The sequence below is a fragment of the Tardiphaga sp. GW822-FHT04G09 genome, assembly GCF_058800725.1.
This window is the reverse complement of the sequence record NZ_JBXAMO010000015.1, coordinates 53,133-137,362: the sequence shown is the minus strand read 5'-3', so window position 1 is coordinate 137,362 and position 84,230 is coordinate 53,133. Positions and strand designations below refer to the sequence as shown.

Annotated in this window: 81 protein-coding genes; 35 read left to right on the top strand and 46 right to left on the bottom strand. The window is 62.2% G+C overall.

From position 1 onward, the window contains the following. Both AC1RLZ_RS22510 and AC1RLZ_RS22505 read left to right on the top strand, forming a co-directional pair. Window positions 1-234, top strand: a 234-nt coding sequence (locus AC1RLZ_RS22510; protein ID WP_493190395.1) for a hypothetical protein, incomplete at its 5' end; no start/stop codon positions are given. A 64-nt stretch (window positions 235-298) separates the two neighbouring features. Next, a complete protein-coding gene (locus AC1RLZ_RS22505) occupies window positions 299-550 on the top strand; it encodes a hypothetical protein (protein WP_493190394.1) in 252 nt (83 codons plus the stop codon). Between the two features lie 208 nt (window positions 551-758). Here AC1RLZ_RS22505 and glpK read toward each other — a convergent pair whose 3' ends face one another. The 8 genes from glpK to AC1RLZ_RS22465 form a co-directional block, all read right to left on the bottom strand. Beyond that, on the bottom strand, window positions 759-2,258 hold the full coding sequence (gene glpK / locus AC1RLZ_RS22500) for a glycerol kinase GlpK (RefSeq protein WP_371422552.1): 1,500 nt from the start codon (window positions 2,256-2,258) through the stop codon (window positions 759-761). A gap of 102 nt (window positions 2,259-2,360) precedes the next feature. After that, entirely contained in the window at window positions 2,361-3,563 is a 1,203-nt protein-coding gene (locus AC1RLZ_RS22495) for an FAD-dependent oxidoreductase (RefSeq protein ID WP_493190393.1), read from the bottom strand. 264 nt (window positions 3,564-3,827) lie between these two features. Then, window positions 3,828-4,598 (bottom strand): SDR family NAD(P)-dependent oxidoreductase, encoded by a 771-nt coding sequence (locus tag AC1RLZ_RS22490; protein ID WP_493190392.1) that lies wholly within the window; start codon window positions 4,596-4,598, stop codon window positions 3,828-3,830. Between the two features lie 216 nt (window positions 4,599-4,814). Further along, a complete protein-coding gene (pimD, locus tag AC1RLZ_RS22485) occupies window positions 4,815-5,957 on the bottom strand; it encodes a pimeloyl-CoA dehydrogenase small subunit (protein WP_493190391.1) in 1,143 nt (380 codons plus the stop codon). Window positions 5,958-6,114: 157 nt separating this feature from the next. Beyond that, window positions 6,115-7,305 carry a pimeloyl-CoA dehydrogenase large subunit gene (gene pimC / locus AC1RLZ_RS22480; protein ID WP_371422548.1) on the bottom strand — a complete coding sequence of 397 codons (1,191 nt, stop codon included), beginning with the start codon at window positions 7,303-7,305 and terminating at the stop codon, window positions 6,115-6,117. A 139-nt stretch (window positions 7,306-7,444) separates the two neighbouring features. Beyond that, window positions 7,445-8,632 (bottom strand): acetyl-CoA C-acyltransferase, encoded by a 1,188-nt coding sequence (locus AC1RLZ_RS22475; RefSeq protein ID WP_371422547.1) that lies wholly within the window; start codon window positions 8,630-8,632, stop codon window positions 7,445-7,447. Then, window positions 8,629-10,317, bottom strand: a complete 1,689-nt coding sequence (gene pimA / locus AC1RLZ_RS22470) for a dicarboxylate--CoA ligase PimA (RefSeq protein ID WP_493190390.1) — start codon at window positions 10,315-10,317, stop codon at window positions 8,629-8,631. Before pimA ends, AC1RLZ_RS22475 begins: the two co-directional genes overlap by 4 nt. 219 nt (window positions 10,318-10,536) lie before the next feature. After that, window positions 10,537-12,621 carry a 3-hydroxyacyl-CoA dehydrogenase NAD-binding domain-containing protein gene (locus tag AC1RLZ_RS22465; protein WP_493190389.1) on the bottom strand — a complete coding sequence of 695 codons (2,085 nt, stop codon included), beginning with the start codon at window positions 12,619-12,621 and terminating at the stop codon, window positions 10,537-10,539. A gap of 149 nt (window positions 12,622-12,770) precedes the next feature. On the opposite strand from AC1RLZ_RS22465, the gene AC1RLZ_RS22460 reads away from it, so the two are divergent. The 7 genes from AC1RLZ_RS22460 (at window position 12,771) to AC1RLZ_RS22430 (ending at window position 19,848) form a co-directional block, all read left to right on the top strand. Next, a complete protein-coding gene (locus AC1RLZ_RS22460) occupies window positions 12,771-13,637 on the top strand; it encodes an IclR family transcriptional regulator (RefSeq protein ID WP_371422659.1) in 867 nt (288 codons plus the stop codon). A gap of 63 nt (window positions 13,638-13,700) precedes the next feature. Next, entirely contained in the window at window positions 13,701-14,513 is an 813-nt protein-coding gene (locus AC1RLZ_RS22455; RefSeq protein WP_371422658.1) for an ABC transporter ATP-binding protein, read from the top strand. Beyond that, window positions 14,510-15,223 (top strand): ABC transporter ATP-binding protein, encoded by a 714-nt coding sequence (locus AC1RLZ_RS22450; protein ID WP_149534034.1) that lies wholly within the window; start codon window positions 14,510-14,512, stop codon window positions 15,221-15,223. The genes AC1RLZ_RS22455 and AC1RLZ_RS22450 overlap by 4 nt, the downstream gene beginning before the upstream one ends. A gap of 10 nt (window positions 15,224-15,233) precedes the next feature. Beyond that, the gene (locus AC1RLZ_RS22445; RefSeq protein ID WP_371422657.1) at window positions 15,234-16,112 is read left to right on the top strand and encodes a branched-chain amino acid ABC transporter permease; all 879 of its coding nucleotides are present in this window, start codon (window positions 15,234-15,236) and stop codon (window positions 16,110-16,112) included. Between the two features lie 2 nt (window positions 16,113-16,114). After that, a complete protein-coding gene (locus AC1RLZ_RS22440) occupies window positions 16,115-17,143 on the top strand; it encodes a branched-chain amino acid ABC transporter permease (protein WP_493190388.1) in 1,029 nt (342 codons plus the stop codon). A gap of 6 nt (window positions 17,144-17,149) precedes the next feature. After that, window positions 17,150-18,379 (top strand): ABC transporter substrate-binding protein, encoded by a 1,230-nt coding sequence (locus AC1RLZ_RS22435; protein ID WP_493190387.1) that lies wholly within the window; start codon window positions 17,150-17,152, stop codon window positions 18,377-18,379. 263 nt (window positions 18,380-18,642) lie between these two features. After that, entirely contained in the window at window positions 18,643-19,848 is a 1,206-nt protein-coding gene (locus AC1RLZ_RS22430; protein ID WP_371421224.1) for an ABC transporter substrate-binding protein, read from the top strand. Window positions 19,849-19,907: 59 nt separating this feature from the next. Here the strand turns inward: AC1RLZ_RS22430 and AC1RLZ_RS22425 are convergent, their stop codons facing one another. Beyond that, window positions 19,908-20,381, bottom strand: a complete 474-nt coding sequence (locus AC1RLZ_RS22425) for a hypothetical protein (protein WP_493190386.1) — start codon at window positions 20,379-20,381, stop codon at window positions 19,908-19,910. 481 nt (window positions 20,382-20,862) lie between these two features. Then, window positions 20,863-21,300: an arsenate reductase/protein-tyrosine-phosphatase family protein gene (locus AC1RLZ_RS22420; RefSeq protein ID WP_493190385.1), complete on the bottom strand. Its 438-nt coding sequence runs from the start codon at window positions 21,298-21,300 to the stop codon at window positions 20,863-20,865. Window positions 21,301-21,449: 149 nt separating this feature from the next. On the opposite strand from AC1RLZ_RS22420, the gene AC1RLZ_RS22415 reads away from it, so the two are divergent. From AC1RLZ_RS22415 to AC1RLZ_RS22405, 3 genes are all read left to right on the top strand, one after another. Next, window positions 21,450-21,887 (top strand): lipid-binding SYLF domain-containing protein, encoded by a 438-nt coding sequence (locus AC1RLZ_RS22415; protein WP_371421117.1) that lies wholly within the window; start codon window positions 21,450-21,452, stop codon window positions 21,885-21,887. 368 nt (window positions 21,888-22,255) lie between these two features. Then, complete coding sequence (locus AC1RLZ_RS22410; RefSeq protein WP_493190384.1) at window positions 22,256-22,474, top strand: hypothetical protein; 219 nt, start codon at window positions 22,256-22,258, stop codon at window positions 22,472-22,474. A gap of 122 nt (window positions 22,475-22,596) precedes the next feature. Further along, window positions 22,597-22,785, top strand: a complete 189-nt coding sequence (locus tag AC1RLZ_RS22405) for a hypothetical protein (protein WP_493190383.1) — start codon at window positions 22,597-22,599, stop codon at window positions 22,783-22,785. Window positions 22,786-22,927: 142 nt separating this feature from the next. Here the strand turns inward: AC1RLZ_RS22405 and AC1RLZ_RS22400 are convergent, their stop codons facing one another. The 3 genes from AC1RLZ_RS22400 to AC1RLZ_RS22390 form a co-directional block, all read right to left on the bottom strand. Continuing rightward, window positions 22,928-24,526: a hypothetical protein gene (locus AC1RLZ_RS22400; protein WP_493190382.1), complete on the bottom strand. Its 1,599-nt coding sequence runs from the start codon at window positions 24,524-24,526 to the stop codon at window positions 22,928-22,930. A 53-nt stretch (window positions 24,527-24,579) separates the two neighbouring features. Then, on the bottom strand, window positions 24,580-25,872 hold the full coding sequence (locus AC1RLZ_RS22395) for an adenylosuccinate synthase (protein ID WP_493190381.1): 1,293 nt from the start codon (window positions 25,870-25,872) through the stop codon (window positions 24,580-24,582). A 291-nt stretch (window positions 25,873-26,163) separates the two neighbouring features. After that, the gene (locus AC1RLZ_RS22390) at window positions 26,164-27,447 is read right to left on the bottom strand and encodes an MFS transporter (RefSeq protein ID WP_493190380.1); all 1,284 of its coding nucleotides are present in this window, start codon (window positions 27,445-27,447) and stop codon (window positions 26,164-26,166) included. Window positions 27,448-27,685: 238 nt separating this feature from the next. Here AC1RLZ_RS22390 and AC1RLZ_RS22385 point away from each other — a divergent pair, with 238 nt between their 5' ends. Further along, on the top strand, window positions 27,686-28,726 hold the full coding sequence (locus tag AC1RLZ_RS22385; RefSeq protein WP_493190379.1) for a LacI family DNA-binding transcriptional regulator: 1,041 nt from the start codon (window positions 27,686-27,688) through the stop codon (window positions 28,724-28,726). Further along, window positions 28,719-29,666 (top strand): alpha/beta hydrolase, encoded by a 948-nt coding sequence (locus tag AC1RLZ_RS22380; protein ID WP_493190378.1) that lies wholly within the window; start codon window positions 28,719-28,721, stop codon window positions 29,664-29,666. Before AC1RLZ_RS22385 ends, AC1RLZ_RS22380 begins: the two co-directional genes overlap by 8 nt. Window positions 29,667-29,742: 76 nt before the next feature. Here AC1RLZ_RS22380 and AC1RLZ_RS22375 read toward each other — a convergent pair whose 3' ends face one another. Next, complete coding sequence (locus AC1RLZ_RS22375) at window positions 29,743-29,934, bottom strand: hypothetical protein (RefSeq protein ID WP_493190377.1); 192 nt, start codon at window positions 29,932-29,934, stop codon at window positions 29,743-29,745. Between the two features lie 170 nt (window positions 29,935-30,104). After that, window positions 30,105-30,314 (bottom strand): cold-shock protein, encoded by a 210-nt coding sequence (locus tag AC1RLZ_RS22370; RefSeq protein ID WP_092138872.1) that lies wholly within the window; start codon window positions 30,312-30,314, stop codon window positions 30,105-30,107. A 170-nt stretch (window positions 30,315-30,484) separates the two neighbouring features. Here AC1RLZ_RS22370 and AC1RLZ_RS22365 point away from each other — a divergent pair, with 170 nt between their 5' ends. Next, the gene (locus AC1RLZ_RS22365; RefSeq protein ID WP_493190376.1) at window positions 30,485-30,679 is read left to right on the top strand and encodes a hypothetical protein; all 195 of its coding nucleotides are present in this window, start codon (window positions 30,485-30,487) and stop codon (window positions 30,677-30,679) included. A gap of 6 nt (window positions 30,680-30,685) precedes the next feature. Here the strand turns inward: AC1RLZ_RS22365 and AC1RLZ_RS22360 are convergent, their stop codons facing one another. After that, window positions 30,686-31,597, bottom strand: a complete 912-nt coding sequence (locus tag AC1RLZ_RS22360) for a PhzF family phenazine biosynthesis protein (protein ID WP_493190375.1) — start codon at window positions 31,595-31,597, stop codon at window positions 30,686-30,688. A 265-nt stretch (window positions 31,598-31,862) separates the two neighbouring features. On the opposite strand from AC1RLZ_RS22360, the gene AC1RLZ_RS22355 reads away from it, so the two are divergent. Further along, window positions 31,863-32,642: an alpha/beta fold hydrolase gene (locus tag AC1RLZ_RS22355; protein WP_493190398.1), complete on the top strand. Its 780-nt coding sequence runs from the start codon at window positions 31,863-31,865 to the stop codon at window positions 32,640-32,642. A gap of 184 nt (window positions 32,643-32,826) precedes the next feature. Here AC1RLZ_RS22355 and AC1RLZ_RS22350 read toward each other — a convergent pair whose 3' ends face one another. Together AC1RLZ_RS22350 and AC1RLZ_RS22345 are read right to left on the bottom strand one after the other, a co-directional pair. Beyond that, window positions 32,827-34,383: a serine hydrolase domain-containing protein gene (locus tag AC1RLZ_RS22350; protein ID WP_493190374.1), complete on the bottom strand. Its 1,557-nt coding sequence runs from the start codon at window positions 34,381-34,383 to the stop codon at window positions 32,827-32,829. Between the two features lie 111 nt (window positions 34,384-34,494). Then, window positions 34,495-35,628, bottom strand: coding sequence for an HPP family protein (locus AC1RLZ_RS22345; RefSeq protein ID WP_493190373.1), 1,134 nt, complete (start codon window positions 35,626-35,628; stop codon window positions 34,495-34,497). Between the two features lie 205 nt (window positions 35,629-35,833). On the opposite strand from AC1RLZ_RS22345, the gene AC1RLZ_RS22340 reads away from it, so the two are divergent. From AC1RLZ_RS22340 to AC1RLZ_RS22330, 3 genes are all read left to right on the top strand, one after another. Beyond that, the gene (locus tag AC1RLZ_RS22340; protein WP_493190372.1) at window positions 35,834-36,358 is read left to right on the top strand and encodes a carboxymuconolactone decarboxylase family protein; all 525 of its coding nucleotides are present in this window, start codon (window positions 35,834-35,836) and stop codon (window positions 36,356-36,358) included. A gap of 42 nt (window positions 36,359-36,400) precedes the next feature. After that, the gene (ybaK, locus tag AC1RLZ_RS22335; protein ID WP_493190371.1) at window positions 36,401-36,874 is read left to right on the top strand and encodes a Cys-tRNA(Pro) deacylase; all 474 of its coding nucleotides are present in this window, start codon (window positions 36,401-36,403) and stop codon (window positions 36,872-36,874) included. A gap of 118 nt (window positions 36,875-36,992) precedes the next feature. Continuing rightward, entirely contained in the window at window positions 36,993-37,292 is a 300-nt protein-coding gene (locus tag AC1RLZ_RS22330) for a DUF3551 domain-containing protein (RefSeq protein WP_493190370.1), read from the top strand. A gap of 153 nt (window positions 37,293-37,445) precedes the next feature. Here AC1RLZ_RS22330 and AC1RLZ_RS22325 read toward each other — a convergent pair whose 3' ends face one another. The 3 genes from AC1RLZ_RS22325 to AC1RLZ_RS22315 all read right to left on the bottom strand — a co-directional run bounded on the left by AC1RLZ_RS22325 (window position 37,446) and on the right by AC1RLZ_RS22315 (window position 41,246). After that, on the bottom strand, window positions 37,446-37,634 hold the full coding sequence (locus tag AC1RLZ_RS22325; RefSeq protein ID WP_493190369.1) for a hypothetical protein: 189 nt from the start codon (window positions 37,632-37,634) through the stop codon (window positions 37,446-37,448). Beyond that, on the bottom strand, window positions 37,631-38,743 hold the full coding sequence (locus tag AC1RLZ_RS22320) for a PepSY-associated TM helix domain-containing protein (RefSeq protein WP_493190397.1): 1,113 nt from the start codon (window positions 38,741-38,743) through the stop codon (window positions 37,631-37,633). The genes AC1RLZ_RS22325 and AC1RLZ_RS22320 overlap by 4 nt, the downstream gene beginning before the upstream one ends. 175 nt (window positions 38,744-38,918) lie before the next feature. After that, window positions 38,919-41,246 carry a TonB-dependent siderophore receptor gene (locus AC1RLZ_RS22315; RefSeq protein WP_493190368.1) on the bottom strand — a complete coding sequence of 776 codons (2,328 nt, stop codon included), beginning with the start codon at window positions 41,244-41,246 and terminating at the stop codon, window positions 38,919-38,921. A 270-nt stretch (window positions 41,247-41,516) separates the two neighbouring features. Between AC1RLZ_RS22315 and AC1RLZ_RS22310 the strand changes: the two genes are divergently transcribed. Next, complete coding sequence (locus AC1RLZ_RS22310) at window positions 41,517-42,431, top strand: DMT family transporter (RefSeq protein WP_493190367.1); 915 nt, start codon at window positions 41,517-41,519, stop codon at window positions 42,429-42,431. 3 nt (window positions 42,432-42,434) lie between these two features. On the opposite strand, the gene mbfA is transcribed toward AC1RLZ_RS22310, so the two are convergent. Then, the gene (gene mbfA, locus AC1RLZ_RS22305) at window positions 42,435-43,406 is read right to left on the bottom strand and encodes an iron exporter MbfA (protein ID WP_371421132.1); all 972 of its coding nucleotides are present in this window, start codon (window positions 43,404-43,406) and stop codon (window positions 42,435-42,437) included. Window positions 43,407-43,808: 402 nt separating this feature from the next. Here mbfA and AC1RLZ_RS22300 point away from each other — a divergent pair, with 402 nt between their 5' ends. Together AC1RLZ_RS22300 and AC1RLZ_RS22295 are read left to right on the top strand one after the other, a co-directional pair. Then, window positions 43,809-44,795 (top strand): Bug family tripartite tricarboxylate transporter substrate binding protein, encoded by a 987-nt coding sequence (locus tag AC1RLZ_RS22300; RefSeq protein ID WP_371421133.1) that lies wholly within the window; start codon window positions 43,809-43,811, stop codon window positions 44,793-44,795. A 198-nt stretch (window positions 44,796-44,993) separates the two neighbouring features. Then, window positions 44,994-46,349, top strand: a complete 1,356-nt coding sequence (locus AC1RLZ_RS22295; protein ID WP_493190366.1) for an esterase-like activity of phytase family protein — start codon at window positions 44,994-44,996, stop codon at window positions 46,347-46,349. Between the two features lie 137 nt (window positions 46,350-46,486). Here AC1RLZ_RS22295 and AC1RLZ_RS22290 read toward each other — a convergent pair whose 3' ends face one another. The 9 genes from AC1RLZ_RS22290 to AC1RLZ_RS22250 form a co-directional block, all read right to left on the bottom strand. Beyond that, window positions 46,487-48,166, bottom strand: a complete 1,680-nt coding sequence (locus AC1RLZ_RS22290; RefSeq protein WP_493190365.1) for a methyl-accepting chemotaxis protein — start codon at window positions 48,164-48,166, stop codon at window positions 46,487-46,489. 195 nt (window positions 48,167-48,361) lie between these two features. Next, on the bottom strand, window positions 48,362-49,951 hold the full coding sequence (serA, locus tag AC1RLZ_RS22285) for a phosphoglycerate dehydrogenase (protein WP_493190364.1): 1,590 nt from the start codon (window positions 49,949-49,951) through the stop codon (window positions 48,362-48,364). Window positions 49,952-50,142: 191 nt separating this feature from the next. Next, window positions 50,143-51,315 (bottom strand): phosphoserine transaminase, encoded by a 1,173-nt coding sequence (locus AC1RLZ_RS22280; RefSeq protein ID WP_493190363.1) that lies wholly within the window; start codon window positions 51,313-51,315, stop codon window positions 50,143-50,145. A 140-nt stretch (window positions 51,316-51,455) separates the two neighbouring features. Next, window positions 51,456-51,929 (bottom strand): GNAT family N-acetyltransferase, encoded by a 474-nt coding sequence (locus AC1RLZ_RS22275; protein ID WP_493190362.1) that lies wholly within the window; start codon window positions 51,927-51,929, stop codon window positions 51,456-51,458. Continuing rightward, window positions 51,926-52,507 (bottom strand): glutathione S-transferase family protein, encoded by a 582-nt coding sequence (locus tag AC1RLZ_RS22270; RefSeq protein WP_493190361.1) that lies wholly within the window; start codon window positions 52,505-52,507, stop codon window positions 51,926-51,928. The genes AC1RLZ_RS22275 and AC1RLZ_RS22270 overlap by 4 nt, the downstream gene beginning before the upstream one ends. 98 nt (window positions 52,508-52,605) lie before the next feature. Beyond that, a complete protein-coding gene (locus AC1RLZ_RS22265) occupies window positions 52,606-53,385 on the bottom strand; it encodes an outer membrane protein (protein ID WP_493190360.1) in 780 nt (259 codons plus the stop codon). A gap of 132 nt (window positions 53,386-53,517) precedes the next feature. Then, window positions 53,518-54,429 carry an outer membrane protein gene (locus AC1RLZ_RS22260; RefSeq protein WP_493190359.1) on the bottom strand — a complete coding sequence of 304 codons (912 nt, stop codon included), beginning with the start codon at window positions 54,427-54,429 and terminating at the stop codon, window positions 53,518-53,520. Between the two features lie 372 nt (window positions 54,430-54,801). Then, window positions 54,802-56,148, bottom strand: coding sequence for a phosphoglucosamine mutase (gene glmM, locus AC1RLZ_RS22255; RefSeq protein ID WP_371421142.1), 1,347 nt, complete (start codon window positions 56,146-56,148; stop codon window positions 54,802-54,804). Between the two features lie 242 nt (window positions 56,149-56,390). After that, a complete protein-coding gene (locus AC1RLZ_RS22250; RefSeq protein WP_371421143.1) occupies window positions 56,391-56,588 on the bottom strand; it encodes a hypothetical protein in 198 nt (65 codons plus the stop codon). Window positions 56,589-56,711: 123 nt separating this feature from the next. On the opposite strand from AC1RLZ_RS22250, the gene AC1RLZ_RS22245 reads away from it, so the two are divergent. After that, window positions 56,712-57,851 carry an alpha-hydroxy acid oxidase gene (locus AC1RLZ_RS22245; protein WP_371421144.1) on the top strand — a complete coding sequence of 380 codons (1,140 nt, stop codon included), beginning with the start codon at window positions 56,712-56,714 and terminating at the stop codon, window positions 57,849-57,851. Between the two features lie 61 nt (window positions 57,852-57,912). Here the strand turns inward: AC1RLZ_RS22245 and AC1RLZ_RS22240 are convergent, their stop codons facing one another. The 9 genes from AC1RLZ_RS22240 to AC1RLZ_RS22200 form a co-directional block, all read right to left on the bottom strand. Beyond that, on the bottom strand, window positions 57,913-58,542 hold the full coding sequence (locus AC1RLZ_RS22240) for a hypothetical protein (RefSeq protein ID WP_493190358.1): 630 nt from the start codon (window positions 58,540-58,542) through the stop codon (window positions 57,913-57,915). 72 nt (window positions 58,543-58,614) lie between these two features. Then, window positions 58,615-59,460, bottom strand: coding sequence for a shikimate dehydrogenase (locus tag AC1RLZ_RS22235; RefSeq protein ID WP_493190357.1), 846 nt, complete (start codon window positions 59,458-59,460; stop codon window positions 58,615-58,617). Window positions 59,461-59,602: 142 nt separating this feature from the next. After that, window positions 59,603-61,342: a SulP family inorganic anion transporter gene (locus AC1RLZ_RS22230; RefSeq protein ID WP_493190356.1), complete on the bottom strand. Its 1,740-nt coding sequence runs from the start codon at window positions 61,340-61,342 to the stop codon at window positions 59,603-59,605. A 63-nt stretch (window positions 61,343-61,405) separates the two neighbouring features. Further along, window positions 61,406-61,684 (bottom strand): helix-turn-helix domain-containing protein, encoded by a 279-nt coding sequence (locus AC1RLZ_RS22225; RefSeq protein ID WP_371421148.1) that lies wholly within the window; start codon window positions 61,682-61,684, stop codon window positions 61,406-61,408. A 258-nt stretch (window positions 61,685-61,942) separates the two neighbouring features. After that, window positions 61,943-62,449, bottom strand: a complete 507-nt coding sequence (locus AC1RLZ_RS22220) for a P-loop NTPase family protein (protein ID WP_493190355.1) — start codon at window positions 62,447-62,449, stop codon at window positions 61,943-61,945. Between the two features lie 11 nt (window positions 62,450-62,460). Continuing rightward, complete coding sequence (locus AC1RLZ_RS22215; RefSeq protein ID WP_493190354.1) at window positions 62,461-64,521, bottom strand: elongation factor G; 2,061 nt, start codon at window positions 64,519-64,521, stop codon at window positions 62,461-62,463. Between the two features lie 199 nt (window positions 64,522-64,720). Further along, window positions 64,721-65,197 (bottom strand): DUF992 domain-containing protein, encoded by a 477-nt coding sequence (locus tag AC1RLZ_RS22210; protein WP_493190353.1) that lies wholly within the window; start codon window positions 65,195-65,197, stop codon window positions 64,721-64,723. A 215-nt stretch (window positions 65,198-65,412) separates the two neighbouring features. After that, window positions 65,413-65,928 (bottom strand): DUF992 domain-containing protein, encoded by a 516-nt coding sequence (locus AC1RLZ_RS22205; protein ID WP_371421152.1) that lies wholly within the window; start codon window positions 65,926-65,928, stop codon window positions 65,413-65,415. A gap of 118 nt (window positions 65,929-66,046) precedes the next feature. Beyond that, window positions 66,047-67,249, bottom strand: coding sequence for a pyridoxal phosphate-dependent aminotransferase (locus AC1RLZ_RS22200; protein ID WP_493190352.1), 1,203 nt, complete (start codon window positions 67,247-67,249; stop codon window positions 66,047-66,049). 217 nt (window positions 67,250-67,466) lie between these two features. On the opposite strand from AC1RLZ_RS22200, the gene AC1RLZ_RS22195 reads away from it, so the two are divergent. From AC1RLZ_RS22195 to AC1RLZ_RS22180, 4 genes are all read left to right on the top strand, one after another. Then, window positions 67,467-68,717, top strand: coding sequence for a glycosyltransferase family 87 protein (locus AC1RLZ_RS22195; RefSeq protein WP_493190351.1), 1,251 nt, complete (start codon window positions 67,467-67,469; stop codon window positions 68,715-68,717). Window positions 68,718-68,898: 181 nt separating this feature from the next. Beyond that, on the top strand, window positions 68,899-69,552 hold the full coding sequence (locus AC1RLZ_RS22190) for a glutathione S-transferase family protein (RefSeq protein WP_371421154.1): 654 nt from the start codon (window positions 68,899-68,901) through the stop codon (window positions 69,550-69,552). A gap of 139 nt (window positions 69,553-69,691) precedes the next feature. Continuing rightward, window positions 69,692-69,865: a hypothetical protein gene (locus AC1RLZ_RS22185; protein ID WP_493190350.1), complete on the top strand. Its 174-nt coding sequence runs from the start codon at window positions 69,692-69,694 to the stop codon at window positions 69,863-69,865. An 82-nt stretch (window positions 69,866-69,947) separates the two neighbouring features. Beyond that, entirely contained in the window at window positions 69,948-71,135 is a 1,188-nt protein-coding gene (locus AC1RLZ_RS22180; RefSeq protein WP_493190349.1) for a PQQ-dependent sugar dehydrogenase, read from the top strand. 7 nt (window positions 71,136-71,142) lie between these two features. Here AC1RLZ_RS22180 and AC1RLZ_RS22175 read toward each other — a convergent pair whose 3' ends face one another. Further along, window positions 71,143-71,499, bottom strand: a complete 357-nt coding sequence (locus tag AC1RLZ_RS22175) for a DMT family protein (protein WP_371421157.1) — start codon at window positions 71,497-71,499, stop codon at window positions 71,143-71,145. A 253-nt stretch (window positions 71,500-71,752) separates the two neighbouring features. On the opposite strand from AC1RLZ_RS22175, the gene AC1RLZ_RS22170 reads away from it, so the two are divergent. The 3 genes from AC1RLZ_RS22170 (at window position 71,753) to AC1RLZ_RS22160 (ending at window position 74,388) form a co-directional block, all read left to right on the top strand. Next, window positions 71,753-72,304, top strand: a complete 552-nt coding sequence (locus tag AC1RLZ_RS22170; protein WP_493190348.1) for a PAS-domain containing protein — start codon at window positions 71,753-71,755, stop codon at window positions 72,302-72,304. Between the two features lie 206 nt (window positions 72,305-72,510). Further along, window positions 72,511-73,353 carry a lyso-ornithine lipid O-acyltransferase gene (gene olsA / locus AC1RLZ_RS22165; protein WP_493190347.1) on the top strand — a complete coding sequence of 281 codons (843 nt, stop codon included), beginning with the start codon at window positions 72,511-72,513 and terminating at the stop codon, window positions 73,351-73,353. A gap of 93 nt (window positions 73,354-73,446) precedes the next feature. Beyond that, on the top strand, window positions 73,447-74,388 hold the full coding sequence (locus AC1RLZ_RS22160) for an aldo/keto reductase (RefSeq protein ID WP_493190346.1): 942 nt from the start codon (window positions 73,447-73,449) through the stop codon (window positions 74,386-74,388). Window positions 74,389-74,441: 53 nt separating this feature from the next. Here AC1RLZ_RS22160 and AC1RLZ_RS22155 read toward each other — a convergent pair whose 3' ends face one another. After that, entirely contained in the window at window positions 74,442-75,671 is a 1,230-nt protein-coding gene (locus tag AC1RLZ_RS22155) for a DUF1501 domain-containing protein (protein WP_493190345.1), read from the bottom strand. Then, window positions 75,668-77,161: a DUF1800 domain-containing protein gene (locus tag AC1RLZ_RS22150; protein ID WP_493190344.1), complete on the bottom strand. Its 1,494-nt coding sequence runs from the start codon at window positions 77,159-77,161 to the stop codon at window positions 75,668-75,670. Before AC1RLZ_RS22150 ends, AC1RLZ_RS22155 begins: the two co-directional genes overlap by 4 nt. A 122-nt stretch (window positions 77,162-77,283) precedes the next feature. On the opposite strand from AC1RLZ_RS22150, the gene AC1RLZ_RS22145 reads away from it, so the two are divergent. Next, window positions 77,284-77,484, top strand: coding sequence for a cysteine-rich CWC family protein (locus AC1RLZ_RS22145; protein WP_493190343.1), 201 nt, complete (start codon window positions 77,284-77,286; stop codon window positions 77,482-77,484). Between the two features lie 128 nt (window positions 77,485-77,612). Here the strand turns inward: AC1RLZ_RS22145 and AC1RLZ_RS22140 are convergent, their stop codons facing one another. From AC1RLZ_RS22140 to AC1RLZ_RS22130, 3 genes are all read right to left on the bottom strand, one after another. Then, on the bottom strand, window positions 77,613-79,085 hold the full coding sequence (locus AC1RLZ_RS22140; protein WP_493190342.1) for a sensor domain-containing diguanylate cyclase: 1,473 nt from the start codon (window positions 79,083-79,085) through the stop codon (window positions 77,613-77,615). Between the two features lie 144 nt (window positions 79,086-79,229). Continuing rightward, complete coding sequence (locus AC1RLZ_RS22135; protein WP_493190341.1) at window positions 79,230-79,925, bottom strand: glutathione S-transferase family protein; 696 nt, start codon at window positions 79,923-79,925, stop codon at window positions 79,230-79,232. 22 nt (window positions 79,926-79,947) lie between these two features. Beyond that, a complete protein-coding gene (locus AC1RLZ_RS22130) occupies window positions 79,948-80,658 on the bottom strand; it encodes a glutathione binding-like protein (protein WP_493190340.1) in 711 nt (236 codons plus the stop codon). Window positions 80,659-80,873: 215 nt separating this feature from the next. Here AC1RLZ_RS22130 and AC1RLZ_RS22125 point away from each other — a divergent pair, with 215 nt between their 5' ends. From AC1RLZ_RS22125 to AC1RLZ_RS22110, 4 genes are all read left to right on the top strand, one after another. Beyond that, window positions 80,874-81,986 carry an MBL fold metallo-hydrolase gene (locus tag AC1RLZ_RS22125; protein WP_371421167.1) on the top strand — a complete coding sequence of 371 codons (1,113 nt, stop codon included), beginning with the start codon at window positions 80,874-80,876 and terminating at the stop codon, window positions 81,984-81,986. Next, window positions 81,983-82,630 (top strand): SCO family protein, encoded by a 648-nt coding sequence (locus tag AC1RLZ_RS22120; RefSeq protein ID WP_493190339.1) that lies wholly within the window; start codon window positions 81,983-81,985, stop codon window positions 82,628-82,630. Before AC1RLZ_RS22125 ends, AC1RLZ_RS22120 begins: the two co-directional genes overlap by 4 nt. A 220-nt stretch (window positions 82,631-82,850) precedes the next feature. After that, window positions 82,851-83,429, top strand: a complete 579-nt coding sequence (locus AC1RLZ_RS22115; protein ID WP_493190338.1) for a sigma-70 family RNA polymerase sigma factor — start codon at window positions 82,851-82,853, stop codon at window positions 83,427-83,429. Next, entirely contained in the window at window positions 83,426-84,190 is a 765-nt protein-coding gene (locus AC1RLZ_RS22110) for an anti-sigma factor (RefSeq protein ID WP_493190337.1), read from the top strand. The genes AC1RLZ_RS22115 and AC1RLZ_RS22110 overlap by 4 nt, the downstream gene beginning before the upstream one ends. The last annotated feature ends 40 nt before the right edge of the window (window positions 84,191-84,230 follow it).

The following is an 84,230-nucleotide window of genomic DNA, read 5'->3' as shown; positions in this document are numbered from 1 at the left end:
CACCGCCTCCCGCCCCGCAATCGTGACGATCGCGATCGCCCCTCTCGGTGGGGCAGGACGAAGCGGAAAATAATCAATATGGGGATGTTGTCAATAGATATAGGAAAAAATGTTTGGGGCGATAGTGGCATTCAGCAGATCGGCGCGACGCTGCATGGTCCGGTCCGATGTCGTCATGCCGCCATAGCCGCAACGAATTCCGATCCCGGCAAAGTTTTCGTTTCAACCGCGTGACAGCGGAACAATCCGGATCACCGCAGCTTGTTACATGCGCAATATCTGCGTTTGGAGGGTTGAAATGAAACGTACCATGATCGCGACAGCCGCCGCGGCATTCCTGGGTCTGGGCCTGATGCTTCCAGCAACCGCCATGCCGGTCGGTGGGCTTGCACCTGCGAGCACCACCAGCGATATCATCCAGGTTCGTGGCGGCCATGGCGGCGGACATCACGGCATGCATCGCGGCGGGCGTGGACATCACTACGGCTGGGGCCGCGGACGCGGTCATCACTATGGCTGGTCGCGCGGCCGGCATCGCGGCTGGCACTAGAACCTGTTTCATCCTCGATGAATCAGATTCCAGCTTCTTCTTTTATTGAAGCATGATCCCTCGACAAACGAACTCCTTTGTCGGCGAAGACCGGTATCCACTTTTCGGGGTCACGCTCTGACGAACAACAACAGGCGCGATCAACCTGACATGAACATCATCACGAGCCGCCCGCACGGGCGGCTCTTTCCGTTTCGCGAGCAGGTTTTCAATCCTTGCCCGGATCGCTCGCCAATACGCCCTTCACCGCCTGCGCCCAGCCCTTGAGCTTGCGCGCGCGCGTGGCCTCGCTCATCACCGGTTTGAAGCGATGCTCGAGGCGCCAGTTGTCAGCGAACTTTGCGGGTTCGGGAAATACGCCAGCCTTGAGACCGGCGAGATAGGCAGCGCCCAGCGCGGTGGTCTCCTGAATCATGGGGCGATCGACAGGGGCGTTCAAGAGATCGGCGAGACGCTGCATGGTCCAGTCCGACGCGGTCATGCCGCCGTCGACGCGCAGCACAACTGTCGCCGCCGAGACATCGGGCCAGTCGGCACGCATCGCCGCATAGAGATCCCTCGTCTGGTAGCAGACGCTTTCCAGCGCGGCATGGGCGAGTTCGGCCGGGCCGGTGTTGCGCGTCAATCCGAACAGTGCGCCGCGTACATCGGGATTCCAGTAGGGCGCACCGAGCCCGACAAAGGCCGGAACCAGATAGACCGATTGCAATGAATCGTTCTGGTCCGCGAGCGGCCCGCTTTCGGCGGCGCTCTTGATGATGCCGAGCCCGTCGCGCAGCCATTGCACCGCCGAACCGGCAACGAAGATCGAACCTTCGAGCGCATAGGTCCGCACGCCGTTCAGTTGATAGGCCACGGTGGTCAGCAGCTTGTGCTTCGAGACCACCGGCGTCGTACCGGTGTTGAGCAGCGCAAAACAGCCGGTGCCATAAGTCGACTTGATCATGCCTGGCGCAAAACATGCCTGTCCGATGGTTGCTGCCTGCTGATCCCCGGCGATGCCACCGATCACGATCGTGCCGCCGAACAGATCGGTGCTGCCGAAATCCGACGAGGAATCCTGCACCCTGGGCAGCATCGCCTTGGGCACGCGCAGCAGCTTCAGAAGCTCATCATCCCATTCACCGGTGTGGATGTTGAACAGTAGCGTGCGCGAGGCATTGGTGGCGTCGGTGGCATGCACCGCCCCCTCCGTCAGCCGCCACAGCAGATAGCAATCCACGGTGCCGAACAGGAGTTCGCCGCGCTCGGCACGGTCGCGCGCACCGGGCACATGATCGAGGATCCACGCCACCTTGGTCCCGGAGAAATACGGATCGATGATCAGGCCGGACTTGCTGGAGATCATCGGCTCGTGGCCATCGGCCTTGAGTCGCGCGCAGATCTCCGCGGTGCGACGGTCCTGCCAGACGATGGCGCGATGCACGGCCTGGCCCGTGACGCGGTCCCACACCACGGTGGTCTCGCGCTGATTGGTGATGCCGATGGCGGCGATGTCCTTCGCCGTCACGCCGGCCTTTGTCATGGCCGCGCGGCAGACTTGCAGCGTCGAGGTCCAGATATCCTCCGGCTCGTGCTCGACCCAGCCGGAGGCTGGAAAATGCTGCGGGAATTCCTGCTGCGCGGAGGCCGCGATCGAGATATCGGCGCGAAAGATCATCGCGCGGGAGGATGTGGTGCCCTGATCAATGGCCATCACGAAAGACATGTGCGCTTCTTCCCGGAAGATTGCGGTCGCGTTGTATTTGGAGGCGCAGGCAACCGGATTAGCGCGGGCACGTCAAGCGGCCGCGTCCGGCAACGACGACGATCAGGTCGCGGAATCGATCATCATGACCAGAGCAGCCGGGATCATCGCCAGCTCGCGTGGCAACGTCTCGCGGGTGCGGCGCACGACGCCCTCGCCGAGCCGGCCGAGGAACCGCGCCCAGCGCTGCGCGCGCCAGTACAACGAATTCTCTATTGTCACCGAGCGCAGCTTGAACGCCTTGCCGGTGGCCCAGGCATCGCATTCCAGCTTCAGCGGATCGGCGTAATATTGCGCGATCTTGGCTGCACCCATGCCGGGGGTGGCGAGCCAGTTCGGGATATGCACGCTGCAGAGCTGTGCGACATCGGTAAACACCTTGTCGGTGCCACAGCCGCTGCCCGGGCATGGCGAGGCAAAGGCATCGCCGACCAAGACGACGCCGGGCTGGACCACGTTGTCGCTCTCATAGAGATCGATGGGGCGGATCCTGATATCGCCGGAGATCCTGTAGTCACCGATCAGCCCACGCAGTTTCGGCAGGCAGGCGTCGAGTGCCGCCTCGGGCGTCCGGCGCATCTGGCGAATCCAGGGATCGTCGGTCTCGCGATAGACGAACAGGTTGCCCCGCATGGTCTCACCAATAGGAAACAGCGTGAGATAGGCCGTGCGGTGAACCGTCGTTTCGGCAAAATAGGTCAGCGCGGGAAATGCAAAGCGGTCGCGGCCGACCGGCGCGATATCGAAGCCGACCGAGATCGAATGATTGGCCGAGATGACCGGGCGGCCGATATCGAGCTGATCGCGCAGGCTGACGCTGGCGCCATTGGCGAGGACAACGAGGCGCGCGGAAATCTCTTCGCCATTGGACAGGCCGATGGTCTGGCGATCAGCCGATGTGGCGATCGAGGTCGCCTTGGCGTGAATGGTCTCGACGGTGGACGGGATCTCGCCACGCACGGTGTTGACCAGCGTGTCGTAGAGAAAACCGTGCTGCTGGCTGGGGCGCTTGTCGATCACGCGGCCGAAGCGCGCGATCCAGATCTCGTCGTCATGGGTGGCGGCTGACAGCACCGCATTGGCGAGACCTGTCTTGCGCAGCCGGTCGAGCTGGACGCCGCCGCTGATCTTCTCGCAGCGGAGTTCAGGCGGATGAACCTGGTGCGGCTCGATCAGGATCGCAGACACACCGGCGCGACCGAGCATCGCCGCAGCCGTCGATCCGGCGAGGCCGCCACCAATGATCGCGATATCCGTCTGCCGCACGGGCACTCTCCAGCTGCGGATATCCGTGCGCCTGAAATGTTAAAAAACGGGAAAGGATTAAGGCAGCCGGTGAGTTGTTACCGCGGAAGGTCGGTTTCAGGGATTTCTTACCCTCCCCTGCAGGGGGGGTCGGCGATCATCGCGCGCAGCGCGGTGAGAGGCGGGGTGGGGTGAAGCTGGGGGCGACAGCGTCTGTGGCTTCACCCCACCCCGACGAACGCTACGCGTTCATCGCCCCTCCCCCTTCAGGGGAGGGTAAGGACGTCACACCGACGCCGTGGTGACTCCGCCGTCGATGACGATGGTCTGGCCGGTCATGAAGGTGGACGAGTCCGAGCCGAGATAGGCAACGGCGCCGGCGATCTCATGGGGCTCGCCGATCCGGCGCAGCGGCGTGGTGGCGGTGCGGCGCTTGAGATTGGCCTCGTCTTCCCACAGCGCCTTGGCGAAATCGGTCTTCACCAGACCCGGCGCGATGCAATTGACGCGCACGCCCTTCGGACCCCATTCGCCGGCAAGACTGCGGCACAGGGCGAAGTCGGCAGCCTTGGAGATGCCGTAGGCGCCGATCACCGTGGAGCCGCGCAAGCCGCCGATGGAGGAGATGATCACAACGGAGCCCTTGCCGCGCTCGGCCATGGCCGGGATCGCCTTGGCGCAGAGCCAGATATTGCTCTTGACGTTGGAGCCCATGATCTTGTCGAAGGCCTCATCCGCAATATCGAGCAGCGGGCCATAATAGGGATTCACGGCAGCGTTGCAGACCAGGATGTCGATCGGACCGTAATGCTTCACGGTGCCGTCAACGAGCGCGTCGATCTCGTCACGGCGGGAGATGTTGCAGGGAATGACATGGGCGTCGCCGCCATTGGCCTTGATGCCATCGACAACGGCCTGACAGGCATCCGCCTTGCGGCTGGACACGACGACCTTGGCACCGAGGCTGGCGAGCAGTTCAGCGGATGCCTTGCCGATACCGCGGCTGGAGCCGGTGATGACGGCGACCTTGCCGGTGAGATCGAATGGATTTTTCACGGGCAGGTCTCCTTGGGAGTTTTGTGGAAGGAACGGCGGCGCGCAACGCTTCTCCCCGCATGCGGGGAGAGGGTGGCGTGGACGAAGTCCGCGACGGGTGAGGGGGACTCTCAGCGAGCTCGGAGCGTATGGAGAGCCCCCTCACCCGTCACTCACATGCTTCGCATGTCAGTGACGACCTCTCCCCGCAAGCGGGGAGAGGTTAGCAGGCAAGCCCTACTCCGTGATCCCGCCCGCCTGCGCCACGCGGCGCAGATGATAGTCCGCATCGCCGAACTGCTGCTCGATCATGGTCAGCCGCTTGAAGTAATGGCCGATCTTGTACTCCATGGTGACGCCGACGCCGCCATGGAGCTGCACACCGGACTGGCCAACGAAGCGGGCGGAGCGGCCGATCTGCACCTTGGCAGCGGCGACCGTCTTGGCGCGTTCGTCGAGATCGTCATAGGTTGCCGCCATCGAGGCCAGATAGGACATGCTGCGCGCCGTCTCCAGCGCGGTGAACATGTCGGCGCCGCGATGCTGCAGCGCCTGGAACGAGCCGATGGCAACGCCGAACTGCTTGCGCTCCTTGATGTACTCGATCGAGACCTTCAGTGCTTCTTCCATCGCACCGACCGCTTCGGCGCAGAGCGCGATGCGGGCATCGTCGACGACCTGCTCGATCAGCGAGAGGCCGTTCTCGGCATCGCCGATCACCGCATCGGCGCCGACCTCGACATTGTTGAGCTTGATGTCGGCGGCGCGGCTGCCGTCCTGGGTCTCATAGCCGCGGATGTCGACACCCTTGGCATTCGCCGGCACCAGGAATGCACCGACGCCCTTGGCATCGCGATGGCCGCCGGCCGTGCGTGCGGTGACGATCAGCGTGTCAGCCGTGTCGCCGTGACCGACGACGAACTTCTCGCCGGACAGCGTGTAGCCCGAGCCGCTCTTCTTGGCTGATGTGGAGACGTCGCTGAGATCGTAGCGCGAGTCCCGCTCAAGCTGCGCGAAGGCCAGCGTCTTCGAACCATCGACAATGCCCGGCAGATGCGCGGCGCGCTGTTCGGCCGAACCGCGACGCAGGAAGCCGCCGCCGATCATCACCGTGTCGAGATAGGGCTCGACCACGAGATTGCGGCCGAGCGCTTCCATCACGATCATGGTCTCGATCGGACCGGCGCCGAAGCCGCCGTCTTCTTCCGAGAACGGCAGGCCGAGCAGGCCCTGTTCGGCAAACTTGCCCCAGACGTCCTTGCTCCAGCCGCCCTTTTCGGCGCGATATTTCTTGCGGGTCTCGAAATCGTAGGACGCCTTCAACAGGCCGTCGACGCTGTCCTTGAGGAGGCGTTGCTCCTCCGACAAATCAAAATCCATGTTCTCTTCCTCAGGTCGCGCGTGACGCGCGTGTGAATTGAATTCGTTGCAGACGTTGCAGCCGTAGGATGGGTAGAGCGCAGCGAAACCCATGCTGCGCTCGGAAGAAGATGATGGGTTTCGCTTCGCTCTACCCATCCTACAGTCCGCTCTTAGATCACAGCCCCAGCACCGCTTTCGCGATGATGTTGCGCTGGATCTCGTTGGAGCCGCCGTAGATCGACACCTTGCGGTAGTTGAAATAGCCGGGCGCGATGGTCGAGGCCCAATCGCCGGGATCGTTGCGGCCGTCATCGCTCTCGGGCACGAAGGGCATCGCGAACGGACCGGTGACTTCGAGCAAGAGCTCGGTGAGCGTCTGCTGGATTTCCGAACCCTTGATCTTGAGGATCGAGGAGGCCGGATCCGGCTTGCCCTTGCCGTGCTTGCCTTCGGCAGCAACAACACGCATCTGCGTCAGTTCGAGCGCCTTCAGCTCGATCTCGGTCGCTGCCAGCTTCTGGCGGAACTGCGGATCCTCGATCAGCGGCTTGTCGCCCGAACGCACCTTGCCGGCGAGTTCCTTGATGCGACGGATACGCTCCTTGGACATGCCGACGCGCGCGATGTTGACGCGCTCGTTGCCGAGCAGGAACTTGGCGTAGTCCCAGCCCTTGTTCTCCTCGCCGACGAGATTCTCGGCCGGCACCACGACGTCATCGAAGAACACTTCGTTGACTTCGTGCCCGCCATCGATGGTCTGGATCGGACGGACGGTGATGCCCTTCGACTTCATGTCGATGAGGATGAAAGAGATGCCCGACTGCTTCTTCGCATCGGGGTCGGTACGGCAGAGGCAGAAGATCCAGTCGGCATATTGCGCCAGCGTGGTCCAGGTCTTCTGGCCGTTGACGATGTAGGTATCGCCCTTCTTCTTGGCGGTGGTCTTCAGCGAAGCGAGATCCGAACCCGAACCCGGCTCCGAGAAGCCCTGGCACCACCAGTCGTCGATATTCGCAATGCGCGGCAGGAAGTGCTTCTTCTGCGCTTCATTGGCGAAGGTGTAGATCACCGGGCCGACCATGTTGACGCCGAACGGCAGCGGCGGCGGCGCAGGAGTCTTCTGCAGTTCTTCGAGGAAGATGTATTGCTGCACGGCCGACCAGCCGGTGCCGCCATATTCCTTCGGCCAATGCGGAACTGCCCAGCCCTTCTTGTTCAGCGTGCGCTGCCAGTTGACCAGATCTTCCTTGGACGTGTGGTGACCTTCCTGCAGCTTCTTGCGCGTCGCAGGGTCGAGGCTTTCGTGGAAGAAGGTTCGCACTTCGTCACGGAATGCCAGTTCTTCTTTGCTGAAGCTCAGATCCATCGGATCCTCCTTGTTTTACCGAATTTCCTAGCTCGTCATTCCGGGGCGCCTGCGAGCGAACCCGGAATCCCGGAGTGATGAACATGTCGAGGTTCCGGGTTCGTGCGCGGCTCGCGCGGCGCCCGCCCCGGAACGACAGTTACTGAACGATTTCGAGCAGGCCGGCGGAGCCCATGCCGCCACCGACGCACATGGTGACGACGGCATACTTCGCCTTGCGGCGACGGCCTTCGATCAGTGCGTGACCGGCGAGACGTGCGCCCGACATGCCATAGGGATGGCCGACCGAGATCGCGCCGCCATTGACGTTGAGCTTCTCCGGATCAATGCCGAGCTTGTCGCGGCAATACAGAACCTGCACGGCGAAAGCTTCATTGAGCTCCCAGAGATCGATGTCCTCGATCTTGAGGCCATGACGCTTGAGCAGGCGCGGCACGGCGAACACCGGACCGATGCCCATCTCGTCCGGCTCGCAGCCGGCGGAGACGAAGCCGCGGAAGATGCCGAGCGGCTTGAGGCCCTTCTGTGCAGCGAGCTTGTCGCTCATGATCACGGTGGCGCTGGCGCCGTCCGAGAGCTGCGAGGCGTTGCCGGCAGTGATGGTGAAGCCATCGCCGCGCACGGCCTTCAACCCGGCGAGACCTTCCGCGGTGGTTTCCGGACGCGGACCTTCATCCTTGGACAGCGTGATGTCCTTGAACGAGACTTCGCCGGTGGCCTTGTCGACGACGCCCATCCGGGTGGAGATCGGCGCCAGTTCGTCGTTGAACTTGCCGCCCTGCTGCGCGGCCGCCGTGCGGCGCTGGCTCTCCAGCGAATACTCATCCTGACGCTCGCGCGAGATGTTGTAGCGCTTGGCCACCGTCTCGGCGGTGTCGAGCATCGGCATATAGACGTCGGCCTTGATCTTCATCAGTTCGGGATCGACGGTGTGGAACTTGTTGGCGTGCTCGTTCTGCACCAGCGAAATCGACTCGCCGCCGCCGCCAACTGCGATCTCGACACCGTCGAAGATCACCGAGCGTGCAGCGAGCGCGATGGCCTGCAGACCCGAAGCGCACTGGCGATCGATGGTGGTGCCGCCGACAGTGACCGGCAGGCCGGCGCGGAGCAGCGCCTTGCGGGCGATGTTGCCGCCGGTCGAGCCCTGCTGCAGGGCTGCGCCCATCACCACATCCTCGACTTCCTTCGGATCGATGCCGGCGCGCTTCACAGCGTGCTCGATGGCATGGCCGAGAAGTGTCGCGCCTTCGGTGGCGTTGAGGGCGCCGCGATAGGCCTTGCCGATCGGCGTGCGGGCGGTGGAAACGATAACGGCTTCGGTCATAGGCGAGATCCTCCGGAGGCGGTTTGTTGTTGATTGATGATGGGCGTGGGTTGCAGGCCGCGCAAGGCGTGGCGCGACAGTTTTCCGACCGCGGTGCGCGGCAAATCGTCGACGAATTCCACGGCGGCCGGCAGTTCATGCTTGCCGAGCTTGCCGGTGAGAAACGCGCGCAGTTCATCGATGGTGAACGGCGCCGCGCCGCTGCGCAGCCTGATAAAGGCCTTGGCCGCTTCGCCGCGATATTGATCGGAAACACCGATCACGATCACTTCCTGCACCGACGGGTGTTCGTAGATCGCCTGCTCGATCATCTGCGGATAGACGTTGAAGCCGCCGGAGATGATCATGTCCTTCTTGCGATCGACCAGATAGAAGAAGCCGTCTTCGTCCATGTAGCCGATATCGCCGGTGAGGAAGCGATCGCCGACGAAGGATTCGGCGCTTTCCTGCGCCCGGTTCCAGTAGCCTCTGGTGACGTTCGGTCCCTTGATGCGGATCTCGCCGGTCTCGCCGGTGCCAAGCACCCTGGTGGGATCGTCGAGCGACACGACGTCGAGCTCGATACCCGGCATCATCAGACCGATGGAGCCCGGCTTGTCGAGGCCACCCGGCGGATGGCTGGTGCCCGGCGAGCACGTCTCGGTCATACCCCAGCCGCTCTTCAGCTTGAGGCCGGTCTTGCGTTCGAACAGGCGCGCGACTTCATCCGGCAACGGCGCGCCGCCAGAGCCCGCTGAGATCAGCGACGACAGATCGCGGCTTTCAAGGGACGGATCAGCGGCAATGGCGATCCACATGGTGGGCACGCCGGGAAAGATCGTGGCCTTCTTCGTCTCGATGTCGTCGAGCACGCGGGTGACATCGAAACGCTGATGCAGCGAGATGGTGTCGCCGAGGCTGATGCGGCCGAGCAGGATCACGGTCAGCGCATAGATATGAAACAGCGGCAGCACGCAGATGACGCGTTCAACCTGGTTGCGCGCGGCACGTGCCGGTGAACCCCACAGATTATAGATCGACACGGCGGAGGTCAGATTGCCGTGGCTCAGCATCGCGCCCTTCGGCAGGCCGGTGGTGCCGCCGGTATATTGCAGCAGCGCAACGTCATCCGCCGAAATCTCCGGCCACTGCGCCGGCGGCGTCGCGCCCGCGGTGAAATTGCGGAATGTGACGATGGCGGGATTTTCCGGCAGCGGCAGTTGCGGATTGTTCACCGCACCCCAGTCGTCGTCCTCGCAGACAATCACCCTGTCGAGCAGGCCCTTGTCGAGAAACTTGAGCGCCATAGGCAGCAGCGTCGCCAGATTGCTGGTGACCAGCACGCGGGCGCCGGAATCGCGCAACTTGTGCGACAGCGCGATCTCGCCGTCGAGCGGCGACAGATGCACCAGCCGCGCGCCGGCCTTGAGGCCGCCGAAGAAATGGACGGGATGATCCGGCGTGTTGCCGAGGAAGATGCCGATGGAATCGCCGCGGCCGTAGCCGGCGCGCATCAAGGCAGCGGCAACGATATCGACACGCGCCTGCAGATCGTTGAACGAGATCGGCTGGTCGCGGAATTCGATGGCGGTGCGGTCGCCATATTTTGCGACGGAGTCGGCAAGCAGGCCCGGCAAGGACCCACGCGCGATCGGCGCGTCCCATGTGACGCCCGGTGGGTAGTGCTGCTCGCCGGGATGGGTCATGGACGATGGACCTGCAATGATAGTAGCCGCTGCGCGTCATATCCCTCCCCCTTGTGGGGAGGGTCGGCCGAGCGACGTCGATGCGCAGCATCGACGGAAGCCGAGGCCGGGGTGGGGGTGCCACAAGCTCTGAGTGCGGGGCTACCCCCCGACCGACCTTCGGTCGGCCCCCCTCCCCACAAGGGGGAGGGAAAAGAGCAGTGAGCGCTCCCGGCCATCTCAGCCCTTCGCCAACGACGCGAAGGTCTTGCCTTCATCTGCCAGCTTCTTCAGCAGCGCAGCCGGCTCCAGCGAGGGATCGTTGGTCTGCTTGGCGTAGAGCTGCAGGCGCTCGACGATCTGCTTGAGACCGACCTGATCGGCATAGAACATCGGGCCGCCGCGATAGATCGGCCAGCCATAGCCATAGAGCCAGATCACGTCGATATCGCTCGGACGCGATGCCACCTTCTCCTCGAGGATGCGCGCACCCTCGTTGATCATCGGATACATCATGCGCTCCAGGATTTCCTGGTCGCTGACGGCCCGACGGGTCAGGCCCAGGCTGCGGCAGGTGTCGTCGATAAGCTTCTCGACATCCGGATCCGGCACCGGCGCACGGGAGCCGGCTTCATACTTGTAGTAGCCCTTGCCGGTCTTCTGGCCGAAGCGGCCGGCTTCGCAGAGCGCGTCGGCGATCGGCGAGGTGATGCCGCGATCCTTGCGGGAGCGCCAGCCGATATCGAGGCCGGCGAGATCGCCCATGGCGAACGGCCCCATGGGCATGCCGAACTTGGTGACGACGGCATCGACCTGCTGCGGCAGCGCACCTTCGAACAACAGCTTCTCGGACTGCTTGGAGCGGGCCGCCAGCATGCGGTTACCGACGAAGCCGTCGGAGACACCCACCACGGCCGGGACCTTGGCGATCTTGCGCGCGACGGCGACAGCCGTCACCAGCGCATCAGGAGCGGTCTTGTCGGCGCGAACGATTTCGCACAGCTTCATGACATTGGCCGGCGAGAAGAAGTGCATGCCGAGCACGTCCTGCGGACGCTTGGTGACGGCTGCGATCTCGTCGATGTTCAGATAGGACGTGTTGCTGGCGAGGATGGCGCCCGGCTTGGCGTATTTGTCCAGTGCGGTGAACACTTCCTTCTTGATCGCCATGGTCTCGAACACGGCTTCGATCACCAGGTCGACGTCCTTGACGTTCTCAAGACCAACGACGCCGTTGATCAGCGCCATGCGCTTGGCCGGCGCATCGGCAGGAATGCCGCCGCGGGCTGCGGTCGCCTCGTAATTCTTCTGCATGATGCCGAGGCCGCGCTTGAGCTGATCCTCGCCGGTCTCGATCAGCGTGACGGGAATACCGGCATTGGCGAAGGACATCGCAATACCGCCGCCCATGGTGCCGGCGCCGATGATGGCGACGCGCTCGACCGGACGCGGCTTGACGCCTTCCGGCACGTTCTGGACCTTGGCGGCTTCGCGCTCGGAGAAGAACGCATAACGCTGCGCCTTCGACTGGTCGTCGGCGACCAGCTTGAGGAACATCTCGCGCTCCTTCTTCAGCGCTTCGTCGAACGGCACATCGAGCGTCCAGCTCACCGCCTCCGCGCAGGCCAGCGGCGCGTTCATGCCGCGGTTCTTCTTGTTGGCGGCGGCGGCAGCGTTCGTGAAGATCGTGCGGTCGGCGCGGGCGGCAGCGAGCTTGGAATCGTCGTTGCGCAGCAGGCGCAGCGGACGCTTCTCGGCGATGACCTTGCGCGCAAACGCTTCGGCGCCAGACGCCGGGCCTTCGACGATCTCCTCGATCAGGCCATTCTTCAAGGCCTCGGAAGCGCTGATCGGATCGCCGGTGACGACCATCTTGACGCCGAGCTCCGGACCCACCGCGCGCGGCAGGCGCTGCGTGCCGCCGGCACCCGGCAACAGGCCGAGCTTGACCTCAGGCAGGCCGAGCTTGGCTTCCTTTGTGGCCACGCGGAAGTGACAGCCGAGCGTGAGCTCGAGGCCGCCGCCGAGCGCAGTGCCGTGAATGGCAGCAATTACCGGCTTGGAACAATTCTCGATTTCCGCAATGACTTCGCTCAATCCGGGCGACTGCGGCGGCTTGCCGAATTCGGTGATGTCGGCACCGGCAACAAAGGTACGGCCTGCGCACGCGATGACGATCGCCTTCACAGCAGGATCGGCTGCAGCAGCTTTGACATTTTCAAAAATGCCGCGGCGAACCGCCGCACTCAATGCATTCACAGGCGGAGAGTTGATCGTGACGATGGCGACTTCATCATGACGCTCAAGCTTTACAACATCGCTCACGGCATTCTCCTTGGCTACGTTTACCGGTCTGATTTTCTTAGTTTCGCACTGCGAAATTTAATTCCACATCTTGACACGGAGGGTTATTTTGAAGAGCGTCCCTTGTCAACGAGGGCGGCACAGCAATCGTATGAAACATCCAGGGAAGCATGAAACGTCCAGCGAAGAATGTGGCGACAGATCGCAATTTCGTCGTCGCACTGGCCCGCGGCCTGGATGTGTTGCGTGCATTTCGCCCCAATGACGGACTTCTCGGCAATCAGGAGATTGCTGCCCGCACCAAACTGCCGAAGCCAACCATCTCGCGATTGACTTATACGCTTACGAAGTTGGGCTACCTTACACCCGTGCCACGCTTCGAGAAGTATCAACTCGCGCCAGCAGCTATGGCCCTGGGGTATGCTGCACTTGCGAACCTGGGCGTTAAGCATCTCTCGGAATCGTTTCGCGACGAATTGATGCGCCAGACCGGCGGTGCCTGCGCAGTCGGCGCGCGCGATCGCCTGAGCATGATCTATTTCGGACAGAGCCGTTCCAGTCTCACCGTCGGCGTTCAACTCGACGTCGGCTCGCGCATTCCCATTGCAACCACAGCGATGGGCCGCGCCTATTTCTGGGCATTGCCCCCGGAAGAGCGTGCCCAATTATTGCGCGAATTTCGCGAGCACTACGGACATCGCTGGTCGAAGATGCGCGACGGACTTGAACGCGCGGGCGAAATGGTCGCACGCCACGGCTTTGTCATCTCGGCTGGCGAGTGGCAGGACGACGTGCACGCGGCCGGTGTTGCGATGACACTGAATGACGGCACCGGCCCCTATGCCTTTAACTGCGGCGCGCCGGCGTTTCGCTTCACGGAAGAGCGGCTGCTCAACGATATTGGACCTCGCTTATTGGCGATGGTAAGGAACATCGAAGCGGCGCTCGGGGGAGCAGCTGCGCCACAATCCAAAAAACTCGACAGCAAGAAAATCAGATCAGGAGGGAAAGTTGCACGCATTGTTGAAGGGCTCTGACCGCCTTCATCGTCGTGACCTGCGGAACACTTCGCCGCAGCCGACGATCGAGGGGCGCCGCACATGACGCAAGCACAACTCGCAGAGCGCGCGCCTGTCACATCGACGGCGCCGCTGCTTTCGGTTCGCGACGTCAGCGTCGTGTTCGGCGGCATCATCGCGTTGAACGGCGTCTCGTTCGACATGCAGAAGGGTCACATCCTCGGCCTCATCGGACCGAACGGCGCCGGCAAGACCACGCTGTTCAATTGCCTCAGCCGGCTCTACCAGCCGAGCAAGGGCGATATTCTGATGGAAGGCGAGACGATCCTGAAGCGCCCCGCGCACAAGATCTCCGAGATCGGCATCGGTCGCACCTTCCAGAACGTCGCATTGTTCCCCAAGCTCACTGTGCGGGACAACGTCCGCATCGGCAAGCATGCGCGCACCAACAGCGACATCATCAGCGACTCGCTGAAGCTGCCATGGGTTCGATCAGGAGAAGCTGCGATCAACAAGGACGTCAACGACATCCTTGATTATCTCGACCTCCATGGCGTTGCCGATACGATCGTCAGCGGATTGCCGTTCGGCACGCAGAAGCGCGTCGAGCTGGCGCGCGCGCTTGCCGCCGAGCCGAAGATCCTGCTGCTCGACGAGCCCGCAGGCGGTCTCAATCACGAGGAAGTCTATATCCTCGGTGACCTGATCCGCCGCATCCGCGACGATCGCGGTGTCACGGTTCTGCTGGTCGAGCATCACATGGGTCTCGTGATGTCGATCGCCGATCATGTCGTCGCACTGAATTTCGGCAAGAAGCTCGCTGAAGGCACCCCCGCTGCCGTCCAGAAAGACCCTGCTGTGATCAAGGCTTATCTGGGAGACAAAGACTCATGACCGCGATGCTTCACGTAAAAGACCTGCGTGCGTATTACGGCCAGGTCCAGGCGTTGCACGGCCTCGAATTCGAACTGCAGGAAGGCAGCCTGACCACCCTGCTCGGCGCCAATGGTGCCGGCAAGACCACCACGCTGCGCTCGATCTGCAACATGATCCGCTCCACCGGCTCGATCGAGTTCGAGGGCAAGAAGCTCGGCAACCGCTCGACCGAAAGCATCGTGCGGCTGGGCATCGCCCATGTTCCGCAGGGCCGCGGCACCTTCACCACCATGACGGTGGAAGAGAACCTGCAGCTCGGCGCGATCAGCCGCAAGGACACCAAGGCGATCGGTGACGATATCGAGCGCATGTATGCCCACTTCCCGGTGCTCAAGCAGCGCCACACCCAGCAGGCCGGCACACTCTCCGGCGGCGAACAGCAGATGCTCGCGGTTGCCCGCGCACTGATGCTGCGTCCCCGCCTGATGCTGCTGGACGAGCCGTCCTTCGGCCTGGCGCCCCTGATCGTGCGGGATCTGTTCAAGATCCTCGGCAAGATCAACCGCGAGGACAAGGTCTCGATCCTGGTCGTCGAACAGAACGCACAGCTCGCGCTCGAACTCGCCGACAAGGCCTATGTCATCGAAACAGGACGCATCGTGATGTCCGGCACTGCCGACGAGATCGCGAACAATGAAGACGTCCGTAAATCGTATCTGGGATATTGAGGGGACGGCCATGGAACTCTTTACCAATCAAGTCCTGGCTGGCATCGCCACCGGCGCGATCTACGCCTGTATGGCGCTCGCGGTCGTGATGATCTACCAGGCGATCGACCACCTGAACTTCGCCCAAGGCGAAATGGCGATGTTCTCGACCTTCGTCGCCTGGCAGATGATGCAGTGGGGCATGCCCTATTGGGGCGCGTTCGCGCTCACGCTGGTGTTCTCCTTTGTCGGCGGCATCGTCATCGAGCGGGCTTTGTTCAAGCCCCTCGCCAACGCACCGGTGCTGACCCACGTCGCCGGTTTCATCGCCCTGTTCGCCATCATCAACAGCGTCGCCGGCCTGACCTGGGACTTCACCATCAAGCAGTTCCCGTCGCCATTCGGCTCGTCGCCGTTCCTCGGCAGCCAGCTGATCTCCACGCATCAGGCCGGCATGATCGGCGTGACGCTGATCCTGCTGGTCCTGCTGTTCATCTTCTTCCGCTACACCCGCGTCGGTCTCGCCATGCGTGCGGCCGCCACTTTGCCTGAATCGGCACGGCTGGTCGGTATCAACACGTCATGGATGATCGCACTCGGCTGGGGCATGGCAGCCGCGATCGGTTCAATCGCCGGCATGCTGATCGCCCCGGTGGTGTTTCTTGAGCCCAACATGATGGGCGGCGTCCTGATCTACGGATTTGCCGCGGCCGTCGTCGGCGGTCTGACGAGCCCGCTCGGCGCCGTCATTGGCGGGTTCCTTGTCGGCGTCTTCGAGAACCTCGTCGGCACCTATATCCCGGGTGTCGGTAACGAGCTGAAGCTGCCCATCGCGCTGGCGCTGATCATCACCGTGCTGGTCGTCAAGCCCAATGGCCTGTTCGGCCGTACCATCGTGAAGCGAGTTTGATCATGAGCACCGTTCAAGACGTCTCCACCGCTCCCGTGGTCGCCGCCGTTCCGAAAAAGGATATGGCGCTCGGCCCGCTCGCGTCGCTGATCATCCTGGCGCTGCTCATCGTCACGCCGCTGTTCGTGAAGAACTTCATCATCTTTCAGATGACGATGTGGCTGATCTACGCCATCGCGGTTCTCGCACTGAACATCCTGACCGGCGCCAGCGGCCAGTTCTCGCTCGGCCAGAGCGCGTTCTACGCCCTCGGCGCCTATACGTCGGCAATCCTCATGGAACATGCCGGCGTCAACTACGCATTGACGCTCCCGGTGGCCGGTCTGGTCTGCTTCATCGCCGGCTTCCTGTTCGGCCTGCCGGCGCTTCGGCTCTCCGGCGTCTACCTCGCGCTGGCGACCTTCGCCCTCGCCGTGGCGATGCCGCAGCTCCTGAAGCTCGGCGTGTTCGAACACTGGACCGGCGGCGTACAGGGCCTTGTCGTCACCAAGCCTGATGCACCGGAGATCCTGGCCTCGCTGGGTCTGAAAGTGTCGCAGGACATGTGGCTGTACTTCTTCACGCTCGTGGTTGCGATCGTGATCTACATCTTCTCGGTCAACCTGCTGAAATCGCGGTCGGGCCGGGCCATGATGGCGATCCGCGACAACGAAATCGCCGCCTCGGCGATGGGTGTGGACGTCTCGCTCTACAAGACGCTGGCCTTCGGCGTCAGCGCCGGCATCACCGGCGTTGCCGGCGGTCTCGGCGCCATCGCCGTGCAGTTCGTGGCGCCGGATGGCTACACCATCCAGCTCGCCATCGCGTTGTTCCTGGGCATGGTCGTCGGCGGCGTCGGCTGGCTTCCCGGCTCGCTCGCCGGTGCGGCCTTCATCGTCTTCGTTCCGAACATTGCGGAACACGTCTCGAAGGGTCTGTCGGGCGCCGTGTTTGGCGTCATCCTGATCATCATCATCTTCCTGCTCCCGAACGGGGCCAGGCAACTCGCCTATTTGGCACAAAGCCTGATCGGCAAACTACGTAAAAACTGAGGACCTATGAACTGCAGAAACTTTCTGCGCACCGCCGCGCTCTCGAGCGCGGCGTTTGCGTTTCTCGCCTTCTCAACTTCCGCGAATGCCCAGAAGAAATACGACACCGGGGCGAGCGATACCGAGATCAAGATCGGCAACATCATTCCCTATAGCGGCCCTGCGTCCGCCTACGGCATCATCGGGAAGATGGAAGAAGCCTACTTCAAGATGATCAACGATCAGGGCGGCATCAACGGCCGCAAGATCAGCTTCATCAGCTATGACGACGCCTACAGCCCGGCCAAGGCCGTGGAACAGACCCGCAAGCTGGTCGAATCCGACGAAGTTCTGTTCGTGTTCGGCCCGCTCGGCACGCCCTCCAACACCGCGATCATGAAATACCTGAACGCGAAGAAAATCCCGCAGCTGTTCGTCGCCACCGGCGCGACCAAGTTCGGCGAATACAAGACCTCGCCATGGACCATGGGCTGGCAGCCGGCCTATCAGAGCGAAGGCCGCATCTTCGCGCAATATGCGATCACCGAAAGACCGAACGGCAAGATCGCCGTGCTCTATCAGAACGACGATATGGGCAAGGACATGCTGAAGGGCCTGAAGGACGGCCTCGGCGACAAGGCATCGATGATCGTTGCCGAGGACGGCTACGAAGTATCCGAGCCGACCATCGACTCGCACATCGTCAAGCTGAAGGCGTCGGGCGCCGACATTTTCCTCTCGATCTCGACGCCGAAATTCGCCGCGCAGGCGATCAAGAAGGTCGCCGAGATCGGCTGGAAGCCGATGTACTTCCAGAGCAATGTCGGCTCGTCCGTTGGCGCGGTGATGCGTCCGGCAGGCGTCGATAACTCCCAGGGCGTGTTGTCGCTGGCCTATGCCAAGGACGCCATCGATCCGCAGTGGAAGGACGACGAGGGCATGAAGAAGTATCTGGATTTCTTGGCCAAATACGCCCCCTTCGCCAATCCGGCCGAAAGCTCGGCTGCCTATGGCTACGGCCAGGCACAGACCGTGGTGCAGGTGCTGAAGCAGGCCGGCGACGACCTGACCCGCGCCAATATCATGAAGCAGGCCGCCAGCCTGAAGGACTTCGCACCCGACACGCTGCTGCCGGGCGTCAGGATCAACACCTCGGCGACCGATTTCTACCCGATCGAACAGCTACGCATGATGCGTTTCACCGGCGAGAAGTGGGACGTGTTCGGCCCGCCGATCGACAGCAAGCTCGGCGGCTAAGTCACACCGTCTGGCCGCGGGGCGATGCTTCGTTTCGCACTGCGGAGAATGGTGCTCAACCGTCGCATCTCCGAACGGCGGAACATTAAAACTGCCCAATAAAACAGCCCCTTGCGACGAAAGTCGTGAGGGGCTTTTTCTTGCTAGTTGCAGGGGAAAAGTATTCAATCCGACGCGCCGCAGCATTCAACAAGAGCAAGAACCCGCGCGGCTTCATCAAATGATCAGGGAGATCAGAAATGCCTTCGTTCAGCTCGCGTGCAATGACGTTCACGGTTGCCGCAGCCCTCAGTGCCGCCCTTGGCAGCACTGCCTTCGCCCAGAAAAAATACGACACCGGCGCCAGCGACACCGAGATCAAGATCGGCAACATCATGCCCTATAGCGGGCCCGCATCCGCCTATGGCGTGATCGGCAAGATGGAAGAAGCCTATTTCAAGATGATCAACGATCAGGGCGGCATCAACGGCCGCAAGATCAATTACATCACCTATGACGATGGATACAGCCCTCCGAAAGCGGTGGAGCAGGCACGCAAGCTGGTCGAATCCGACGAAGTGCTGTTCATCGCCAGCTCGCTCGGCACCGCATCGAATTCCGCCATCCAGAAATACATGAATGCCAAGAAAGTCCCGCAGCTGTTCGTCGCCACCGGCGCGACCAAGTTCGGCGACTACAAGGACTTCCCCTGGACCATGGGCTGGCAGCCTGCCTATCAGAGCGAATCCAGGATCTATGCAGCCTATCTGCTGAAGGAAAAGCCCGACGCCAAGATCGCGGTCATGTATCAGAACGACGACTTCGGCAAGGACATGCTGAAGGGTCTGAAGGATGGTCTCGGCGCCAAGGCGGCATCGATGATCGTGGCTGAAGACAGCTATGAAGTGTCCGAGCCGACGATCGACTCGCACATCGTCAAGCTGAAGTCGACCAATGCCGACACCTTTGTCAGCTTCACTACGCCGAAATTTGCCGCGCAGGCGATCAAGAAGGTGGCGGAGCTCGGCTGGAAACCAACTTATATCCAGAGCAATGTCGGCGCGTCGGTCGGCGGCGTGATGAAGCCGGCGGGTTACGAGATCGCCCAGGGCATCCTGTCGGCGAACTACGCCAAGGACGGCGCCGATTCCAGCTGGGACAATGACGAGGGCATGAAGAAATTCTACGCCTTCCTCGCCAAATATGCCCCCTCCATGGACAGGAACGACGGCTCGGTCGTCTACGGCTATGGCCAGGCGCAGACCATCGTTCAGGTGCTCAAGCAGGCCGGCGACAACCTGACCCGCGCCAACATCATGAAGGAAGCGGCGAACCTCAAGAACTTCGCGCCAGACACATTGCTGCCCGGCGTGACGATCACGACCTCGCCCACCGACTTCTACCCGATCGAGCAGCTGCAGATGCAGCGCTTCAAGGGCGAGAAGTGGGAGCTGTTCGGCCCGATCATCACCGGCAAGATCGAGGGCTAAGGCCCTGATCTCTCCCCGCCGGCCGAAGCCAGGCTTCACCACGCGGGGAGAGATCGGGATCAGTAATAATCCCGGAACGCATCCGCGAGACTGTCGGGCTGCCAGTCGATCTGGTCCGACGCGATCGGATCGTCTGATAGCAGCGCGCTCGCCTGGGTCTTGTAGTCCGGCGCCACGTAATCCGCCTGCGGCAGGCCGCGGCGCGCGATATCCTGATAGTTCAGGTAATTGTCGCGATTGCCGACAAAGGTGCACACGCATTTGCCGGGATCGGCATAGAGATAGCGCGGGCCGTTCGGCGTATTGTGCACAACGAAGCGATAGGCCGGCAATTTGCTCAAGGCCATCTTGCCCGCCGCATCGTTGGCGAAACGCGCCTTGAAGCCGGCGGCCTCCATGTCGAAGCCGACCTTCTGCAGCACCGGCACGCTCGGCAATTCGCGCGCCACCAGCAGCGTCACATCGAGCAGCGCCAGCACCGCGATAACAGCAAGCGCCGTGCTGCACGGGCGCAAGGCAGGAAGCGTTGTCATTGTCACTGCCCGCATGTCGCAAGACTCCGGCTGCAAGCGCGCATCGCCGCGCGCTCTCTCGCTCGACCATACCGGCCCGCGCGCGTGGTGTCACGGCAGCGCTGCCGCAGCGCGCGGTGCCGGTTAACGCATTCATGCCTTGCATCGCTCAGGCGTGTCTTCATCCACTAGGCACTGCGGCTCGCATAGATTGGACGTTCGATCGCGCTAGATCGACCAAGCGTCATGCCTCCGACGTCCCATATCCACGCCCCTCCCATGTCCTGCGTCTCGCGATGCCTGATCGACGTCGGGCGCATGACCATCGGCCTGATCGCAGCGACTATCATCGCGCTTTGCGCATGGGAGTTCTACTGCAGCTCAGCAGCCGCAGGTCGGGCAAAGGCGCCGCTGCGCAGCGCCCGCCACCATCGATCGCTTGTTGTGGTGGGCTCGCTTCGCTTGGCCCACCCCGCAGCTGATCCACCCATGGCTGTGACCGTCAGCGCCTGAGGCTTTGAACCAATTGCGTCACATGCGCTTTCAGCTCGGGCAGCGCCTCATCGGGACGCGCCACGTCGATGTCATGGACGTGCCAATAGGTCACGCGATTTTCCCAGCCCGGAAAGCGCTCGGTGAGCAAAGCACGGTGCTCGGCCTCTTTCACGGCCACGATCATATCGGACGCTTCCAGCGCATCGAGGGTGCAGACCGCCGGCATCCGCGACGCGCCAAGGGGCGAGATGCCATCGATGGTCAGAGCGTCGATGGTCTGTCGCGCCATCGGGCCGACATTGTCCCTGCCCCGCTCGATGGCCAGGGCGTGCGACGTCGCCTCCCAGTCCAGACCTGTGCGGCGCGCCAGGTGATTGAAGAGCTCTTCCGCATAGCGGCTGCGATAGTAGTTTCCGGTGCAGAGAAAGAGGACGGTCCTGGCCATGGCTCAGTGTGTTTTGCGGAGCTCGCATTTGTCAATTGCAGCGCCGCGCCGCCCGCACAGCGCCGAAGGCCCATGGACCCCGCTATCAATTTGCTGGATTGTGGCCGCCTCGCCTTGCGCCAACGAATCATCCCTCGGAGGACACCCCAATGTCGCGCTCGCTTTTCCGCACCACCCTCGTCGCCGCTCTCGCGCTGATCGGCGCCAGCGTTTCTTCTGCGGCTTTCGCCGATAGCGGCACGATCCGCATCAATGTGCTGAAGGGCGGCTGGTTCATCGGCGCATCGGGCGGTTCGGGCACGCTGACCTTTCGCGGGCGGACCTATCCGCTGTCGATCGGCGGCTTGAGCGCGGGCCTCGTCTTCGGCGCATCGCAGACCTATCTGTCCGGCCGCGTCAGCCGCATCAACAGCCCCCGCGATGTGGCCGGCGTCTATGGCGCAGGCGGCGCGGGAGCAGCCGTGGGCCGCGGCGTCAGCGCCATCGTGCTCACCAACGAGAAAGGCGCGCTGCTGGAACTCAGCGGCCGCCAGACCGGCCTGATGGTCAATGCCGATCTCTCCGGCCTCGCTATTGCACTGAAGTAAGCGGCGAACCCATCAGCAGAGCACGGACGCCTTGCTGCAAGGCGCCCGTGCAAGCGCATCCATTCCGTGTGTTCTCTCTGGATCCCCTGCGCTGTTTGCCGCGGCGCGATCACTCACGCGTCCGTAATCGCGCGCATGTGCACGCCACCTCATTGGGGCCTCACACATGCGAAAGATTTTGCCGATCTTTTTAATACACTTGCGTGCAGTGCAATGCGCGCGGCGCGCTGTCACGCAACACTGCAAAAGGTTCAGCGCCGACCCTTCAAAACAATGTCACCATCTGTCATCGACGTTTCATCGCACGGACCAAGATACGCCCCAATGCGCCAGCACCGTCCGCGCAGCTCGAGAGTACGGAGTGGATCATGACAACCGACCCGACACCGAAATTCGACGCAAACTATGTGGCCACGCTGCGGCAGGTCCTGGACATGGCCGTGGAGCAGATCGCCGTGCAGCATCGCACGCCGGCAACGAAGGCGATGATGGCGGAGACCATTATGCGCCATGCCGCCGGCGGCATCACCGACGCCCATGCGCTGATGTCGCATGCCGTGAGCGCAGGCGCGAACGGCGCGCCATAACATTCGTTGCGCAATCTTTCGCCACGCAAGAGCGGGACCTGCCATCTATTTGATGGTGTCCCGCCACGTCTTCGCCAAACCGGGCAGCGAAGTTCCATCGGAACCGATGGAAAACGATACCCATGATCATGGCGGAAAATTATTTCAGAGACCGCGCCAACGATTGCAACCGCCTCGCCGGTGAGGAGAGCGATCTGGAGATGCGCGGCATGCTCTGCGATCTCGAACTGGATTATCGCGCCAAGGCGCTCCATGCCGCAGCCCATGGCTGGCGCGATGCGCCGCGGTATTTCGAACCGGCGGAAGCGTAAGCGCGCCGCGCTGCGAGGCTTGCCGGCGCGACCCTGAAACACGACGGCCGCTAACTCGTCATTCCGGGCGCGAAGCGGCGGCGCGAGGCGACGTTCAAGTGCCGGTCGCGCCCCGGAATGACAGTATGTAGCTTCCTGGAAGTTACTCGCCCCAGGCCGCAAATGCGTCGTTGAAGGCGCGATCGCCGGGCGAGCCCTTTTCGATAGCGATGATGGCGCGGCGCTGGTTGGTATAGACCAGCGGGATGTCGAACCACGACCGCTCCTTCAGGAGCTGCAGGTTGCGGGTCCGATCGCTTTCGACATTGCTGAGGCCGACCAGGAAGAAACCGTCGGTGACCTTGACCGCGAGACCGGCCAGCGGCGTGCCGCGGGCCTGCTCGTTCGACTTCATCAGCACGCCCGGCACATTGGCGACGCCACCACCGGCGAAATCGGGCGGCAGCACGAAAGTGAGTTCGGCCGTGTGGCTGGCGGGCAGCGACGTGTCGGTGTTGCGGCGGAACGACATGGTCATCTTGAACTTGCGTTCAGGAATCTCGATGTCCGCGCGCACGGCGATATCACCGGGCTTGCCGCCCGAGGCCTTGATCTGCTCGGTGCGCCAGACCACCGTGCCGACATATTGCCGGCCCTTCGGCTCGGCCGGATCCTCGTCATACAGAACGACGCGCTGGGCAACCGGCGCGATCTGATCCGACGACGACGGCTGGCCGACGCGATCGGCGATCTTCGGCCGCGGCGCCAGCGGTGCATCCTTGTTGTCGGTGACGACGGGCGCCGAACCGCCGGCGAAACCGCGCACCATCTTGTTGATCGTCGGCCACCCCAGGATCAGGGCGCCGATCAGGATCATCACGATGCCGATGAGCAGCGCGGTCTTGAACGGGAAACCGCCGCTGACGCGCTTCGGCTTCGGGGGCTTGGGCGGCTTCTTGCCCTTGGAATCCTTGATGCGCGACGGCGGCACCTGCGGCTCGTCGCCGGCCTGGTCATCGTAAGCCGTCTCGTCATGGCCGAAGACTTCGTTGCGCGTTTCCATGCTGGGTTCGAGACGATCGAATTCCGGCGTGGGCGACGGCACATTGGCGTAGGTCTTGCGGGCCGCGCGATTGGCCTGGGCGGCGGCGCGGCCGAGATCGTCGACATCGGCGGTGACGTCGCGGAAGCCGCGCATGGCGGCATCGCCCTGGTCGCCGCGATCGTTACGGGCGGGCGGCGGTGCTGCCGGATTGTTCTCGAAGCGGCGCGGCGTGCCATTGCGTTCACGCGTTGGCGGACCGTTTGGATCCTGCGCGCCGGCATTGGGGGACTGCGGCTTCGGAATCGGCGGCGGATCGACGCGCAGCGTGCGCGGCGGACGCGGCTCTTCCGGGGCGCGCGGAGACGGCGGTGTCGGCGTGACCGGCTGACGACCGCGCGGCGACGAATCGGCCGGGGCAGCACCCGCCCGCGGACCGGCATTGCGGAAGGCATCGCCGGCGCGTGGCTTGCCCTCGGACGGCGGCCGCGACGCGTCACGGGCACGCTGGGCGGCCTCGGACTCGACCTTGCGAACGGCTTCCTCGAGCGACAGGCGCTCGCGGGTGATTTCAGACTCCGAGAGCGGCGGCTCGACGCTGCGCAACTGGGCGATCAAGGCGGTGCGGGCGCGCTCATAGAGCGCACGCCGCTGCTCACCGGGAGCACTGGGGTCCAGTCCGGCGATGGCGCGGGCGATCAGCGGGTAGTAATCAGCCATCTCGACTCAATGTTGCGGGTGCATCAATTTGGAGGCTATCCGGTAACAGTTCGTTAAGCCTCAAACGGGTTTTGCACGAGAATAGTATCTTCACGTTCCGGGCTCGTGGAAAGCAAAGCAATCGGGCAGCCCACCAGTTCCTCGATCCGGCGCACGTATTTGATGGCCTGCGCCGGCAGATCGGCCCAGGAGCGTGCATTGGCGGTCGGCTCTTTCCAGCCCTCGATGGTCTCGTAGATCGGCTCGATCCGGGCCTGGGCGCCTTCGCCGGCCGGCAGATAGTCGATTTCCTTGCCGTCGAGCTTGTAGCCGACGCAGACCTCGATGGTGTCGAAGCCGTCGAGAATATCGAGCTTGGTCAGCGCCAGGCCGTTGATGCCGCAGGTGCGGACGGTCTGCCGCACCAGCACCGCATCGAACCAGCCGCAGCGACGCTTGCGCCCGGTGTTGACGCCGAATTCCTTGCCGCGACGGCCGATCTCTTCGCCGATCTCGTTGAGCAGTTCGGTCGGGAACGGGCCCGCGCCCACGCGCGTGGTGTAGGCCTTGCAGATGCCGAGCACATAGCCGACCGCGCCCGGGCCCATGCCGGTGCCGGTCGCGGCCTGCGCCGCCACGGTGTTGGACGAGGTCACATAGGGATAGGTGCCGTGATCGACGTCGAGCAGCGCGCCCTGCGCGCCCTCGAACAGGATGCGCTTGCCTTCGCGGCGCTTGGCGTCGAGCAACCGCCAGACGGCCTCCGCATAGGGCAGCAGCACCGGCGCGAATGCCGACAGCTCCTTGACGATATCGGCGGTGTTGAATTCTGCGAGGCCGAGGCCACGGCGCAGCGCATTGTGATGGGTCAGCAGGCGGTCGACCTTGTGCGGCAAGGTGGCGAGATCGGCGAGATCCATGAGGCGGATGGCGCGGCGACCAACCTTGTCTTCATATGCCGGGCCGATGCCGCGCTGGGTGGTGCCGATGGCGGTGGCCTTGTTGGCATTCTCGCGCAGGGCATCGAGTTCGCGGTGCAGCGGCAAAATCAGCGTGACGTTTTCGGCGACGCGCAGATTGTGCGGGCCGACATCGACGCCCTGGCCGCGGAGCTTGGCGACTTCATCGACGAAAGCCTGCGGGTCGAACACCACGCCATTGCCGATCACCGAGAGCTTGCCGCCGCGCACTACGCCCGACGGCAGCAGCGCCAGCTTGTAGGTCTGGCCGTCGATGACCAGCGTATGGCCGGCATTGTGGCCGCCCTGGTAGCGAGCCACGACATCCGCCTGGTCCGACAACCAGTCAACGATCTTGCCCTTACCCTCGTCGCCCCACTGGGCGCCGACGACGACAACATTGGCCATTTGGCGCTAGTCCTCTGAAAATACACGCGTCGAAGCGTGATCAGCGCGGAAAACGGTCTGCCGTTTGCCGGATCACGCCCAGGCATCCGCCCAAGCGCGGCCAATGTTTGCTGAGAGGCCGCCTGTCTGCGATGCAAACCGGGAATAAAGGATGCGCGGGGGGAAAACAAGCGCGAAGGGCTCCAAAATGGCCCTGTCAAGCACGCGCAAACCTTTGATATCCCCTGAAAATCCCCCCATGTGTGGCGAGATTGGGGCAACCAGTACGGGATAACCGGACGGTGCGGCGGATCAGCCCGCCGAAGCGGCGGCAGCAGCACCCGCTACCGTCTTGCCGTTCAGTTCCGGCCGGTAGCGGCCGAGCGACAGGAACAGCGCGGCCGGCACGATCTGCAGTCCCGCCAGCATCAGCAGCGGCACGGACGCAGTGCCATAGGCCGCACTGATCTGCGCGAAGGCCAGCGGCCCCACCGATGCACCGAGGAAGAACGCAAACAGGAACCAGCCGAAGATTCGCGACACCGCGCGGGTGCCGAAATAGCGGCTCGCCAGATAAGGCATCAGGTCGGATTCGCCGCCGATCGCGAAGCCGCCCAGGATCGAGGCCGCAACGATCAATGCCGGAATCGGCGTCGTCGCGTAGATCGTGGCGCTGATGGCCGACAGCAACAGCGCGATGATGGCAACCACCGGCGCATGAACACGGTCGAGCAGATAGCCGAAGCCGATCCGGCCGAACAGCACGGAGATGCCGGACACAGCCTGGACCTTGGCGACGTCGGCCAGACTCATCCCGGCCTGCTTGGTCAGGATGTAAGCGATGTTCGGCACGATGGCGTAGAACGTCATGCCCATGATCGCGAAGCAGAGAGCGAGTTTCCAGAACATCGTGGTGCGGATGATTTCGCCGACCGTCATGCCGTCTTCGTTCGCGTTGCTCGCAACGGCCTCCGCGGACGGCGCGTCACCGTCGGGCAGCAGGCCATAGGGCTTCGGACTATCCTTGATCAGCAGCCCGACCAGCGGCAGGCAGATCAGGAACTCGAACGCTGCCAGCACCAGCAATGTATGCGACCAGCCAACTTGCGCGATCAGCTTCTGGGCGAAGATCGGGATCAGGAATGAACCGACCGCCTGCGCACTGGCAGCAAGGCCGAGCGCAAGGCCGCGTTTGCGGTTGAACCACAATGCGATGGCGCGGGCATAGGACACCACATTGGTGCCGGCGGTGGTCGCCCCCATCAGCGCGAAGGCCAGATAGAATTGCGTCAGCGTGCCGTTGATCTGGCTGAGCACCGCGAGCGAGATCGCCAGCATCAGGATGCTGACCACGGCGAACCTGCGCGAGCCCCAGCGATCGAGGGGCCAACCGCACAAGGGATAGGTGAGCGTCTGCAGCAGCAGGAAGATGGTCGCGGCCTTGGCCACATCAGGCTGGGTCCAGCCGAAGTCCTTGGCCATGGCGCTGGCCAGCAGCGCAAAGCCGGCTGCAAAGATCGGCACCGAGCCGAACGAAATGCCGATGCCGGAGCCGATGACCACGTTCCAGCCGGGAAAATACGCACGCTTCGTCATGACAGCTCCTGTCAGAGATCGGCCGCCCGCCATGAAATCATCGGGCAAATGAAATCAATTTCAAAAGACTGCTCTCGAAAGCTGCAACCGTCAACTCATTCGATCGGTCCATCTCTGGAAAATAGTTCCATTTATCCCGTGACTCATGGATGTTTCCGGCCGATGCGTTGACAGGGCCGCCGGTGAAACATAGCTTGGATAACTGAAATAGATATCACTGGAGCGGGCAGCGCCGATCATGCGACAGGAGATTTCCACCCTCGCAGCCGTCGCCAAACTCGCATCGGTCTCGCCTGCGACCGTGTCGCGGGCATTCAACACGCCTGACCTGCTGAGCGCAAAAACCCTGAAGCGCGTCAACGCCGCCGCCGCGCAGCTCAACTACATTCCTGACGGCCTCGCGCGCTCGCTGCGGCGCAACCGCAGCATGGTGATCGGCGCGGTGATGCCGGCGCTGCGCCACGCCTACTTCGCCAGCACGGTGGAAGGGCTGCAGTCGGCGATCGCGAAACGCGGCTACACATTGCTGCTGGCGATTTCCGGTTTCGACGAAAAGACCGAGCTGGATGCCGTGCGCTCGATGATCCGCCAGGGCGTCGATGGTTTCATTCTCGTCGGCAAGCAGCACGACCCCGGCCTGCTGCCGCTGCTGCGCGATCGCGGCAAGCCGTTCGTCCTGACCTGGTCCTACGACGCGACATTGCCGTCAGTGGGATTCGATCATCGCCGGGCCATTCGTCCGGTCGTCAATCACCTGCTCGATCTCGGCCACCGCGACGTCGTCGCGATCATGGCGTTTCTCAATGTCAGCGACCGCGAACGCGAGCGTCTCGCCGGTATCGACGATGCCTTCGCGCAGCGCGGCCTCACATTCGCTGCCGACCGCGTGATCTATGCCGGCGGCAGCGGATTGCAGGATGGCCGCAACGCGCTGCGGTCTGCACGTGCACGTTTTCCCGATGCGACGGCAGTGATCTGCGCCAACGATCTGCTGGCGGCAGGTGCATCCATGGAATGCGCGGCCAGCGGGCTCCGCATTCCGCACGACATCTCCATCGTCGGCTATGGCGACCTCGACATCGCAGCGGCGATCAATCCGCCACTCACCACCGTGAAAACACCGGCCGGCGATATGGGCCGCATCGCCGCCGATTGCCTGCTGGCGACACTCGCTGGCGAAACGCCGCTGGATCATATCGAACTCGCCACTGAACTGATCGTGCGCGGCAGCACCGGCCCGGCGAAAGTCACAACGCATCGGGAGACGATCGATGGCTGACAATCTCGCAACAGCGCCTGATGCCACGACACGCTATCTCGGCAAGACATCGGCGGTGCGCGTCACTGAAGACGTCCCGTTCGGGATCGCCGGCATCGGCTATGCGCCGGGTACCGGCGCCGCGCAATATCGTCCGTTGCTGCTCGATATCTACGAGCCGGCGGAAAAAGCCACGGGACTTCGGCCTGCACTTGTCATGGCGTTCGGCGGCGCGTTTCATCGCGGCACGCGGAAGAATGACATCGTCGAGGAAGGTGAGCACCGCAACACTGCTATCGCCGAATATTGCCGCGAATTCGCCCGCCGCGGCTATGTCTGCTTTTCCATCGACTATCGCCTGATGCAGGAAGCCCCCGACCCCGGCGTGACGCCGACCATTGCGCCGGGTACGCCCATGAATGTCGACCGCGTCAACCATGTGCGCGACCTGCTCGGCTTTCCACCCTGCACGCAGCAGATGATGATCGACGAGATCGAAGCCAGCACCGACGACATGAGCCAGGCTGTGACCTATGTGCGCGGCCGCTCCTTTGCGCTCGGCATCGATCCTGATCGCATCGCCATCGGCGGATTTTCCGCGGGCGCCATCATGGCCATCAATGCAGCCTTCGCCGAACGCGCGCCGGTCGCCGCCGTCGTGGCCCTGTCAGGGCGCATGTCGATGGGGGCGGCCAAGGCATACGTCACCGGCGCCAGATCCGAGCCGGCGATCCTGATGTTCGTGGGTGAAAACGATCTGCCGGCGATGCTCGATGATCTCGACGGCCCGACCCGTCACATGACCTGCATGGGCCTGCCGCATCGGGTGGTGCGGATCGCCGGCGCCACGCACTTCTATCCCCGCACCGCGACTGTCCCCGGTCCCGACGGCACATCGACCGATGTCGAAAGCCTGATGGCAAGCTTCCTCTACAATCACCTTCGGCTAACCGACCTTTGATCGCAGAACTTTCCGCATGATGAATTTCGGACAGCGTGCGCTGACGGGCCAGAGGCTGACTGGATAGAGAAAGCCGTTACGAAGCAGCCTGCTCGCCCGTGATGGCGCGATCGATGGCGTCGATCACGTTCTGCATCTCGACGAACTTGCTTCGGGCCCGTTCCGCATTGTCGCGATTGAAGGGCGCAGCCAGCACTTTCGCATGCGTATCGCGGTCTTCGATCATGCGCATACGCGCCGCCTTGAGCGTATCCAGACGTTCACTCATCTTGATCGGTCCTCATATCGGACGCTGAATCGTGCGTATGATCATGCCTACAGGATGAAGCCCGCCGGTGATGATCACCGACGGGCTTCAGTCATTTCAAATCTATGAGACGCAAAACTTGCCGGTCGAGAAATCCCAGTACATCCGTGGAAATTTCAGGACCTTCAAGCTCAGATAGCGCGCAGATCTTCCGCGCTGGTCTTTCCGCGCATCTTGTCAGCCTTGGCTTCGAAGGAAACCTTCTGGCCTTCATTGAGCGAACCCAATCCAGCGCGCTCGACTGCACTGATGTGAACGAACACATCCTGGCCGCCGTCATCAGGCTGAATGAAACCGAAACCCTTGGTCGCGTTGAACCACTTAACTGTACCGACTGTCATAACTATTCTCCAAGATGCGCGAATGCGCGAACCCTACGCGACATCGCGTGAGCCCGATCCGATTTCAACGATGTCTTGGGGAATGGAGCCGATTACGGCGCGGTCAACAAGCCAGAGCATATATTCGAATAAACACAATATAGGTGACACCCATCGAATTTGCAAGGCCAATGATCACCAGATTGATTTCACACGTCTTTGACGCAGTGAAAGGCGCGCGAATGGACACACCGAAGCCACGATCTCCGGTTCTGGCCGAGCTGCGCTTCGCCGAAAGGCGGCGTGATTTCGCGGAAGCTGGTGGCGACCATGCCGACAAATCACTGGCGCTGTGGCGCGTAAGCGATCTGCCGGGAGAGGCGTGATCCAGCCTACAGGTCGATGCGTCCCTGCATCACCGGCACGCAGCGCCCGGAAATGCGAACGCTCTCGACATGCCCGTCACGCTTCTGCACCTCGACCTCGATGAGGCTGCGACGCCCCATCTCGACGCCCTGCTCGATGGTGATGTTGCAGACCGCATCACGGCGCGGATCCAGACTCACCAGATAGGCTGCGAGCGCTGCGGAGGCGCTGCCGGTGGCAGGATCTTCGGGGACGTTGTCGAGCGGCGCGAACATCCGCGCGCGCAGGTGATCGAAACCATCACCGGTGCGGACATAGATGAAGGCCGAGAAACGATCGTCGGGAGACCGGTGTCTCTGCTCGGCCTGCGCGAAGGCCGTTGCGTTCGGCCGCGCGGACGCCAGCGCATCGAGACTGGCCAGTTCAGCCACCGCGAACGGCAGACCGACGGACACCATGCGCGGCCCGTGCGTTGACATGGCGATGGCATCGGGCGCGAGCGATATGCAGGCGGCCATCATGTCACGATCGATCTCACCCTGCATCGCGAGTGGCTGCGGTGCGACGAAGCCGGCGCCGACAATTGCGCCGCCACCGCGCAGCAGATCGAGATGGACGAGGCCCGCCTTCTCCTCAAACACCATGCGCTCGCCAACAGGCCTGCCGAAGACCGCCTCCTGGCGGCCAAGCACGAAGGCGGTGCCGACATTGGGATGACCGGCGAAGGGGATCTCGGTGGTCGGCGTGAAGATGCGAACGCGTGCCGTGTGCGCGGGATCATCCGGCGGAAACACGAATGTCGTTTCCGAATAATTGAACTCGGTGGCGATCTTCTGCAGCAGCCCCTCGTCGATACCGCGCGCATCGGGAACGACCGCCAGCGGATTTCCGCCGAAGCGCGTATCCGTGAACACATCCACGGTGACATAGTCGATCATCATGCTCTCACCATTGCGTTATCGCAGGGTTCGTCGACGTAACAGTCACGCCCGTCCTGCGTACCCGTAGCCATAAACCTAGGTATGACGCGCGCACACCACCGTCCGATTCACTGCGGAGTCGCAATCCCCTACATCGATAAGGCCACGCCGATACACTGCTGTTCGAACTGACCGGCGCGAACACGTCAAGCGCAACATCCAGTCTTCCCTCATCCTTCCGGCCGAGACAATCGCCGGGTAACCGAATGGTGATATCATGTTGATGAATTTCCTTTCCAGGACGACCATGCGTGCAATGCTGACTGCAGCCACGTGCCTGCTGACGGCTCCGGTGGCGCAAGCCGCGACGTCGGCACCCGTGAAGGCGAAGAACGTGGTGCTAGTGCATGGCGCCTGGGCCGACGGATCGAGCTGGGCCGAGGTGATTCCGCTGCTGCAGAAGGCCGGTTTGCATGTCACCGCCGTGCAGAATCCGCTGAGCTCTCTGGACGACTCCGATGCGGCGACACGCCGCGCGCTGGCGCTGCAGGATGGCCCGACCGTCCTGGTCGCCCATTCCTGGGGCGGCACCGTGATCAGCGACGTCGGCACCGACCCGAAGGTCTCGGCACTGGTCTATGTCGCTGCCCGCGCGCCGGATGCCAACGAGGATTTCGTGGCGCTGTCCGCCAAATTCCCTACGGGTGAAGTGCGTGCCGGAATCCAGAGCCATGATGGCTACACGCAGCTGTCCGAAGATTCGTTCCTGAAATATTTCGCCAATGGCGTTCCGCACAAGCAGGCCGAAGTTCTCTATGCCGTGCAGGGTTCGACCGCCGCATCCATCTTTGCGGGACGCACCACGGCAGCCGCCTGGCATGACAAGCCATCCTTCTATGCGGTGTCGAAAGAGGACAAGACGATCAATCCCGATCTCGAGCGTTTCCTCGCCAAACGCATGAATGCGACGACGATCGAACTCAATGCCGGCCACCTCTCGCTGGTCTCGCACCCGAAGGAAGTCGCCGACCTGATCCTCGCTGCGGCGGGTGTCAGGAAGTAGCCCTGGCGACGGCAGCCACTCCTCTCAATAATGGGCCTCGCGTCTCACGCGAGGCCCAGCTCCCAACACCGATCCCAGTGCCCGAAGTCATCGCCAGATGGCCACGCCAGTCACCGGGCATCATGCCGGCCTGACGCTGCAAGACCGCACGGGAGGTCTCAGGACTTCCCGTGCCTTTCGGCGATCAACCGCCCGACTGTCCGTCGATTGCGACATCGACGCCTTCATAGTTCTTGCCGCGAAGGCTGACCTTGTCGCCGTCGAATGACAGCGTCCATTTCCGCGATAGCTCGCTCGCGCCGATATTGATCCGCTCGACTTCGAACGCGTGATCATCCAGCCACCGTCCCTTCACGGCAAGCGGCCCATAGGGCGTGTCCTTTCCCTTGCGATACAGTCCATCGAGCCCGATAGGGCCGCTGATCATCTCGGGCGGCCGCGCCGAATTGCGGCTGTAGAGTTCGAAATCATAATGCGGGTTCGGGCCGACCAGTGTCAGCGACAGCGACTTCACGCCCAGCGGATTGCGGGCGAACGCATAGGTCTTGCCCGAGATCGTCGATGCGATCTCTGGCGTCGGTCCGACCTCTGACGGCTTCTCTGTCGATATGGCGCGGATGGCGCTCGCCAGTCGTTCTGTGCCGGCCGTGTCCGGCTGTATTGCAGTCTCGGATTTGATAGATGCCGCGATGGACGGCAGGAGAGTCGTCACGGCGCAGCCGTTTCTGCCTGTGGTCACCGCCACGAGATCCAGTGCCGGATAGACCACGATCAGCTGACAATGATAACCACTCGCCCAATAGACGTTGCTGTCGGGAAGAGCCCAGAAGAAATTCGAATAACGCCAGGCCGGAGCAAATGAGAGGTGCATGTCCACCGTGGCGTGGCTCACCCTGTCGATCCAGGCGGGCGACACCAGCGTCTTGCCCTCCCACACCCCCTTATGCAGATACAGATAGCCGAATTTCGCCATATCGCGCGGGTGCAGCGCCAGACCATATCCGCCGGTCGAGATGCCTTGCGGATCGCGTCGCCATTTCCACGCCGTGATGCCCAACGGACCGAACAGCTTCGCTTTCGCGTAATCCTCCGCGCTCATCCCGGTCACTTTGGCAAGGATGGCCGATAGCAGATGCGCATTTCCACTATCGTAATTAAAGCCCTCTCCCGGGGAAGCAGCCATCGGACGATCGAGAATGTACTGGATCCAGTCCCGGCTCCGTTCCATGCCGGTCGTCGACTCCAGTGAACCGTTGACACCGGCCCGACCGTCCCGCGCCAGTCCGGAGGTCATATCCAATAGACTTTGAAGCGTGATCGCTTTCTTGTTGTCATCGAGATTCGCAGCACTCCGATCAGCGAAGAATGCCAGCATCCGCTGGTCCGTGCCTTTCAGGAGACTGTCCTGCAACGCCATCGATGTCAGCGTGCTGATTACCGCCTTGGTGACGGAATTGACCACGTGCGGCAGATCAGGAGTGTAAGGCGCGTAATAGGCATCCAGAACGATCTTGCCATGCCGCACGATTAGCAGGCTGTCGAAATCATTGTGGCTTCCGAGCTCCAACAGTGTCGCGAGCGCTGCCGGGTCCACACCCTGCTCTTCCGGCGTGGATGTCTGCCAGCCTTGCGTCGGCCACGCCGGAGCCGGACCTTCGCCGGCAACCGCGCTGCCGAGCAGGGCCACAAACATGGCTGCGCCAAGCACATGCTTCAGACCGGGGAGTTGTGAATATCCCATGACGGCCTCGTTGCGGGATTTAACGCTGCGCAAGGACCATATCTGCAGCTACAGATTGTTCAATCGAATTGCTGCTTCATTCCGCCCACCGACTTGCAGCTGCGCGATCGCCTACACGGCAACAGGAACAAGCTTCGCGACGGCGCTGAGCAAATCGGTCTGGGTGATCAGCCCCTGAATCATGCGGTCCTGATCGACGATGATGACGGCGTGCGTTCGTCCATCGGTCAGCGTCGGCAGTAAGGTCACCGCGGGCGTCTGCATCGTCGCCGTCGCTGCGGGCGACATGGATTTTCCGACATCGCCCGATTCTTTCATCAGCTCGCGAAGGCCGACCGTTCCGACGAGCTGTCCCTGCATGCCCAGGACGGGGAGCGTGCGAACATTGTGCAGGAGCAGCCGCGAGCGGGCCAGTTCGGCACTGTCGCGCGCGCCCACCGTGACGACATCGCGGGACATGATGTCTCCGCACAGGATCGTGCCGTGCGAGCGCAGCATGGCCTGCAGTTCGACCTGCCGCAGCAGTGTTTCGAGATCATCGGGGCTGATATCAAAGGTCTCGCTCAGCGCTTCCAGCGCCTTGTCGATATCCTCGGCGCGAAAGCCGACCCGCAGCTCCGGGCTGATATCCGATGTCTGATGCGGGTTCGCCGATGGCACCGGCGCCCTGTGCGGATAGGTCCGCCGCGAGATCTTGTGGAACAGATAGCCCAGCCCGACCAGAAGCACCGAGTTCAGACCAACGGGCACGAATGGAAACAGATAGCCCGAAGCGGTCACGACAGGTCCGCCGATGATGGCCGTCAACGCCGTGGCGCCGCCGGGCGGATGCAGGCAGCGCGCAAAGGACATCGCGGCGATGGCCAGCGATACGCCGAAGCCGATCGCCAGAATCTGATCGGGAATGAGATGCGCGACAGCGACGCCGATCAGAGCCGAGATGGTGTTACCGCCGATGATCGCCCAGGGCTGGGCCAGCGGGCTGGTAGGGACCGCAAACAGGAGCACAGCAGATGCGCCAAGCGGGGCCACGATCAGCGGCAGGCTGGAGCTGTTGCCCAGCACAGATCGGCAGATCAATCCCGTAAGCACGATGCCCAGCAATGCGCCCAGGCAAGCGATCATGCGCTCGCCGAGCTTCGCCCCGGCCAGGACGGGGACGAACAGCCGAATACCTGTCTTGCGAGGAGAACCGCCCCTTGAAAGGTCGCTCGAAACGTCCTTTGGGTCTTTTCTTTTTGTCATTGAATCGGGACCAACGCACGGCTCTGCCAGAATGGCTGACGCCCCCCTTTGATCACTATGTGCAGGCGCCCGCAATGTTGAATACGACACGCGGGCCTGACGATCGCGATCTGGCAGAGCTATCCCTGCTCGGTTACAACATCCCGGCCATTCGCCCGAACGCGCCCCATCAGGAGGGCGCGACGGCGATCTCAAGGGAGGACCCATGGCCCGCATCGACTATAGCGATCCCGCCTCTGCCAGCGAGCGCACCCGCGAGATTCTTGGCAAGAATCGCAATGCCAATATCTTTCGCATGATGGCGCATTCGCCTGCCTATCTCGAACAATATTGCCGGCTCGGCGGGGCGATCCGCAACAAGGGCGAGCTCGATCCCGTGATCCGCGAACTGGCCATCACCCGCACCGGCATTCTCTGCGAGGCGCCCTATGAAGTGGCCGCACACAAGCGCATCGGCGGTTATGTCGGCGTGTCGGACGAACAGAATGCCGCGCTGGAGGATTGGCAGGCCGCGACATGTTTCGATGACACGCAGCGCGCGGCGCTGGCCTTCACCGATGAGATCGTCGCACTGCATCGCCCGACGGACGCGACCTTCAAAGCCATCGCAGCAAGACTGACACCGGGCGCGCTGGTGGAATTGCAGCTCGCGGTCGGCTTTTACATCATGACCTCGAAATTCCTCGAAAGTTTTGCTATCGACATGCAGCCCGTGTCCGAAGTCGTCTGACTTCACCACCCTCTTGAGCGTTCCAATTCCCTTGAGTCTCACATGTCAAAAACCACCCGCGCAACGCAAGCGCTGAGCAAGCTCGGCGCCGGGTTCACATTGCATAGCTACGACTACGATCAGAACGCCGACAGCATCGGCCTGCAGGCAGCAGACGCGCTGGGTATTCCGCCGCAGCGCATGCTGAAGACACTGATGGCCGAGGTAGATGGCAAGCCGGTTTGCGTCGTGGTGCCCTCCGACAAGGAGGTCAGCATGAAGAAGCTGGCCGCGGCATTTCGCGGCAAGAGCGCGAAGATGATGCGCCCGGCCGATGCCGAACGCATGACCGGCTATCATGTCGGTGGCATCAGCCCGTTTGGACAGCAGAAGCGCGTGCCGGTCGCGATGGAGCAGGCGGCGTTGTCGGAAAATACGGTCTATCTCAATGGCGGCCAGCGCGGGCTGCAGATCGAGATTGCACCGGAGGCCGCGCGCGCGGCGCTGGATGCCATGGCCGCCACACTGACGGACTGATGCGCATCACCGCTGTTTGAAGCCCGGGCATGCCGGCGTGATCACGACACGCTGTCGCAGGCGGGAACCGCGATGTAAGCTGCGCATTATCGATCTTGGACCTTAAGGGAGAATCGACATGCGCTCGATCCTGGCAGCAACCGCACTTCTGGTCGTCATGGGCGCGACGCCCGGCATGACCCGCGAATATCCATGGTGCTCGCGCACCTCGGCGACGGGCTTCAATCCGAGCTGTACGTTCACGTCGTATCGCCAGTGCATGGCCACCGTGAGCGGCCAGCGCGGCGACTGCATGCAAAACCCGATGCTGGCCTACGGCGACCAGCGCCGCGGCAGCCGCGCCATGCGCGGTCAGCCGGGCGACTGGGACAATGGATGGAGTAACGGCTGGAACAATAATTGGGATCGCCGCTGGTAGCGCGCCTCGCCGGCATCCGTAGCAGGTGATGGCTACGCGCTGGGCCGGCACCAGCGCGTAGCGTAGGATGGGTAGAGCGAAGCGAAACCCATCGCCTCAAACCCTGCCATGATGGGTTTCGCGAAGACGCTCTACCCATCCTGCGATACCCATCTACGATTTCCGCAACCACGCCCATGCCACGACCGCGATCGGAAGGCCGACCCCGAACCACGCAAAATAGCGGCCGGGATCGCCGGCGAGCAGCGCCGACAGCAAGCCTGCGAGCGACAGCACGCCGATGACGATCGGCGCACCGAACACCCGCCGCCAGCTCGCTTTGTGCTGCGGCACCTCGCTCATGACGAGGGCCCGAGGGCGGCCGCCGCGCCCGCAGACAGCCGCGCCCCGCGCCTGACCTTGCCGCGCTTGACCGCCCACAGATACAGCCCGCTGCCGAGCACGATGATCGTGAACATGGTCAGCAGCGCCCAGATGATCTTCAGCGGCATGCCGCCATAGTCGCCGAAATGCAGCGGTTGCGAGACCAGCACGGCCTTCAGATAGGTCGGCAACTCGCTGGTGTCGGACACCTCGCCGGTCTCGCCATCGAGCAGCACGGGTTTCACCAGCCGCGAGGTCAGCGGCGTGTCGCCGCGCAGGAAGACCGCGAAATGATGCGTCGATGTGAACGGCGTGCCGGGGAATGCGATGAAGGCTGGATCCATGCCGGGCGTCGTCTTCATGGCATTGCCGACGACCTTATCCAGCGATGCCAATTGCGTTGGCGTCGGCTTGCCGGCATAGGGCGCGGCCATGGCAGCCAGCTCGTTACGCTGCCAGATGCCGAGCATGACTTCGGCATAGGCGTTGATGACGCCCGTACCGCCGACCACCAGTGCCCACACGATGGTGATCACGCCAAGCAGATTGTGCCAGTCGAGCCACAACACCCGGCGCGATTTCTGCTTGCGGATCGCCGCGAAGTTCAGGCGGCGGGTGAACGGCCAGTACAGCACCACGCCGGACACGACCGCGATCATGAAGAGAAAGCCCATGACGCCCATGAACCACTTGCCGGGAAGACCGAGATACATGTCGGTATGCAGCCGCAACATCACCAGCATCGGGCCGGTGCCGAGCAGACCCACCGGCTTTGCCGTATAGGCATCGAACGCCTTCACCACCGTGGTCTGCGGATCGGAGGTCACCGTTTTGTTGGTGAAGGTCGAGACCATGCCGGGCTCGTCCTTGTCCCAAGCCATATACAGCAACACGTTGCCGGGATGATCCGCGATCGCCGCGCGGCCGATGGCATCCAGACTCAGTTTCGGCGCGCCGGGCGCATGCACATCCATCTTCGGCGCATAACCGAGCGCCTCGTCGATCTCATGGTGAAAGATCAAAGGCAGGCCCGTGAGGCACAGCAGCAGCAGGAAGACGGTGGAGACAAGGCTGGTCCATTTGTGGATCAGCGACCAGATGCGAGCCGTACGCGCTTTCAGGGGAACGATCCTTCTTCAACTACTGAAAATGTCGTCCCCGCCAAGCCGGGGACGACATGAGCAGATCATTTCGACGCGACGACCATGCGGCAAGCGGAACGCGCAGCGACCTATTGCCGAGCCGGCCCACTGGCCTGCGCCATCACCACTTGTAGCCGATGCTGCCGGTGATGCGGCGGCGATCGCCATAGAAGCAGGCATTCGCGGTCGAACAGCTGGCAATATAGATCTCGTCGGTGACGTTGTTCGCGTTCACCGCGAAGCGCCAGTTCTGCCAGTCGTAATGCACGGCGAGATCGCCGAGCGTGCGCGACGGCACCGAAAGGGTGTTGGCCGTATCGGCGTAGGACGCACCGACGTAACGCACGCCACCGCCGAAACCGAAGCCACGCAAGATGCCGTCCTGGAAAGTGTAGTCAGCCCAGCCCGACGCCAGCTGGCGCGGCGTGTTGGTCGGTACCTTGCCGATCAAGGCCGGATCGGCATTCGAACTGTTGAACAGGTTATAGGCGGTGAACGAGCCGACGACCTTGAGGCCCGGAGCCAGATTGGCGACGGCTTCGAGTTCGAGGCCGCGCGACGTCACCTCGGCATTCTGCATCTGCAGGTTCGGCGGGATGCTGTTCGGATCGGTCGTCAGCACATTCTTCCGCTTCAGGTCGAAATAGGCGAAGCCGAAGTGACCATCGAAGCCGGCGGGCTGAAACTTGACGCCGATCTCGGCCTGTTCGCCAGTTTCGGGCAGCAGCAACTGACCGGACGAGTTGGTGCCGATGATCGGATTATAGCTGGTGGCATATGACACGTAAGGCGCGACGCCGCTGTCGAAGTTGTAGATCAGGCCGGCGCGACCCGAGAACTTGCTGTCGCTGCGACCGAGCGGCGCGGTACCGGTGATGCGGCTGACGTCGTTGACGTCGACCCAGTCGTTACGGCCCGACAGCACCAGCGTGAAGCGGTCAAGCTTGATCTGGTCCTGGACATAGACACCAAGCTGCTGCTGCGTCAGCTGCGTATCGCGATAGGGCGCGGCAGTCAGCGGCGGAGCACCAGTATAAATCGGGTTCAGCACGTTGATCGACGGATTTCCGAATGCGAAGGCCTGGGTGTCGCTGATCGAGTAATATTTCAGGTCGAGGCCGAACAGCGTGGTGTGGCTGAGAATGCCGGTGTTGAAGCGATACTCGACCTGGCTGTCCATCTGCGCCTGATCGGCGATTCCGCGGGTGCCGAACGAATAACGCGCGAAGTCACCCGTGGTCTGGTTGGCGTAGCCGTTGCCGGTGACGCCGGTATAGTTCACGTCGACATGCGAGAAGCGTGCATTCTGGCGGAATGTGACACTGTCGGACAGCTTGCGCTCGAACTGGTAGCCGAGCATTTCCTGCTCGCGCTTGAACTTGTCGAAATTCGGCTCACCACCGAAGAAGCTGGTGGGAATGCGGCCGAACGGTCCGTTGGTCACCGTGCCGACATAGGGCAGGAATTGCGCTGCACGGGTCTCGTTATACGACGCCGAACCGAGAATGGTCAGCGTGGTGTCGATGTCCGGCTTCCAGGTCACCGATGGCGCGATGAAATAGTTGTTGTTCGGCGTGAAGTCGGTCTGCGTTCCGCCATTCTGCACCTGGCCGACGATGCGGGTGTAGAGCTCGCCATTGCCCGGCGCCAGCTTGATCGGCGTATTGATATCGAAGCCGAAATAGGCGTTGCCGAAATTATCGACGCCGGTCTCGATGTAGCGGATCGGCTCCGCCTGCGGCATCTTGCTGACGACGTTGACGAGACCGCTGGGGCTCGAACCACCATACAGGATCGCCGAGGGACCGCGCAAAATCTCGACGCGCTCCATGTTGAATGGCTGCAGCTTCCAGCTTGCATAGGACGTGTAGAACAGCTGCATGCCGTCGAGAAACACGCTGTTGTCGTCCGACTTGAAGCCGCGGATCAGGAACCAGTCGTTGCGGAAGTCGGAGCCGAATGTGCCGGCCGACACGCCGGGCACATAGCGCAGCACGTCGTCGAAGCTACGAGGCTTCTGATCGCGAATCTGTTCTGAGCCGATCACCGAGATGGCCTGCGGCGTTTCGTTGATCGGCGTGTTGGTCTTGGTGCCGGTCGAGCTGCGATTGGCGACATAGCCCTGGATCGGGCCGCGCGGGCTCTCGACAAATACATTGGTCTGGCGCGGAGCGACCGGACGCGGCGCGACTGCCGCGCGGGCACGTGGCGTCCGGCTCGGCGTCGTCGTGGCACGGCGGCGCTGCTGTGGCTGATTGACGACCACGGGTGGTAGCGGTTGAGCACCGCTCTGCGTGGAACTGGACTGCGCCGACGACGTATCGAGCGTGACGACGCTGAGCGCGCAGACCGACGACAAAAGTGCGAGACGCGACAAACCAACAATATTGTTCAAGGTGATCCCCGAAATCTCATCCGCATCGACATAGGCGATGATGGATGGCCTCATATGATGGATCGGGTTAGAGCGACGGCGGCGTCACCGCCAATAGAAGCGCTCCAAACAACAAGCAATCTGCGGCAGTGTGACATCGCTGCCGCAGATTTTACTGGTTCTAAATTCAGCGGATATCTTTCTCAGCCGGATATCGTTCCCGGCGCCCATTCGACACTCGTACCGAAGCTTGCTCCCCGCGCGTGCATAGACGCTGCGCGCCAGCGTGGCTTGTGCCGCCCAGCGAACTGCCGCCTATGGAAGGCTGCATTGACCCCCGAGCCGATGACCCCTTCCGCTGCGCCGCGACAAACGATCGTCGGCTGGTTCGCCAACCAGCCCTATCTCCTGCTCAGCCTTACCTCGCTGTTCTGGGCCGGCAATCTCGTGCTTGGCCGTTATGTCGCCGGCCATGTGCCACCGGTGACACTGGCCTGCGTCCGCTGGATCGGCGCCTTCTTCCTGCTGCTGCCCTTCGCCTGGACGCATCTGCGCACCGACTGGCCGGTGCTGCGTGCCCATCTGCCGATGATGTGGATGCTGGCCCTGACGGGCTTTGCCGCCAATACGGCGCTGGCCTATTGGGGCCTGAAATACACGCAGGCCCTGAACGCGCTGCTGATCCAGTCGTCGGGCCCGCTCTGCGTTGCGCTGTGGACGCTGATCCTGTTCGGCGTGCGGCTGACGCTGGCGCAATTGCTCGGCATCGTCGTCTCCATGGCCGGCGTGCTCATCATCATCCTGCGCGGCGATGTCACTGCGCTGGCCAGCATCCAGATCAACAAGGGCGACGCGATGCTGTTCGCGGCGCTGCTGGTGTTCGGCATCTATTCGGCGCTGATGCTGCGGCGACCGGTGACCCACCCGATGTCGCTGATTGCTTTCACCACAGCCGGCGGCGCGATTCTCACCGTGCCGGTCAGCATCTGGGAACTCAACTCCGGCTCACCGCTGATCTTCGACACCGTGACGCTGCTGACGCTTGCCTATGCCATGATCTTTCCGTCGGCGCTGGCCTATCTGTGCTTCAATCGCGGCATCGCGCTGATCGGCCCGAACCGGGCTGCACCATTTCTGCATTTGATGCCGGTGTTCGGCTCGGTATTGGCCATCGCGTTTCTCGGCGAGCAGCCGCAACTGTTTCACCTCATCGGCTACGCGCTGGTGCTGTCGGGCGTATTCATCGCATCACGGCGGTGATTCTCACGCGCCTCCGATCAATATTCCCACCGCCAGAACGATGACGCCGCCAAGCACCACCTGAAAGACGGCCTGCAGGAACGGCGTATCCATATAGCGTGCCCTGATATAGGCGATGGCCCAGAGTTCGAAGAAAACGACAACACCCGCGATGGCCGTCGCGATCCAGAACGCATTCGGCCAGCTGTCCGGCACGAGATAAGGCAGGGTATGGCCGAGACCGCCCAGCGTGGTCATCAGCCCGCAGATGCCGCCGCGCAGCCACGGCGAGCCGCGTCCGGTCATGGAGCCATCGTCCGACAGTGCTTCGGCGAAACCCATGCTGATGCCGGCGCCGATCGATGCCGCAAGGCCGACAAGAAACGTCTGCCAGTTGTGGTGTGTCGCAAACGCGGCGGCAAACAGCGGCGCCAGCGTGGACACCGAGCCATCCATCAAGCCCGCAAGACCTGGCTGGACATATTGCAGGACGAACATCCGGTGGCGGGTTTTGTCCTCCATCGTGCGAACGTCGGACGTCAGGATTGCATCCGATAGTTTGGACGCAAGATGCTCGTGTCCTTTTTCCAGCTCAGCCAGATCGCCCAGCAACTTGCGAACGCCGACATCCGTCGCCTGCTCGGCCGCCTTGACGTAAAAGCGCCCGGCCTCGAATTCCATCCTCTCGGCCTCCTTGCGGATGGTGTCGAGCGACAGGTTACGCGTGAGCCAAATCGGTCGGCGGCGGATGAAGCCCTTGACGTCTTCCCGCCGGATCGGCGGAAGGTTCGGTCCGAAGCGCTCCTCATACATCTGCAACAGCAGATGCCGATGGCCCTTTTCTTCTTCGGCCATCTCGCTGAAGACTTTCGCCGAATCGGGATAGCGCGCTGCCAGATCCTCGGCGAAGCTGAGATAGATCCGGCTGTCCTCTTCCTCGCTGGAAATCGCAACCGCCAGCACCTCACGTTCGGTGAGCTCCGAAAACGCCTTCATATCAACGCCTTAATTAGTTTAGAATTATTCTAATCTATACAGGAACTGCATTGCGTTTGTCAAAGAGCTTTGCGCCTGCGCGGCGCTGAACCTTGCGCTGGCCGGGAAGCAATAACGGCGACGAGAAGGACGGCGATGAAACGACCGTGCGTGCTCCGGAGGTCGCCCCGGCATCCGCACCGCCCTCGACGCGGAGCTGCGGATCAGCGACCACCTGCGCGTGTTCTCGCTAACGAACGCGACAAGGTCGGCACGGTGCTACAGAAGTCGATGCATGGCCTGCACCGTCGACAGTGCGCCAACCTGAATCGCACAGCTTTCCGCTTCCGTGCGTCACCGACCTCGGCTAGCTTGCCCGCAACAAATACGGGCCACCAAGGCCGACTCAGGGAGAAAAGCGGAATGCACGGACTTTCAGTTCTTCGCGGTGTGGCGAGCGCATCGTTTATCGGAGCGCTGCTGTTGGCGAGCCCCAATGCCATCGCACAGACTGCGAACTATCCGAACCGGCCGATCACGCTGGTCCTTCCTTTCGCCGCCGGCAGCGGCACCGACACCACAACGCGCCTGATCGCCAAGGAACTCGGCACCGCACTGAACGCCAACACCGTGATCGACAACAAGGCCGGTGCCAACGGCTCGATCGCCGCCAGCTTCGTCGCCCGCGCACCGGCCGATGGCTATACGCTGTTCGTGACGACCAACACGACGCATTCGGCCAATCCCTATCTGCTCAAGAATATGAGCTACGATCCCATCAAGGATTTCACCCCGATCGCGCGCACCGGCGACCTGCCCTTCATGCTGGTGATCAATCCCGAGATTCCCGCCAACTCCGTGGAAGAGCTGATTGCGCTCGCCAAGAAGGAGCCGGGCAAGTACTCCTACGCATCGGGCAGTTCGTCGGCGATCGTCTCGGGCGCGACCTTTGCCCGCCTCGCCAAGCTCGATCTCCTTCACGTGCCTTACAAGAGCTCTCCACCCGCGCTCACCGATGTCATCGCCGGCCGCGTCAGCATGATGTTCGTCGACGTGCCCACCGGCCTGCCGCACGTCAACGCCAAGGCGCTGAAGTCGCTCGCAGTGACCACCAAATATCGCTCCAAGCTGCTGCCGGATCTGCCGACCATGGACGAGGCTGGCGTGAAGGGCTTCGACATCACGTCATGGCAGGGTTATCTCGGCCCGGCCAACATGCCGAAGGACATCGTCGTCAAGCTCAACGCGGAAATCCGCAAGATCGTCGAGCGCCCCGAGATCCAGAAAGACCTCGCCAATCGCGGCATGGAAGCCTTCTCCGGGACGCCGGAAGAATTCGACGCCTTCCTGAAGGATCAGCTCAAAGTGTGGGAGAAGCTGATCACGGACGCTGGAATCGAGAAACAGTAGGGTTGGTCTGCCGACTTCCCGGGTGTCGTCCCCGCTTGCGCTGGGACGACAGGGGAAGGTTGTGACCTAACCCGCAGCCTCGGCGACCCGATGCCGCAGGGTTTTCCCGCCCGGTCATCTCCTCGTCATGGAACTGTCAGCGCAGCGTAACTCCCGCGCCTCAGAACACCGCGCATGGTCACCACAAAGGAGACAACCATGCGCAGCACATTCCTCTGCTCCGTCGCTTCCCTCGTCATGCTCACATCCACCGCTTTCGCGCAGACGGAAGGTGAATTCCCCGCCAAGCTCGCCGGCCATGCCGTGTTGCCGGCCGCCTCGACCATCGACGCGCCCGCGGATGCGCCGAACGATCTGAAGACCTCGGGCAAATACACCACCGGCAAGCGCGTCGACGCGCTCGGCACAGTGATGGGCAAGTCCTATGAGCGCGCCACCGGCATCTCGCTGCCGATGAAGGGCCAGCCGCTGCAGGGCCATTCCGGCATCAAGGTGATGCCCGACGGTTCGTTCTGGGTGCTGACCGACAACGGCGCCGGCTCGCGCTACAATTCGGCCGACTACATGATCTATCTCAATCACCACAAGATCGACTGGAAAAACGGCAAGGTCGAGCGTCAGGCCACCGTGTTCCTGCACGATCCCGACAAGAAGGTGCCGTTCCGCATCGTCCATGAAGACACCGCCAAGCGCTACCTGACCGGCGCCGATGTCGACACCGAAGGTTTCCAGATTATCGGCGACAATTTCTGGATCGGCGAGGAATTCGGCCCCTACATCATCAAGGCCGACAAGACCGGCAAGGTGCTGGCCGTGTTCGACACCGTCGCCGACGGCAAGCCGGTGCGTTCGCCGGATCATTGGTCGGTGCAGTCGCCAGGCGCGCCGGGAGCCACCTACACCACCGTCAACCTGCGCCGCTCCAAGGGCTATGAAGGCTTCGCCTCCTCGAAGGATGGCAAGTTCCTCTACGGCCTGCTCGAAGGTCCGATCTGGGATGCCGAGAAGAAGGACTGGGAGAAGGTCGACGGCAAGGAAGCGTCGCGCATCCTGGAATTCGACGTCGCCAACGAGAAGTTCACCGGCCGCTACTGGCAGTATGTGTTCGAACAGAACGGCAATGCCATCGGCGACTTCAACATGATCACCGCCGACAATGGCCTGATCATCGAGCGTGACAATGGCGAGGGCACCAAGGACAAGGCCTGCGCCGAGGGCAAGCGCGGTGAAGACTGCTTCCCCGATCTCGCCAAGTTCAAGCGCGTCTACAAGATCGAACTGAACGATGCCAATGTCGGCAAGCCGGTGCGCAAGGTCGGCTTCATCGACCTGATGAAGATCCAGGACCCGAACAAGCTGGCCCGCAAGCCGCTCAATGACGGCGTGCTGACCTTCCCGTTCTTCACCATCGAGAACGTCGACCAGGTCGATGCGACCCACATCATCGTCGGTAACGACAACAACCTGCCGTTCTCGTCGAGCCGCGAGCCGAACAAGGCCGATGACAACGAGTTTGTGCTGCTCGACGTCGCCGACTTCCTGAAGGCGAAGTAAGACACGTCCCTGGCTTCGGCCTGAACGCGAAGGCCCTCCCGCAAGGGAGGGCCTTTTTCGGTTGGGCTCTGCTTTCTTCCTTCTCCCTCTGTGGGAGAGGACGGCGCGGCCGAAGGCCGTGCCGGAGTGATTTGACTTTAGGCCGCTCTCACCTTGGTGAGGAACTCATCCACTGCCGTGCGCAGCAGGCCGGACTGGCTCTCCAGTTCCTGCGCATTCAACAGCACATGCGATGCCGCCGAACCGGTCGCTTCGGCCGCGCTGCTCACGCCGCCGATATGATTGCTGATCTCATTCGCGCCCGCCGACACCGACTGAATGTTGCGCGCGATCTCCTGCGTCGCCGCACCCTGCTGTTCGACCGCCACCGAGATCGTGTTGGTGATCTGGCTCATCTGCGCGATGGTCCCGGTGATCGCGCCGATCGACGCGACTGCCTCGCTGGTCGATGCCTGCATGGCCGCAACTTGCGCCGAGATTTCCTCGGTGGCCTTGGCGGTCTGGCTGGCCAGCGCCTTCACTTCGGAGGCCACCACCGCGAAGCCACGACCGGACTCGCCGGCGCGTGCAGCCTCGATGGTCGCGTTGAGCGCCAGCAAATTGGTCTGCGAGGCAATGCTGTGGATCAGTTGCACGACTTCGCCGATCTTTTCCGCACCGCTCGACAGGATCTGAACGGTGGCATTGGTGCGCTCTGCATCGCCCACCGCCTTGCTGGCGATCTCGCTGGAGGCCGACACCTGACGCAGCACTTCACTCACTGACGCCGACAATTCCTCCGCAGCCGCCGCAACCGTGCTGACATTATCGGACGAGCGCGTCGAAGCAGCGCTGACCGTCGCGGCGCGCGAGCTTGCATCGCTCGCCGTCGCGGTCATCGACTGCGCGGTGCTCTGCATGCCGACAGCCGCGGTGGAGACCGAGCGGACGATGCCGGTCACGCTGCGTTCGAAGTCGGCCGCCATGGCTTCCATCGCCGCGCGGCGTTCGGCAGCAATACGACCCTGCGCGTCTGCCTCGACCTGTTCGAGCGAACGGATACGGAGTGCATTGTCCTTGAACACCTGAACAGTCTTGGCCATCGCGCCGACCTCGTCGCCGCGGCCGACGCCGGGAATCTCATCATCGAGCGCGCCATTGGCAAGCGACTCCATGCGCGATCCCAGCATCCCGAGCGGCTTGGTGATGCTGCGGCCGATCAGCCACGCGATCGCGCCCGCCACTGCGGCAATGGCCAGCATGGCCAAACCGAGCGCCCAGATGATCGGCTTCAGATGGGCGTCGAGGTCGTCGAGATAGGCGCCGGTGGCAATGAACATGTTCCAGCCGGGGAGCGCTGCCGCATAGCCCATCTTGCGCGACGGGACCTGCTCATTCGGCTTCTGGAATTCATAGGTCAGGATCTTCGTGCCGTTGGCTGCGACGCCGTCGCGGAATTCACGCGTAATCGCCACGCCGCTGACCTTGACGTCGAGCCGGTTGGATCCCGCTTTGAAGCCCGGCAGATGAACCACGTCACCGTCCATCGTGTAGATAAACAGATAGTTGCCGTTGTCATAAGTCATCGGCTCGATGCGGCGCACCAGCTCGGCGGTCGCGGCTTCCTTGGTGAGCTTGCCTGCTGCGACGTCCTTCTGGATGCTGGCCGCTACGTTGGTTCCGATTTCGACGATCGACTTCAGCTGCTCGGTCCGCGCGGAGAGCATCTCGCTCTTGACCATATAGGCGGCCAGGATGCCGGCGGCGCAAAGGCCGATCATCGTGACCGCCACCAGGATGACGAGCTTGTACGTAATACGGATATTGGCGAGCTTCACGGCTAGATTTCCCCCGAACGTGCGATTTTCGATCGATTCCTCGCAGTAAACGTACCGGGGTAGTCTTCCCAAATCCTTACACCTGCGGGCGGGGCAAAAGCGCAGCACCGACCTGATGCCAGAATTTTCCGCATAACGAAAAATCCCCGCCTTTCGGGCGGGGATTTTGGCAATGTCAGTTCAGCTGAGAGACACTCAGAACGTCAGCGCCTTGGCCTGCTTCACCTGCGGCAGCGCCTGCACCTTGCTCAGCACGTCGGCCGGCACTGCGCCGTCGATCTCCACCAGGGCGATGGCGTCACCGCCCTGTTCGTTGCGGCCGAGATGGAATGTCGCGATATTGACCTTGGCGTCGCCGAGCAGCGAGGCGAACTTCCCAATGAAGCCCGGCTTGTCCTCGTTGGTGATATAGATCATCGACTTGCCGAATTCGGCATCGACACGGATACCCTTGATATCGACCAGCCGCGGCTTGCCGTCATGATAGACGGTGCCGGACACCGAGCGTTCCTGTCGCTCGGTGATAACGGTGACGGTGATCAGGCTTTCGTAATCGCTCTGCGCCGCGCGCACCACTTCATCGACCACCATGCCGCGCTCCTTGGCAACGACCGGCGCCGAGACGACGTTGACGTCGCCGAGCATCGGCCGCAGCAAACCGCTCAATGCAGCAGACGTCAGGGCCTTGATCTTCATTTCGGCAACCGCGCCTTCATAGGTGATCTGCACCTTGGCAATGCCGGTCTCGGTGAGCTGGCCGGCGAAAGAGCCGAGCTTCTCGGCGAGTTCGATGAACGGCTTCAGCTTCGGCGCTTCTTCAGCGGTGATCGACGGGAAATTCACCGCATTGGAGATCGCGCCGCTCAGAAGATAGTCCGACATCTGTTCGGCAACCTGCAGCGCAACGTTCTCCTGCGCTTCCGTGGTCGCCGCGCCGAGATGCGGCGTGCAGATCACGTTGGGATGGCCGAACAGCACGTTCGTGGTCGCCGGCTCCTCGACGAACACGTCGAAGGCCGCACCGGCGACATGCTTGGAATTCAGCGCATCGACCAGCGCCTGCTCGTCCACCAGGCCGCCGCGCGCGCAATTGATGATGCGAACGCCCTTCTTCATTTTGGCGATCGCCGCAGCATCGATGATGTTCTTGGTCTTCTCGGTGAGCGGCGTATGCAGCGTGATGAAATCGGCACGCTTGAGCAGGTCGTCGAGTTCGACCTTCTCGACGCCGATATCCTTGGCGCGCTCGGGTGACAGGAACGGATCGAAGGCGATGACCTTCATGCGCAGGCCGAGCGCGCGGTCGGCCGCGATAGCGCCGATATTGCCGCAGCCGATCACGCCCAGCGTCTTGCCGGTGATCTCGACGCCCATGAAGCGGTTCTTCTCCCACTTGCCGGCCTGCGTCGACGCATCGGCCTGCGGAATTTCGCGCGCCAGCGACAGCATCAGCGTGATCGCATGTTCGGCTGTGGTGATCGAATTGCCGAACGGCGTGTTCATCACGATGATGCCCTTGGCGGTGGCCGCGGGAATTTCGACATTGTCGACGCCGATGCCGGCGCGGCCGATCACCTTCAGGCGCGTCGCCTTTTCGAGGATCTTCGCGGTGGCCTTGGTGGCCGAGCGGATCGCGAGGCCGTCATAGTTGCCGATGATCTCGGCGAGCTTGTCCTTGTCCTTGCCGAGGTTCGGCTGGAAGTCGACGTCGATGCCGCGATCCTTGAAGATCTGCACGGCGGCGGGAGAGAGAGCGTCGGAAATGAGAACTTTGGGGGCGGTCATGATGAGGCTCCTTCACCCTCCCCTTGAGGGGGAGGGTCGGCGCGAAGCGCCGGGGTGGGGTGAAGCAACGGGCTGATCATTGAATGAGAGGACGGGGAGAGGGTGTCACCCCACCCCGCCGAATCCTGACGACGCTGCGCGTCGCCAGTCCTCGTCGACCCTCCCCCTCCAGGGGAGGGTAAGAAGCCGCCTTACGCCGCCTTGGCGAGCGAGGCCTTGGTCTCGGCAAAGGCCCAGTCGATCCACTGTGTGAGGATCTCGACGTCCTTGGCTTCGACCGTGGCACCACACCAGATGCGCAGACCGGCCGGCGCATCGCGATAATGCGCGAAATCGAAGCCGGCATTTTCCTTCTCGACAGCCGCGACCAGCTTCTTGGCGAAGTCAGCCTGCGCGTCCGGCGATAGCGCGGTGATCGCAGGATCGATCACCTTCATGCACACCGACGTGTTGGAGCGGATCGCAGGATCGGCTGCGAGGAAGTCGATCCACGGCGTCTTCGCCTTCCAGTCGGCGAGCGCCTTGGTGTTGGCATCCGCACGCGCGATCAGCGCCTTGAGGCCACCGACCGACTTGGCCCAGCCGAGCGCATCGAGATAATCCTCGACGCACAGCATCGACGGCGTGTTGATAGTTTCGCCGACGAAGATGCCCTCGTTGAGCTTGCCGCCCTTGGTCATGCGGAAGATTTTCGGCAGCGGCCACGGCGGCGTATAGTTCTCCAGACGCGCCACGGCGCGCGGCGACAGCACCAGCATGCCATGCGCGGCTTCACCGCCCAGCGCCTTCTGCCAGGAGAAGGTGACGACATCGAGCTTGGCCCAGTCGAGCGGCTGCGCGAAGGCGGCAGACGTCGCGTCGCAGACGGTCAGGCCTTCGCGATCAGCCTTGATCCAGTCGGCATTCGGCACGCGCACGCCGGATGTGGTGCCGTTCCAGGTGAAAACGATGTCCGAATTCGGATCGGCCTTTGACAGGTCAGGGAGCTCGCCGTAGCCGGCATGCAGCTTGGTGACGTCCTTGAGCTTCAGCTCCTTGACGATGTCCGAGACCCAGCCCTCGCCGAAGGACTCCCATGCGATTGTAGTGACGGGACGCGGCCCGAGCAGCGACCACAGCGCCATTTCGACGGCGCCCGTATCCGAGGCCGGCACGATACCGATGCGGTAATCGGCGGGCACTTCAAGCACTTCACGCGTCAAATCGATCGCGAGTTTGAGCTTGTTCTTGCCGATCTTGGCACGGTGCGAACGACCGAGCGCGGCATCATTGAGTTTTTCGGGGGTCCAGCCGGGGCGCTTGGCGCAGGGGCCGGAGGAAAAATGCGGCACGTTGGGCCGCGAAGAAGGCTTCACTGCAGTCATAATCTATCCTTCCAGATAGCTAGCCTCCCGTTGGGGGGAGGTGTCCCACTGGCGTGGATATGGGAAGCGCCCCGAAGCGTCAAGCGACTTCGGAACTATCACGCGTCATTGATGGCCGGATAACATTGCCTGACGCAGGATCATTGTCCGCTGAAACGCAGCGTCATGCCCACATGGCTATCGGCGAAACCGAGCCGCTTGTAGAAGCGCTGGGCATCGACCCGGGTTTGATGTGTCAGCAGTTCGACAAGCTTGCATCCCCTCGCCTTTGCCTCGCCAATGGCCCATCGCACCAGTTCTTCGCCGATGCCCTGGCTGCGCAGCGTTGTCGCGACGCGAACATCCTCGATGAGCGCACGCGAAGCGCCCTGCGAGCTCAGCCCCGGCAGGATGCAGAGCTGCAGGCATCCGACCACGCTGCCGTCGTGTCCTTCTGCAACCATCAACTGGATGTTGGGATCATGCGCAAGTTTGTCGAAGGCATCGTAGTAAGATTGCGGCAGCGGATCCTCGATGCGCTCGCGGCCACGGCCGAGCGCATCATCGGCCAGCATCGCAACGACCGCTGCAACGTCTTCGCGGCGCGCCGGCCGCAGTACGATCTTCGTGCTCATACGAGGCCCAGTGCCTTCTCGCTGTCGGCGATCCAGCGCCGGATGGATGCATAACCGTCGAGATGGAAACCACCCTCATGAGCCACGCGCGAATAGGCCAGCAATGACACATCGGCCAACGAGACGTGATCGCCGACGAGGAAACGCGACGTCGTCAAATGATGCTCCATGCGCGCCAGCGCGAAATAGCCGCGCTTGAGCTTTTCGGGATCGAGATCCGAAATGGCTTTGCCGAGATAAACGATCTGATAGCGGCACACCGCGATATAGGGCTCATGGCTGTATTGTTCCCAGAACAGCCATTCATCCATCCTGGCGGCATTATAGGCGTCAGCCGGAATCAGATCGCCGCCACGCGCGAGATAGCGGATGATGGCGTTCGATTGTGCCAGCGGGCGGCCGTCCTCGAGCACGATGGTCGGCACCTGGCCGGCGCCGTTGAGCGCCAGAAACTCCGGCGTCCGGCTCTCGCCCTTGCTGGTATCGACATCGATCCATGTATAGGGAAGCTTGAGGTGATCGCTCACCCACTTCACCTTCAGGCAATTGCCGGAATTGATGTCGCCGTAGATCTTCATGATGACTGCCTCACACTAAACCGGTGTGAGAGCATCATCGGTCATGTTCGTTGTCAACAATGACGCGACAGGCGGCTCCAGCCGATCATGTGCGGCGATCAGAACTTGTAACCCAGACCGCCACGAACCGTATTCATGTTGATATCAACCGGGGACGTAATGCGCTGATATTCATATTCGCCACGCAGAAAGAAGCCCGCCGCCAGCATCACGTCGACGCCGAAGCCGGCCGAATAGCCGTAGACGAAGTGGTCTCCAAGACTGGTCGCATTCGGTATAGAGAGGCCCGTAGTTCCATTTGCCAGGCTGACGCGCTGGATGATGTCAGCACGACCAAAGCCAATGCCGCCAGTCAAGTAAGGCAGGAAGCTGCCGATCGAATAGCCTGCACGGACCCGCAGCGATCCGAAGTCATGGACGGTCGCCGATGCTGTCGAGGTGGTGAACAAAGTCGGCGTTATAGGAAGATTGGTACCTGTGCTCGTGCCCGTATAATCGCCGTGCAGATAGCTGGCATCGAGGCCGATGACCACGTCGTCCCACTGCCAGTTGTAGCCGACGAAACCACCATAGGCGGAGCCTTGCTGGTTGGCTTTGCCCAAGGCGGGATATGCTGTCGGAGCGAGACCCGTCTGCGGCTGCAAGCCAAGCGCCAAATTGTCATTGGCGTTCTTGAAATTCATGTTGGAGGATCCGTAGCCATATTGGCCACCGATATAGAAACCCTGCCAGATTGTTTGCGTCGAACTCAGACCTTCGGGGAACGAACCACGCAGCGCCGGGAGTTCCGGCATGTCAGCCGCTTGAGCGGTTTGCACTAGTCCAAGCAGCGCTACAGCGATTAGAAGTCTACGCATCACGACAATTCCCCAACTCACCGAACTGTCCCGATCATCCGCTGTTAACCTTAATCATTGGTTGCAATCATACCGTCCGCGCAAAACAAAACGGCGCGGGAAACTCCCGCGCCGTTAAGGTCTCTTAAGATAGTTGGCGCGATCAGCGCTCGCTTAGCCCTTGCGGATCAGCGGCGGCGGCGGCGGCGCGTAGGCCGGCGGCGAGTCGAGATTCCAGCGCACGCCGAGCTTCAGGTCATGCGAAGTGATGTCGTTGAACTTGAATGAATTTCCGAAACCCGTACCGTCGAATGTAGCAAGGTTGCTTGCAGTCGTCCCGCTTCCGAGATTGACATAACTGTAGGCCAATTCCATCGTAACGTTCGGACTGATCTTATACGCAAGACCAGCATGAGCCGCCCACGCAAAGTTCCACTTCGACGCGCTCGATGCAGTCGCGGAGCTGGCAACCGGCGGGCCGCCGACGGAGTATAGACCGGCTCCATCCTGCTGCAGGTTACTAAGACCGTTGTCGGTGAAATTCGAGACAGTGACTCGCGCCGCACCAACGCCTGCACCGACGAACGGCGTCACGCACCACCAGGTTCCCAGATCGACATAGGCGTTGGCCAGGAACAGCAACTCAGACTTACTGGCGCTGTACGTATCAGATCCCGAATAAGTCTGAGTAGCGCCACTGGTCGTGAAATTGCCGCCAATGAGACCGTCGAAGCGGTCTGACCCCTTGAAATTGGATTTGCCGCGATATTGCCCGGTTACGTCTGCGCGGAACCAGTTGTTGAACTGATAACCGACACCGACACCAAAGATGCCTGCGGTATCGAACTCAGTGGCTTGATTCAGATTCGTGAGGTTTGCGTAGTTTGCAGGATTAGAATGACGAATGTCCTTCACTTTCTGATTGCTGAAACCGATATCGCCGCGCAGGTACCAGCCGCCGAAATCCTCGACCGGCGGCGGCGCATACATCTGCGGCGGTGGAGCAATGGGCATGTCGGCGGCGAAAACGGCGGTCGACATCAGGGAGGCCGCTCCCGCGGCCAGAATGAATTTAACGCTACGCATTGGCTTCGTCCTTTGGGCCAAAGAGGCAACTGATGGAGGCCTCACACTCGGAAACTCACAGTCGGACGATGACACCAACTCCTTAAGTCGTACTTAACCCTAACTTTTAAGGTTGATATTTGGTGACGAAAATGCAGGCAAGTTCCGCACCGCCTCTGCGCCGCCACAGTCCCTAACAATGTCTTGCTATCACGACGCGCTGCTACGCATCGCGATATCGCCAGGTGTTAACGAGGAGTTACTTGCCTCGAGCGAACTATCAAAACGCAGAAGAGCCGCCTCACCCGATCAATATTCGGACAAGACGGCTCTTCATGTCAGTTCGGCAACCATCCGCGCTGGCGCCCTGGCCAGAGCGAGCGAACAGAAATCTTACGCCGCGGCTGCGTGGCCCAGCGCGTCGACGATGGCATCCACCACTTCCTCGACCATCACGCGATCATCGCCCTCTCCCATCACGCGGATGACCGGCTCCGTGCCCGACGGGCGGATCAGGAGACGACCATGGCCGTTGAGCCGCTGTTCACCCGCGGCGATGGTGGACTTCACTTCCGCATCATCAAGCGGCTTGCCACTGCGATAACGCACATTCTTCAGGATCTGCGGCAGCGGATCGAACAGATGGCAGACTTCCGACACCGGCCGACCAAGCTTGGTCACCACGGCCAGCACCTGCAGCGCCGCTACGAAACCGTCGCCTGTCGTCGCATGGTCCGACATGATGATATGGCCGGAGGGTTCGCCGCCGACATTGTAACCTTGCTGCAGCATCTGCTCGAGCACATAGCGATCGCCCACCGCGGTGCGGATGAGGTCGATGCCCTGCCCGTTCAGGAAGCGTTCCAGACCGAGATTTGACATCACGGTGGAGACAATGCCCGGCTTGGCGAGCCGCCCGTCTTCCTTCCAGCTCTGCGCGATAACGGCAAGCAACTGGTCGCCGTCGACCAGATGGCCACGCTCGTCGACCATGATCAGCCGATCGGCGTCGCCGTCCAGCGCAATGCCGATATCGGCGCGCATCTCGCGCACCTTCCGGCTCAACGCTTCCGGTGCGGTCGATCCGCATTCCTTGTTGATATTGAAACCATCCGGCTCGACGCCGATGGAGATAACGTCCGCGCCCAGCTCCCAGAGCGCCTCCGGCGCCACCTTGTAGGCGGCGCCATGTGCGCAATCGATGACGACGCGCAAGCCATCGAGGCTGAGATTTCGCGGCAGTGTGCGTTTGGCGAATTCGATGTAACGATCATGCACCCCGTCGATGCGGCGCGCGCGACCGAGGCTGGCGCTCTGCGACAGTTTCTTGTCGAGATTGTCGTCGAGCAATTCCTCGATCTGCTTCTCGACATCGTCCGACAGCTTGTAGCCGAGCGGTCCGAACAGCTTGATACCATTGTCCTCGAACAGATTGTGCGATGCGGAAATCATCACGCCGAGATCGGCGCGCATCGACTTGGTCAGCATCGCCACGGCGGGCGTCGGCATCGGCCCGACCAGCAGCACGTCCATGCCGACCGACGTGAAGCCTGCCACGAGGGCATTTTCGATCATGTAGCCGGACAACCGGGTGTCCTTGCCGATCACGACTCGATGGCGGTGTTCGCCGCGTTGAAACACAAGACCTGCTGCCTGCCCGACCTTCAGTGCCAGTTCCGGCGTGATCAGACCATTGGCGCGGCCGCGAATGCCGTCTGTCCCGAAATATTTACGGCTCATGGTAACCCCCAATGCCTCGCGCTTTACGCGAGAACTCAAACCCGTCTCAGGCAACCACCCATTGGCAGCGCCATATATGTGACGGACTTATAAGGCTCCGGCCCCTAAAATCGCTTCAAAAAATATGATGAATCATTACCGAGACCCGCAGCACGCGATCAGCCACAAGTCATTGATATTACTTGTATATCACAATTTTATGCAGCACCTTCGATAGCATCGACTGACGGAACCCAGCCAGCTCAGCCCTTTCGCTTGATATGCGCGTCCGCCTTTGAATGGGCAGGTTGGGTCACACTGACCGGATCGGAGCCCGGAAAAGTCTCTTCCAATCCTTCATCCAGCGCAACTTCCAGCTGTCGCTTTTCTTCGTCCGAGGCTGCCCTGCCGTGAGCTTTGCCGACCTTGGGGGCCGCTGGATCTGTCTTGGAGCCCGACATTCTGCCCTCCTTCAGTTTCGACGACATCCCGATGACAAGGATGATATGGCGGACCGCCTAACCATGCTAGATGACACCGAAACAAGCAAATACAAGCAAAGACAAGAACGGCTGGGACATCTCATGAAGCATATCACCTGCATCGAAGATCTTCGCCTCGAGCATAAGCGCAACGTGCCAAAGGCGTTCTTCGATTATGTCGACCATGGCTCCTATAGCGAAGACACGTTCCGTGCCAATTGCGAGGACCTGCAGAAACTGAAATTCCGCCAGCGTATTCTGGTCGACATCGCCAATCGCGACACCTCGACAACGATCCTCGGTGAAAAGGCCACCATGCCGCTGATCTGCGCGCCGGTTGGCTCAACCGGCATGCAATATGGCGACGGCGAAATTCATGCCTGCCGCGCAGCGCAGGCGGCGGGCATCCCCTATACGCTCTCGACAATGTCGATCAATTCGATCGAAGACCTCGCCGAGAATGTCGAGAAGCCGTTCTGGTTTCAGCTCTATGTCATGAAGGATCGCGGCTTCATCAAGGAGCTGATCGAACGCGCAATCAAGGCGAAGTGCAGCGCGCTGGTGCTGACCGTCGATCTGCAGGTGATCGGCCAGCGTCATGCCGACATCAAGAACGGTCTGTCCGTGCCGCCGCAGCTCTTCAACCTGAAGAACATCATCGACTTCGCCAGCAAGCCTGGCTGGCTGATGCGCACGCTGAAAGCCAAACGGCGCAACTTCGGCAACATCGCCGGCTTCGTGAAGAATACCGACGATCTCGGCTCTGTCGCGCAGTGGACGGCATCGCAATTCGATGCGTCGTTGAACTGGAAGGACCTCGACTGGATCCGCAGCATCTGGCCCGGAAAGATCGTGATCAAGGGCATTCACGATGTGGAAGATGCCCGCGAAGCCGTGAAGGTCGGCGCGCAAGCGATGGTCGTCTCCAACCATGGCGGACGTCAGCTCGACGGTGCGCCGTCGTCGATCTCGGTACTGCCGGGGATCGCCGATGCGGTCGGCTCGGATATCGAAGTGATGTTCGACAGCGGCATTCGCTCTGGTCAGGACGTGATGCGCGCGCTCGCGCTCGGGGCGAAGTCCTGCATGATCGGCCGCGCCTATATCTACGGTCTCGGTGCCTATGGCGGCCCCGGCGTGACCAAGGCGCTGGACATCCTGCGCAACGAACTCAGCGTGACCATGGGCCTGTGCGGCGTGAATTCGATCGCCGAGATCGACAGGCACGTGCTGGTGCAGTGAAGCGCGGCTCTTCCTTCTCCCCCGCATGAAGCGGAGCTTCGCGCGGGGGAGAGGTTACGCCTTACATCGGCGGTGTCAGCCCATCCAGCCCGACATTGACCCGCGCCGTCTCGAAGGAGCCGTCATCCTTCTTGGTAGCGCCCATGATGATGATCTTGGCGCCGGGCTTGAGTTCATCCTTGTTGCCCGGCACGAAAGTGACGATCGGTGTATCGGGCGTCACGGTCACTTTCTTTTCCCCGTCCTTGTATTTCACCGTCACCGTCTGGCCGTCGGTGGCCTGGACTTTCTGATCGACAGTGGCATTGGTCATGCTGCTATTGGGCCGCAGATCCCAGGGGCGCGAGCCCTCGCCGGTGCCGCGCATCGCCTCCGGAAAGATATGGATCGCGATGGCCTTCTGCGTGCCATCGGCCTGCGGCATGCCGGTCACGCCGATATAGGAGCCGGGCTTCACCTCGGCCATTGTCGTTCTGGCAATGCCGGTCACGGTGACATTGTCCGTCATCTTCACTTTCCGCTCATCGCCTTCGCGCGTTTTGATCGTCAGCACCGCGCCATCGACGGCTTCGATGGCCCCGCGAATGCGGAGGGGCTGCGGCTGTTGCGCCGACGCGGCGGATATCAGCAATGAACCAGCGAGAAGCGAGCCCGCGAACAAGCGAGCCGAAGTCGATACGATCGAAACCATAGGGGAATTTCCTTTGAAGACAGCGCCCAGCACTGCAGATGGAAACCCTGTGGTTAAACCGCTATTCCCCGCTCACGCCACTGTGAGATCGGCCTCGACGAGGCGCCGCAGTTCCGGTGTCACCTCGGGGCGCTGCCCGAACCACAGCTCGAAGCCACGCACAGCCTGATACAGCAACATGCCGAGTCCATCCGCCGTGCGGAGGCCTCGCGCGCGGGCGGCGGCGAGCAGCGGCGTGTCGAGCGGCACGTAAACGAGATCGGCGACGACCGCCTGGTCGGGCAGCAGATCGAGATCGATGATCAATGGCGGCTGGCCACCCATGCCGAGCGACGTGGTGTTCACCAGCAAGGATGCGCGCGGCAATATGCCGGCGACGTTCTCCCACGCCAAAGGCGCGACCCGCGAACCGAATTGCGCAGCCATCGCCTCGGCACGATCGAGACTGCGATTGGCGACATGGACATGCTTGATGCCGCGCTCCAGCAATCCGAACACCACCGCGCGTGACGAGCCGCCGGCGCCGAGCACCAGTGCATCGTCGGTATGGTCCCAATCGTGCGCCGCATGATCGAGATTGTCGATGAAGCCTTCGATATCCGTATTGGTCGCGCGCAGCGTGCCGTGGTCGTACCACAACGTGTTGGCGGCCCCGACCGCGCGCGCGCGGTGATCCGGTGAGGTCAGCTTCAGCACGCGCTCCTTGTGCGGGATCGTGACATTGGCGCCGATATAACCATGCTTGGACAGGTTCATCACGAATTCGGCCACGCCTTCCGGTGGAATCGACTCGATGCTGTAACCGCCCGGAATATCCATGCTGCGCAGCCAGTGATGATGGATCAGCGGCGAGCGCGAATGCGCGGCAGGCCAGCCTATCAAACAGGCGGCGCGGGGCTTGGTCTCGTTCGACATCATTCATCCTTCGCTTCAAGCGGAAGCGTGCCTAGCATAAAAATCAAGCAGGGGCTCTTAATCATCAGACAGTTTTGCGGCGCACAGCAAGTCCGACAACCATGCAGACGATCAATACTGCAGCTGCGAGCAATGACCTATACCGTCAGATCGACGCCTCCTGGATCGCTGCAGCGCGTCGGATCTTGATCTCGCTGACGGCCGCAGCAACATCGGCACAATATTTGACCAGCGGTGGTCGCGCGCCGTGGGTCAGCAGCGCCCGGCGCACGCCCTGCGAGGTTCCGGTGAGAATGACGCGGACGCCTTGGCGCCTGGCCTTCTCGGCAATGCCCTTGATCGCATTCGCAGCGGTGGAATCCAGGAAGGGCACCGCGGCAAAATCGATCACGAAAGCCTTGTGGCGACTGGAGAAGCCGTCGAGCACCGACCCGATGGTCGAGGCAGCGCCAAAGAAGAACGCACCGGTGATGCGATAGACCAGCACATCCGGATCGCTCGCGAGGTTCGCATCATATGGCGCGCGGTCGCCATTGGCATCATCTGCGCGATCGGCAGCGACCAGCGGCCCGTCAGCCTCTATCCCCGTGACCTCCGCCATGCGGTGGATGAACAGCACGGCGCCGAGCGCGAAGCCGACCAGGATGCCTTCGGTGAGATCGCGAAAAATGGTCAGCAGGAACGTTGCCAGCAGGACCAGCGCATCACCCCATGACGAACGCAGCAGCGTGATGAACTCATGCTTCTCCGCCATATTCCACGCCACCACCGCCAGCACGGCGGCCAGCGACGCGAGCGGAATGTAGCTCGCCAGTGGCGCTGCAATCAGGATGAAGGCCAGCAGGAACACAGAATGCAGCATGCCCGAGACCGGCCCGTGTGCCCCCGCCCGGACATTGGTCGCGGTCCGCGCAATGGTGCCGGTCACGCAGATTCCGCCAAACAAGGCTGAGCCGATATTGGCAATGCCTTGCGCCACCAACTCGCAGTTCGACCGGTGCCGCCGCCCGGTCATGCCATCGGCAACAACCGCCGACAAAAGCGATTCAATGGCGCCGAGTAGTGCGAAAGCGATGGCATCGGGCAGGATGGCTTGCAATTTGGCGACCGACATCGCGGGCAGCGTCGGCAACGGAAACGATTGCGGAATGCCCCCGAAGCGGGTGCCGATGGTTTCCACGGGTAACGCCAACAAAGCTGTCACGACGGCGCTCGCGACCACTGCGATCAGAATGCCGGGCCATGATGGCCGCAGCGCCCGGAGCCCGACAATGATCGCGAGCGAGACGATGGTAACGGCAACGGCCGCAGCGTTCACTGTCGGCAACGCTGAACCCAGTGCCTCCAGCTTGGGAATGAGATCTCCCGGCTCCTTGCCGGCCAGCGTCAGCCCCAACAGATCCCTGATCTGGCTGGCGAAGATGATGACGGCGATGCCGGCCGTGAAGCCGACCGTAACCGGATAGGGAATGAACTTGATGTAGGTGCCAAGCCGGAGATAGCCGGCCGCCATCAGAAAAACGCCCGACATCATGGTGGCGAGGATCAGTCCGTCCACGCCATGGCGGCTCACGGTGGCAGCCACCAGCACGATGAAGGCGCCGGCCGGGCCACCGATCTGAAAACGGCTGCCACCGAGCGCAGACACAAGGAAGCCGCCGATCACAGCGGTGATGAGGCCACGATCCGGCGACGTCCCCGAGGCAATGGCAATCGCCATCGACAGCGGAAGCGCGACGATCGCCACCGTTAAACCGGACAAGATGTCAGCGCGCAGATCGGCGATGCCGTAGCCTTCGCGTAGCACCGTGATCAATTTCGGCGTGAACAGTTCGACGAAGGTCGGCTGATGCGCCCCCCGCGCGCGATTTCTGGACATGTCCATTCCCGACTCGCCCCTGTCACCCGCCGCTGATCTCGATCGAGGCCGCGGCCCGTTCTCAACCCGTCAGCTTGGCTCTTCCGGTTTCGGAGGCGGACCGGGTTGTTTCAGCCTCACGCCTCTCCCGCCGGAATCGCTGCGAACATTTTCGCCGATCAGATCGACGCCCGAGCGATTCAGGGCATCGACAACCTTGATCAATGAATCCACCACGCCTCGGACGTTGCCATCACTCGCTTCCATGCGCTGAATCGTCGGTAGCGAGACGCCGGCCAGTTCCGCCAACCGCTTTTGATCGATCCCCAACAGCGCCCGCGCCGCGCGCATCTGAAACGATGTGATCAAGTTAATCTTCCTGTTTAGAGAGTCTTATATCAAACATAAAACGGCTTCAATGATGTATAAAACATCATAAGCCGTCTGGAATCGATGCCTACAGCAAACCGGCCCAGCGCGCGGGCGAACGCAAGGTTACTCCGCCAAGTCAGCAATATCCGGGATCGTCCCCCGCCAGGCCCTCACATTTACTTCAAGAGCGATGCCAGATGGGCAAGGGCGTTCGGGATGGGCAGACACGTGCTGGCGACCGGGAAGCGCGCAGCCTCACGGGCTGATCCCGCTGAGGTTCGCCACAAAATCATCCACGGCGGCGCGGCCTTCGAATCTGATTTTGACGTTCGGGAACTGCGCGAACAGCGCCTGATGGCCAGCATACGACGTGGACGTCGTTCGCTGCCAATAACCATCCGCCCATCCGAGAAAATCTGCATGCTGCTTGGCTGTTGCGCCGCGCCAGGGACCACGTAGCGCCAGGCTGTCGCGGCAGACCTGTGGGCTCATGTCGAGCCAGATCAGCGCGGTCGCGCGCGGAAACGCCGCTTCGGCCAGCCAGCCATAGACGCCTTCGATGATCCAGTTCGGCCTGGCGGCAAGGGCGGCAACCCGCTCCTTTGCGTCCTCCTCGTCGCGCTTCACACCGACCCTGTCCAGCCAATGGATATGATCGAGATCGGTGCGTTCGCCGCCGACGCAGCTCTCAAGTTGCCGCGCCAGCGTGCTCTTGCCCGAGCCGCTATTGCCGATGATCACAACCCGCGGCCCAAGCATCATGGGCCACTGTACTAAGCCGCCACCCGATGCGCTGCAACGATCTGTTCGGCGGCGCGGCCACTGACTTCCGCCATGTGATCGAAGCTGCGCGTGAAGCTGCCGGCACCGGCGGTGGCCGAGCGCAGCTCCACGATCAGGTCGCCGATCTCCGCTTCCGGCAGGAGTGCCCGAACCGTATCCCAACCCGGCCAGTTGTCCCGGGTATCGAAGCCGAGGATCTGGCCGCGCCGTCCTGACAGGATGGCATTGACCTTGGCCGTGGCCTCGGTGGGACAGACGATTTCCACCGTGTGGATCGGCTCGAGAAGCACCGGCTGGCATTGCGGCAGCGCCTCGGTGAAACCGATGCGGGCGGCCGTCCGGAACGCCTGATCGGATGAATCGACGCTGTGATAGGAGCCGTCGGTGAGCGTCACCGTCACGTCGATAACGGGGAAACCGAGCGGACCGCGCTGCAACCCGTCGACAATACCTTCCTGCACCGCGGGAATGTAGTTGCGCGGCACTGCGCCGCCGACCACCTTTTCCTGGAATGCGAAGCCTTCACCGCGCGGCAACGGACCTATCTCCAGCACAACGTCGCCAAACTGGCCGTGACCGCCGGACTGCTTCTTGTGCCGGCCGCGCTGGGTGATCGGTTTGCGGATGGTCTCCTGATAGCCGATCACCGGCGCATGCGATTTGACGTTGATGCCGAAGCGTTCGTGCAGGCGCTCCATCGCCACGCGCAGATGCATCTCGCCCTGCCCCCACAGCACCACGTCATGGGTTCGCGCGTTGTTGACGACTGTGAGCGACGGATCTTCCTCGGTCAGCCGCAGCAGCGCCTGGCCAAGCTTGACGTCGTCCTTGCGATCGGCGGACGCCAGCGCCATGGCCAGCACCGGCGACGCAGCGATGACATTCACCAAAGACGTAGGCGCAGTCTTGCCGGTCGAGATCGTGTCGCCGGTCCTGACGTGATCGAGCTTGCCGAGCGCGACGGTCTCGCCCGCTTCGGCCGATGCGCGCTTGCTGTCATGTCCGCCGTTCACCGCAAGAATGCCGGAGAGACGTCCGCTTTCGCCGGACGAGGACAGCAATGTTGCGCCATCATCGAGATGACCACTCAGCACGCGCGCGTAAGACAGCTTGCCGCCATGCTGCAGATTGCTGGTCTTGAACACGTAACCGATCGCATCCTTGCTGTCGGGCACGCCGAGGCGCTTCGCCGTCTCGGCGACGCCGGGTGCCTCGTGGCGCAGCGCCTTCATCAGCCGCAACACGCCGTTCTCGCGCATCGCCGAGCCGAGCATCACCGGACAGATCAGGCCCTCGCGCAATTCGCGCGCGAGATCGTCGAACACAGCGTCGGCCGGCGGCGCGATGTCTTCGAGCAGCTGCTCCATCAGCGCGTCGTCGTGATCCGCAAGCTTCTCCAGCATGGAGAAACGCGCCTCCCTCTCGCGGTCGAGATCGCCGCCTTCAAGCTTGATGACTTCGGACGCCTTGTGCTCGCGGTAGACGAAAGCGCGCTCCAGTGCGAGATCAACGAAGCCGGCGATCAGATCGCCGTTCCAGATCGGGATCTGCCGTAGCACCAGCGGCACGCGCGAGGCCGGCTGCAATGTAGCCAGCGTCTCGCGCACGCGCCTGTGGGCGCGGTCGATCTTGTTGAGAAACAAAAATCTGGGAATGCCGAGGTCTTCGAGCTCGCGCAGAATCAATTGTAGTTGCGGCAGTTTTCGCGCATCTGCTTCGCAGACCACGATCGCCGCATCGACAGCGGGCAGTGCCGCGCGCATGTCATGCGCGAATTCCACCGAGCCCGGACAGTCGATGAACGTGTAGCTGTCACCCATGAAGGTGGTGGTGGCAACGGTGAGGCCGACGCCCATTTTGTGGGCTCTGGCTTCCGTATTGGCATCGCCGATACTGGTGCCATTATCGACGCTGCCAGCCCGCGGGATCGCCCCGGTGCGGGCCATGATCGCTTCAAGCAGTGTGGTTTTTCCGCTCTGGAAAGGGCCCACCAGTGCAATGCATTTTGCATTGCCTTGTGGACCGCGGGGACTTCTCAGGTCTTGTCCCATTGCCGCCTCCTCATGTGGAGCTCGGCCCATGATTGGGTCGGCGGCTGATGCTCCGCCCGGTCCGGATATTTGGCAAGATGGAAAAGTTGCTGCGCTGCGATGGTTGCAGCAGACGTCATCCAACACATCGCGGCACAAAAAATCCGGCTTCACGCGAGGCGAAGCCGGATTGAACCCGATGGATGATCGGAGGACGCGGTCAGCGGCCTGGACGCAGTTCCAGACTCTGCAGGCCGGCGGCAATGTTCAGGCCGGTCGAGCCCTGCAAGCTCAATGGCTGCAGCGCGATCGAGTTGGAGGACCCGCCTACCAGCACATTCGCGCCAAGGCCGACACCGAATGACGCGCTGCCCTGCGCTCCCGCGTAGTTGCCGGAGAGATCGCCCTGACCGGCATAATTCACTGGCGCGAATACGGCCCATGACAATGCGGTTTGCTCGGTAATGCCGAGATCAAGTCCGACCTTGCGGACGGTCGCGACATAAGGCTGGTCCGGACGACCGGCATTGGTGAGTACGCAGCCAAGGTTAGTGACCGATCCGACGACGAAGCCCATGCTGGCACCACCACGGCAATTCAAGACGCCGAGCTGCACCGTCTGGGGAGATTGCGCCTGTGCGCTGGCGGCAACGACGGTCGTGGCGGCAAGACCGAGAAGAAGCGAGAGGCGGCTCATCGTGTGATCTCCGGGCTGAACGGTGTGATGCAGGATCGCCGACGCGGCAGTCTCCATCAATTCCGCGTCAATACAACTATCCATAGCCAATGATACCGTTCAATGACAGTGACACACGCGCGAAGCGCGCAACAAAAAAGGCCCGCTCGCGCGGGCCTTTTCGTTAACCTTGCCGATCACCAGCGATCCGCGCGTCGCGCGGACTGCGCTTGCGATTAGTGATGACGGCGATGACGCTTGTGGCCACGCACCGGGGCAGCCGGCTGCAGGTCGAGCTGCACGATGCCGCTGGCGACGTTCAGGCCGGTCTGGCCCTGCACCGAGATCGGCTGCAGCGAATAGGTGTTGCCCTGACCGCCAACCAGGAAGTTGCCGCCGAAGCCGACGCCAACCGATGCATTGGTGCCGACGCCGCCGTAGCTGCCGGCGAGCGCGCCGCGCGGCACGCGGGTGGTCGGAGCGAAAGCAGCCCACTGCACAGTGGTGTTTTCGGTGAAGCCGAGATCGAGGCCGAAACGGCGGATATTGGCAATGTAACCTTCAGCGCGGCCGCCGGCGCTCTGGAAGACGCACTCGAGGCGCGCATTCGAACCGAGCACGTAGCCGACATTCTGGCCGCCACGGCATTCCAGCACGCCGACCTGCACGCTGCCGGGCTGCTGTGCGTTTGCGGTCGCAACGGACGCCGCAAAGGCCACGGCCGTCAGGCCGAACATCTTGGAAAGTCGCATAGTCTTACTCCACCTTGGGGTTTTGATAGCGAGGGGACAAGAAGGAAGCGCCGTGTCGAAAACAAGGCGCTTCCCGAAATAAGCCCCGAAATCGTCAAAAGTTTCGGAGCAGGTTTTGTTACCGGAGATTTCCGCAGAAGCGCTGGATGCGCTTGCAGGCATCTTCGAGGTCCGACGTCTTCGTCGCATAGGAGATGCGGAATGCCGGGCCAAGGCCAAAGGCCGAACCCTGCACCACCGCGACGCCTTCGGTTTCCAACAGTTCTGTGACGAAGTCTTCGTCATTGGCGATAACCTTGCCCGAAGGCGCAGTCTTGCCGATGGTGCCGGCGCAGGACGGATAGACGTAGAACGCACCTTCCGGACGCGGGCAGTCGATGCCCGAAGCCTGATTCAGCATCGCCACCACGAGGTCGCGGCGTTCCTTGAACACGGCATTGTTCTTCGGGATGAAATCCTGCGGACCATTCAAGGCTTCCACCGCCGCCCACTGCGCGATCGACGACGGGTTCGAGGTCGACTGCGACTGGATCGTCGCCATTGCCTTGATCAGCTCCGCGGGACCACCGGCGTAACCGATGCGCCAGCCGGTCATGCAATAGGCCTTGGAGACGCCGTTCACGGTCAGCGTGCGATTGAACAGAGACGGTTCGATCTGTGCCGGCGTGGTGAACTCGAAGTCGTCATAAACGAGGTGCTCATACATATCGTCGGTCATCACCCAAACGTGAGGATGCTTCACGAGGACATCGGTGAGCGCCTTGAGCTCCGACTTTTTGTAGGCGGCGCCGGTCGGGTTCGACGGCGAGCACAGGATGATCCACTTGGTCTTCGGCGTGATCGCCGCTTCCAGCGCGGACGGCTGCAGCTTGAAGCCGAATTCGGCGGTGCAGACCACGGATACGGGCGTGCCGCCAGCCAGGGCCACCATTTCCGGATAGCTCACCCAGTACGGCGCCGGGATGATGACTTCGTCACCCGGGTTCAGCGTCGCCATCAGCGCGTTGTAGAGCACCTGCTTGCCGCCGGTGCCGACGATGATCTGGTTCGGCTTGTAGGTCAGGCCGTTCTCGCGCTGAAACTTGCCGATGATGGCTTCCTTCAACTCGGGAATACCGTCCACCGCGGTGTACTTGGTCTTGCCGGCCTCGATGGCGTGAATCGCCGCCAGCTTGATGTTCGCGGGGGTGTCGAAATCGGGCTCGCCCGAACCAAGGCCGATGACGTTGCGGCCGGCTGCTTTCAGCGCACGTGCTTTATCCGTCACCGCGATCGTCGCGGACGGCTTCACACGGTCGAGCGCAGCGGACAAAAACGACATCATCTTCTCCTGGGAAAGGTCGCAGACCCGCGGCCGGCAACGTCAAAATGGCTGATCCTGCTGGGATCGGCGCACCCTAATGCGTGCGACGTTGCATCGCAAGAAGCTTGGGTAAAAACACATCTGGAAGTGATGCAATTCAGCAAGCGTTAAACGGAGGACGGTAGCGTCATTCGCACGCCGCAATCGACGATTTGAGCCAAAATGCACCCTTAGAATGATCCGGATCTGGCAGCACATTGAAAGCGGCGCATGGCTGACCCTCGAACGCGTGCGGGCTTACAGCCTGATCGTGCTCGCTCTGGGCACATTGGCCTTCGCCGGCTGGATTGCGGTCTCGGACGGCGTGATCGACCGCAATGGCAGGCCGATCGGGACTGATTTCTCAAGCTTCTACACCGCCGGAGCGCTCGCCCTCGAGGGCAAAGGCCTCGATAGTTATACGGTAGCGGCGCACTACGCTCGCCAGCAGCAACTTTTCGGCAGCGATACCCCATATTACGCCTGGTTCTATCCGCCGATTTTTCTGCTGGTCGCAACTCCGCTGGCAATGCTCCCTTACCCGCTCGCACTTGCTGTCTGGCAGGGCGGCAGCTTCGTATTCTATCTGCTCGTGATCTCGGCGATCCTGAAACGAGCCGCCCTACCTGATGCGGCCCATCGCCTTTGGCTACCGGTAGCGATGGCGTTCCCAGCGGCGTTCATCAATCTCGGTCATGGTCAGAACGGCTTTTTGACCGCGGGCCTGTTCGGCAGCGCCCTGCTCGCACTTCCGCGACGCCCTTATCTTGCAGGCATCCTGTTTGCGCTGATGGCCTACAAGCCGCAATTTGCCATCGTCATTCCGCTGGCGTTATTCGCGGCGGGCCAATGGCGATGCATCGCTGCATCAACTATCACCGTCATCGCTCTCACGGGTATCACGAGCGCCTTGTTCGGCATCGACTGCTGGATCGCTTTCGCATCCGTTACTGAGACGTCTCGTCAGCTCCTGCTCGAACAGGGACAGGTCGGATTCGAGAAACTGCAAAGCGCATTCGCGGCAATACGGATGTGGGGGGGAAATATCGCATCCGCGTATCTCGTCCAGGGCATCGTCTCGATGGCCGTGATTGCAAGCGCAGTCTGGGCGTGGCGCGTCGCACGCGACACAAATCTCAAGGCCGCAATCCTGTTGATCGCAACCCTTCTCGCTTCGCCGCACGTGCTCGATTACGATCTGATGCTGCTCGGTCCAGCCATTGCATTCATGGTCGTAACCAGCTTGGGCAGAGGTTTTCGCGATTATGAGATCAGCCTGCTCGCATTGACCTGGATCATGCCGCTGCTGACGCGCAGCATCGCAGGCGCCATCGAACTGCCGCTCGGTTTCCTGGTGATGATCGCTTTTTATATCATCGTGCTGCGGCGCGCCCTCGCCGACAACAGCACGTCACCGCGCCTTCACACACGGATCGCGGCAGCGTGATCTTCCATTGCGGAATGCTGCCGGACATACATTTTTCTCAATCCAGATTGTCGCAGCCGTTTTCGACTTTTTCCACTGTTCGGGCCTTGCGACAGGCTCGCATCAGCATCATTGTCTAACCGCGATATGCGTTAGCCGATCGCGCAATTGCCTCGACCTGAAATGAATTGAACACCTGCGAATGTACAAACTCTATTCGATGCAGCGCTCCGGCAATAGCTACAAGGTTCGCCTCGCGCTGGCGCTCTTGGGCGCGCCCTATCGCGCCATCGAAGTGGACATCCTGCGCGGCGAGAGCCGCACGCCGGAATTTCTGGCCAAGAACCCGAGCGGCCAGGTGCCGTTGCTCGAGATCGCCGAGGGCCGCTATCTCGCCGAGTCCAATGCCATTCTCTGGTATGTCGCGATCGGCACGTCGCTGGCGCCGGAATCGCGGATGGACCGTGCCGAAGCATTGCAGTGGATGTTCTTCGAACAGCATGCGCTGGAGCCGAATCTGGGTGCCGCCTATTTCTGGCTGTGCCTGGTCCGCGGTGGCCGCGACCTGCAAACCCACGCGCTGGAAGACTGGATGGAGCGTGGCTATGCCGCGCTGCAGGTGATGGAAAATCACCTCAAGACCAACGACTTTTTCGCCGCCGGCCAGCTGACCATCGCCGACATCGCGCTGTACGGCTACACCCACGTGGCCGAGCAGTGCGATTTCGACCTCTCCAGCTTCCCATCCGTGCAGCGCTGGCTGCGCCTGGTTGAGGCTCAGCCACGCTTCGTCACGATGGACTGGCACCCGGTCTCGCTGGAATACGACACTTTGGACGTAGCTGCCGGGGCATAAGCCGCAAATAGCGGGCATAACGGCGCGGAATGCCATTTTCTCGCCACAGTCGCGTCAATTTCCGCCCAAATCTCGCCCGCCGTAGCTGCGAATTTGTAGTACGCGGGTGATTCGCCCGCGATTTGAAGGATTTACGGCCATGATACGGTCGCTTCGCGTGGGTGCAGGATTTCAGGCACGCCCCACGTCCATTGCATCCACCCGGTTGACCCACGCCGTTGCGGCGTCGCTCGCACTTGGCTGCCTGTCGCTCTGCTTCATCCTCGCTCTCACCGTGATGTCGATCCGGGTAGCGAGCGCGATGCCGCTCTGACGATCCCGACACTCCATAAACACTCACCCGCGATGCCGCGCATCGTCCATGCAACCCGCGACTCCGTGATGGAGCCATTCCGATGAAAAGGCCCGTGGTCTGGGTCACCGTCACGCTCACGGCCGCCATCGTCGTGACCGCGACCCTTCTGATCGCCACGACCACCCGTGGCGAAAACACGTCGTTCGGCTCGTCGGCCGGCAGGCTGGAGGTGCAGACCATCGCCTCCGGTCTCGCTCATCCATGGGCGCTCGCCTTCTTGCCCGAAGGCCGCATGCTCGTCACCGAGCGGCCCGGCCGCATCCGCATCGTCTCGCCGCAAGGACAGTTGTCGCCTGCCGTGAAAGGCGTGCCCGATGTGATGGCCGTTGGCCAGGGCGGTTTGCTCGACGTCATCACCGACAAGGACTACACGCAGAACAATACGATCTACTTCTGCTACTCGGAACGCAGTGGCAGCGGCGGTCGCACAGTGATCGCGCGCGGCAGGCTGGTCGAGGGCACCACGCCGAAAAATGAGTCAGGAAATGAGCCAAGACTCGACGACATGAAGGTGATCTTTCGCCAGGACGGTCCGCTATCGTCGGGCTATCACTTCGGTTGCCGCATCGTACAGGCCCCCGACAGCAACCTGTTTGTCACGCTCGGCGAACACTATAGCGGCCGCGAGCAGGCGCAGACTCTCGATAACCATCTCGGCAAGCTGATCCGCATTGCGCCGGACGGCTCGGTGCCGAAAGACAATCCCTTCGTCGGCCGCAACGGCGCGAAGCCGGAGATCTGGAGCTACGGTCATCGCAATCCCCAAGGCCTCGCCATCAATCCCGCGACCGGCGACTTGTGGGAGACCGAGCACGGCCCGCGCGGCGGCGATGAAGTCAACATCATCGGCAAGGGCAAGAACTACGGCTGGCCGGTGATCGGCTACGGCATAGATTATTCCGGCGCCAAGCTGCATGACAGCGCGTCGAAGCCCGGCATGGAGCAGCCGGTGAAATACTGGGTGCCGTCAATCGCCCCGTCAGGCATGACGTTCTATACCGGCGACCTCTTTCCGCGCTGGCGCGGCAGCCTGTTCACCGGCGCGCTGGCCGGCCAGACGCTGGTGCGGTTGCAGCTCAACGGAAACACGGTCGCGTCCGAAGAGCGTATCCTGCAGAATCTCAACGAGCGCATCCGCGACGTCCGGCAAGGACCGGACGGCGCACTGTGGCTGCTGACGGACAGTTCGGCGGGACGAATCTTGCGGATCACGCCAGCCGCAAAGTAAGCGGTCGTTACGACCACTTGTGGAAAATGAAGAACGCCCCGAGCGCGATGAAGGCAAAGCCCAGCGCGTGATTCCAGCCGAGCGGCTCCTTCAGATACAGCACCGAAAATGCCGCGAACACGACCAGCGTGATGACTTCCTGCATCGTCTTCAACTGGGCGGCATTATAGACCTCGCTGCCCCAGCGATTGGCGGGCACCGCCAGCCAGTATTCGAAGAAGGCAATGCCCCAGCTCACCATGACGACAAGGGGCAAGGAGTGATCCTTGAATTTTAGATGGCCATACCAGGCGAAGGTCATGAAAATATTCGAGGCCAGCAGCATCAGAATGGGCAACAGCAGCGGCGGAACGGTGAACGGCATTCGATCGGGATCCTTTTGAAGTCTCGGCGCTAACATCTGGGGGCTATCGCCGGTTCCAGTAGCATCGATAGCATTTGAAGCGAACAAGAGGAAAATAATGCCCGGCCTATCCACGCGTCCTTAGCGATACCATCGGGAAACTGTGGGCCTTTCTGCAACCAGCGGCCAACCTGTGCTTCTTACCTATGTACGGACACAGGTACAGCCGATGCAGAGCGACTGGCGAGTTCTTCTCGATCCGAGAGTTGAAACGGTGATCATCGTGATCACAGCCGTCGGGATCACTTTGGCAATCCGCCTCCTCCGGCTGCGGCGCGCAGCCCGGGCCCGCGAATACGAGCAACATGCCACCGCCCAGCGCCTCTCCGCCGCACTCGACCGCATAGATATCGGCGTCGTCCTTCTGAATGCCGACACCCGCGCCGAATTCATCAACCGCGCCTTCCGCGACTACTTCACGCTCCCCGACGAGAAAGCCGACAGCAAGCCTCCGCTGATCGCACTGATGTATCATGCGCGCGATACCCACATTTACGCCCTACCCGACGACGAGGTCGACAGCTTCATCGCCAGGCGCGTCGAGATGATCCGCGCCGGCACTTCCACGCCGACGACATTGCGCCTCTCCAATGGGCGGGTGCTGCGGATGAGTTGCGCTGTGCTGCCCGATGGCGGGCGGATGCTGAGCTACACTCCGGTGACCGACCTCATTCGTCACACTGACGACCTCTCGGAGCGCGACTATTATCTGGCGCTGCGCGAAGGCGACGTGTTCAGCTCCCACCGGCTGGACGCGGCTGAATAGGGCGCAAGGCCACCTGTGGATATCTCGGGTTGTCATGGCGATGTCACTCGCCCCGGCTAGGCTCCTCATGCAGCCGGTTGCTTCCCCCCGTCGCCGATCGGGTGCTTCCCCAGCGGTCTCCGTCAGTTGCCGCGCTGACCGGGACCGCTTCTTTTTGCCTCGCAGCTGACTTTGCCTGCGGAAGCCGGCCTCGGTATAAGAAACTCATGATCCGTTTCGCCGCCGTCCTGCTCTCCTTGACCATACTGACGCTGCTGCTGGCGCCGTTTCAGCTCATCGCGCTCGCTTTCGGGCTGCGCTGGCAGACGAGCATTCCGCATCTGTTTCACCGTCTCCTTTGCGCGCTGATCGGCGTGCGCATTCACGAGGTCGGCAAACGGACGACAGATACACCTGTCCTGATCCTCTCCAATCACGTCTCATGGCTCGACATCATCATCATCGGTGCAAGGGCGCCCGTGGTATTCGTCGCCAAGAGCGAAGTCGCCAAATGGCCGGTGTTCGGCTGGCTCGCCAAACTGCAGCGGACGATTTTTGTCGAACGCGAGCGCCGCCAGAAGACGGGCGCGACGGCGCAGGAAATCGGCGACCGCATGTTGTCTGGCGACGCGGTCGTACTGTTCGCGGAAGGCACGTCCAGCGACGGCATGCGCGTGCTGCCATTTCGCTCGGCACTGGTCGGCTCTGTGCATCATGCGCTCGGCGATTCCACAAGTCACAGACAGATCACTGTGCAGCCGATGTCCATCGCCTATGTCGGCTTCGGTGGCTTGCCGGTCGGCCGCGCCTTTCGTGAGAACGTGGCGTGGTATGGCGACATCGATCTGATCCCGCATTTCATCGGCATCCTGTCGTCGGGCGCCATCGACGTCGTCGTGAGCTGGGGCGAAGCCGTCGCCTATGACACGTCCGCCGACCGCAAGACCATCACGCGCAACGCGGAAAACGCCGTGCGGCGCATGACTTCCGCAGCCTTGCGCGCCGGTCCGCCCAGGAAATCCGCCGCTGCGCTCCCGGCGCCGGCTGCGCCGGAGCCGGCGGTCGCCTGATCTGCTGCGCGACTGCCATGATGCCCCGCACCTTGCTGCACGACGGCGCGCGCGCCATAACCCTGTCCCGCGCTTCTCTCACAGGGCACCATCATGGAAATCCGCAATCTCGGCCGCTCCGGCCTTCGCGTCTCCGCCGTCGGCCTCGGCTGTAACAATTTCGGCCAGCGCACCGACCTGGAGACCTCGCGCAAGGTCATCCACAAGGCCATCGATCTCGGCATCACGCTGTTCGACACCGCCGACATCTATGCCGGCATGGGCGGTTCCGAGACGGTGCTCGGCGAAGTACTGGGCGATCGCCGCAAGGACATCGTGCTCGCAACGAAATACTGCAAGCCGATGAGCAATGACGGCAGCAAGCAGGGCGCCTCGCGCCGCTACATCATGAGCGCCGTCGAAGCGAGCCTGAAGCGGCTGAAGACCGACTATATCGACCTGTATCAGCAGCACGACTACGATGCGCTGACGCCGATTGAAGAGACGCTGCGCACGCTCGATGATCTCGTGCGTCAGGGCAAGGTGCGCTACATCGGCAATTCCAACTTCCCGGCCTGGCGCATCGCCGAAGCCGAGATGGCCGCGCGCCAGATGGGCGTTGCTGCCTTCGTGTCGTGCCAGGATGAATACAGCCTCGTCGTCCGCGACATCGAGAAGGACCTGCTCCCGGCCGCGCAGCATTTCAATCTCGGCCTGCTGCCGTTCTTCCCGCTCGCCAACGGCCTCCTCACCGGCAAGTACAAGCCCGGCGCCGAACCTCCGGCCGACTCGCGCTTCGCCAAGGCCCCTGCCTTGCGCGACCGCTCGGCCACGCCGCGCAATCAGGCCATCGTCGCGAAACTCGACGCCTTTGTGAAGGCTCGTGGCCACACGCTGCTCGAACTCGCCTTCTCCTGGCTCGCCGCACGGCCGCAGGTCTCCAGCGTCATCGCCGGCGCCACGCGCGTGGAGCAGATCGAGCAGAATGTGAAGGCGGCGGAGTGGAAGCTGACGGCAGAGGAGATGGCGGAGATCGATACGATCACGCTGGGATAAGTGCTTTCTTTCCCTCCCCCAAGCCCGGCGTAGCCGCGCGCAGCGGGGAGGGATTAAGCAGCCACCAATCCCTTAGCGGGCTTCACCATCCCGCTATCCGGAAACACCCGCTCTGCAAGCGCGCGTTCGCTGATGCCGAGGTGGTCGTGCAGCACGCCCTTGAAGATCGCGCGCAGATCCGTGGTCGGCGCAAGATCGCGGGCTTCATAGAGCTTGCCATTCGCGAGGCCCGGCCAGTCCGCAATCACCCGGCCGCCCTTGATCGCGCCGCCAGCCAGGAGCGCAATCGTGCCCGTGCCGTGATCCGTGCCAGCGGTGCCGTTGATCTTGGCTGTGCGGCCGAACTCGGTGGCGACGACCACCACCGTGTCCTTCCAATGCGCGCCCAATCCGCTCTCGAATTCGGCCAGCGCGCCATCGAGGCCGCCAAGCAATTGCGCGAGACGCCCGACCGGGCCGCCTTCCTGCGCATGGGTGTCCCAGCCATCGAAGGCCAGTGCTGCAACGCGCGGACCGTCATCGGCGGCCATCAGCTTGGCGGCACCGCGCGCGACCTGGCGCATTGCCTCGACGGGATTGCCACCACCCTTCGGTTTCATCGCATCCCCGACAGCGAGCTTGTCGAGCTTCAAGCCCTGCGACAGCGCCGTGGCGAGTGCGGGATCGCGATCCTGATAGAGCTGCATCAGCCGCATTGCGGTGTCGTCGGCCGCATTCGGCAGATTGACCGGCGCCCAGCCAACCGTCGGTGCGGCACCGCGGAGCACCAGCGGAGTCGTGGGCCCGATCGCGAGACCGGACGAAATGCGCTCGCCACGCGGCAGCGATTCGATGGCACGGTTGAGCCAGCCGGACTGCACCCGGCCTGGGCCGGCATAGCCGCTCTCCAGCACATCCTGCCCGTCGAAATGCGAGCGCTCGCGATAGGATGTTGCCACGGCATGGACCACGGCCGCCTTCCTGTCGCGATACATGCGGGCGAATTCCGGCATCGCCGGATGCATGCCGAAGAACCCATCGAGCGCGATGGCCGCATTCGGTCCATCTTTCGCCAGCGCGATCGAGCCGTGCAAACCGGCATAGTCGGGATCAGCAAGTGGCGCGACAGTCGCGAGGCCATCGAGCGCGCCGCGCAGGATGACGACGACGAGGCGCGGATCACGCGCGTCGGCCGCGCGGGCGAATTTCGGCAGATAGGCCCAGGCGGCAAATGCTGCGCCCGATAGCAGAAGCGAGCGGCGCGTGGGGCCGAGCATGCGGCTTTCACAGCAGTCCATCGTCATCTCCTCTGGAATTCCGGCGACATCAGCAGCAGCGTCAAGGCCTGCTGCCGCGTCTCTGCGCGCGCGATCGTCTGACGTGTTTCGGATGAGGCCGCCTCGCCGGCGACCACGTCCAACATCTCGCGCGGATCGATACTGTCGGGCAGCCGCACAGAAACCTGTGCCGCAAGATCGAGCCGCAGCTTCATGCCTTCGGGCACGGCCCAGGCGGCATTGCCGTCCGGAAAGCCGTTCGGCCCCGGCGGAGTCCACAGCGGCTGGCCCAGCGTCTGCAGCCCCGCAAAATAGCGGCCGGGATCTTCCGGAATGCGCGCCAGCAGGCGGCCGGTGGAGATCAGATATTCATAGGGCGTGCGCAGCTTGGCCATCGGCATCTGCCAGGCTTCATTGGAATCGAGCAGCGCCAGTGCCAGCGCTTTCAGGTCGCCATCGGTCTTCCTGAACACACCCTCCAGCCGCGCCAGCAAGGCCGGCGACGGCGCATCTGTCACGAAATGCTGCGCGAATTTCCGCGCGATGAATTTCGCCGTCGATGGATGGCGCGCAAGATCGGCAAGTGCCGCTTCACCTTGCGCCACGCCGGTATCGTCATAGGTCTTGCCGAGCAGTTGCTGTGGCCCCGGCTCGTGTGCATTGGCGTTGAAGGCGAAGCTGCCGGGTGTGCCGATCTTTCCTTCGCGCCCGGCAAAGGTCCAGCCGGTGATGATGCGTGCGAGCGACGTCACATCGGCCTGCGTGTAACCGCCACCAACACCGAGCGTATGCAGTTCCATGATCTCGCGCGCGAGATTTTCGTTGAGGCCGCGCTTGCCCCTCTCGCCGGCTTTCGACGTCGGCCCGATCGATTGCTGGTTGTCGAGGAAAAACAACATTGCGGGATGCTGTTCGACGGCCTTCAGCATGTCAGAAAATTTACCGAGGACATAAGGACGGATCGCCTCCCGCTCGAACGAGCCGGCCCACATCCGCGCAGGATCGCCTTTGCTGGCCGAGATGCAGAAATGGTTCGACCAGAACACCACCAGGCGCTCGACAAAGCCGCCCTCGGCAATGGTCGCGCGCTGGATCCGCGCCAGCGCTTCCACACGATAGGTCTTCTGCACCACATTGGGCGGCAGCGCGACGGTCGGCGGCGGCTTGGCCGCATCGGGCTGCACGGTCATGGTGGTATTGCCGGTCATCGCGGGAGCTTCCGGCTTCCTGTCCATCGCGGCCGGACTCGCTTCCGCCGGAACGAGTGCCGGCGTTTTCAATGCCGCCTCGCGCGCCGTCTTCACCTCGAGTTGATAGGCGAACATCGCCTGCCCCAGCTCCGTCGTCGATTGCAGGCCAGGCAATTCCAGCAGCGCCGCATTGGGGCGCGCGAGCTCGGCTTTCACGAAGCCGCGGGGATCGGAGGCCGCATTGACGATGTCGCCAGAGGCGCCCCCGCGCGCGCCAAAGCCGAATCGGTTCAGCGCAATCAGCGCGCCTTGCGGGTCGCGGGCCATCGGGTTTCCCTCACTCTGCCTTCGTCCTATGATGGATCTGGCCATCACCGGCGCCACCCCCGATATTCGGGTGGAACAAATGAACCCGGCATGAAAATCGCGCTGAAATTTGGGCTGCTTTCATGAATTATCGGATAGAAACCGCACAGCCGCTCAGCCGCAGTCTGATCTGCTCGGATTGCGGGACTGAATTCGGATGCGACCTGTCAGGCAATTGCTGGTGCGCCGAGGAGACCGCGAAACTGCCGATGCCGACCACAGGTGGCGATTGCCTGTGTCGCGATTGCCTGCGCGCCAAGGCAGCAGCGCATCCCACGACCTGACAAGCACGCCTGATCTGCCTCGCTCATTCACGCATCTTGGGGCGAAACGGGACGATCAAGCCTGAGGGCATCGCAAGGCAGGCATTACCTCCGATTGAAGCTTGCGCGGAAGTGGTGCCGAAGCCTGCTTACACCATGCCCGCGTTGCGCCGGTCGCGATCGGGTTGCGCATAGTAGCTGCGTTTGGCCTGCAGCATCTCCATATCGGCGCGCTTGACCACGGCTTCGAGCCGCTCGCCGGTCCGGCTGGTGGCAATCCCGGTGGAGAGGCTCAGCGTCAGATCAGGATAGTACTGGTTGTTGACCTCGATCAGTCCCGCCAGCGAGGCGAGCACCGCCTCGCCGCCGGCAGCATCGACGCCGGGCAGTAAGATGGCGAATTCGTCGCCGCCGATGCGCGACACCGTCGCCGGCTTTTCGACCAGTGAATCGAACACTTCGCCGGCCCTGCGCAGCAACCCGTCGCCGGTGGCGTGGCCGAGTTCGTCATTGGCCGTCTTCAGCCCGTTGAGATCGGCAACGATCACGGTGACCGGCTGTGCTCCCTTGCGTTCGAGCCGGTTGAGTTCGTCCACGAAGAATGAGCGGTTCGTGGTGCGTGTCAGCACGTCGTGGGTGCCGAGATATTCCAGATAGGCTTCCGCCTTCTTGCGCGCGGTGATGTCGGTCAGCGCGACCTGCACCTGTGACCAATCGCGCTCATGCCCGGGCAATACCGAAAACTGCAGCAGCAGATGAAGCTTGGTGCCGTCGAGCGTGTAGTTGACGACCTCACGCTGCTGGAACAGCTTGCCCTCCCAGAGGTCGATTAACTGTTCGCGGAAGTGCGGCTCCATCTCGTCGCGGAACACATCCGACAATTGACGGAGCAACGTGTCCTTGTCGGGCGCGCCGAACAGTTCGAGCGTGCGACTGTTGACATCGAGCACGCGGATCTCGCTCATGCAGCGCAAAACGAATTCCTCGTGCACATCCGTGAACACGCGCAAATCCTCGATGCCGCGCGCGCGGACCTCGTCCACCAGTCGCTTGACGCCGCTGAAATCCTCGACCCACAGCGACACCGGCGAATGCGCGAACAGACCGAACGCATAGTTCTCGCTTTCCGCGAGGCGACGCCGCGCCGATTCGCGTTCGGTCACATCCTCGATGGCGATCATCACGCGATCCCAGCGATCTTCGTGCCCCGGGAGAACGGTGCCGTGCAGCTGGATGTCGAGGCGCTCGCCTTTCAGCGTGTAGTTGACCGTATGGCTGGAAAAATGATTCCGGCCGCTCCAGAGCTGGGCCAGTTCCGACACATGACTCTTGAACGTGTCATCGCGCATGACGAGGCCAAGACTCAGCGTCAGGTGAGACAGGTCGCGCGCGCCGAACAGCGACAGCGTCCTGCGATTGACCTTGAGAATGCGGATGTGCTGCGAGCACTCACGGACCCGTTCGGGATTGGCCAGCAGGAATGTCTCGATGTCGTCGACGCCCTGCGCCTGCCACTGCTCGAACAGCGCCTTCACATCGCTGTAGTCCTCGATCCAGAGCGAGACCGGGGCAAGGTCGAACATCGTGGCATCGCCGGCGAAATCGATAGACGGAACGGACATGGAGACCTTGGCGCGAGAGGCAGCGTGAATCGTTTGAGGTATTCCCTTATAGCGGGAGTTCTCAAAAATAGCGCGTGCGAACTACTCAAGCTGGACTGGACTTGAATACCTGCAGCAGCGCGCCCGCGCGCCGTATGTCGGAACTCAGACCGGATAGCCCGCCGAGTTCCGCGCCATGCCGTTAAAAGCATCAAGCATTTTTTCGCGCCACGCATAGATCGCGTCGTCTTCGGCCAGCAGCTTGAATGGCGAGATCGCACGCGCCCACTGGAACGGGCCGAACACAATATAGTCGGCATAGTTTGGCGCGGCGCCACCAAGGAACGGCTGCGTCTTCAGGGTGAGACGCATCGGATCGAGCGACTTGCGGAAGGCATCAACGCCCTTGTCGCGATTGGATGCGACCTCTTCCAGCGACTTCTTGAACCGCGCTTCCCGGCTCTCGCGGAAATAGACCTGATCCACCGGACGCAGATGACCATGAATATCCGCGACGATGAACGGAAACATGCCGGCGACCACGACCGTATCGCCCCACCAGTTCAGCATCCGCCCCATGGCGCGGCCGCCCTCGCCGCCGAACAGCGACGGGCGATCCGGATAGGTATCTTCGAGATAATTGGCGATGGCCCAGGAATCCGCGATCGCGCGATCGCCGTCGAGCAGTACCGGCACCTTTTCGGAGTTGTAGGGGCTGATCGCGTCCTTCTCGGTGAAGCGCCACGGGATCGATGTTGCGTCGAAGCCCTTATGTGCCAGTGCCATCCGGATGCGCCAGCAGAACGGACTGAAGGGACGATCTTCTTCCGTGCCGACCAGCTCGAACAGTTGCAGCGCCATGATTGCTTCTCGTAATTCTGAGCTAACTCTTTACCACGGCCGACGTCTGGCCGAACAGCAGTTTGCGCTCTTCCTCGGTGCGGATCGGCGGCTGGCCGAAATTCGGATTGACCTCTTTGGCGATCTCATAAGCGCGTTTCACGGCGGGGCGCTCGCCAATGGTTTCGAGCCAGCGCTTGAGATGCGGGAAGTCGTTGATGTCCTGGCCCTGGTTCTTGTAGGGCACGATCCAGGGATAGCTCGCAATATCGGCAATCGAATAGTCGCCGGCGATGAATTTGCGATCCGCAAGGCGTTTGTTGAGCACGCCATAGAGCCGGTTGGTCTCGTTCACATAACGGTCAATGGCGTAGGTGATCTTTTCCTGCGCGTAATTGCGGAAGTGATGGTTCTGTCCGGCCATCGGCCCGAGACCGCCCATCTGCCAGAACACCCACTGGATCGCGTCATAGCGTACGGCGAGATCGCCCGACAGGAACTTCCCGGTCTTCTCGGCGAGATACAGCAGCATCGCGCCGGACTCGAACACCGAGATCGGCTGGCCGCCGCTCTTGGGCGCATGATCGACCAGCGCCGGAATGCGGTTGTTCGGCGCAATCGCGAGAAACTCGTCCTTGAACTGGTCGCCCTTGCCGATATTCACCGGGATGATCTTGTAGGGCAGCCCGGTCTCCTCAAGAAAGATCGTGATCTTGTGACCGTTCGGCGTGCTCCAGTAATAGAGATCGATCATCGTTCAATCCGTCTTGCGTGATGAGGCAACCTGCAAACCCGACCGAATGCCGATTGAATGCGATTGCATGAAATGTTGCCGGATCATCGGATCAAGTCAATGCAATTTGCTCTGCTTCCGATGATCTTCGAAAGATCATTCCTTGTCCGTGGAGCCGCCCATCTGGTATCAAACGGAACTCCGCAAAAAGCGGACGATTTCCGGGGAGGCATACCATGACCGCAGATATCCGCCGCCGCGACTTTCTTAAAACCTCGGCGGCCTTTGCCGGCATGGCTGCGGCCGGATTTTCCTGCGTGGAGGTTGCCAGCGCGGCGCCTATCCAGGTGCCGACGGTCGATCGGCTTTCGATCCGCGTCCTCGTCGACCAGCAGCACGATCAATTCCTGCGCGGCAGCACGGTGAATGGCGTGGTGCATGAGGGGCCGGGGCCGGCCCGCAGCGCCGATGCGCGCAACGTGCTGCACAATGAGTGGGGCCTGTCGCTGTTTCTGGAATCCCAGCGTGAGCAGGACAAGCGTAATATCCTGCTCGATTTCGGCTACACCTCGCCCGCGATCATCAACAATATCGGGCTGCTCAAGGTCGATCCGGCCTCGCTCAACGCGCTGATCGTCAGTCACGGTCATATCGACCATTACGGCGGACTGATCGGCTTTCTCGAGCAATATCGCAGCGTCTTGCCGCCCGACATCAAGCTCTATGCCGGCGGCGAGGACAATTTCTGCCACCGGGTCAGCCGCGCATCGACCGGCCAGTTCGGCGAAGGCGGCATCCTCGACCGCAAGCAGATCGCCGCGCAGAAGGTGCAGACCGTTCTCTGCGAAACCCCGACGGTCATCGAGGGCCATGCCTTCACAACAGGCAAGATCAAGCGCAACAGCGTCGAGCGCGTGCTGCCGAACACCTTCGTGGACTACAAGCCGGACAGCGCGGGCTGCGACTACGGCCACTACACGGCTGCCGAACTGCAGGGCAATTTTGTACCGGACGAACACGTCCATGAACACGCCACCTGCTTCAACATCCGCGGCAAAGGGCTGGTGGTGATCAGTTCCTGCGGCCATGTCGGCATCGTCAATTCGGTGCGGCAGGCGCAGGAGATATCGGGCGTGCAGAAGGTCCATGCCGTCGTCGGCGGCTTTCACCTCGGCCCTGCCCCGGCCGATTACCTCAAGCAGATCGTCGGCGAGATCAAGAAGCTCGAGCCCGACGTGGTCATCCCGATGCATTGCAGCGGCCTGAACTTTCTGCTCGAGGCGCGTGCGCAGATGCCGGACAACGTCATCAACGTCTCGACCGGCAGCCGCCTGACCTTCAGCGCGTGACCTCGCGCGCCGTACGCGCCTTCTGGTATCGGACCGGCATAGCTGCCGTGGCCGCGCTGTGGCTCGGGTGCTCGAGTGCGGCGCCCACATCGACGCAGGGGTCGTCCCGTTCCGCAGCCGAATTGATGGACGCAGTGATGTGGAATCGCGAGCCGATCGGCGGCGCGTTCCAGCTCATCGACCAGTCGGGCCAAGTCCGCAGCGAGCGCGATTATCGTGGCCGGCTGTTGCTTGTGTATTTCGGTTTCACCTATTGTCCGGACATCTGCCCGACCGACCTGCAGGCCATCGGACTGGCGATGGACCAGCTCGGCGCCGACGCCGCTCATGTGCAGCCGCTCTTCATCACTCTGGATCCCGAGCGCGACACGCAGGAGCAACTGGCGCAATATGTGCCGATGTTTCACCCGAAGCTGATCGGCCTGACCGGCAGTACTGCCGCGATTCATGCCGCCGCCGAAGCGTATCGCGTTTATTACAAGCGCATCGACTTTGACGACAGACCGACCGACTACACCGTCGATCACTCGGCCTTCGTCTATCTGATGGACCGTGACGGAAAATATCTCGGCTTCTTTCCGCCCGGCACCTCTGCCGAGAAGATGGTCGATATGATCAGACCGTATCTCGGAACCGGAAAATAGAGATGCCGCGCCCTTGCGCGCGCGGCATCGTAAGAGAAGTGATTGACTGAAGCTTACCTGCCCATAATCGCGATATCCGTCACCTTGCCGGCGGCGGTTGCCGGCCTGACCAGCGCGCCGACGGGGCCTGCCGACTGGGTTCGTGCCCTGAAAATAAATTCATCCGGGTACATCCAATTTCCGCGCGGCAAAGGTAGACTGGCCATGCAAGGGCATGGACATGACCGGGAATGGCACCATCACCGAGACCCAGCGCGACGAGGCGGGTCTCGACTACGCGCGCGAGGCACAGCTTTCGACTGCGCTGGCGCGATGCGCAGCCGGCGATCGCGCTGCACTGCAGATGATCTACAATAGTGAGGCACCGAAGATGATCGGGGTCGCCCGCCGCATCCTGTTCCGGCAGGATCTCGCGGAGGAAGCCGTGCACGATGCCTACTTGCGGATCTGGCGCGCCGCCGCCTCGTTCGATCCGCATCGCGGCAGCGCCCGCGGCTGGCTCTATGCGGTGGTGCGCAACCGCGCGCTCAGCATTCACCGCAACGAGCATCGCTATGATGCGTCCGACGACAGTGCGCTCGATATCGACTGCGAGGCGACCATGACGCGGATGCCCGAGACATCGGCGCTGCGCAAATGCCTGGAGCGTATCGACCGGCCGCGCCGCGATGTGGTCGTGCTGGCCTATGTCCATGGCATGAGCCATGGCGAACTGGCCGGACGGCTGAAGGTGCCCTTGGGCACCGTGAAGAGCTGGGTCCGCCGCAGTCTGTTCTCGCTGCAGGAGTGCATGGGATGAGCATGCACGACGACAACACGCATTCCACCGACGATCTCGCTGCCGACTATGTCATGGGTCTGCTCGAAGGCACGGAGCTCGCCGCTGCCGAAGCGCGCATGAGCGACGATGCCGATTTCGCCAGGGCCGTCAGCACCTGGCGCGAGCGATTGGCCGATCTCGACGCCACAGCCGAAGCGCTCGCCCCCAGCCCTGCACTGTGGGACCGCATCGCCGACTCCACCAAGGTGAAACCGGCGATCCCGCTGCCCGGCGCCCGCGCCGCGCTGCGCGGCGCAACGCTGTGGGACAATATCGGCTTCTGGCGCGGCACCGGGATCGGCGGCGTGTTCGCGGCCTTGATGCTTGTGGTGATCCTGATCGGCGCGCTCGCAACGTCGCGCCAGCTCCGCCGTGAGCTGATCGCGCTGGCGCAGCGCAAACCGATCTATGTCGCCGTGCTGGTCAACGACGCCACGAAGGAAACCGGCGCCATCGTCAACACCTTCTCAGACGGCCGCGTCGAACTGATCCCGCTGCGCCCGATCGACGTGCCCGCCGGCCGCACGCTGCAGGTCTGGACCCGGTGGGATCGCGACGTCGGCCCGAAGTCCATCGCGGTCACCAGCCAGTCGCGCACGCTGCAGCTCGATCTCGAGGCGCTGCCTGAAACCGTCCCGGATCAGCTGTTCGAGATCACGCTTGAGCCAGAAGGCGGCTCGCCGATCGGGCAACCGACCGGGCCGATCCTGTTCAAGGGCAATGCGGCGCGGGCGCTGTAAGCTTGCGCATTCGTCCTTCGAACCTATACCCGCTCATTGA

Excerpts from the sequence above, each read along its gene's own strand:
- AC1RLZ_RS22505 (WP_493190394.1), top strand. The coding sequence starts at position 299 with ATGAAACGTACCATGATCGCGACAGCCGCCGCGGCATTCCTGGGTCTG.
- glpK (WP_371422552.1), bottom strand. The coding sequence starts at position 2,258 with ATGTCTTTCGTGATGGCCATTGATCAGGGCACCACATCCTCCCGCGCG.
- pimD (WP_493190391.1), bottom strand. The coding sequence starts at position 5,957 with ATGGATTTTGATTTGTCGGAGGAGCAACGCCTCCTCAAGGACAGCGTC.
- pimC (WP_371422548.1), bottom strand. The coding sequence starts at position 7,305 with ATGGATCTGAGCTTCAGCAAAGAAGAACTGGCATTCCGTGACGAAGTG.
- AC1RLZ_RS22475 (WP_371422547.1), bottom strand. The coding sequence starts at position 8,632 with ATGACCGAAGCCGTTATCGTTTCCACCGCCCGCACGCCGATCGGCAAG.
- pimA (WP_493190390.1), bottom strand. The coding sequence starts at position 10,317 with ATGACCCATCCCGGCGAGCAGCACTACCCACCGGGCGTCACATGGGAC.
- AC1RLZ_RS22460 (WP_371422659.1), top strand. The coding sequence starts at position 12,771 with ATGAAACGTCCAGCGAAGAATGTGGCGACAGATCGCAATTTCGTCGTC.
- AC1RLZ_RS22455 (WP_371422658.1), top strand. The coding sequence starts at position 13,701 with ATGACGCAAGCACAACTCGCAGAGCGCGCGCCTGTCACATCGACGGCG.
- AC1RLZ_RS22450 (WP_149534034.1), top strand. The coding sequence starts at position 14,510 with ATGACCGCGATGCTTCACGTAAAAGACCTGCGTGCGTATTACGGCCAG.
- AC1RLZ_RS22445 (WP_371422657.1), top strand. The coding sequence starts at position 15,234 with ATGGAACTCTTTACCAATCAAGTCCTGGCTGGCATCGCCACCGGCGCG.
- AC1RLZ_RS22440 (WP_493190388.1), top strand. The coding sequence starts at position 16,115 with ATGAGCACCGTTCAAGACGTCTCCACCGCTCCCGTGGTCGCCGCCGTT.
- AC1RLZ_RS22435 (WP_493190387.1), top strand. The coding sequence starts at position 17,150 with ATGAACTGCAGAAACTTTCTGCGCACCGCCGCGCTCTCGAGCGCGGCG.
- AC1RLZ_RS22430 (WP_371421224.1), top strand. The coding sequence starts at position 18,643 with ATGACGTTCACGGTTGCCGCAGCCCTCAGTGCCGCCCTTGGCAGCACT.
- AC1RLZ_RS22425 (WP_493190386.1), bottom strand. The coding sequence starts at position 20,381 with ATGACAACGCTTCCTGCCTTGCGCCCGTGCAGCACGGCGCTTGCTGTT.
- AC1RLZ_RS22420 (WP_493190385.1), bottom strand. The coding sequence starts at position 21,300 with ATGGCCAGGACCGTCCTCTTTCTCTGCACCGGAAACTACTATCGCAGC.
- AC1RLZ_RS22415 (WP_371421117.1), top strand. The coding sequence starts at position 21,450 with ATGTCGCGCTCGCTTTTCCGCACCACCCTCGTCGCCGCTCTCGCGCTG.
- AC1RLZ_RS22410 (WP_493190384.1), top strand. The coding sequence starts at position 22,256 with ATGACAACCGACCCGACACCGAAATTCGACGCAAACTATGTGGCCACG.
- AC1RLZ_RS22405 (WP_493190383.1), top strand. The coding sequence starts at position 22,597 with ATGATCATGGCGGAAAATTATTTCAGAGACCGCGCCAACGATTGCAAC.
- AC1RLZ_RS22400 (WP_493190382.1), bottom strand. The coding sequence starts at position 24,526 with ATGGCTGATTACTACCCGCTGATCGCCCGCGCCATCGCCGGACTGGAC.
- AC1RLZ_RS22395 (WP_493190381.1), bottom strand. The coding sequence starts at position 25,872 with ATGGCCAATGTTGTCGTCGTCGGCGCCCAGTGGGGCGACGAGGGTAAG.
- AC1RLZ_RS22390 (WP_493190380.1), bottom strand. The coding sequence starts at position 27,447 with ATGACGAAGCGTGCGTATTTTCCCGGCTGGAACGTGGTCATCGGCTCC.
- AC1RLZ_RS22385 (WP_493190379.1), top strand. The coding sequence starts at position 27,686 with ATGCGACAGGAGATTTCCACCCTCGCAGCCGTCGCCAAACTCGCATCG.
- AC1RLZ_RS22380 (WP_493190378.1), top strand. The coding sequence starts at position 28,719 with ATGGCTGACAATCTCGCAACAGCGCCTGATGCCACGACACGCTATCTC.
- AC1RLZ_RS22375 (WP_493190377.1), bottom strand. The coding sequence starts at position 29,934 with ATGAGTGAACGTCTGGATACGCTCAAGGCGGCGCGTATGCGCATGATC.
- AC1RLZ_RS22370 (WP_092138872.1), bottom strand. The coding sequence starts at position 30,314 with ATGACAGTCGGTACAGTTAAGTGGTTCAACGCGACCAAGGGTTTCGGT.
- AC1RLZ_RS22365 (WP_493190376.1), top strand. The coding sequence starts at position 30,485 with ATGATCACCAGATTGATTTCACACGTCTTTGACGCAGTGAAAGGCGCG.
- AC1RLZ_RS22360 (WP_493190375.1), bottom strand. The coding sequence starts at position 31,597 with ATGATCGACTATGTCACCGTGGATGTGTTCACGGATACGCGCTTCGGC.
- AC1RLZ_RS22355 (WP_493190398.1), top strand. The coding sequence starts at position 31,863 with ATGAATTTCCTTTCCAGGACGACCATGCGTGCAATGCTGACTGCAGCC.
- AC1RLZ_RS22350 (WP_493190374.1), bottom strand. The coding sequence starts at position 34,383 with ATGGGATATTCACAACTCCCCGGTCTGAAGCATGTGCTTGGCGCAGCC.
- AC1RLZ_RS22345 (WP_493190373.1), bottom strand. The coding sequence starts at position 35,628 with ATGACAAAAAGAAAAGACCCAAAGGACGTTTCGAGCGACCTTTCAAGG.
- AC1RLZ_RS22340 (WP_493190372.1), top strand. The coding sequence starts at position 35,834 with ATGGCCCGCATCGACTATAGCGATCCCGCCTCTGCCAGCGAGCGCACC.
- ybaK (WP_493190371.1), top strand. The coding sequence starts at position 36,401 with ATGTCAAAAACCACCCGCGCAACGCAAGCGCTGAGCAAGCTCGGCGCC.
- AC1RLZ_RS22330 (WP_493190370.1), top strand. The coding sequence starts at position 36,993 with ATGCGCTCGATCCTGGCAGCAACCGCACTTCTGGTCGTCATGGGCGCG.
- AC1RLZ_RS22325 (WP_493190369.1), bottom strand. The coding sequence starts at position 37,634 with ATGAGCGAGGTGCCGCAGCACAAAGCGAGCTGGCGGCGGGTGTTCGGT.
- AC1RLZ_RS22315 (WP_493190368.1), bottom strand. The coding sequence starts at position 41,246 with ATGAGGCCATCCATCATCGCCTATGTCGATGCGGATGAGATTTCGGGG.
- AC1RLZ_RS22310 (WP_493190367.1), top strand. The coding sequence starts at position 41,517 with ATGACCCCTTCCGCTGCGCCGCGACAAACGATCGTCGGCTGGTTCGCC.
- mbfA (WP_371421132.1), bottom strand. The coding sequence starts at position 43,406 with ATGAAGGCGTTTTCGGAGCTCACCGAACGTGAGGTGCTGGCGGTTGCG.
- AC1RLZ_RS22300 (WP_371421133.1), top strand. The coding sequence starts at position 43,809 with ATGCACGGACTTTCAGTTCTTCGCGGTGTGGCGAGCGCATCGTTTATC.
- AC1RLZ_RS22295 (WP_493190366.1), top strand. The coding sequence starts at position 44,994 with ATGCGCAGCACATTCCTCTGCTCCGTCGCTTCCCTCGTCATGCTCACA.
- serA (WP_493190364.1), bottom strand. The coding sequence starts at position 49,951 with ATGACCGCCCCCAAAGTTCTCATTTCCGACGCTCTCTCTCCCGCCGCC.
- AC1RLZ_RS22280 (WP_493190363.1), bottom strand. The coding sequence starts at position 51,315 with ATGACTGCAGTGAAGCCTTCTTCGCGGCCCAACGTGCCGCATTTTTCC.
- AC1RLZ_RS22275 (WP_493190362.1), bottom strand. The coding sequence starts at position 51,929 with ATGAGCACGAAGATCGTACTGCGGCCGGCGCGCCGCGAAGACGTTGCA.
- AC1RLZ_RS22270 (WP_493190361.1), bottom strand. The coding sequence starts at position 52,507 with ATGAAGATCTACGGCGACATCAATTCCGGCAATTGCCTGAAGGTGAAG.
- AC1RLZ_RS22260 (WP_493190359.1), bottom strand. The coding sequence starts at position 54,429 with ATGCGTAGCGTTAAATTCATTCTGGCCGCGGGAGCGGCCTCCCTGATG.
- glmM (WP_371421142.1), bottom strand. The coding sequence starts at position 56,148 with ATGAGCCGTAAATATTTCGGGACAGACGGCATTCGCGGCCGCGCCAAT.
- AC1RLZ_RS22250 (WP_371421143.1), bottom strand. The coding sequence starts at position 56,588 with ATGTCGGGCTCCAAGACAGATCCAGCGGCCCCCAAGGTCGGCAAAGCT.
- AC1RLZ_RS22245 (WP_371421144.1), top strand. The coding sequence starts at position 56,712 with ATGAAGCATATCACCTGCATCGAAGATCTTCGCCTCGAGCATAAGCGC.
- AC1RLZ_RS22240 (WP_493190358.1), bottom strand. The coding sequence starts at position 58,542 with ATGGTTTCGATCGTATCGACTTCGGCTCGCTTGTTCGCGGGCTCGCTT.
- AC1RLZ_RS22235 (WP_493190357.1), bottom strand. The coding sequence starts at position 59,460 with ATGATGTCGAACGAGACCAAGCCCCGCGCCGCCTGTTTGATAGGCTGG.
- AC1RLZ_RS22230 (WP_493190356.1), bottom strand. The coding sequence starts at position 61,342 with ATGGACATGTCCAGAAATCGCGCGCGGGGGGCGCATCAGCCGACCTTC.
- AC1RLZ_RS22220 (WP_493190355.1), bottom strand. The coding sequence starts at position 62,449 with ATGATGCTTGGGCCGCGGGTTGTGATCATCGGCAATAGCGGCTCGGGC.
- AC1RLZ_RS22215 (WP_493190354.1), bottom strand. The coding sequence starts at position 64,521 with ATGGGACAAGACCTGAGAAGTCCCCGCGGTCCACAAGGCAATGCAAAA.
- AC1RLZ_RS22210 (WP_493190353.1), bottom strand. The coding sequence starts at position 65,197 with ATGAGCCGCCTCTCGCTTCTTCTCGGTCTTGCCGCCACGACCGTCGTT.
- AC1RLZ_RS22205 (WP_371421152.1), bottom strand. The coding sequence starts at position 65,928 with ATGCGACTTTCCAAGATGTTCGGCCTGACGGCCGTGGCCTTTGCGGCG.
- AC1RLZ_RS22200 (WP_493190352.1), bottom strand. The coding sequence starts at position 67,249 with ATGTCGTTTTTGTCCGCTGCGCTCGACCGTGTGAAGCCGTCCGCGACG.
- AC1RLZ_RS22195 (WP_493190351.1), top strand. The coding sequence starts at position 67,467 with ATGATCCGGATCTGGCAGCACATTGAAAGCGGCGCATGGCTGACCCTC.
- AC1RLZ_RS22190 (WP_371421154.1), top strand. The coding sequence starts at position 68,899 with ATGTACAAACTCTATTCGATGCAGCGCTCCGGCAATAGCTACAAGGTT.
- AC1RLZ_RS22185 (WP_493190350.1), top strand. The coding sequence starts at position 69,692 with ATGATACGGTCGCTTCGCGTGGGTGCAGGATTTCAGGCACGCCCCACG.
- AC1RLZ_RS22180 (WP_493190349.1), top strand. The coding sequence starts at position 69,948 with ATGAAAAGGCCCGTGGTCTGGGTCACCGTCACGCTCACGGCCGCCATC.
- AC1RLZ_RS22175 (WP_371421157.1), bottom strand. The coding sequence starts at position 71,499 with ATGCCGTTCACCGTTCCGCCGCTGCTGTTGCCCATTCTGATGCTGCTG.
- olsA (WP_493190347.1), top strand. The coding sequence starts at position 72,511 with ATGATCCGTTTCGCCGCCGTCCTGCTCTCCTTGACCATACTGACGCTG.
- AC1RLZ_RS22160 (WP_493190346.1), top strand. The coding sequence starts at position 73,447 with ATGGAAATCCGCAATCTCGGCCGCTCCGGCCTTCGCGTCTCCGCCGTC.
- AC1RLZ_RS22155 (WP_493190345.1), bottom strand. The coding sequence starts at position 75,671 with ATGACGATGGACTGCTGTGAAAGCCGCATGCTCGGCCCCACGCGCCGC.
- AC1RLZ_RS22150 (WP_493190344.1), bottom strand. The coding sequence starts at position 77,161 with ATGGCCCGCGACCCGCAAGGCGCGCTGATTGCGCTGAACCGATTCGGC.
- AC1RLZ_RS22145 (WP_493190343.1), top strand. The coding sequence starts at position 77,284 with ATGAATTATCGGATAGAAACCGCACAGCCGCTCAGCCGCAGTCTGATC.
- AC1RLZ_RS22140 (WP_493190342.1), bottom strand. The coding sequence starts at position 79,085 with ATGTCCGTTCCGTCTATCGATTTCGCCGGCGATGCCACGATGTTCGAC.
- AC1RLZ_RS22135 (WP_493190341.1), bottom strand. The coding sequence starts at position 79,925 with ATGGCGCTGCAACTGTTCGAGCTGGTCGGCACGGAAGAAGATCGTCCC.
- AC1RLZ_RS22130 (WP_493190340.1), bottom strand. The coding sequence starts at position 80,658 with ATGATCGATCTCTATTACTGGAGCACGCCGAACGGTCACAAGATCACG.
- AC1RLZ_RS22125 (WP_371421167.1), top strand. The coding sequence starts at position 80,874 with ATGACCGCAGATATCCGCCGCCGCGACTTTCTTAAAACCTCGGCGGCC.
- AC1RLZ_RS22115 (WP_493190338.1), top strand. The coding sequence starts at position 82,851 with ATGACCGGGAATGGCACCATCACCGAGACCCAGCGCGACGAGGCGGGT.
- AC1RLZ_RS22110 (WP_493190337.1), top strand. The coding sequence starts at position 83,426 with ATGAGCATGCACGACGACAACACGCATTCCACCGACGATCTCGCTGCC.